The following is an 83,800-nucleotide window of genomic DNA, read 5'->3' on the forward strand; positions in this document are numbered from 1 at the left end:
TGCTGGGCCGGATCAAAGCGGCCGGGATGACCCACGTCGTGCTGGGAACGTCGTTCAAAGCAGAAGTGTTCCAGGAGCACTTTGGTGACGGCTCGGACCTGGGCCTCGAGATCGAGTATGTCGTGGAGGAAGAGGCTCTCGGCACGGGCGGCGGTATCCGTAACGTGCTGCCATCGCTCCGCCACGATAACGCCCTCGTTTTTAATGGCGACGTGTTGGGCGGCACGGACCTTCGCGCGGTGTTAGGAACCCACGCGACGAAGGATGCGGACGTCACCATGCACCTGGTGCGTGTTCCCGATCCGCGTGCTTTTGGTTGCGTGCCGACGAATGAGGACGGCCGGGTGACGGCGTTCTTAGAGAAGACGATGGATCCGCCGACGGACCAAATCAACGCCGGCTGCTACGTCTTTAAGCGCGAAATTATCGGCCGCATCCCAGAGAACCGTGTCGTGTCCGTTGAGCGGGAGGTGTTCCCGAAACTCCTTGACGACGGTCTACGTGTGTATGGCCACGTCGACCAGGCGTATTGGCGCGACATGGGTACGCCGGCTGACTTCGTCCGCGGTAGCTCGGACCTGGTGCGGGGCATTGCGTATTCGCCGATTTTGGTGGGGAAGACCGGGGAAGCCCTGGTCGACTCGTCGGCACAGATCGGCGGAGGTGCGCTCTTGCTCGGTGGCACCTACGTGGGCCGTGGCTGTGAAGTCGGCGGCGGTTCCCGCTTAGATACGACGGTCCTTTTCGACGGTGTCGAAGTGGAGGCAGGCGCAACCTTGGAGCGCTGCATCGTTGCCGCCGGGGCCCGGATTGGTGCCCGTGCTGTTCTTCGCGACGCGGTGATCGGCGAAGGGGCCGTGATCGGTGCGCGGTGTGAACTGATCGATGGTGTCCGCGTATGGCCCGGGGTGAATATCCCCGATAGCGGAATTAGGTTTTCTACCGACGTTTAGCCTCTGCGGGAAGGATCTATCCCACCCATTGATGAAAAATTGGTAAGGAAACGTATATTAATCATACAGAACCGGTAGACCACAATATCTAGTGGTCTGCAGGTTAAGTATGAGGGTATGTCGTGTTTTCTCCGAAAAAGGGTCAGCGCCCCTATGTAACCTGCGTGACAGATGTGACTAAAGGGGTTTATGTGGCGTGTTTGCGCAGGTGACGGGGCTTGACGTATTCGAATTACACGTGTGTAATCGTCCTGTAGAAAGACTTTCCGCCGACACGGAAAATGTGCTTGGTTTGTCCTTGCGAGAGTGGTAATGCCTGGTTTCTCCAGGCACATTTGGCTCTCTAACAGGGCGAATGGTGCATATCAGGCGGAAAGTGTGCGAGAAGCGTGCCGGCCTGCACAACATAAGACCCCACAAGATGTAGTGCTAGCCTGCCGGCCCGTTGACCGCATGAATGACCCTTGATGTGAATACCGCGACGCGTGCCAGTAGCCATCCACCCCGGCGCGACCACGTCGTTTAACCAAAAAGGAGAGGCATGGCTGATTCATCCGCGCACTTCCCTCGCGCTACCCTCCATGCGCTCATGGGAGAGGAAGTTACACAGCCGGACCAGCCTGGCGATGCCTCCTACTCGTCCGACCTTGCCGAGGACTTTGATATCCTTTTCGATTCTGTGGAGCAAGAGTGGCAAGAACAAGCTCTCTGCGCAGAAACAGACCCTGAGGCTTTCTTTCCTGAAAAGGGTGGTTCAACCCGCGAGGCAAAACGTATTTGTAAAGCCTGCGCGGTTCGTGACGAGTGCCTTGAATACGCTCTCGAACACGACGAACGCTTCGGTATTTGGGGTGGGTTATCCGAACGTGAGCGTCGTCGTCTGAAGAGACAGATCGGCTAAAGCGGCCGGGTTAAAGCAGCCGGCTCCTACGCCGGCTCATTCCAGATCTGGATCGATCATGCGTGGCTCGACGTTTAAATACGTGGCCACCAACTTCCCGATAATGTAGTGGAGCAATTCTGACCGTTCGGTCATGTTCTGTGTGCGCATTTCAATGGGGCGTCGGAAAACAACAATCCGGGGTCGCGTCGGACGGCCATCATCGTCGACACCGGCAGGTATCAGCCGACCCAGGGGGACTGCGCCGTCGGCCACCACTTCGTCGGGCCACACCGTCGTCAATTGGCGGGAGCGCATGCGTGGCACAGTGTCGAGTGCGATGTCCAGGTGTTCTAACTCTTCCGACCATTGCTCGTGGATCGGGGCGTAGGCGTCTAGAACGGCTTGGTCGAATTCTGCCGGGCGGCTGGTCCACCGCGGAACTTCGGGGGGCAAGATCGGCCCACGTATGCCACGACCGTGGCGCTCAGCTCGGCGGGAATAATCCATGCCACCAACCCTAATGGGCGCCGCCGACAGGATGAATCATCCACGCCGTCGGCGTTGAGGACATGGGCAGCTAGACTAATGCGACGTGAACGAAAAGCGCGTGAATAAGAAGCGACTGTGCTGCCGCCCCGGTTGCGGCCGACCCGCAGCTGCGACCTTGGTGTATTCGCACGCGGAGGAAACAGTCATCGTCGGCCCCCTCTCCTCAGACGACAATCCTCACAGTTGGGATTTGTGTGCGCGCCATTCCGCGCAGTTCCGCCCGCCCGAGGGGTGGACAGTTATTCGCGACGAGCCCGACGTCGATGGTGTCGACGATATGACAGCGCTCTTGGACAGCGTCAATGATCCACAGGGCGGCGACCACCGTGTCGACGCCGGTTCCGTTGCTGGTCCCGGTGCTCAGTTCGGTGCCGGTTCTGGCGCTCGTCATACCGACGCACCCCAGGGCGCAGTTGCTGATATTCAAGACACTATTTCGCGCTTAAACGGACACCGCGGTGAGGCCACACGCCACCGCAACGAAGGCACCACATATGACGCCGAAACCAACTCCGACGATGACGCCGAGTGGGAGATCGAATCCCCCCTCCTTCAAGCAGCGAAGGAGCGGGAGCGTCGTCGTCGCCTGTGGCGTGGCCGTGGGGAAGAACCCACCGTGGAGTCCTCCTATGGAAGGTCCGTCATCACGACGGGCCAAACGGGCCGTCACCGGCGGCCGGACAATCACCACGCGTCACACGTCGCACCCCATAACCGGGCTGAATCCCACCGCGCCGGGACCGAGCAGGAACCGTCGACAAGGACGATGCGACGGGGAGCGTCGAACCATTCAGAACCACACGAGCCCGCGCAGGGGTGGTCGCGGACACAGGACTCGTCGGAAGTTCGGCACCCGTCGCTGCATAACATTCCGGGGCGGAAGCGCGGCCATCTTCACGCCGTTCCAGACCCGGATCCGGATGGCGATAGGTGACATCGATAAGTCAAGCCCGTGTAAGATAACTGCGAACATTATTCAGACGAAAGGATTCCCGTGCCTGCGCGCGATCGCTCATTTGTTGACTCCGTTATTAAGGCTTACGACGTCCGGGGGGTCGTCGGGGAGCACATCGATGAAGCTTTTGTGAAAGAGGTCGGCGCCGCGTTTGCTCGTCTGCTCCGGTCGGAGGGGGAATCCACAGTCGCCGTCGGGCACGACATGCGGGAAAGCTCCCCATCGCTATCCGACGCCTTCGCCGAGGGAGTCATGGACCAGGGGCTCGACGTCGTCAAGGTCCATCTGTGCTCGACCGACGAGCTCTACTACGCATCCGGGAGCATGAAGTGCGCGGGAGCAATGTTCACGGCCTCCCACAACCCGTCCCAGTACAACGGCATCAAGATGTGCCGCGCGGGAGCTCGGCCGGTGGGTGAGCAAACCGGATTGGCTGAGATCAAGGATGACCTCGTGCGCGGTGTGCCGGCGTATGACGGCGACCGGGGTGAAGCTACGGACAAAGATGTGTTGCCCGGCTACGCGAAGTTCCTCAATAGTCTCGTCGACCTAACCTCCTCGCGTCCCCTCGTTGTCGCGGTGGATGCCGGCAACGGAATGGGCGGGTACACCGTCCCCGCCGTTCTCGGTGGCCTTCCTCTGGATATTCGCCCGCTGTACTTCGAGCTCGACGGAACGTTCCCGAACCACGTGGCTAACCCCCTGGAGCCGAAGAACCTCGTGGACCTCCAGAAATTCGTGGTTGACCAGAAGGCCGACATCGGACTGGCCTTCGATGGCGACGCCGATCGGTGCTTCGTGGTCGACGAAAAGGGCAACCCTGTCACGCCGTCCGCGATCTGTGCGCTTATCGCTGAGCGCTACCTGAGCCAGAAGCCGGGCGCGACCATCATCCACAACTTGATCACCTCCCACACCGTCCCCGAAATGATCACGGAGAACGGTGGGAAACCAGTGCGTACCCGCGTCGGCCATTCCTTCATCAAGGCGACGATGGCAGAGACGGGCGCCATTTTCGGTGGCGAGCACTCCGCTCACTATTACTTCACTGAGTTCTTCAACGCCGACTCCGGAATGTTGGCGGCCCTCCACGTGCTCGCCGCGCTGGGCTCGCAGGACAAGCCCCTGTCGGAGCTCATGGACCACTACTCGCGGTACGAGGCTTCCGGTGAGATCAACTCGCGTCTGGATTCCGCCGAGGCCCAGCGGGAGCGGGTTGAGGCCGTGCGTGCAGCATACGCCGACCGTGCAGAGAGCATGGATGAACTCGACGGTCTCACCGTTGAGCTCGGGGATGGCGAGTGGTTCAATGTGCGCGCCTCGAATACGGAACCGCTCCTCAGATTGAACGCAGAGGCCAAGACCCGTGAGGCCGTCGATGCCCTCACCTCGGATGTTTTAGCGGTTATTCGCGCCTAGAATAGGCCGTTGTGTACCCCCGCGAAACGCTTGTCACGGTAGCTCAAGAAGGCGCGCGCATCCGCGCCGTCGCCCGATCACTATCTGACGTGATGTCAGTCCTTGATCGCCCGACGATCGAGAGCACGCCCGACGGCTCCAGCACAGAAAGTCTGCGTTCCGACTTTTTCGGTATTGCCGACGACACGACCGACGATTCCTCTGAGGATCTCCGTTCTTTCGCGAAAAGTATTCCCGACGTTGCTCGCGGCGTTGTGATTGTGGCGTGTTCGGATACCGCAGTTCACGCTGCTCGTGCCGCGGTCGCGCTGATTCCGGACCCGTCGGTCCCCATCGTGGTGGTGGACCGTCTGCCGCGGTACGTGGGAGCAATGGATTGCGTGATTGTCCTGACGCCGGATCCTGCGGACCGTGAAGCGGAGGAAGCCGTAATGCGGTGCCGCCAGGTCGGTGCGATGGTTATGGTGGCTGCGCCGACGTCGGGACCTGTTGCGGAAGCAGGCGCCGGGTATGGCCTCGTTGTCCCGGACATTCCGGGTGTCACAGAAGAATCATGGGGGCGGTATGTGGCTACCGTGACGGGCGGGTGTGGTCTTGTCGGCCAGCTGCCGATTCAAGGCGTGTTGGACTATGCGGCAGATGCCGTCGACCGTGAGATGGAAGCTAGTGGTCCCGAGCGTGATGAGTCCGTGAACCCTGCGCGTCAACTGGGGTTGCGGATGAAGGATCATCGTGTGGTCATTGCAGGCAATGGCGCCACCCGGCATGTTGCTTCGTTCGCAGCGATGCGGCTGCTTCATCATGGGATTGTCGCTGCTACCGCCGATACCGCTGAGCTCGCTCGGTTCTACTCGGATCTTCACCGGGGGACGTCGATGGATATGGCCATCGATTCGTCGGGGGATATGGCAGCTGGGTCGGGCGGCGCCAGCAGTGACGTCGATAAGTCAATTTTTTATGATCCATTCTTGGATGCCCCTGCGGTTCAGCCGCTGGCTGCTGTGGTAGTGCCGGGGCTGGGGGATTCTTCGGGCCGGGGGAGGAATGATGAGCCTGATGCGGGGGTGTCGCGGGCATATCCTTCGGAGCAGGAGCTCAGTAGACTCGAGAGGTATTTTGATGCGCGGCCGGTGACGGTGGTGGATCTGACGGCGTCGGATCTTCATTCCGCGGTCGCGTATATCTGTGTGTTGGCTGCGCGGTGCGCGGCTGCTGCTGCCTATGTTGTTGCTCAGGAGTGATGACGGTGTAGGTAGCTTGTCCGCATAAGTTTTGTGGCCAGCACATCGTTTTGGCCAGCATGTCACGCTGCACGATAGATATTTTTAACGGAGGTTTAGATGGTTCAGCCGCTCACTGGGGCAATTCGTACGTATCCGTGGGGGTCGCGCACGGCGATAGCGCAAATGGCTGGCCGGCCAACGCCGTCGGATCACCCGGAGGCAGAAATGTGGTTTGGTGCCCACCCGGGTGCCCCGGCAACAGTGGACGGCGAACCCCTGGATGTGCTCATCGCCTCGGATTCCGTCAGTGCGCTGGGCGCGGGTATGTCCCGAGCGTACGAGGGGCGGTTGCCGTTCTTGCTCAAGCTGCTGGCTGCGGATAAGCCATTGAGCTTGCAGGCCCATCCGACGAAAGAACAGGCCGAAGAGGGGTGTGCGCGGGAGGACACCCTGGGTATCGCGCGTGATGCGCTGGAGCGGAATTATCGCGATGATAACCACAAGCCCGAATTGATCGTGGCGCTCACGCAGTTCGACGCGATGTGCGGTTTCCGCCCGATTGAACAGACTCTCAAGCTTTTCGACGCGTTGTCTGTGCCGGAATTAGAGCGCTACCGCGTGCTGATCTCCGGAATTCTTCCCTCTGAAGGATTGCGCAGCTTGGTCACGACGTGGATTACTCTTCCCTCTGACCAACGCAAAACGCTGATCGCTGCTGTTGTTGAGGGGGCTCGGGCCTACCGTGATAGTGGTAAGACGGAGTTCGCGATTGTTGCCGACCATCTGATCGAACTGGCCGACCGTTACCCGTCCGATCCTGGCGTGCTCTGCGCGTTGTTGCTCAACCACATTCGCCTTGAACCGGGGGAGGGGATTTACCTCAACGCGGGCCAGCTGCATGCGTACGTTCACGGGTTCGGCGTGGAGATCATGGCGAACTCGGACAATGTGCTGCGAGGTGGGTTGACCTCAAAGCATATTGATGTTCCGGAGTTGGTTCGGGTGCTCTCGTTCGATCCTCTGCCGGATCCTGTGATTACTCCGAATCAATTAACGACGGAGGGGTCGGGCTCAGGTGAGTCTGCAGGTTCGCAGCCCTCTGCGCAGGGTGTTTATTATCCGACGCCGGCGCCGGAGTTCCGTTTGCAGCGCTGGGAGCTGAATCCGGGCCAGTCGGTTGCGGTCTCGAGTGTGGCCAGTGATGGGAATTCGTTGTCGGAGGCATTGGTTGGGCCCGCGATTGTCCTGTGTACGCGCGGCACTGTTCATGTTTCGCAACCATCGGTTGATGACGCATCAGCGTCTGAAGGTGATGGCCACATTCGCGGTGATGGTTTTGGGCCGCTGGATCTCACGCCTAGTAAGGCTGCGTGGGTTCCCGATGATGCAGAGAGCACTCTCGTGACGAATAACAGCGACGAGCTCGCTGAAGTTTTCGTTGCGACGGTAGCAGGTTAGCGCGCCACCTCGCCGGGCTGCCGGTGAGAAGTGGCGGCGCTAGAAGCGCCGTGTGGGCGGCTACTCGCCAGAGCCGTTGTCGGCGCTGTTTGCCCCGGTGGCGGCGGTAGTGTGCGGAACGGCGGTAGTGGGCGCTTCGCGAGTTGCCGTGGCAGCGTTGCCAGCAGATTGCTGTTGTGGCGCGCCAGGTGTGACCGTAGTAGTCGCGGTACGCTCCTGCGTCGGCGCTCCACCCTGGTTGTTCTGTCCGGCACCCTGGTTGCTCTGATTGCCCTGGCCAGATGGCGCTTGTACCGCACTCGGGTGGGTCGTCGTCGGTTCGGCAGCTCCACCTCCAGAATTCGAGCCATTCTGGGTACCCGTCGGAGTGGGTTCGTGTGACGGCTGAGCAGATGGTTCGGATGGCGCCGGCGCTTGCGATGACCCAGGGGAATCCGAAGAGTCGGTGGGCTTCGCACCCTTAGACGGGTGGACGCTGTGTGGCTCCGAGGGCTTGTGTTTCCCTTTGACCTCTTCTCTCTTGTGGTCGTTGTCGTCGGCTACCCACACGCCATCTTTGTTTCGATGCATGGGGACAGCTTCGGACTGTGCCTGTGCGGCCGAGTCGTCGAGAATTTCCTTAGTCTGGTGCAACTGGCTACTGCTCAGGACGCGTTGCAGGCTTTCGGGCGTGTTGGTAAACCACAGCCCGATTCCCGGCGCGTTATCCGAGTCATCCGTGGACTCGCTGGCATCAGATGTGCCACTGTGCTGGCCCATTGCGGTGTTGCCGTTGTCGCGCGGGGCACCGAGCGCACCGAGGTGTGTTTCACCCCGCTTGGTACCAGGAGGCAAGATGGGGTCCTCGTCCCATTGGACGTTGGCGTTCGGCTGCTCGTGGGATTGCGAATTGTTCCCCTGCGAGCTGTTCCCGCTTGCGCTGTTTCCGCTCGAGCCTTGGTTGGTCTTATCGCCGCTGTTAGCCCGGTTGCTGGACTGGTTACCTAGCTGACCGTAACTATTGTTCTGAGCATTCCCGGAGTTCCTATTCCCCTGCCAAGAGTTGGACGAGCCACCACCGTTCGACCCCTGTGAACCAGCGGCTTCAACGTCGTTAGTCCTGTCATTTGAAGACACCGACTCTGTCTCGACGGTGGTGGGGTGCTTCGTGGTCGACGAAGCTGTCTCGGGTGAGGAGAGCTTCCAGACGCCTACTCCGATCGCACATGCGAAAACCAGGCCAGTTCCGACGAAAGTGTAAATGGGGAGGCGGCCTCGTGACGGCGGGGTGCCGTTATAGACGACGCGTTCCGACGACACTGTTTGAGCTCCGTCGCTGGAACCAGAGAGCGAGGAACCGTCGGCAATTGATGACGATGATGACGATGATGCAGAGCGTGATGACGGCGTCGATTGTGACGAGGAATTCGTGAGTAGTGAGTCGTCCGTTCGTTCGGACTCGGAATTATTCCCCGTGGTTGGATTGTTGTTGGTCAATCCGTGGCCTCCCTTAAGTGACGGCCGTCATCCCTTGTTTCCGCGGGAATTGGTACTCGCATCAATAACTGCGGAAGAGAATAACAAAAGAGTTACAAAATAGCTACGGACGTGCTGGTTTATATGGGAGCGGCGGCCGGCCGCGTGATTGCACCATCAGGCCACGAAGGTCAGGGCAAAGCAGTGATAGCCTGGATTGCAGCATGGGTAGAGAGCCATAAATGGGACATCACATGATCTATAATGTGATGAAAATCACTTCAATAGGTGTCCCGAAACACAACGGCAACTTGATATCTACCCACCATGTTAGGAGTGAACACTGTGCCAAAGAATGTTGAAAGCTTTGAATTAGACCACACGAAGGTGGCTGCGCCTTACATCCGGCGCGCATCCGATTACGAGATCGCTGATGGCCACACGATCGTCAAGTACGACCTACGGTTCCGCCAGCCGAACAAGTCGCACATCGAGATGTCAACGATGCACGCGATCGAGCACAGCATGGCCGAGGCGCTCCGCGACCACTTAAAGGGAGTCATTGACTTCGGCCCAATGGGGTGCCAGACCGGTTTTTATTTGACCGTAGACACGACTGCCGACGGCCCCACCTGGGACGAAGTTGCCGACGCTGTCAAGAAGGCTATCGCGGATATCGAGAAGTGGGATTCCGTGCCCGGCGCGGGAATTAAGTCGTGCGGTTGGGCGGAGCACCACGATCTCGACGGTGCCAAGAAAGAGCTGGCAGAGTTCGATGCCCACAGCGATGAGTGGAATCAGGTTTTCGCGTGAGCGGTGACGAACCATCGGTCATGTCCGACGTTCCACGCCCGGGGCGTACCTATGGCGAATCTGATTCATCCGTAGCCCTGCTCATTGCGGCAATGCCGGAGGAATTCGAGCCGCTGAAAGCGCGCTTGGACGACGCTCACAGCGTCCACCTTCCCGGTATTCACGACGCTGTAGTGGGCCGTCATGGTGGCAAGACCATCCTGCTGCTTCTCAGCGGTATTGGGCTGGTGAACGCGGCGCACGCGGCCACTGTTGGGTTGTGTTTAGGGCCGTCCGTTGTGAGCGACGGAACTAGTAACGACGGATCCTCGAATGGCGCAGCGAGCCAATCCGCCGAGCCCGGCGAGATCGGCTGCGTGATGTCCATCGGCACAGCCGGTGTTGTACCTGGTCGTGCCTCAATTGGTGACGTCGTGGTAAGCGAGAAAGTTGTCCCGGGCGACTTCGACCTCACGGCATTCGGCTACGAGCGCGGTCAGGTGCCGGGCCTTACCGCGGGTTACCCGGGTGACCGCGATCTGCTAGCAGCTGCAGATGCCATGGAAGCCAAAGCGCTCGGCTTCGTCAGCGTGGATCGCTTCGTCGGCATCCCCGAGGCTGCCGCGATACGCGAGGTCTTCCCGGACGCGTCCGTCGTCGATATGGAATCTTCGGCTCTCGCGCAAACGGCGGTTCTTCATGAGACGCCGTTTATCTCGGTGCGGTCCGTGACCGACGTCATTGGGGAGTCTGAGACGTCCGTGCACCTTGATGAGGTTGATAATTCCTCGGTCCAGGCGGCTAATGCTGCGCTCGACATTCTTGGTCGGGTGTAGGTCGGCATCGGCCTCATTGCCGGCCATGTCCTAGCCGCGCGGTAGGCTCGGTGCATGATTGTTGCGTGTGAGGGCATCGACGGCGCGGGCAAGAACACCCTGGTCACGGCCATAGAAAAAGAGCTGGTGGAGAGGGAAAAGCCCGTCGCGCTGGTGTCTTTTCCCCGCTATAACGATTCTGTACATGCCCAGTTGGCCCGGTCCGCGTTGTATGGGGGGATGGGGGATCTCGTCGATTCGGCGTGCGGGATGGCTACGTTGTTTGCCCTTGATCGCGCGGAGATCGCCGATGACATCGCCGAGTTGTCGGAGGACGGATATTTCGTGCTCATTGACCGTTTCGTCGCATCCAATGCTGCATACACCGCAGCGCGGTCGGGGTGGGATGGGCAATCGCCGTCGCAGGACAATCCCACGGTGTCGTGGATTGCTGAGCTCGAGTTCGAGCGGCTAGGTATTCCGGTTCCGGATCTCCACATTTTCTTATCGACGCCACCGCGCCTGGCTTCTGAGCGAGCCGTGGCCCGCGAGGACGAGGATGCTTCCCGCGCTCGCGACGCGTTTGAGAAGGATAGCGATCTGCAGCAGCGGACGGCTGCAGCGTATGAAGCATTAGCACGCGATCAGTGGCAGTCTCCATGGGTTGTTGTGAAACCCGGTGACGTCACCCGGCAGGCCACCGAAGTTGTTGGAGCCATCCTGCGACATGCGTGATAACTGTCAGCACCTGATTCGTGACGGCTGACGATTTCGCCGCGTCACTAAAACGTCACGCCGAGTGAGGCATGAGGTCGCTCAGGGTGCCGACTAAGCGATCAAGATCGTCGGGCGTGTGTGTGGCCATCGTCGTCACGCGGAGAATCGCCTGCCCGCGAGCGACCGTGGGATACCGAATTCCGGGGACGTGGAATCCGCGGTCGGATAGCCCTTGGGAAATGCGAACGGCGTCGGCTTCGTCGCCAATAAAAATCGGGATGATGGGGGTGCTGTCGCTTGTCCCATCGACCAGCGGGATACCGTGGTCGCGCAGCTGATTGCGCAGGTAGAGGGAGTTATCCTGCAGCCGGCGGACGCGGTCGGGCTCGCGCAGAATTACCCTGACGGCGGCTTGTGTCGCCGCCACTGAGGCCGGTGCTGAGGACGTGGAAAACACGTAGCCCCGCGCCCGGTTTCGCAAGAACTCAGCCACAGGGGTGGAACAGCACACGGCCGCGCCTTCTGATCCGAGGGCCTTGGACGCGGTAATGACGAGCAGGTCCGGCCGCAAGTCAGAGTCGTCCGATAAATCCGCGCCGGACTCACGATCCGCGCCGCCATCCTGACGTCGAGCGTCGCTCCAATACTCGATAATGCCGCGACCAGTCCGACCCAGCGTTCCCGTGCCATGCGCATCGTCGATAAGAACCCACGAACCATGTGCTCGCGCCAGCCGCATAATGCTGGGGAGTGGGGCAATATCGCCGTTCATGGAAAATACGCCATCGGACACGATGAGTTTCCTGGGGCTCGCGCACTGGGCGAGTGCGTTCTCGAGGTGCTCCATGTCCTTGTGAGGGTAAACGTGGACCACCGCGTTTCCCCTGGTAGCCATCCGGATGCCGTCAATCAGGCTCGCGTGGTTGAGCTCGTCGGAGAAAATGGTCATTCCGGGTGTGTTGGCAGGCGCAGTGCTGGGGGCATCGGGAATATCGGTAGCCAGCGTGGCCAGAACAGCGCCGTTGGCTTGATACCCGGTTCCGAACAGCACCGCGTCGTCGTACCCGGTGAACCCGGCTAGCGTTCGTTCCGTACTGGTGTGGAGCGTGAAGTTTCCCGTGGTCAGACGGCTACCACCGGTTCCGGCGCCAAAAAGCTTACAAGCCTCGGTCGCGGCCGTGATGACATCGGGATGTTCGCTGAGTCCCAAATAGTTGCTCGACGAGAAGAGCACGGTCTCAGCTCCTGACACGGTCGTGTGTGGCGTGGGTGCCGACGAGAACTCCAGCGGGTAGCGCCGCAATCCCTTGTTTTCCCACGCGGTAAGGGATTGCTCAGCGAACGTTGTGAGATCAGTCGTGAGGTCGGTCGCAGGGGTGGCGTCGGATTCATCGTGGTGCGGCGAGTGGTTGTCCTGCGGCGGCCACGGAATTCCATGCACAATGACCGCGGTATTCTCAAGGAAATCGATGCAGTCAGCAATCTCCTCGTCCGTTCCCCGCACAAGGAATACGCGCCCGCCCTGGGGACTGCCTGCGGGTTTGATGTTCTCGATCCGCACGTAGTGCCCCGGTGTGCTCACATATCCGGTCGTGTACTCAGGGTCATCAGAAATGCACAGCTCCGCGCATACGGCGGGGTGGTACTGCACTTTCGACGCCAGCGTCAGCGCCTCACAGTAATACGGTTTCGCGGTTGTCGAGGACGACATTTCTTCGGCAGCGTCGGCACCCGTCGGCATGTCATTATCCAACGCCGTCACACGAACTCCCCGGATATCTTTCGTATCCCGACGCTCCCCGGTATCGGCGTCAAGAAGCATCGCGCCGCGCATCCCCCGGATACGCGTCAGTGCGTCGAGTGCGTGCTTCGCGGTCGGAATTCCCGCGTCGCGAAGGATCTCCGTGACCGCGCGGTGGGCCTCGTCGACAGTCTGTGTATGACGCGTCTCCCGGGTGAGAGCCGGGATATGGGTGATCTCGTCCTCGTCAACGCGGTGGACACTGACAACAACATCATCGGGTCGCCCATTCGAATGCGTCCAGGCCCGATGTTCCAACTCGGCCACAGTGCGCATGATGTCCGACGCCGACACGATGCGCTCCACACCAGAAATGTGCCGATCACATGGTGCACCGTCGCTGGTTCTGGGCGATGACGAGACCCGCGCGCTCGCCCGCATTTTGATGCTAAACCGCACCGTACACTCCTTTTATGAGGATCTGACGAAGGGGAATACCCGGAGCTATCGTAAGTTGCTGCGACTGTGTCCCAGCCATATGCCAGAATATAGGAATATGAAGACAAAAATCCTCGTTGTCGACGATGACCCGGCCATTGCGGAAATGCTCATGATCGTCCTTCAAGGTGAAGGGTTCGATACGGTCGTAGTGGGTGATGGTGCAGAGGCCGTGACCGCCGCATCCAACGAGGAACCGGATCTTATTTTGCTCGACGTCATGCTGCCCAGCATGAACGGGGTCGACGTGTGCCGGGCTATCCGGAAGACGTCAGGGGTGCCCATCGTGATGTTGAGCGCTCGGACCGACACTGTCGATGTTGTCCTGGGCTTGGAGTCCGGCGCGGATGATTACATTAATAAGCCGTTTAAGCCGAAAGAGCTGGTGGCGCGCGTCCGTGCGCAGTTGCGTCGTCGCGAACAGGCCACGGGGGACACGATCCACGTCGGCGATTTAGTTATCGACGTTCCGGGGCACATCGTGAAGCGCGATGGGAAGGAAATTCCACTTACCCCTATCGAGTTCGACCTGCTCACCCAGTTAGCTAGCCGGCCGAAGCAAGTGCTCACGCGTGAGGAACTGCTGCGGGAAGTATGGGGCTACAAGCAGCCCACGGACACCCGTGTGTTGAACGTGCATATCAACCGCTTGCGGATCAAGGTCGAAAAGGATCACAAGAATCCGAAGCTGATCCAGGCCGTCCGAGGAGTGGGTTACAAGATCGGTGAGTAGCGGAAATCCAGAGTCCCGTCCGGGACGATTACGACATCCCCTCTTTGATCCGAAGAATCAAGAGGGGCTTAGTGCACTTGTCCGCCCTTCGCTGCGTGATAACGACTCAGATGGCCACAGCCGCTGGCCACTGAGCATCCGGCGTTTGTGGCGTCGAATCATCGATAAGTGGCAGACATCCGCCCAGGTGAAGACCGTGGGGCGGATGTTTATTGCGTCGGCGATTGTCCTGTTCGTTCTGGGTTTCACACTCATTTCTTTCATGACGACGCGCCTCACCCAAGCGAAGGTAGAGGCCGCCCAAGATGGCATCGATAGGGCCCGGCGCGCTGTGGAGCAGCAGATTGACGCGTCGGACACCTCGAACTCGATTCAGGTTCGTATCAACGCGGCCAGGACTGCCTTGACCGAGCGCGGTGGAGGATCCGATGCGTCGGATTCGTCATCAGGCCCGGTCAACTCGGCCTATGAGCCGGTGCTGATTGCGCCCGATATCAATGGCGAGGACGTCGTCTCTCCCGACAACGCCCAGATCCCAAAAAGCCTCAGGAATTTTATTCACGACAATCAGGTGGCGTATCAGTTCGATACGTTGCGACGCCCCGACGGCAGTCGATATAAAGCCCTGATTATTGGTTCGCCGGTGTCCTCTGATGTGCAGGGGCTGGAACTGTACCTGATCTTGCCGATGGATAACGACGAATCCACCTTGGCGCTGATGCGCGGGCTGATATCCAGCGGCGGGATCATTCTTCTTGTTGTGCTGGTCGGCATCGTCTGGACATTCGCGCAGCAGGTCACCACCCCTGTTCGCACGGCCAGCCGCACGGCTGAAAGGTTTTCTCAAGGGCACTTGAGTGAGCGCATGGCGGTGAATGGCCGCGACGAGATGGCTCGCTTGGCCACGAGTTTTAACTCCATGGCGGACTCGTTATCGAAGCAGATTAAACAGCTCGAAGAGTATGGTGACCTACAAAAACAGTTCACGTCGGATGTGTCTCACGAATTGAGATCACCCTTGACGACGGTTCGGATGGCTGCGGACATCATCGAAGATAACGCCGACAACCTTGACCCCGTGATGCGTCGTGCGTCGTCGTTGATGAATAAAGAATTGGGGCGTTTCGAGGGGCTGCTCAGCGACCTTTTGGATATCTCCCGTCACGATTCCGGCGTTGAAGAGTTGTCGCTCGAGCAGGTCGATTTGCTGGGCGCGCTGCATGATGCGTGGCTGTTGAACGTCCAACTGGCGAAGAAACTCAACGTCCTTGTTCGCTTCCATGTGCCCAGCGAGCCGCTGTTTATGCCCATTGATACTCGACGGATCCAACGCATTTTCCGCAATCTCATTGAGAATGCGCTGGACCATGCCGAGGGGAAGCCCCTCGATATCGCTGTTCGACGCAATGATCGGGCGGTGTCGATCATCGTATTAGACCACGGTGTCGGGCTGAAAGAAGGCGAAGAAGACCTTGTGTTCAACCGCTTTTGGCGTGCCGATCCCTCCCGCGTGCGCCACCGCGGAGGCACCGGGCTGGGCCTGGCTATTGCCCGCGAGAATGCTGCGTTGCATGGCGGCAAACTCGACGCGATCGGTGAGATTAAGGTCGGCTCCTGTTTCCGCCTGACACTCCCGATTGACCCCGACGTTCCCGTGACGGGGAATGACGCTGCCTTGGACCTCGCAGTGGGGGAGAAGGCCGACGCGACCTTAGCGTCCTATCCGGAGTTGGTTGTGAAGACGTATGGTGCTGTGGACCACGCTGTCAGCGAACCAACCGAAGGCGACGAGGCGAGTGCCGGTGAGGCTCTAGCTGGTGGCGATGCCTACGCTGCCGATGATGGTCGCGCTGGTGGCGAGATGGGCGATTCAAGCATGCCAGATGCTGGCCCGGCCGACGCTAGCATCACGGATGAACACGGAGTCTCATCGGATGGTCAACAAGCGTTATTCGCTTCGTCGGCCGAGTCGTCCACGAGTGGTTCTATACAGAGCGCTCATGCAGAAGGCGCGGATGTAGATCAGTCCAATGAAGTCTGCGCGTCGGCAGCTGAATCTGCATTACCGACGGCAGCTCCCGATGAAGTCCCAACAGGCGAAGTCACTCCGAGTGAAGAGTGGCCGACGACGCATGCCGGATCTGCCAGCGGTATCAACGTCGAGAATAATGCTCCTACCAGTGGGAAACCTGTCGATAATGCTGGCGCTGAAACCCAAGGGAATGATTATTCCGCCGAGAACGATTATTACGGTACGGAGTTAGAGGAAATCAGTGAAGAAGAACTCCGCGCAACCGCTGAAATGGATGACTTTGACCCCGAACCGTCCGGATCACTGCCGGTCACCACATCCGACGATGCTGGCATCGCTACCGATACTGGCAACCCCGCCGAAACCGCTCACACCGATTCTGAGGAGGACCAATGATGAACAAACCGTGGCCCTCATCGCGACGCCGACGTGTCGTCGCCGTCAGCACCGCACTCTGCATCGGGGCGGCATCGTCAGTATCAGGGTGCGCCACTTTGCCCAGCCGTAGCGATCCGAAAGCTATCCATTCCTACGCGCCGGGGGAATCGGGCACAACCGTTCCCGGGCCCCAAAAAGGAGACGCCCCCGACGAAGTGCTCCGCGGGTTCTTCTCGGCCTCAGCTCACCCGTCGCATAGTCACAAGGCCGCTCGCGCGTTCCTGACCAGCAAGTCGTCGGATTCATGGAAAGACGGTAATGATGCGTTCATCGTCCAGCAGCTCAACATTAATTCGTCGGGTCAACCGTTGGATGATGAAGCGACCTTCGATGTGTCGGGCTCCACAATTGGCGTTCTGGGCGATGGGGGAACGTTCACCCCACGTAGCGGGTACTACCGTTCACAATTCAAACTAAAGAAGGTCAACGGCGAGTGGAGAATTTCGTCGGTGCCCGAGGGCATCATCCTCCAGAGCGTCGACTTCGAACAGACCTATCGGGCCTACTCGGTGTACTTCTTGGACCACACCGGCCGGTACTTAGTCTCCGACCGACGGTGGATCTATTCCCAGCAAGACACGATTGAATCAAGCCTCATGTCGCTCCTAGCCAGTGGGCCGCGCCAGGAACTCGCGCCCGGCATTGGCACCGCTCTGCCTGCGGGAACGTCGATTACTGCGAAGAGCGACAAAGCCGGCGGGTCTACCGTCGATATCAAAGGGCTGTCCCAAGTCAGTAGCGACGACCGCCAAAAGATCGCCGGGCAGATCGTGTGGACACTCATTCACGCCGATGTGCGTGGACCGTTCACCCTCATGGCGGATGGAGCGCCCCTGCTTGACCAAGCGCATAAATCGCTGAACGCGTCCGACGTCTCTGACCTCAACCCTGAGCCGCCAGAGATGAACACCCTTCACGCCGTTGCGGACGGAAGTCTCGTGATGATCTCGGATTCGGGCGCCACTGGTGATCGTGGCCCATTCGGACGTGACGGCAAGATCCTCTCTGCCGGGATTACGCCGAATGGTGGTCTAGCTGCAGTCGTGGAACGCGACAACACCGGGGATGATGACGAAGGTCGTGGCCAGTCAGACAGCGGCAATAGTGTTTTGCGCATCGGGCACGTGATGGATACCGACGCCGACACCCGGAATAGCCTGGAGGACGCCGATGGGGCGGCGCAACCCATTGTGCGCGGTCGAACGCTCACCCGGCCGTCCTGGTCAGAAGACGGCACAGTGGCCTGGACCGTCGCCGATGGCAAAGAAATCCACCGCGTTGAATACCAAACCGGGACGGACAGCAAATCCGGGTCCGGGAGCGTCAAGAACGAATACATCGTGGATAACGACGCTCTCCGAGGCCAACTCCGCAGCGACGACGACGGCGACGACGAGAATAACGACCACAAAATCAGTGAATTCCGCGTCGCCAACGACGGCGTGCGGGCGGCCATGATCATCGGCGGCCGCGTGTTCACGGCGATTATCGCGCCGGGCGAGGGCGGTAAGAGCCGCATCATGTCTCCTCGCGAGCTGGGCGAGGTTTTTGTGGGCGACACCGCGACGAGCTTGGATTGGCAACCAGATGGTTCGCTCTTAATTGGCACGCAGTCGCAGGACGCGCCGATATGGAGTGTTCAACCCGACGGCTCCGATGCAACCAGGCTGACCTCGAACAACGTGCAGGCCCCGGTGTCGGCCGTGGCGTCCACGCGCAACGAGCTCTACATCACCGATTCGCGGTCTGTGCTCCAGTTGGAGCGGAACAACTCGTCGGATACAGCGACGCAGAACTGGCGTGAAGTGCCTGGCCTGCAGGGCATTCGCGCGCAGCCGATCGTCTCCCGGTAGCACGCGGTCGGGGGGATGATGCCAGTGCGGTGGACTGTTGGCTCGGTCGCGCGCGCCACCATGGATCTCCTCCTCCCCGCAAATTGTCCGGGATGCGGGCACCCCACGGTGCCGGGAGAACCGTCGGGGTTGTGTGTCCGATGCGAGCGCCTGTGCCAGCAGGATCCTCCCTTCTTCACGACGCCACGCCTGGACCCCGGTATTCCTATCGTGGTGAGTGGGTCGTATGGAGGTGTGCACCGCCAGGTGCTCTTAGGCGCGAAGGAACGCGGCCGACGTGATGCCCGTGACGTGTGCAGCGCGCTGATGGCGGGCACATTCCGGTGGCTGTGGGCTAACGGCTACCTGCCCGATCCGAGGGTGGTGCCATGGGTGCTTGTCCCTGCGCCAACGACCCGTCGTGCCTCGCGCCAGAGGGGAGGCGATCTCGTGACGCGATGGTGCCAGGACACCGCCCAGGCAATATGCGGCGATATCACCGTCGCCCCCGTTCTGCGAAGCAGAGGGACTAAGCGAGACCAGGTAGGGCTTTCTGCCACCGCGCGGAGGAAGAACCTGTCCGGCGCTGTGACCGTCGATAAGCGCGAGTGGGAGCGGTACACCAGGAGCAGACGGGCAAGCACGGCGCGGACCGCCGCTCACTCACCACAGGTCATTCTCGTGGACGATGTCGTCACAACCGGATCGACGTGCGCTGAATCGGTACTCGTCCTTCGTGCGCACGGGTGGCATCCGGCGATGGGGGTAGCGTTGTGTAGCGCTTAGCCCACTAAACCCCCTTGATAATGTCCGTTTAGTAGTCCTCACAGCCGTGATTGTGGGTACCCCCACCCCCGAACCCGAGCTCGTCCAGGTAGTCTTGAAAGTGTCCTTGAAGGCAACCGCCGGGTTGCCGTGGAACCGGCGCCATACACAGTGCCGCAGGAAAAGAACTGGATAAAAGCCATATAAGGCTATTGCGATTCAGTCCGTGCGACACTGGCGCCCCTAGTGTTGGAGGTAGAGCTCGTGACCACACCTGCTGAGAAAGATGAGGCTGTCACACCACAAGCCCAGGTACACCTCACTGGCCGTAACGTTGACATTCCCGATCACTTCGCCGATAGGGTTAACGCGAAATTGGCCAAAATTGAACGCCTGGATCCTACGTTGACCTCCTTCCACGTCGAGCTGTTGCATGAACCTAACCCGCGCCGCGCTGACCGTGCTGATCGCATTCAGATCACGGCGTCTGGCAAAGGTCATATCGCTCGGGCGGAAGCAAAGGAAGATAGCTTCTATGCGGCATTGGAAAGCGCCATCGGCCGCATGGAGCGTAGCCTCCGGAAGGTGAAAGTGCGCCGGCAGATTAGCCGTTCCGGCCACCGCACACCGATCTCCGTGGGCGAGGCGACGGCCCAACTGGTGCAAGACGCCAAGGATGAGCAGAAGACAGAGCAGCCTGGCAAGTACGACGTTGACCCCTACGCAGCGGATTTCGAGCCGGGCAAGATTGTTCGTCGTAAAACTCACCCGTCGACACCGATTAGTGTCGACGAAGCACTCAGCGAGATGGAATTGGTTGGGCACGACTTCTTCCTCTTCGTGAATAAGGAAAACAACAAGCCGTCGGTTGTGTACCGTCGTCACGCTTTCGACTACGGTCTGATTACCCTCGGCTCTGAGGAAGAGGCTGCGGCAGAGGCTGCCGACGCAGACAAGTAACGTCTCTGCGTAGCACCGATGCTGCACGACGGTAGCATTGTTTCCGTACAGCGCGCCGCGCAGCGTTGGCAAAGAGACCAGTCCGGCTCCCTTGCGGGGCCGGCTTTCTCATGTCTGGCCCAAGACAAGTTGACAGATAAGCAGTCAGATACGTTGGCGTGGTTCACCCGTTAGTGGTCAACACCGTATACTGCCAACCGAGTAGAATGCCCGTGTTATCTATGCTCACCTGGTGGGGCATACACTCGCTGGTAGCATTATCCATCCATAATCGACAGTTGTTAAAGGACCATTCCCTGTGCTTGGACTCTCCTCGATCCTCCGTGTTGGCGAAGGACGCGCCGTCAAAAGGCTGAAGAACATCGCAGATCGCGTCATCGCCCTTGAAGATGATTATGCAGCGTTGAGCGACGCGGAATTGGCCGCGAAGACCGATGAATTCAAACAGCGCCTGAAGGATGGCGAAACGGTTAACGACCTGCTCTTGGAGGCCTTTGCCACTGCTCGTGAAGCGTCGTGGCGAGTGCTGGGACAAAAGCACTTCCCCGTGCAGGTGATGGGCGCTGCGGCCTTACACTTCGGTTCCGTCGCCGAGATGAAAACCGGTGAAGGTAAGACCTTGACCTGTGTGCTTCCCGCATACCTTAATGCCCTGGAGGGCAAAGGCGCGCACGTCGTGACGGTGAATGACTACCTGGCTAAACGTGACTCGGAGTGGATGGGCCGTGTTCACCGTTTCTTGGGCCTGAAAGTTGATGTCATTCTCTCCGGCATGACCCCGGAAGAACGCCGCCAGGCCTACAACGCGGACATTACTTATGGCACGAACAACGAGTTCGGCTTCGACTATCTGCGCGACAATATGGCCCACTCTCTGGACGAGTTGGTGCAGCGTGGTCACCATTACGCCATCGTTGACGAGGTTGACTCCATTCTTATCGACGAAGCACGTACGCCGCTGATTATTTCCGGCCCCGCCGAGGGAACGTCGGAGTGGTACACGGCCTTCGCGCGGATTGTGCCGCGGATGACCCGCGATATTCACTATGAGGTGGATGAGCGGAAGCGAACCGTCGGTATTCGCGAGGAAGGTGTCGAGCTGGTTGAGGATCAGCTGGGTATCGACAACTTGTACGCGCCGCAGAATTCGCAATTAGTGGGGTACCTGAATAACGCCATTAAGGCGAAGGAACTGTTTGTTCGCGATAAGGACTACATTGTTCGCAATGGTGAGGTCCTTATTGTCGACGAGTTCACCGGCCGTGTGCTGTCGGGCCGCCGCTATAACGAGGGCATGCACCAGGCTATCGAGGCCAAAGAAGGCGTAGAGATCCAGGCCGAGAACCAGACCTTGGCGACGATTACGCTGCAGAATTACTTCCGCCTGTACGACAAACTCGCCGGCATGACCGGTACCGCGGAGACTGAGGCGTCTGAGCTGCACCAGATCTACAAGCTCGACGTGAACCAGATTCCGACCAACCGGCCCAACCAGCGTATCGACAAGAGCGACCTGGTCTACAAGACGCAGGAAGCGAAATTCCGCGCCGTGGCTGACGACATCGAAGAACGCGTGCAAAAGGGGCAGCCGGTGTTGGTCGGTACGACCTCCGTCGAGCGCTCCGAGTACTTGTCGCACCTGCTGCAGTCGAAGGGTGTGCGGCACAGCGTGCTGAACGCGAAGCACCACGAGGAAGAGGCGCAGGTTGTTGCGCAGGCCGGCCGATTGGGTGCGGTCACCGTCGCTACGAACATGGCTGGTCGTGGTACGGACATCGTGCTCGGCGGTAACCCGGACATTATCGCGGATATTAACCTGCGTCAGCGCGGGCTCGATCCGGTGGAGACCCCCGAAGAGTACGAGCAGGCGTGGGATGAGGAGATCGCGCGCGTTCGCGATGCCTCGAAGAAGGAAGCGAAAGAGGTTTGCGAGGCCGGTGGCCTGTACGTGCTGGGCACGGAACGTCACGAGTCGCGTCGCATTGATAACCAGTTGCGTGGTCGTTGTGCACGTCAGGGCGACCCCGGTGAAACGCGGTTCTATCTCTCGATGCGCGATGAGCTAATGACGCGCTTCGTCGGGCCGTCCATGGAAGCCATGATGAATCGCCTCAACGTGCCGGACGATGTCCCGATCGAGGCGAAGATGGTGACCAACGCCATCAAGAGTGCGCAGACGCAGGTCGAAAGCCAGAACTTCGAGATGCGCAAGAACGTCTTGAAGTACGACGAGGTCATGAACTCCCAGCGTAAAGTCATCTACGCTGAGCGTCGTCAGATTCTCGAGGGCCTGGATCTGCGCGACCAGGTTCGCGCCATGATCGACGACACCATCTCCGCGTACGTCTATGCGGAGACCGCTGACGGGTACGTTGAGGACTGGGACCTGGGTGCATTGTGGAACGCCCTGGAGAGCCTCTATGGGCCGACGATGAGTTGGCAGTCCCTCATCGATTCGTCGGAATATGGTCCGGCCGGGGAGCTTCCTGTCGAAGATCTGCGTCGGGCATTGATTGATGACGCGTTGGCCCAGTACGAGGACCTTGAGAAGGTCGTTGAGGCCATCGGGGGCGACGAGCAGATGCGTAACCTGGAGCGCTACACCCTGTTGAACGTCGTGGATCAGAAGTGGCGCGAACACCTCTACGAGATGGATTACCTCAAAGAAGGTATCGGTTTGCGCGCGATGGCCCAGCGCGATCCCCTAGTTGAGTATCAGCGCGAGGGTGGCGACATGTTCCGCAAGATGGAGGACGGCATCAAGGAAGAGGCCGTCCGGCAGCTGTTCATGGTTCGCCAGCAGATCGAAGCGAATAAGATGCAGCAAAATGCCGACGTCAACGGTGACGGCGAAGTCGACGCGACCGACTTCGCGGGCGAGCGCCAGGAAGTGCAGATGAGCTACTCCGGGCCGGATGAGACCGGTTCTGCGTCGGCAGTGAATGAGGGTGACGCAGAGGCTCAGCCGAAGAACCGTCGTGAACGTCGTGCGGCTGCTCGGGCTCAGCGCAAGAGCGGACGTCACGCTCGGTAACTGATTGCCCTCCCGCGTGGAGGGCTCCGTTCATGTGGAGTGCCCGGATGTTCACATGAACCGGAGTGTCGCTATCCGGTAGGACGTCCGGGTTTTGGCCGCCTTACCAGCCAGTATTCGCACCCGACCTGGCTGGTGTGACCGGGGGAGGCGTGCTTGCCACGTTCCGCAGAATTCAACAAAGCGGGGGCGTTCTCCTTCGGCCTCGTTCGTCGAGCAGTGCACCATGATGAGCCGGCCCGCCACGATGGGGGCATGGGGTCTGGTGCTCAGGCGGGACAGTGTGGTGAGTGATTGACGAACAACGGGGGCGAAATCGTCGGGGGATAATTTGGATGGCGGCCGGTGGCCGCTCGCGGTCTCTAGCGCGATGGTGACGAGTCTTCGGATTACGGCATTGGGGGTTGCCAGAGGAATTGGTGAGTAGCCGGCTTCGGATGGTGCCGGGCTGAGTAGAGAACGTTGCGCTGCAGGATTCTCCTCGTATTCGTTGGTGTCCACGTACCCGCTGGTGTCCGCGTGATCATTGGTGTAGTCGGTGGCATCCAGAGCTGCGTGGCTCGTGACGTGATACAACAAGGTGAAACCGGGGATGGGCGCTAGCCAGTCCGGTTCGGTGAAGCGTCGGACCGGAGAAGGGGCTAGGACATTCGACCTGGTGGCTATCGCTTCTTCCGCTGCTGAGTTCATAGTGGTTGCAGTGTTCATACTTGGTTTGACGTAAAAATGCGCTCTTGGTTCCATCCGGCGCGAGATATGCCACTCCATAGTCATATATGCCACGCCCACACTGAGACAGGGCATCGAATCCGAAGTTCGATTACGATAGTGCGTCATGAGAGGTTTGATTGTGGATTATTGTGGCGTTTTAGACGTGTCCGAGGAGGACGCGGACCGGTGGCGCGCCCTGCTCCAAGCAGCGAAAGCAAATGGCGTGGCCACCGCTGTTTTGTCGAATGATCCCGGCGGACCCCAAGCAGATCCCATCCGCGAGTGGGAACGCTCTGGCACCGTCGATGCCGTCGTCCTTTCCGGTGAGGTCGGGGCGGATAAGCCGTCGGAGGAAGTTTTCCAGGCAGCTGCCGACGCTATCGAACTCCCACTGAGCGATTGTGTTCTGGTGGATGATTCGATCGAAAACGTCAAGGGTGCTGTGGAATCCGGAATGGTCGGGGTGCTGTACCAGCAGTTTGACCGGACGGTTGTACAGGTGACGGGCTTGTTCGGTCTGGATGGTGACTTCTAGGTTGGCAACAATGCGGATTTACGTGCCGGCCACGTTCAGTACGTTGCAGGAGCTGGCGGAGAACAAATCTATGCCGGTACGTAGCGGTGTCGCCTTTGCCGTCACCCCGGCTTTGCGCGAGTACTTCACTTCGGGTGACGACGAAGAGCTGGGCTATCAGGCGTATTTAGATGCGGGCCGGGCTTCCTTGCGGTTGCTCTCGGTGGGGGACGAAGACCGTTTCCCTCATCGCCGTGTCATCCTCACTTTCGAGGTGGATGAGTCCACAGTGACTCCGGACCCGACGTCGGGCGAATCAACGGTCCGGTTGGACCCGCCGACATTATCTGCCGATGATCTTGCGTCCATTCATATCGACGTCAAACAGGCTGAAGAGGATACAGCGCAGGCGTTACGCGTCATCGACGAAGCCGACTTGGGCGACGACGATGCGGAGCATCTCCTGGCTAACTGCGAGGATCACGACCTCGCGTGGTACGACCCTCAGGAGCTGTCGATGGTGGTTCAGCTTTTGTAGAACTTGCCGACGCTGACCCTGCCGATGCAGATCCGGCAGGTGGAGACCCTGCCGACGGAGAGTGCATGCCCTGATCCTGGGCGCTGTCCTCCGCCACCTTTTCAATCCGATGCCAGCCCGGCTCAGTGGTGTGAGTGCTTCGTGACGGCCGAGCAGCCTTTTGCGACCGCATATCGTCGGCAAACGGACCATGCTGAGCAGTGGCGACGCCGGCCTTATTGGGTGTGACCGTGCGCCGGAATAGCCAATTCTGCCCCTTCTGTGTCGCGCGCACAGCGAGCGCTGCAGCAATGACGGCGACGAACATGGCGAGGTAGCCGTCGGCACCCTGATTGGTGAACTCGACGGCTGCGACCAGCCCAAATAGCGGTGCGGCCATCGTCGTCGAGAGGAATGCGGCCGCTCCCAACAGTGCGCACGCACGGGGGTCGACGCTGGGGAACATCCATTGTCCCACGTAGCCCAACACGCATCCGAGTAACGCGCCTAAGGCGAAGGAGGGCGTCAGGATTCCGCCGACCGCGCCCGCCCAGAAGCTCGCGCAGGTCACCGCCAGGCGGATGATGAACACTGCGATGGCCCCGCCGAGTGTCACCCGCGCGGTGAGCGCAAGGTTGGCGGAGTACGCACCATTACCGCTGGATCCCAGGAAAAAGAGCGACAGAACCCCGACGACGGCCATCACGCCGGTCAGGGCCAGCCATTGCCAGCGTGCCGACACCGGCCGCGCGGATGCCCGATGAGCCAGGCGCGCGAAATAGTCGCCGGCCAGGCCGGCTATCGAGCCGACGACAACAGCGCAGAGCAAAGTCAGTGCGCTTTCGTTTAATTGCGCCGCGTCATAGGTGACTCGTGGTGCGCCCAGGAGGCCCGAGACCGTCGTCGCGACCACCGAGCAGGTCATCGTCGTCACGACTGCTCGTACGGAGGCGGATACCAGGAGCAGTTCGATGGTGAACAAAGCGCCGGCCAAGGGTAGGTGGAACGACGCTGCCATGCCTGCCCCGGCCGCCGACGCAACGAGGAGCCGGAGGGTTCGTCGGTCTACCTCCCACAACCGAGAGAACGCGGAGGCAATGAGTGCCCCGATCTGGCGGGGAGCCTGCTCACGACCGATGGGGACGCCCGCAGACACGCTGATGATCTGCAGCAATGAGCTAGAGAGCGTGGAGCCGACGGGCATCGTGGTGCCCTGCATGGCCTGGGGGATAGAGACGCGCCGGGTGGATCGCCAGTGCAACACGGCCCACCCGACCCCGGAGATGAATCCCACGGCCACGAGGTGAATGAGCAGATTGATGGTGGGGCCGAGCGAATCGAGGGGAGATATCTCGTGTTGATGGTCGGAGCCGTACACTAACCGCTCGGTGAACAAGATCAGTTGGGCCACTCCTGCGATGAACGCGCCCACGATAATCCCGATGATGGTGGCGTAGACGGCGACGAGCCCGATGGGAGATCGTGACACGCTGGAGGTGGGCACGGGCGGGAATTGCGAAATGTCATCATCGCCGGCCGACGCGATGGAGTACGACCGCAATCGGGTACGGAGGGGGTGTTCGCACGACGAATCGGTGGCGCGCGTGTTTCTCTGTTGCCAGTTGTTCACCACCCTGCGCCACCACATGAAAATAGGTTAAGGGTTCACTGGCGTGTCAAGAAAGAAAAGGTTCCTGCCCCGCGACATTTTTTACTCAATGTGGGGTAGATCAGGGGCAGACTTGCGACGATCACCGCGACGGCGATGGCAGGAATGCTCGAGAGCCCTTGCCCTGTGAATTCCACGGTGATGAGGAGGGCGAATAGGGGAGCGCGTTGTGCCGTGGCGAGGAAGGCTGCCCCGCCCAAGACAGCGCAGGCGAGGATCGGTGTTCCGTGGACATGTCCGGCGAGGACGTTGGGCGCGCTTATTGCACTTCCGACGGAGCCCATGACCTCTGCGAGAGCAACGCCCGCCAAGGCCCCGGCCATCACGCCGATAGAGAAGCTCGGTGTCAGGATCCCGCCGAACGCTCCGCTGGCGAGGCTGATGAGCGTGACGAGGATGTTCAGCGCACAGAGTACCGCAAGAGCTTTCCACCCTATCGACGCGTCGAACGCGGAGACCGCCGCGTATTTTCCGTTGCCGGCAAGAGCGGGAAGGCTCATTGCTGCGACGCCGACCAGGGCGAACCCGATGGGCATGCGGTACAGCACGCGGGAGTCGTGGGTGGCCCAGTGTTGGCACCAACGAGCAAGGCGACGGAACGCGCTGCCCAAAGGGCCGATGATCACGCCAACCACGATGGCGAACAGCAAGGTTGTCCATGAACAGGTCACTCGCGGCGCGCTGTATTGCAGCCCGGTGGGCTCGATAAGAGCGGATACGACGGTCGCGATCACGCAGGTCGCACTCACGACGATGACTTTGTGAAGTCGGATGCCCACCCCGCACAATTCGATGGCGAACGCGATACCCGCCAAGGGAACGTGATAGGCGGCGGCAAGTCCCGCCCCTGCGGCCGACGCAATAAGCAGTCGCCGGAGTTCGGGAGACATGCGCGCCCATGCGGCAACGCGGTCGGCCCATAATGCACCAGCGACGCGCGGTGCGTTCTCCCGACCCACGGACGCGCCGGTGCCGACTTGCGCCACCTGGAGGGCAACATTTGTGCTGGTCTCGGGGACCGGGGATGGTTGTCCGTCGAGCGACTGTGGCACTGATGGTTGCGGACGTCCCCAGCGTTGGAGGGCCCACCACGCAATACTTCCGACGATGCCCGATGCGATGTACACGGTCAGAATTCGGCCGGGGGAGGTGGCGTCGGTAGGAATTGTCGCGGTGGATTCGTCAGCACCGAAAGAGAGTTTCTCGACGGCCAGGAAAAGGATGGTCAGGAGTGCTGCGGATACTCCGGTGAGCGCAGCCACCCCGGCAACGCACAGACTGAGGACGGCGAGGCGGCGACTACGAGTCATCCCGATTGAGGTCCCACTCGTCATTGGATCGCAAGGTTTCCAGGACGGACCGGATCGCGTGGACGCGCCGGGCGGTTGCGCCGGTGGCGGTGTCGAGCGCGCACTCGGGGTCGGCGGGCGGCCCCATGTGGGTGCATCCCCGCGGGCAGTCGGTGATGAGTTCGGCGAGGTCCTCGAACGCGGCGATGACCGTATCGGGATCGACATGGGCCAGGCCGAAGGAACGAATTCCTGGGGTGTCGATGATCCACCCGGCGTCGGCTGGTTCGTCTTCCGTGGCGTGCGCGGTGTCACGCGGTGGTTCGCCGTCCAGGGTATCCGGCGAAGTGTTGTCTTCGAGCAAAGCGCCCGTCGGCAAGCGGAGGGCCACCGATTGCGTGGACGTGTGTTTTCCCTTGCCGACGCCGGACACTTCCCCGGTAGCTCGGTCTGCGTCCGGGACGAGGCGGTTGACCAGGGTTGATTTGCCGACGCCCGAGTGCCCGATGAGCGCCGTGACATGCCCACGCGTCAGGCGTCGGACGTCGGTAATGTCGTCTTCTTGTCCGGCGATGACGATGCGGATGTCGAGATCCTCGAATTCGTGCGCAAAGGGCGCGGGATCGGTGAGGTCGCTCTTGGTCAGGCACAGGATGGGGGAGATGCCGCCGGCGAAAGCGGCCACGAGGGCACGCTCCACGAACCCCGCCCGGGGCGGCGGATCCGCGACGGACGAGACAATGAGCAGCTGATCAGCATTGGCGACGACGATGCGTTCGTAGGGGTCGTTGTCGTCCGCAGTGCGCCGGAGGATGGAGCGCCGATCCGCCAGCTTCACGATCCGCGCGAGCGTCCCTGGGTTTCCCGACGTGTCGCCGACCACGCCCACACGGTCACCGACAACGATGGGGGTTCGGCCGAGTTCGCGGGCGCGCATACACACGATGGCGCGTGCGTCGTCGGAAGCGTCTGGTGTGTCGTCCAGGACAACTCCCCACCGTCCGCGATCTTTGGTGATGACCATGCCCCACTGCGCATCCTTGTGGGAGGGACGGTCTTTCGTGCGTGGCCGGGAGCCTTTTCCTGGGCGAATGTGGACATCGCTTTCATCCCAGTCGCGTGAGGGGCGTCGTCGTGCGCTCATTCATGGCCACCTTCTGCAGAATTCGTGGCTGTCAGCCACGTTCGTGCAAAATCGGGGAAGGTTTTCGAAGTAGTCCCAATATTTTCGACGCGAACCCCGGGCACGGCCAAACCGATGACGGCGCCGGCTGTGGCCATGCGGTGATCGTCGTAGGTGGGCCAGGTGTCGCCGTGAAGTGGGGCCGGGGTGATGATGAGGCCGTCGTCGGTTTCCTCGACTTGGCCGCCGAGCGCGTTGATGTTGGTGGCCAGGGCATGCAGGCGGTCGGTTTCGTGTCCGCGCAGGTGAGCGATCCCGTACAGGTGGGAGGGGGTATCCGCGAGGGCGGCGAGGGCCGCGATAGTGGGGGTAAGCTCGCCGACGTCGTGGAGATCCATCGTGATCCCGGTCAGGCCGGTGCCGGATGTGCGACCGTCTGCGGGCGCATCAGGACCAGTGACGACGAGGTCGTGGTCGACGAGGTCACAATGAGCCCCCATGTTCTCCAGGATGGTGCGGAATTGGTCTCCCGGTTGCGTTGTTTTGGTGGGCCAGTTCGGGATGACGACGCGCCCTCCCGTGACTGCCGCGGCGGCCATAAATGGGGTGGCGTTGGACAGGTCGGGCTCGATAACCCACCGGTTCGGCTGAATCTCACCAGGCGCAACCTGCCACGTGTGCGGTTCCGGCATCGTGACATCAATACCCGCATCCCGCAGCATGTCGATAGTCATCTCGATGTGCGGCTGTGAGGGAAGCGTGGCCCCTGTGTGCGTCACCGTAATCCCATGAGTGAAGCGCGCCGCCGAGAGCAGCAGCCCCGAAATAAATTGCGAGCTCGACGACGCATCAATGCGGATAGCTCCCCCGCGCGGTCCCTCAGTAGTGCCGACGTGTGACGCGCGCGGATTCTCGGTCGACGAGTGCCCATCCGACGATGCTGACGCCCCCTCAATCCGCAGCGGAAGTGAGTCGCCCTCGACGGTGACGCCTAATTGACGCAGCGCGTCGGCCATGGTTTTTAGCGGACGCTTGCGCGCGTGCGGGTCGCCGTCGATAAGAACTGGCCCGTCGGCAAGAGCCGCGACGGGAGGTAGGAAGCGCATAACCGTCCCGGCGAGTCCGCAGTCGACAGTTGCTCCGTGCAGTTGAGACGTCGGCGTGACGAGGAGGGAAAGCGATGCCGGTGGTGTTCGTCGGCAATTATTGTCTGTTGACGACGAGTCGGACGAAGAGTCCGACGACGAATCGCTCTCCTCGATAGTGACCCCCATAGCTCGCAGTGCAGCGATCATGAGGTCCGTGTCCCGGCTGCGCAGCGCACCTGTAATGGTGGAGGGGCCCGATGCCAGTGCCGCGAGAATGAGCGCCCGGTTTGTCATGGATTTGGAACCGGGGATGGTCACGGTGGCGGTGACAGGGCGTTGGGGAGTGGGGGCCTCCCACAGTGGGGTGTCGGGTGACTGCGCTTTCACGGTTGTCATTGTTGCATTATCGGCGGGGGACTGCATAGAAGTGCGTCATGGCGGGGGTTGGCACAAATCTAGTGGCCTTCGAGTATGTCGGCGGTGGTGGCGTCGGTGAGTGAAATGAGGTCCTGCGGGGATAGCCCGATATCGAGGCCGCGCTTGCCCCCAGAGACGTACATGGTGTCGCAAAGGAGGGCGGTTTCGTCGATAACGGTAGGAAGGCGATGCTTCTGGCCGAGCGGAGAGATCCCGCCGGTGATATATCCGCTGCTGCGCTCTGCATCCTTAGGCTTCGCCATGCTGGCTTTTCCGTGCCCGTATCCGCGTTCCTTCAAAGCGACGGCAGCGTGTTTGAGGGACAGCCTCCCGGTGACGGGGACCACCGCTACCGCCAGGTCGGGCTTGGGTTCTTTCCCGGCAGCGAGGTCAATGAGCAGGGTTTTGAAAATTTGATCGGCCTCGATTCCTTCGCTCGCCAGCATCTCAGCAGCTTCTTCGCCGTAATTGTTTGTGTGGTGGTCGAATTCCCGAACCTCGTGATCGACGCCGGCATCTGCGCACACTTGTAGCGCGGGTGTTGCGGCTCGGCCTGTTTTCTTCCCTGACGCTGCTTTCCCATGACCCTTCTTGCCACTCATGGCTGCTATTTGTACACCGTCACGGAAAGTAAATACACGGTGGGGGCATGTCGATTACGATCATGTCGGTTACGATGAAGAACGATGACTGCGAATGTTGCGACTGTTCTGTGTCGATCGATGTCGGGAACTTGGCTGGTGATAGGGAATAACCAATCGCGCCGTCCCGCTGGCAACCACTATGCGTGCCGACGCGGCTCGTTCGCGAGTCTAAGCACAGAAGAGAGTCTTCAAGGTGCACGTCGTGAGGAGGTTCTCTGTGGCTAATCAAGCCGATTTTGAAGAGCAAGCAATGCCGCTGTTGGACCAGCTCTATGCGGGTGCGCTGCGGATGACACGGAATCCACCGGACGCGGAAGACCTTGTTCAAGAAACGTATATGAAGGCGTATCGCAATTTCGGGTCTTTTAAAGAAGGCACGAATTTGAAGGCCTGGATGTATCGCATTATGACGAATGCGTACATCAATGATTACCGCAAGGCCCAGCGTCGGCCGACGGAATCGCCGACTGATGAGATCACCGATTGGCAATTGGCCGCCAACGCCGAGCATGACTCGACGGGGCTGGAGTCGACCGAGGTTGAAGCACTAAAAAACATTCCCGACGATCGTATTCGTGATGCCCTCATGGATCTTCCCGAGGACAATCGGATGGTTGTTTACTACGCCGACGTCGAGGGGATGCCGTATAAGGAGATCGCTCATGTGATGGGTACTCCGGTGGGAACGGTGATGAGTCGCCTTCACCGCGGAAGAAAAAAGCTGCGGGAAGCGTTAAAGGAAGTGGCCTCGGAACGTGGCATAGGCGGCGTCCAAACTGCTGGATCTGCTGAAACACATAAATAAATCCGAAAAGTACCGTCAAGAATAAGTACCGTCACATGTATGAAAGGAACGACCCCATGACTCATCACTGCGGGAATGAACCCAAGGATGAGGAGCCTGGCGCGTCAGACTCCTCAGCATCTGCCGGCGGGTATGCGCTCGATAGTTGTTGTCACGACATTATCGACGAGTTGAACGATCTTCTGGATGAACCATGCAATCCGGAGCGACGTCAGGCGTTAATGGAGAGGGTGAATAGCTGCCCGGAGTATTTTGAGGCCTACGGGATTGAGCAAACCGTGCGTAGTCTCCTTCGTCGTAGCTGCTCAGAGCCGGCGTCTCGCGAGTTGCGTGCCCGGATTCACGTGGCGATTACGGAGCAAATTCGCTACGAGTGAGCCGGGTGTGTTGTCTCCGCGCCGTTGTCGTCGGTCTCAGACACGGGGAGTGTCGACGATATTTAGGGGGTAAGTAGCAGGAGACACCGTGCGCAATGAGCTTGCTCAAGAATCTCTCTACAGGGGGTGCAGCGGGTCCATTCATGTTCTTCTGGGGAAGAGCGTCAGTCGAGGCTAACGAGGGAAAATACCCAAAATACAATTGCGCGCTGGCTGACCGTAGGCACTAAAAATAAGGACCTCGGCGGCAATAATAATGGGTAATATTCACAAGTTCATAGATGGATCGGTTGCTTCAATTTTGGCGGATGGTTGGTGGCAACGCCTCGTAGTCAGCACTCAGAATTGAATTTGGACCGATTCTGCCGAAATGCTGAATAATTATATTCGCTATAGTTTTACTCACTCGATCTCGAAAATCGATTGAGCTTTCGTCACCTACGCGGCACTGCAATATGTATCAAACTTGGACGAGCCCACAGAGTCACTAAAGGCAGTTTGTAGAGTGATGGCCGCTGGGGGAATTGTTGCCGTATGATGGCTGCCCGGGGGAATTGTTGCTGTGGAGCTGTTCGCCTCCGAGATGTACCACACTCCTGTGTAACCCAGTCTTATGAGCCTGAAGCTGGATGGAAAACCGGTGTCATGAAAGGATATGTGCTTCCTGCAAATCGTCAAGAAGCAGCCGAAGTTCTTCGGGCAGCAGGGTTTTCATCTGTTGAGATCAAACTCAAAGCCGGGTACCTCCGATGTGCAGCCACAAATATGGAACTTTAACCAACAAAACCTAACTCTTAACTACCTGAAAGGACTTTCATGACACGTTATTTCACGGCCCTGATGGTTTACATGTATGTGTTCTCGATTGTCGGAATTACGTTCGATGGTTTTGATTCGAAGGAGGGAGCTATCACTACTGCGCTTCTTTCTTCAGCGGCTGCTTTTGTGGTCTATTTCCTATATCCAATCTTCCGCCGCCGCGATAAGTAGTCAAATATCTTATGGGCGGTGCGGACACAATCATCCAGGATTCTGTCCGCACCGCCTTTTGTTGCTTAACCCGATATTTATAGACGAGAAAAGGGTGAACCTCATGGTGAGTTCACCCTTTTTGTTATGAATTGTGTCAGCCATTCGGCAGCTGCACTAGATGTTTCACGCGAGGTGTTTTATGCGCTGGGCCGCTTGCCGTGGTTAGCCTTCTTCTTGCGGCGGTCCTTGCGCTTGCGTCCACGTTTGCTCATCGCGGCTCTCCTTTACTTGATTGGGGGCAGTGGACGTGCAGTGCACGTCGTGTCTTTTTATAGGGCCGGGCCACGCGCGGGCGGTCACGACGCCATAGGAAGGTGATTTTATCGAATGGTCATTGTGATAGCTAACGCGGTCTGATCCCGGGTTTCAGTTATCTACCACGGATCGCCTGGTGAGCTCACGCGCGCTGTGCCGTCGTCAGTGAACTAACGAGCCTTAGACCGTAGCGCGACGACGGGAGTTGTTGCGGTTGCGGCGGCGCTTCAGAGTGCGTCGTTCGTCTTCGCTCATGCCACCCCAGACGCCGGCGTCCTGGCCGGTCTCGATGGCCCAAGCGAGGCACTGAGAGGTCACTGGGCAGCGGTTGCAGACGACCTTTGCACGAGCGATCTGTGCCAGTGCGGGGCCGGAGTTTCCGACGGGGAAGAACAGTTCGGGGTCTTCGTCACGACAAACGGCTTTGTGGCGCCAATCCATGAAATTCTCCTTGTTACGTGCGGTGGGGGTGGAGAGTGCTGTGTCCGGTTATCGCTAACTCGACCGATGCTCCGGCCGGCAGGCACGCCAAAAGCAGCCATGGCCATGGCGTCGAAAGTGGATTAGGTGAGGACGACCGGGGGAAATCCGGAAACTAGTCCTCGAAACAGCACCCTCGTCAGCAGAAACGTTTGTCTCGCTGATGTGCGTACTTGGAAACTATGGCACGGCTTGGCCAGCATTTCTAGGGTTCGGGGGTAAAATGTGTTGAACATCACAGGAACTGTTTTTGACAGCGAGCCGTCAACCTCTAGCATTATTTGGATTGTTTGCGATAGCTTCCTTAAGCCTAAAAAGCGACAGAGCGTCACCTTAAAAGCGCTGGATATTCGGGTGAATATCACGGAAATTCAAGGTAAACACAGGGTAGCTATGGGGGTGGCAGGGCCTCATATGCACATGTTTCAGGCTCGTATTCCGTCCGATGTGCTTGCAGTACGGCAATCAGCCTGGTTGCGGTTTCATTGCCGACGACTATTGACGACGACGAACCCGCGCGTGGGGCGTCGTCGGTGCCGGGGTTGCTACAGTGAGCGTGTGTCTAGTTCCCGTAAGAAGCGTTCGGTCAATCGTGGTATGCAGCGGAAGTCTGACCAGCGGCCGTCGTCAGGCCAGCCCCGCGAGGATGTGCAGCCAGCGCACGACCATCAGAACAATGCCCGAGAGGCAGAATTAACGCTCCCGTCGACCGTGAAGTGGGCGGGCTACGTCGGCATAATTGAAGGTGCTGTGGGGCTGATTGCTGCGATCGTGATGGTCATTCAAACGGCCCGGGGACACGGCGATGGCGACGCGAAAGTTGAGGGAGTGCTGGCCAGCTGGGGTAGTGGCTACGGAACGGCATTATGGTTTGTCATCATCTTCGGCGCTGTTGCTGCAGCCGGATGGGCATTGACCCGCGGTAAGCGGTGGGGACGTGCTCCAGTGGCAATGCTGAATATGCTTCTGCTGCCGGTGGCTTGGTACATGTTCTCATCGTCCCGGCCGGAGCTGGGCATCCCGACGCTTCTTGTGTCCCTGGTCGGCCTCGGGCTGATCTTTAACCCCGCCGCGGTGTCCTGGGCGGCATCACGATACGGCCAATAGATCGCCACTAGCCTGCATTAATCCGCGCCTAGGAACGATATCCCACCAGGTTATTTCCCTGCCGTTCCACGATGGTTTTGCCCGCAACGCGCAAGCTCACAGCGTCGGCAATGGCTGTGGAATCATCTCCACCGGTAGACACAGCATCACCCCGGGAAGCTCTCTCGACGGGGATCGTTTTACCCGCCTCGCCCTTCTTAGTATCGACAACGCTAATGCCTCCCTTAACGGGCACCAAGAGGTGATTATCGCCGACGACATCCCCAGTCCCCAGCGCATCGGCCACAACGAACTGGACGGAAAGGTCCTCGGGGTCGAAGGCATAAAGACGCTCCCCATCCCACCAGAACATGTTGTGTGGGCCGTCGTTAATGGCGGGCTCGAACGTGTTCTGAGGTTCACCCTTCTCAGCCGCGTCCGCATTTGCACGGGTGTGGGCGTCGATAAGAGGTGACGGTTTCACTCGCTGCGATGACGTCACGTGCCCCTTCTTGTCCACGACGTCAATGCGGGGTTCACTCGCAGCCACATACACGGCAACTTTGTTTTCGCTGATGGCAACGATCTGCGCGGTGTCGGCACCCAAGTTGTACGACTTAATCATCTCTGGTTTGCGGGAATCGTCTGGCACGGCCTTCATGAGCCGAAGCATGGCATGGCCCTCGCTGTCTTTGTCGTCGGGACAATTTTCGACGACGGCGAGCAAGTCAGATCGGGTCAACGCGGAACGGATCGTGCAGTGGGGGAAGGGCTGCATATCAGGCTCGGCTTGGTCCTCGACATCGCCGAATTCAACCGTGCGCACGAGATCGTTACGCCACAATTCCATCCGGGTAGGGGTGACGACGCCGACGTTGTCGTTGGAGCGGACCATCGACACGGGGCTCGAGTTTGCCGACTCGCGGCTGTGTGAGTATTCGCCGGTCGCGTCGTCGAGAGAGCTGACTTCACCGCAGCCAGCAGGGCCCTTGAAGACGGGAATGAACTGGGAGAACGACGCCGTTACTCCGCACAGGTCCTGGTTTCGGGTGTATGACCACCGGGCCTCCCCTGTGGCGGGGTCCAGGCCTTCCACTTTTTTCTCTCCCGTCGCCAGAACCGTCGGGCCACTGACAACTGGGCCTTCGGGGGCAGGTCCGGAAATCTCGTGAGTCCACGTCTGGTGCAGATTTGCGGGGACACTCGTGAGCTGATCTTCAGCCTGGGGCGTGCCGTCCGCGGTGGAAAGGTGAGAATGGCGCGCCTCAGATGTCACCCACACGCCGAAAATCCACACGACCACAATGAGCGTGATAACAGCTACTGCAATCCGGTCAGTGCGCGTGGAACGTTCCGCAGGAACCCGGGGCCTGAATCTCTTCATACACTGTGACCTTACGTGTGTTGTCAGCGCCGCCCTCATTGGGCTTCACTGTTGCTTACGGCGTTGGGATCCGACGCTGGGATCGTTACTTACGACGCTGGGACCGCGAGCGAGAATGCGAACGCGATCCGGACCGTGAACGGCGCGACCGCGACTCCGACCGTCGGTGGGGATCGCCTTGACGCCGGTCATCGCGACGCGGGCGCGAGGCCCTCTTCGCGCTCTTCCTCTGCGGGCTGAGCACCTTGGCGCCACCATAGACCGGGCGGGATTCTCCGACACGTTCGTCCACGTCATCGGGGATATTTAGCGCCTCACGCAACTCAGGTGACGTCGAAAACCACTCATCGAGTTCGCCGATGTTGAGGTCGAGTTCGTCGTCAATGACTTTCCATTTGGTGACCTCATCCCAGCCGACGAGGGTCACCGCGGTGCCGGTGTGCCCGGCGCGGCCAGTTCTGCCGATGCGGTGCACGTAGGTCATCGCGTCGTCGGGCACTTGATAGTTAATGACGTGGGTGACGTCGTCTACGTCGATACCGCGGGCGGCAACATCCGTCGCAACGAGAACTTCGATCTTCTTGCTGCGGAAGGCGTCGAGGGACTTTTCCCGCGCGGGCTGCGCCATATCCCCATGGACCGCACCGACGAGGAAACCGCGCTGGGCGAGGTCGTCGGCCACGTCGGCGGCGGAGCGCTTGGTGCGCGTGAAAATGATGGTTCGGCCGCGATTATGCGCCTGCAAAATGGCGGACAAGGTGGCCAGCTTGTTGAGCTTGTGATTCTTGAACGCCACTTGCTTCGTGGTGGCGTGCGTCGTCGAATCATCCGTACCCTCAGCGCGGATATGAACGGGTTTGTTCATAAACGTCCTGGCCAAGGCCATAATCGGGGCGGGCATCGTCGCCGAGAAGAGCATGGTTTGGCGCTTCTCAGGAACCTGCTGGAGGATTTTCTCGATATCGGGGAGGAACCCGAGGTCCAGCATTTCGTCGGCTTCGTCGAGCACCAGAACGGCGACGTGGGAGAGGTCGAGCTCACGGTTCTTGCACAAATCCAGCAGCCGGCCGGGAGTGCCGACGATGCAGTCGGTTCCCTCGCGGAGCTGCGCAATCTGCTTCTCAAAGGGATGGCCGCCGCAAATCGTCGTCACGCGTAGCGAACGATGCTCATCGTTGAAATTCGCCAGGTATTTCGCGGCCAAGGTGAGGTCATCAGAGACCTGGTAGGCCAGCTCGCGGGTGGGGGCGACGACTAATGCCCGGGGCGTTCCGTCGAGCTCGGCGATGGCAGCGTCGTCAAAAATGCGGTCGAGCAGCGGCACCCCGTATGCCAGCGTCTTCCCCATGCCGGTTCGGGCTTGTCCGATGAGATCTTTACCGTCGAGGGCCAGCGGTAGAGTGAGCTCCTGGATGGCGAAGGTGTGCGTGATACCGTTTTCGGCCAGCGCGTCGACGATTTCTGCTGCTACGCCGAGTTCCTCAAACGTCGGGGTTTCGGATTGTGCGGACTCGGCGGGCTGTGATGCCGTGTCGGAAGCGGTCGCATGATCGTTGGCAGGCGCGTTTGTGGAGGCAGTCGCGTCTTTGGGAGCGAAGGTGGCCTCGGGAGTGGTATTGTTCGTCCCCTGATTAGGCGATGCCGTCTGAGGCGCTGCCGAGCGTGATGAACGCCGGACAGCTCTCCGCCGTCGCGATGATGTACGTGCTTGCTGCGAACGCCGCTTGTCCGTCATGGTGGTTATCCTATCGTGGTGCCTACAATGGCCGGTGCTGGGCTGGTGAGGCGTGTTCGCATCTGCCGAAAAATAGCCGTTATGGTGCCGCCATGTAGCCATCATGGTGAGGCCATAGGCGGCATAGAGACAACCCGACGTTGATGATAAGGATTGATGATGGAAATCAAGATTGGTTTTACAGATAACCCCCGTGAGCTGGTCATTAATGCCAAGGGGAAGAAAGAAGAAATCACCACCAAAATTAACGACGCCTTGTCCAAGCCGATCGATGCCAGCGCTGTGCTAAGCATCGACGATGCCAAAGGGCACACCCATTTGATCCGCCGTGCCGCCATTGCCTACGTAGAGATCGGCTCTGAGTCGGCTCGCCCCGTCGGCTTCGCGTAAAACACGCGCCAGCTGCTTTAGCAATCGTGTTTTAGTATTCGTGTTTTAATACCACCCGTTTAGTATCCGCCTGCTGCCTTCGCCTTTCCGTCTACGAGGTTTCCCCAAAGAGTCATTATCGAATGAGCCACAACAACGACGTGAACCGTGACCGCGCCAATGCCGGCCACGCCAATAACTCTGCTATCGACCCCGACGGTCCTGCGCCGATGACACGTACCCCGTTGAAGAAAAAACTTCGGCCGGGCGCGGCCACCCCTGCGGAATCCACGCCAGTGGTGCTGGCCCGTCGATGGGGTTGGGGCGCGTTGGTTATCCCCGTCGTCGCGGTACTTGTCCTGTGGTTGGTTGTTGCCGCGACGACAGGAGTAGGGAATCCGTTTCGGGCGTCGACAGTGCAAGATTCCCCTTTTAGCCAGGGCGATGGTGATGGGGCACAAGGCGATGGGCCGCACGGCTTGGGTGACAATCCGGTTCCGTCGTCGCCGGAGTTGGAAAAAGGCCTGCAGAAGGATTTGCCCAAGGGTGGTCCGTACACCGAGGCTGGTGAGGGGACGTATCGCGCGATCGGTAGACCTGGGATGAAGGTTGGCGAGGGGAAAACCAAGCGTGTGAAATTTGTTATTGAGGCTGAAAATGGGCTCGATACGAATAGCTACGGTGGGGACGATGCGGTCTCGACGATGATTGATAGCACTCTTTCTGATCCGCGGAGCTGGACACACGATAAGAACATCGCGTTTGAGCACATCGATATCGATGACCCCACCCAGACTCCTGATTTGCGTATCCAGATTTCCAGTCCGGAAACCGCCCGTCAGGCCTGCGGGGACAGCATCAAAATAGAAACCAGCTGTTTTACTGCCGCTGGTAATCGTGTTGTTCTCAATGAGGCCCGGTGGGTTCGTGGCTCGGGGGCCTTCAATGGTGATCTGGGGTCGTATCGCGAGTACATGATTAACCACGAGGTCGGGCACGGAATTGGCTACGCTCACCACAAAGCATGTGAAGACGATGGCGGATTAGCGCCTATCATGATGCAGCAGACACTGGGGTTGGCCAATAACCCATTGCATAAGCTGGATAAAGAATCCGCCCAGGTGTACCCCGAGGACAATAAAGTCTGTAAATACAACGCATGGCCGTACCCGCAAGCGTCGAAATCGTAGTGCGTAAGGGACAGAGCGTACTTAAGGATGGAACCCATGACTTCAGCGGAGCCGACACCACTTCATGACATGGCCCCACCGTCGGACCCCATCCTGATGGGCTTCCGGGCGGATCGCGGAACCCCCGAACTCCTGGGGCGCGAATGGGGGTACGGGTGGAAAGTCCAATCCGCCGTTCTTCGGCGCGCGCATCATGCCGATACGGCAATTTGGTCGGCGAAAATGCGGCACAAGTTGAAGCCATCGGGGATCGGTGTTGTTCGACCACTGAGCTCGTCTGATGGGCGCTACATTCTCGGAGGGTGGCACGCGGACACATGGGTACAGGGGCATCCCGCTCCTCGGTTTGATGAAATCGCCGCCGCATCGCTCCTTCTGTCGGAATCGATCGACCAGGCAATGGGGGTAGGCGGAAACGACCGTTTCAGCGAGAACCCACTTCCGCAAATTGACCTCGACGAACGGCCGTGGACGACGCAACACCTCTTCGCCGCAGCTGATCAGGCGGCGTTCTCCGAGGACCCATCGCAGGTGATCGCGCCGGGTCTCGACGTCTCCGCAGTGGCGAGTTCCACCGTTGCTCAAGCATTGGAGTTGGCGTCCTCGGTGGCGGCATTGCGCGACGAGGTGCGGGCCCCTAACCGTGTGGTGTCCTCGGACATGGTCGGGACGACGGTGTTCGATGGGTCCTCTCCGGCCGTCGTGACCGAGATTCCGCCTGTGTTCCATCCGCATGCATGGCCCGTCGCGTTGACCGTCGTCGATGGCATGGCCTGGGGAAATGCCGACGACGGTTTGGCGTCGCGGTGGTCACATCTGCCGGACTTCGACGAAATGATGGTTCGCGCGGTGCTCTATCGATTGTTCGTCCACGCCTTGCATCCCGATGCTAAGGAGAGCTCACTCGTGGGGCTGGGGCGCATGGTTGAGGTCGTCCGTGCGCGTCGCGGTTCTGGGGCGCGTACGTCGTAGGGCAGTGGTTGCGTCGAGCGTTTCTAGGTGACGTGAACAAAAAATGATCTAGCGTGTCCTAACCAAGTGCAATAATCAGCACCATGTTGACATCGACGCCTACACGGAGTCCGCTCCACATCCACCCGACTAAAGAAACTGCCGCTCACACTGAATTCCAGTGGCAGGGGACAGCATCGGACGTTATCAACTCAGCAGGCTCTTCATCAGGGACTTTTGTGGTAAAAGGCGGACCCGGTGCCGGGCGTTCGTCGTTTTTACGGGATGCTGCCCGGGCAGAGATTATGGCCGGCACAAATCCGGATTCGATCTTATTTCTCACTGCGTCGAAAGAGGCTGCTGTACGGACTAATCGGTGGCTTTTAAGTGCAATCGAACAAGGATTCGATAATGATACTGCGATAGAGAGAGTGTTTTCCGGATCGATCGCCCGGTCGGTGCACTCGTTTGCTTTTGCTATATTACGCCATCAAGCGGCGCATACACCGGGACTGCTTGCTCCGCGCTTGTTAACAGGTGCAGAGCATGACTCTCTGGTTCGTGACATGCTCCGTGAGCACAGCGAAAGAGGGGCGGATATATGGCCAGAGCGGTTGCGACCTGCTCTGACAACTCTTGGTTTTGCCCGTCAGCTCCGGGACTTTTTGCTGCGTGTGGCTGAGCGGGGGTGTACATCGAAGGAACTTCGGCAGTATGGCCAGGATTGCTCTCGTGATGAATGGAGTGCTGCCGCTGACTTTTACGATGAGTATCGGGCCACGGCTCGCCTCATGGGGTCGAATGCTCTTAACGCGTCAGAGCTTGTCCGCGCCGCAGTTGATGCCCTTGATAATGATGAAGAATTAGCAGAGTCGTTAAGCTTCGATGTCATTCTTATCGACGATTCCCAGTTCTTCGATCCCCTGTCGTCAGAGTTGGTGGAACGCTTCCGATCTCGTGCGCGGCTAACGCTAGTTGCTAGCGAGCAATCAGAATCAGTGTTTCGATTCCGTGGTGGCAGCACGACGTACGCGGACAAACTGGCGAAAACAGAAAATACTATCGATTTGCCGGGGAGCAAACGACTGGCTCCTCCAGTAGCCGAACTGGCTGCCCGCGTAGCCGACGCGACCCGCCATCCCGAAAGCTTAAGGTGGGCGAAAGAAATCCGTCATCAGGACGCCGAGTGGTTATCCCACCATAGTGCCGAGCCTGGTGACGCCCATGTGCGGGTTCTCGTTTCACCATCGGCCGAGGTTGCTGCGGTGGTGGATCGCGTTCGGCGCGCCCATATCGTCGATAAGATTCCGTGGAAAGACATTGCCGTTATTGTTCGTTCGAAGGGGCAAGCTGCACCGATGAGGCGGGGTCTGTTGGCGGCGGGGGTGCCAGTAGCTGATGATCCCACGGAGATTGTCTTGTCTGAGCAACCGATGGTTCGGGCAATTCTTCAAGCTGTCAGGTGCGCGGTTGGTGAAGACCTTACAAACGACGAGCTTGAACGAATGGTCCTCAGCCCGATCGGTGGCGGAGACCCCATTACCTTCCGCCGTATTTTGCGTGGTCTTCGGCGTGGGTTCATGAAAGTTGAGTTTGGTAATCCCGTAAGAGCGGCTGAACTGACGGCCATGATTACGACCGACGATGAAGATTACGCCCGCTCGGTTTTTCGCGCGATTGATGCCCTGCGGTTCATTCTCTTAGGTGGTGAGCTTATTGATCTCACAGAGAACCTCACTGCCCGGGAAAAAGATCTGATCATGCGGGTGCGCAGTGTCATTCAAGCTGGTCAGAAAGCTTTCCACGACGGTGAGAGTGTTGAGGCAATCTTATGGGCGGTATGGGATGCAGCTGATTTGTCGGAAGCGTTGGCTAATCAATCGCTACGGGGCGGTGCTGTGGGATCGATGGCCGACCAGCATTTGGACGCTGTCATGTCTTTATTTGACGCCGCTGGGGATTATGTCGAACGTCATCCACACAGCACGATAACCTCATTTGTTCGATTTATCGTGGAACAAGAATTACCGACGGGGGCCCGTGATAGACGGGGACCTGTTCGAGAAGCGGTCGACGTGTCTCCGGCCCACGCCACCGTAGGAAAAGAGTGGGATACCGTCGTCGTTGCTGGTTTACAGGAAGATGTATGGCCGTCGCTGTCCGAGACGGGAACTATTTTTCGACAAGAAGAATTTGTTGATTTCCTAGATCGTGGTGTTGAACCAGGGCGTCCCGAGAATAGGCGTGGCCGCTATGACGATCGTTTGGCTGAAGAGCGCCGCCTATTCTTGGTAGCAGTGACACGCGCACGTCGATCCTTGTTGGTCACAGCTGTAGGACCTCATGTTTCGGATGATGGAACAGTTGATAGCGATGCAGATACCCGCTCTCGTTTCTTGGAGGAGATTTCTGGCGGTCATGGTTTAGTGAGTTCGGACGTTGAGAACGATACTGAGTCCTCAGATAGTGCTGACTTACGAACTCTTAAAAGCGCTGGTGGAGCGCACACTCAGTCTCCGCTGTCAACGCTCCCAGAATGCGAATTTCCACGAGTTTTATCACCGGATTCCCTCATTGCTGAGCTTAGGCGCGTAGTTGAGTCCGAGGACGCACCTAGCCATGAGCGGCACCACGCTGCACGGCAACTAGCCCGTCTGGCTTTAGCTGCAGGTGACGCTCCTTCCCGGGAATCCGTGATCACCGCGGCTAACCCTGATCATTGGTGGGGTGTTCAGGAGTTATCGACAACTGAGAGTCTGCATGACCCTGAGACTGCGTACTTTATTAGTCCATCTCAGGTGGAAAGGTACCTCGAATGCCCGCTTGAGGCTTTTCTACAGAGCGTCGAAACCTCAGGTCGTGATACTAGTGCAACCCTGCTAGGCACATTAACCCACATGGCAGCTGAGGCTATGGAGCGCGGGGTTGATGAGGGGGACGTTCGCGATGTCTTTTTAGCGACAGTACCTCGTCTTTTAGGGGCTCTTACGTGGAAAAAGGGCGATCAAATTGATAAGTGGACGGACATGTTCGACCGTCTGGTGGAAAAGCTACATCTTCGATATGCGGCTGTAACCGGTCACGCAGAGGTTGAACAAGTAATTGAGTCCCTCATCGGCCAGACAAACTCAGGCGACGATGTCTATGTCAGAGGGAAGATTGATCGTCTCGAAATCAGTGACGATGGAAAGTACTACATCATCGATTTCAAAACAGGTAATCAGGTAGCGAGCGATATACCTGAGAATCCACAACTCAAGACTTATCAGACCGCGGTGGCCAAATCGGTAGATCAGCAGAATACCAGCTCCAGCTCTGTGTCCTCTCCGCCTTCGTCTCATATGCCGGAGAAAAGCTCAGCGGACAATTGTTTGGCAGGCGCTGAACTTATTTATCCGCATAAAAAACCGCGGAAGCCTACTGTCCAGGACCCGTTGACTAACGACGACGTTAACGCTTGGGCAAGGCAGCTCGTTGATCTTGCACTTGTTATGGCGGGCCCGTACTTCGCTGGCAGTGCTGATTCTCAACCCGATCAGAGCTCTCGCTCTCGTTCTCTGAGCCGTGTGCTAGTCGGAAAATCCGCGTTGGCTCCGAGTTTCACCCCGTCGAATATCGAAGACGCGGATTAGCTCTATTTCGAGGTCTACGTCTTCGATGGTTAGCACTATTTTCCATCAAACATACTTGTGAACACCGTTGTTAAAAAGATTGGACGATATCACCATGTCCCACATTCTCGATGGGATTGTCTTTCACGCGAAAGACATTGCTGAGGCGTTACACCGCCCTGCACCAACACGCGAGCAAACCGCTGTTATTGAGGCAGATTTAGAGCCACAGCTCATTGTCGCGGGCGCAGGTGCTGGAAAGACTGAGACCATGGCAGCACGTGCGGTCTTTCTCGTCGCTAATGGATGGGTTTCCACGGACCAAATACTGGGCTTAACATTCACCCGAAAAGCTGCGGGTGAACTTAATGCTCGTATTCGTCACCGTCTCACTCAACTGGCAGCGAGCGACCTCATCCAGTCACTTCCGCCGAATGACCAACGCCGGAAAAACATGCAGGATATCCAGCAAACGGTCGTGACCTATGACTCCTTTATGCAGAAGGTCGTTCATGAATTTGGTCTCCTCTTGCCTATCGAACCAGCTGCTCAAGTGGCTGATGGTCCGGAACAATGGTTAACCGCTAACCGAGTCATCAGCGATATCGGATACAAGGATGAGATTGATGACTGTAGCTTTTCACAGGCACAATCCACGGCCAGACAATATATGCTCGAGCTGTCTGAAGCGATGGACAACCACCTGGCGACTCCTCAACAAGTGATTGGCGAATCCCGGGCATTTATTGACAATGTCGTGAACGCAGAAGGAGTTATCTCTACACGCGGTGCAAACCGCGGCAGGTTGAAAAGCGATGTAAGTAAACTTTGTACACCTCATGAAGATCGCTTGATGCTTCTGAAGTATCAGCAAGAGTTCTATAAGAGACTCTCTGACAAACTGCTGATGACGTATGGACAAATTACTGCAAAAGCTACGCAGCTAGTCCGAAAGTACCCCGAGATAGGACGGGAATTACGCACGCGGTACCGAGCTATTTTCCTTGACGAGTATCAGGACACCAACCACGCGCAGCATGCTTTTTTAAGTAGTCTTTTTGGTTCTCAGTCTGACTTAGCAGACACGGGTTCAATCGATAAACCTGTTGGGGTGACAGCGGTGGGGGACCCGATGCAAAGTATCTATGGTTTTCGTGGTGCAAGCCCCGGCAACTTGTATCAATTCCTGGATGATTTTCCCCGGTATCAGGGTGGTGTTCTTGTCCCCTGTGAAAAGAGGGCTCTCTCTCAATCATTTCGCAACCCGGATGAAGTACTCGAACTAGCCAATGCTGTATCGCACGATGCCTTGTCTGGTGGGGAAGGCTGTGGCTTTGATGCTGTTGAAGCTGACTCTTCGGCACTTGTACCGACGTTGAGTAGCGGTAAAAAAGGTAGCGCTGGGGTCGTCTCCGTGAAATGGGCTCTAGATGAGCGCGATGAAGTCGAGTGGGTTGCCGACGTTTTTGAACAGGAATACCGATCTGCGATGCAGAATAAGTCACAAGGTGAGCCAACTAAGCCATTTACAGGCGCGATCCTTGTGCGAAAAAACGACCACATAACCCCATTTGCTGAAGCTCTTATGAGGCGGGGCATTCCCGTTGGTATGTCGCCAGACTCACTCTATGACATCCCCGAAGTTAGGGAGGTTTTGTCTGTACTGCGAGTAGTGGTTGATCCAAGTGATGATGAAGCCACGCTCGAAGTGCTGAGTAGTCCGCGATGGCGGATGGGAACCCGGGATATTAAGGCACTCAGTAACCGGGCCAAGGACCTTGCTCGGGGATCCGACAATCAATCCGGGTCGAGGAAATCGAAACACAAAGAAATTGATTCCATCGAAGTATTTGAAGAAAAAGCTAACGAGCTTGAACTTCCGGGAGATGGAACTGAAGTTAGTCTGGCTGATGCAATTGCAGACCTTGGAATATCATCAGGCCAGGGGAATGAATCGGCCTTCAGCGATGAAGGGCGCATGCGGGTACAGGCATTATCAGCTGAACTGCGGTGGCTGCGTCGGCAGAGTATGACGGTGCCGCTTCCGGACCTTCTTGCCCAAATTGAGAGCACCTTAAGCATCAGAACTGAGGTGCTTGCTCGCCAAGATCCGTCCGAGGACGGGGCTGCGGGAACCATTCACCTTGATCGACTACGTGATGTCGCCGAAGACTTCACAGCACGTGGGGGAAGTACACAGGAATTTCTCGAGTACCTAAGAGCGGCGGATGAGGCACCGGGAACGACTATAGAAGCCGGAGAAGTCTCTGTTCATTCGGATCAGGTTCAAATTCTCACTGTTCACAGTGCGAAGGGATTGGAATGGGATGTCGTTGCTGTTCCGTTTTGTGATGACTCCACGTATAACAGTCCAGATCTAAGTTCAGGTTCGAAGCAGAAGAAGGGGAAGAAAAAAGGAAACTGGACCGGGACGTGGCTGCGAAGCTCGAAAATCCTCCCCTCCGCGCTCCGAGGCGATCCCCGTTCACCCGCTAACCCACTAGGCTTCCCCGTATTCAAGGACACCGAGCTGGCGACATGGAAGGACATTCAGTCGGCAGAAAAAGAATATAAAAAAGAGATTGAGAGCGTTGACATAAGGGATTCTGATTTCCTCTTTTACGTAGCCATCACTAGGAGCGCGCGCCGACTGCTTGTTTCCGGGCACAGCGTTAACCCGGCTAGCAAAAACTACCTTCAGAAGTCACACCGCTTCCTTCAGGTCCAGAACATCGTCGCAGGCAAATTGGGCATTGACGTCAATGCGCGTTTCGAAGAACTCCAAGCAACTCATGCAGACGAGCCACTCCGCATTACAGCAAATTCCGGCGGAGAGCACCCAACGTGGAGCATCGACCTCACGGAACCGCCTTTAGAGACCGCGAGTGATGAACCTCAGAGTGAAGCTCCTATATGGCCATCCGATCCGCTAGGAGAGCGTCGTGAATCCGTCGACAAAGCAGCTGAGTTAGTACGGGCAGCTATGGAAGATCTCAAGGCTGAGTCTGCTGACCCCGGAAAGGGCTACACGCCACAGGCGGACCCCGGTACTTTGTCCGCCACGTGGGAAAATGAGACCACAGCACTGATTGAAGAAGCACGAGCCGCCTACACGAGCCACACCGATGTTCCCCTCGGGTTGGAGTTGACGACCTCGGAAATGATGCTAGCGTCAGTTGACCCCGAAGCATTTGCGCGTCGTCGTGCTCGGCCGGTGCCCTTCAAACCCAACCCATACGCCAAGAGAGGCACGGCATTTCATAACTGGTTGGAGGCAGAGCTGGGCGGTGCATCTGCGCTCATCGACGATGATGAATTGCTAGGAGCAATGGAGGATAGCGACGACGATATTCCTATCTCTCAGCCCGAACTCGATCGCCTCAAAAAAGCATTTATGAAGTCACCATGGGCTGGGAAAACAGCGTGGGACGTTGAACGCCCATTCACCCTGAACCTGGGAGGCTACTTCATTCGTGGCCGCATGGATGCCATCTTCAAGAGCGAGAAGAATGGCACACCAGAATGGTTCATCGTCGACTGGAAGACCGGTAAGAAACCTACTGGTCAAGATATGAAAAGAGCAGAGATCCAACTCGCGATGTATAAAGAAGCCCTGCGCCGACAGTTAGCTGACACAGGCATACCGAACGCCACTATCAGGGCAGCTTTTCACTACGTCAGGCTCAACGAGACCTACGAACCCACTGACTTACCATCCCCGGACGAACTCGCTCAGAGTGTCCTTTCTACACTGGACGACTCAGATAATGAACAATCTGGCGATAGTATGCAGTGAGTAACCGTGTGAACGTGCGACGTAATGGGGGAGGACAGTTTGCACCTGCCCCTGAAATTAGCCACGTTCCAAGCCAGCACAACGACCACCAGCGAGTAAGGAGAACGAAACGCCATGCGGGTGATGCATAATGCGTGAGCGCTTCAAAGTGCGCGGGGACCAGGCACCCCTCAACAATTTGCCCGTGCATGCGCTGGTCAACATCGTCCGAATCCCCTCGCAAGCACCGCTGAGCCCGTGGTGGTTGATCGTCCGCCGATTCTTCTACGCCCTGGTCCTGCTCCTTGTGGCGTCGGTCATTTGTTGGTTGGACAAAGACGGGTACTCAGAGCACCTGACCTTCATCGATGCGCTGTACTATTCCACTGTTTCGTTGACGACAACAGGGTATGGCGACATCACGCCCGTCACAGAAAACGCGCGCATTGTCAACATCCTCGTTATCACACCAATGCGTATCGTATTCCTGGTCTTATTGGTCGGTACGACGCTGTCCGTCTTGACCGAAGCATCCCGTCGAGCATTACAAATCCAAAGGTGGAGGAGACAATTGCGCAACCATACCGTCGTCGTCGGCTACGGCACCAAAGGCCGATCCGCCGTCTCTGCCCTCGTTGAGGACGGGGTCCCCCCGAACCAGATCGTCGTCGTCGATACCGACAAAGACTCCTTGGCCGCTGCCGAAAACAGAGGCCTCGTGACGGTCAACGGGTCCGCCACCAAAGCCGACGTCCTCCGCCTGGCGGGTGTGTCGCGGGCCCGGTCCGTGGTTGTCGCACCCAACATGGACGACACCGCCGTCCTCGTCACGCTATCGGTCCGCGAAATTGCCCCCTCCGCCACCATCGTGGCTAGCGTTCGAGAATCGGAAAACGTCCACTTGGTGCGGCAATCGGGCGCAGACTCAGTCGTCATTTCCTCCGAAACCGCGGGCCGAATGTTGGGCCTGGCCACCATGACCCCCTCCGTTGTGGAAATGATGGAAGACCTGCTCAGCCCCGACGAAGGATTCTCCATCGCCGAACGCGTCGTACGAGACGACGAAGTCGGCGGCCATCCCAGGAACCTCTCCGACATCGTGCTCGGCGTGGTGCGGTCCGGCGAGCTGTACCGCATCGATTCCCCCGAAGCCAACGTCGTCGAACAGGGCGACCGGCTGCTCTACGTGCGGCGCGTGTACCCCGCCGAAGGCAGCGACGGGCAGGGAAATACCCCGCGCAACCCCAGTGCGAAAAATGTGAAACCGCGCAAGTCCGGGGCGGAAAAGAAATAACAGGATCCTACGACGATGGCCAACCATGGGAAGGAGAAGGATGGCCTCTTTTCGTGGCCCCCGCGGTGGGGCAGGGAATCGCCTTAACCTCTCACTCGAGGAACTCGATTCCGACCAATACGAAGCGGCAACAGCCCCACGAGGCCCCCTCGCCATCATCGCCGGAGCAGGGACGGGCAAAACGCGCACGATCACCCATCGCATTGCCTACCTGATCAACCAAGGGTTTGTTACTCCACAACAAGTTCACGCCGTCACCTTCACCACCAAAGCCGCCGAAGAAATGAGAGAGCGCCTCCGCATCATGGGGGCAGGCGCAGTCCAAGCACGAACATTCCACGCCGCAGCCCGCAAACAGCTCTCCTACTTCTGGCCACGAATAGCCGGCGACCTGCCGTGGCGAATCCTTGACGACAAATTCCGCATGGTGTCCAGGGCGCTCCGCCACACCGGAATCAAAGCCGGGAAAGACACCATCCGCGACGTCATCGGCGAAATCGAATGGTCCAAAGCCAGGCTGATCTCCGCCGCCGACTACGAAAAACGCGTCGAACAACTCCACCGCGAACCCCCCATTTCGGCAGACAAAGTTGCCGACGCATACCGCGTCTACGAAGACATCAAAGCGACACCCGACGGTGTCTTTCTCGATTTCGACGACCTCCTGCTCTACGTCGCCGGCGCCATGGAAAACCTGCCGGAAGTCGCAGAAGAATTCCGCGCACGCTACCGAAGCTTCGTGGTCGACGAGTTCCAGGACGTCACGCCCCTGCAACAACGCGTGTTAGACGGGTGGTTAGGAGACCGCGACGATATCACCGTCGTCGGAGACGCAAACCAAACGATCTACTCGTTCACTGGTGCGGATCCGTCGTTCCTCCTTCGGTTCCCTCGACGCTTCGAGAACGCCACCGTCGTCCGGTTGCAGCGCGATTACCGCTCCACGCCGCAAGTCGTCGGGCTGGCTAATAAAGTCATTTCCCAGTCACGCGACGAGGTGTCGACGGCTGACTTCACGCTCGAAGGGCAGCGCCCCGCCGGCCCGGAACCAGTATTCGAAGAATTCGACGACGAATCCCTGGAAGCCGCCGTCGTGGCGCGCAGGATTCGGCGGCTCATCGATTCCGGTGTTCCGCCGTCGGAAATAGCGATACTGTTCCGCCTCAATGCGCAGTCGGAGAAGTTTGAGCACGCCCTGGACGAGGCCAACATTCCGCACCATGTCCGCGGGGGAAAGAGCTTCTTTGACCGCGCTGAGATCACTGGGTCGTTGGCGGCATTAGAGCGGCTGGCCAGTGCACAGATGGAGTCGGGGACCATCCACACCGGCGACGAGCTTATTTCTGACATCAAGGCCGTCTTGGCTCGGCAGGGATTGTCCACGCGAGCCCCGGCGGGCGAACGAGCACGTGAGAGGTGGGAATCGTTATCCTCCCTCTACCACCTGATTGTGGATATCGTTCACGCCTCGCCCGGCGCGGATATGCCCGCCGTGATGAGCATCCTCCGCGAACGTGCCCAATCGAACCGGCCCCCAGCAGGGGCAGAAGGCGTCACCTTGGCGACGATTCACGCCGCCAAAGGCCTGGAATGGGACGCCGTCTTTGTCGTTGGCCTCGTGGAGGGAACACTGCCCATTCGACAAGCTATCGCGCTGGGTTCGTCGGCGATCGAAGAAGAACGTCGGCTGCTGTACGTGGCGGTGACCCGTGCGCGTGAGCATCTGCAACTGAGCTGGTCACTGGCCCGCGAGTCCGGGGGTCGGGCGTCCCGGAAACGCACGCGGTTCCTCGACGGCATCGCGCCGACGTCGAAGAGTACGGCTGACCGCCCGCGGAAAGGAAAGCGCAGCTCACGGCTGTGTTCGGAGTGTGGGGCCACGTTACAAACCCCGGCCGAGAAGGTGATGGGGCATTGCGCCAAATGTGGCGGTGACGTTGATGCCGAGCTGGTTGACGCTCTGCAGCGCTGGAGGTCGCGGCGGGCGCACCAGCAGGGAACACCCAGCTACACGGTGTTTAGCAACGCCACCATGATGGCCATTGCTGAGCAGCAACCATCCACCGCGGAAGAACTCCTGGACATCAGCGGTATTGGCCCCGCGAAACTGGAACTCTACGGGGACGATATTCTCCGCATCGTTGCTGAATCAACGTAAGGCGGAGGATCGGCGTAACCAGCCGGTCGCAATGTCAGTTTCACTGCGCTTGTTATTGCCACCGCGGACCGATAATGCCACACACAGGGCAATGAGGGTCCCTGGCAATCGGCGACCTCACGACCTCCATTGTCCGAGGATTCATACTTACCGACGCGCCCACCGTCGGCGGGGCCGGGAGAGACGGAACAGCAAGCCAGTCGTTAAACGCCGACCATTGCGCCGCGATGATCCCGCGGGCGACAGTGACCATCTCATGCGTGAGCGTCAGTGTGTCAGTACGGCGGCCAGAGATCGCCTCGTCGACCAGGTCAGGAGATACCGTCACCATATGCATGCACAGTGGGCACCCGGTGACATCACCCGCTGGATGCGCAGGCGACCCGGTCATAGCAGGGCCGATCCTGAGCGCACCATCGCGAACGGTTACGAATAAATACGGCTCATTGACGGCGGCGAGCAGGCCAGGGGAGGGCGTTGCCACCGCAACGATGCTCGCCCAAGGGGCACTGCGTTCCGAGTTCCCTGGCTCGGACGGCTCATCCGGCTTAGGCAAGCCGGGCGAGCCCATGTGGGACGCCAGAATCCCGTCGGAAGTTTCAACAATAATGGGCGAAAGCACGGACTGACCAGGAAATATATCGCCAAGAACATGAGACAATGGCTCCACGGCAATGATCCTGTGCGGGGGAGTGAGGCTCGTTCTGCTTTGCCCGGGCCGGACACTCCCGGCGACAAGCAAAGGAGTGCGCAAAAGTTCGTCGATAAGTGTGAGCGCGAAAGATCGGGATACCGCCTGCTCGATTCTGCTGATTATTGCTGAGGTTGGCTGTGGGGATGAACAAGTGAGGAGTGCTCGGGCGACGCGCTGGGCGGTGGGTCGGTCGGCCATAGGAATCACGACCGAGGTGGAGGTGTCCGCACCGATGCGCAGCCACCCGTCAGGGCGAACAAACACGCGGGTTCCGGATGATAAACAGATAGTGTGTGGCCACCTCACGGTGCTCCCCCTCGGCTTGTGAACTATTCATTCGTGTGAATTCCCCCGGCTGCGCTCCAGCACAGCGCTATGTGTAGTGTACCGGCAGCCCTCCGACCACACTGTAGAGTGAAACTATGCCCCACAGAGTCAAGCGAGACGTCGCTGCGGTCGTGGAGGACTTTGCGCCAGAGGTGGAAATTCGCCTGTCGTCGCGGAGGAAGAAAACATTGTCCGCCCGCCGTGAGTCCGGCCGGATCGTCGTCATGGCACCGGCGCGGATGTCGGCTGCATCGTTGCGTGATTCTGTGGAGTCGCTCGTCCGCCGGGTGGAGAAGAAGTCCTCCGTCGCGGATAAGTCGGATGAGGATCTGTACCGCCGGGCCCGTCGTTTGAATGCGAAGTATTTGGAGAACCGCGCGGAGTGGACGGATATCCGGTGGGTGACCAATATGGAGCGCCGCTGGGCGTCATGTTCCACGGATACGGGGCGGATTCGGATTAGTCATTATCTGAAGGACGTTCCCGATTACGTCCTTGACCAGGTTATTGTTCACGAGCTGGTGCACACGTTCATTCCGAACCATTCGGCGGAGTTCTGGGCGTGGGCGCATCGCGTGGATTATTGGGAGCGTGCCGACGGCTACTTGGAGGCTTACCAGCGGTGGGGCCGTGGAGCCGGTCAGTCTTAGTACCAGCCCTAGTATTACCGACGACGGTCCGCGCCGTTTTATTACCGACGACGTCCCACGCCTAGTTATCCGCGCCCGGTTGAACGTCGACCTAAGCTGTGCGTCCGGTGTGGCGTCGGGCACTAAGCCCCGTCATGATCATTTGTGTGGCCAGAATAGCGCCGACACCTTCACCGCATCGGAACCGAAGAGCGAGCAGAGGCTCCAACCCCAAGTGCGTAATGACGGTGCGATGCGCGATCTCGCGGCTCACATGGCCCGCGACCAGGTGTGATTGAACCGCGGGATTAATCTGCACCGCAGCCAACGCGGCCACAGAAATGGCGAGTCCATCGAGGACGACGACATGGTGATTATCCAATGCACCCAAGCACAGCCCGGTCGTGACCGCGAACTCGGGCCCACCGAACTCGGCAAGAGCATCAATGGGAGAGGATGGGTGAACGCGTGACAGGGCCTGCCGGGCCACCTCACGTTTCCGATCCATCATGGCGGTATCGGAGTGGGCACCAATACCGACGGCATCCTCCACATCAAGCCCGGTGAAATGCGCTGCCAAAATGGAGGCGGGAGTGGTGTTGCCGATCCCAACCTCGCCGACCGCAAACAACGTCGGTTCAGTGAATTCGCCGGCGAGTTTCCATCCATAGTCAATCAACGCGCGGGTATCCGCGAGGGATAAGGCCGGAGTCGTAGCGATATCCCCGCGATCATCATGAGCGTGGACATAACGAATAGCGTGGGCAGAATCGTCGCGGTCCTCGCGAGCCTTACGGTCACTTTGGCCCTCACGCCCCGAATCACCGTCAGCCCCCGCGTCGATAAGAAGTGACGGTATTCCCGCCCCCGCGGCCGTCGTCACACCGAGGCTCTCACCGACCACTGACGCATCCATAATTTCCCGCGTGACGGACGGCGAAAACGACGAGACCCCATGTTCTGTCACGGGATGGTCAGCCCCAATAAGAATGTGCTGAGCCGTGTGAATATCACCAACCGCGGCGACTTTATCCATAGTTGTATCCAGGATCCCCAGCGAACCGGGCGGAGTCAGCAGCTGGTCGGAAGAATCGTGAGCTGCGACAACATGAGCCTGGTCCGGCATGTGACCATCACCGGGAGTCGCGATCGCGTTCGCCGGCGACGCAGCCCCCTCACGCCAGCCATTCCGCATAATGAGGTTCTCAACGGGAAGTTTCTTGGACCACGCACGCCGCTCGAGCCCAGGCGAAGGCGGGCGCTCGTCGGGCCACCCCAAGCACATCCACCCCAGCGTTTCAACGCCCTCGGGCAGATGCAGCAGTTCGGCCAGGTCATCGGGGCGGAATAACGTCACCCACCCCATACCGAGCCCGTAGGCCCGCGCCGTCAGCCACATGTTCTCGATGGCCGTCGCACAACTCCACAGGTCGGTATCAATAAAAGTGTTACGCCCCAAAACCCCGGAGGCAGGGGTCCGTCGATCACAGGCCACCACAATTCCCAGCGGTGCTTCCTTAATCCCGTCGAGTTGCAGGTCAAGCAGCCGCTGTTTTCTATCGGGTGTCAGCAGTTCGGCTTGTTTGAGCTTTTCGACGTCAGCCAGCATGGCTGCTTTATCCCGCAGAGCTGGATCATCGACGATGATGAACCGCCACGGCTGGCTATGCCCAACGCTAGGTGCAGCGTGACCAGCGTCGATGATAGTTCGCACAAGATGCTCAGGCACCCGTTCAGGGCGGTAGCGACGTATATCGCGCCGGGCCCCGATCACGCGATCCAATGCAGCACGCACGTCGTCTGGCAACGCCCATCCGTCGGGCTTTTCAGCGCGCTCGGCGGCTGAGGTTGTATCGCCTATGACGGGTGTTGGGCGTTCCCATCGACGGTCCGTATTCATGTGCTGCGTGTCTTCCACTGTGAATGTCTAGTGCGAATAATCAGTGCGTATATCTAGTGCGAGTGACTATTTCTCGTCGCCGGAGCCATCCTTGCCGGACCCATCGTCACTGGCCCCGTCGGCGTCGGCCCCGTGATCGCCCGCGTCGTTACTAGACCCGCTGCCGGACCCATCTCCGCGTGCATCACTACCAGCCGCATTACCGGACTGCTCATTGAGCTCGCGCTCGAGCTTCTCAATTTCGCTAATGGGGTTGAACTCGTCGTCGTCCGATTCGCCCAGGATACCGTCGATAAACTCGGCCGGGTGAGCGATATCGTCAGCCGTCGGAAGGAAGTCGGGGTGGTCCCACACGTGGTCACGTCGATCCATACCCACCGCAACAGTGAGCCGCCGCCACAGTTCGGCCGCTTCGTCGGCGTGGCTAGCAGAGAAGTCCAGCCCAGTGTTCCCCGCCATGTTCTCCAGCCCCGGCTTCATCGCGCGTCGCGCTGACCAGGACTTTTGGATCGACTCCATCACCGGAATGCGGTCGAAGAGCGCGTCGGCAAGAACATTGTCCACCCAGCCCTCGACGAGGGACAACATGGTGTCCAACTGGATACCCGCGTGCTCGTTCGACGCAACAATCTGCGGCGAAAGATCCATATTCTGAATCTGCTGGAACATGTCCTGCATCCGCGCCGGGTCCGAAAGCGCCTCGGGGTCAATGGACCGTGAGGCTTCTTCCATTGCCGACGTATCCAGCGACAGTCCACGCGAATACGTTTCGACGGCCAGAAGCAGCCGCTCCTCGAGCCACGGAACGTACGCGAAGAGTCGCTGGTGGGCTAGTTCGCGGGCGCAGAGGTAAATAAGAACCTCACGCTTGGGCTTGTTAAATTCCTCGGCAAGAGTGTCCAGCTGGCCGGTGAGTAGAGCACTGCCATGTTTTTCGTCCAGGGAGAATCCCCACTCGGACACGCTCGTGACAGAGGTGGCGATATCGCCCAGGATGCGCCCCAGCTGCATCCCCATATTCATGCCGCCGACCTGGGCTAACATGCCAAGCAGCGAACCAGCCATCTGCTTCGCCTCTTCGGGGAGAGCGTCCTTCTGCGCCTCATTCAGGCTCTCTGCTACCGGACTAATAAAGCGTTTCCACGTGGGAAGCGTCCGGGATAACCATTCCGACGGATCCCACACTTCAGGGACCTTCCCGTTGCTCGGCAAAATCGTCGCATTGCTCAGCCACAATTCGACCAGGCTGGTGGAGTCCTCGACAGCTTTCTGATCAGACTGCCGGACAGGCGTCGGGTTGGATTGCTTAATGGTCTGGCGAGCAATCTTATCGGCCATCGCGAAATTGATGGGGCCCTTGGCATCGGGAGAGTTCATCGACGAACCCATCCCCGACAGCATCGTCCCGAACTGGCTAAGAATGTCACCTAAACCGCCCTGACCAGAGGATCCGCTCACGGCGAAACCACCGGGGAAGGCGCTAAAACCGGGTATATCGCCACCCGATCCGCCGCCCATATTGAAGAAAGCCTCAAAGGGGTTACCGCTGCCGCCAGGGGAGCCACCGTCATTGCCACTATCGCCGCGGTTGCTATCCCCGCGGCCATTGTTTCCGCTAGGGGAATTACCCTGGCCGCTATCGCCGTTCTGGCTATTGTTGTTCTGGTCGTCGTTTCTGTCGTTACGGTCGTTATTGTCGTCGTTGTTCGAAGAAAAACCGAAGCCGTGGTTACTCATACCCTCTACGGTACCGGCTCTGGAAAGCATCTCTCCACATGCTATTAGCGAACGGCCCTCGTCGGTGCTGGTGCGGCATCCGGTACGCTTGATCGCTGTGAGTCTGCGCAACAAGACAATTATTCTCGGTGCAATTCCCGTGGTTGCGTCTGCTGTTGCACTGAGTTTGACGGAAATTCCCGGCACCTCGGTTGACCTTTCTGTGCCCTATGCTGCAGAAGGTCCCGGCCCGACGTTTAACACGCTGGGCACAACGGGCGGCAAGAATGTCGTCGACATTTCGGGAACAAAGACCTATCCGACGTCGGGCCACTTGAATATGACCACGGTGTCGGTTCGTCATGGGATGTCGCTGCCCCAGGCGATCACGCGATGGGCGACGACGAATGACACATTGGTTCCGATTGAGCAGATTTTCCCCGCCAATCAGTCGCCGGAGGAAGTGAATAAGGAGAATCAGGCCGCGTTTGCGTCGTCGGAAAATAATGCGACGTCCGCGGCGATGAAGTACCTTCATCGGCCGATGGCGGTCACGGTGATGTCTCAGCCCGAGGGGTCCGACGAGATCCGCAAAGGCGACATCATTGAGGGGATCGACGGTCAGAAGATTGCGCAGCCGCAGGACCTGGTCAAGGCCGTGCGCAGCCACAAGGTGGGGGATCGGGTCACTCTTCAGGTGCAGCGCGATGGCAAATCTCAGGATGTCTCCGTTCCCGTGCGGCAAGGGGAGTCCGATGACGCTCCGATTCTGGGGATCACCATCAAACAAGAGCCTGCCGACGGGACGACGATCGACTATCACCTCGACGACATTGGTGGCCCGTCAGCGGGACTGATGTTTACGTTGGCCGTCGTCGACAAGTTGACTCCCGAGGACCTCACCGACGGGAAATTCATCGCGGGAACGGGAACCATCGACGCTGATGGGGACGTCGGACCGATTGGTGGAGTCTCCCACAAGATCGACGCCGCGAAGAAGGCGGGGGCGACGATGTTCATGACTCCGTCCGACAACTGTGCGGAGGCAATGTCGGGCGACCATGATGGCGTTGTTCTGGCGAAGGTCAATAACCTTTCCGACGCAGTGACCGCGTTGAAAGAGGTCAAAGCCGGCAAGAAGCCGACGACCTGTTCCTAAAAAGATCTGTTCTTGAGTGGGGTAGTGGACGTAGCATCATGGTCATATAAGTCGAGGATCATGGTGGACGTCATGCGTGTTCGTCTTTGACTCCTCAATGAGTACACTTATATCGCCATAACTAAATCGGTCTAGTCCGACGTGTGTCGGGACCCGTGGTGGAACCCGCGCAGAACCCGTGCAGGAACCCGCGTGTCGGACTAGGCCGGGGTGCTCGGCGAACCACCAAAGGAGTCAACGTGCGAGAACATCCATCTGACGGAAGCCAACCTATTAAAGGCGCCGGTAAGTCAGCCGCTACGGTGGCTCGAACACAGCGAACATCTCATAGCGACAACGACGTCGCCCCCGCTGTCATTGCCGACGATATCGCCCTGTCCGCCGCGGAGGGCCGCGTCTTCGGCCACCTGAGTTTTACCGTTCCCGGTAGCGGATTGACTATTTTGTCCGGGCGAGGTGGCTCGGGCCGGACGTCCTTGGCCCTGAGCATCTCTGGCCGGATGAAATTGGACGCTGGCTCCTTGACAGTGTTGGGTGAAACCAACCCCAACAAGATCAACAAGATGGTTGCCATTGCGGGGGTCGAGCAAATCGATGGTCTCGACGGCGATGTCCGGCTCAAAACTGTGTTGACGGAGCATAAGAGCTGGTCAAACCCGTGGATCAAATGGACCAAGCGCTCCGATCAGAGTTACTACGAATCCTTGTGTGGCGAAGTCTTCGGCGACCGTGAGCTCCCGCCACTCGATTCCTATGTCGCCGAGCTGAACAGCTTGGATAACATCCTGATCCGCATTTCTCTCGCGCTGGCTCCGGCCAATTCGCACGAGATCAAGATGTTGGTGATGGATGATCTTGAGCAGGTTCGTGAGTACGATCTTCGCCTCATTCTTATCGACGTTCTCTCGCGCCTGGCTCAGCGTATGCCGGTCATTGTGAACACGGTGAACCCGATTCCCGACGAGCTCATGCCCGATTACACGCTCATTGAGCTGTTTAACACGGTTAACGACGATCCCGGCCCGATCGCTGAGGGGCTGCCTCCCGGAACTCGGAGCGCGGCGGAGTATCGCGCTGCCGGTGGGTCCACGGGGAATTCGTCGCACGCCAGCGATAAAACACAACCAATGACGAAAATTGAAACAACAGATAACGAGATAACCACCAGCGCGTCAACCGCCGGATCCAATGAGGAGACAAAGTAATGATTTCTGGCTTAAACCTGGGTTCGGAACTCCGTCGTTTCCGGCGCTCTACATTAGGGCGGCTGGCGGTTGCTGCCATCATCTTCATCCCGTTGCTCTATTCGTGCCTGTACTTGTGGGCATTTTGGAACCCATTTGGGCACGTAGAAAAGCTCCCCGTCGCTTTTGTGAACGACGATAAAGGCACCACGGTGGAAGGCAAACCACTCCGGGCGGGCGATCAGATCGTCGACAAAATTAAAGATAATAAAGAGGTTGACTTCGACTTCGTCAGTAATGACAAAGCCACCAAGGGCGTCGAAGATGGCGAATACTATTTCATGGTTCGCCTGACACCTGACTTTTCAAAGGCGGTTGCTTCCCCGAGCGGGACTAAAGCCGAGCAAGCCGTTATTCAAACAAATTACAATTCGACGAATGGCTATTTAGCCACGTTAATTGGTCAGAATGCGATGCGTGAGATGGTTCCCGTCATCTCATCGACGTTGGGTGATCAAGTCATCGGAAAAGTCCTCGTCAGTATGCAGGAAGCCGGGGCGGGGATTGCCCAAGCCGCGGACGCATCTGACAAGTTGCAGGCCGGGTCCAACGAGATCGGCCAGAAGCTAGGGGACCTCAAAAACGGTGCTGACCAGCTAGATTCTGGTCTGGGCACCGCGCACAATGGTGCGACGCAATTAGCAGCGGGAGCAACGAAGCTTAACAAGGGGGCCACCGACCTCTCCCAAGGCGCGACGACGTTGCACGACAAGTTGGCCGAGGCGAACACCGGTGTCAACACTCTCTCCGAGAAAATGGGTGAGGCGAAAGCCGGCTCGGACAAAATCCACGATGGCATTGGGCAGGTCGATAGCAAGCTCGGCGAGGTGTCCGCTGGGTCCGCCAAGTTAGCTGCCGGCGCCAACCAGATGAAGGAGCAAGTGGAGCAGAGTACCGCACCCCTTGCAGATATCGATTCAAAAATGGGCCAGTTGACGGGCGGGCTCGATCAGCTCGGCACGGTCGCGGCGCAGGTCAATGGCGGTATTCAGCAGATTAACGGGATCGCGCAGCAGGCGTCGAAAGCACAAACGGGGCAGTCGGATAAGGTTCGTGCGATTGCCGGCCAGCTGCGAGGCCTGTCAGATCCGACGGCCCAAAACGTCGCCAACCAGCTGGATGGACTTGCCGCTCAAATCGATTCGCAGGGGCTGGGGAAGAATTCCGACGGCCTGGCCAAGGTGAATCAGTTGTCGCAGGGGACATCGGCGCTGGCTTACCAGCTCAATGATCCGTCGTCAGAGTTCCGTGGCGGAATCAACCAACTGGCGCAGGGTGCTGGGCCGATCCAGAGCAAAATCAATGAGCTGACTAACGGCCTAGACCAATTGAGCAATGGTGCGAATACGGTTGCATCGGGTTCGCAGCAATTGCGTCAACAGGGGACAACACCGCTCGTTGCCGCGTCGGGCCAGTTGAGTTCGGGTTTGGGGCAGCTGGACGACGGTGCCCAGAAGCTCAAAGCGGGGATGCCGCAGGCAGTCCAAGGTTCTGCCAAGCTTGCCGATGGTGGGAAGCAGCTAGCCTCCGGCACAAATCAGCTGAAGAGCGGAGCTACCCAATTATCGAGCGGCACGACGAGGCTGCAGAATGGTGCCCAACAACTATCCGACGGTGCAGGGAAACTGAAGGAAGGTTCGGGCAAAGTCTCCGCCGGACTTGGTGAGTTGAAAGACAAGCTCGGTGATGGAGCAAAGAAGGTTCCGTCATGGACAACTCCGCAACGCGAAGCCTCTGCCCGCGTGATGTCGGATCCTGCGAAGCTCTCGGCCAAGGACCTCTCCGGTAACCAGGTCTTCGGTTCGGGTCTCGCGCCGTTCTTCTTCTCTCTCGCCATGTTTATCGGTGGTCTGGTTACGTTCCTCTTGCTGCGGCCGATCCAGAACCGTGCCGTTGCCTCGGGCGTTGCCCCACTTCGTGCAGCCCTCGACGGGTTATGGCCGGCGACGCTCATCGCCATGCTGCAGGCCACCGCGATCATCGTGGTCACGCTCACCCTCATCGGCATGAACGTTGCCCACCCGTGGGCATTGTGGATCTTCTCCATGGGCGTATCCATTGTCTTCGCGGCGATTAACCAGATGTTGAACGTTGCGCTGGGGCCTGGGCCAGGCAAGGTTGCCGCGATGGCGCTGCTCATGCTGCAGATTCTCGCGTCGAATGGCCTGTATCCCGTGGAGACCGAGCCAAAGATCTTCCAATGGCTCCATCCCGTGAACCCGTGGACCTACACAGTTAATGGGTTCCGACAATTGATGTACGGCAATATCGACGAGCGGCTCCCACAAGCAATCCTGGCACTGGTCCTCGTTGGAGTGATTTGCGTCAGCATCACGGCACTGTGCGCCTACAGGGACCGCAAGTGGACGGTGGAGCGGCTTCACCCCGCGATCGACATCTAGTACTCGGCCGACGGGGCCAGCCCTCGTCGGCTCGACGGCTCGGTCCGACGACTCAGCCCCACGGATCCCCGTCGTAGGGATCCTCAGCATCCTGCACCGCTTCAAATGTGGAGCGCAGGAGTGCGATCACGCCGGGCGCGACGTCGGGCCCGCCGAGGAGTTCGATATTGTCCTGGCCGAACGCGCCAGCTGCCGAGAGCTCTTCCTCCGTAGGACGCAGTTGAAGCAGCGTCAGATCCGGACCATCGTCAATGATTCCGCTGAACAACCGCGCTTTGCGGGGGTCGGAGCCCGGCTCCGCAGAATTCTGGAACATGATTTCTTGGGCCAGGATCGCCCCGGACACAGTTCGCGGCCACGCGGTTCGCGCGATGTAATCCTGGAGCTCATCGCCGGAACCCATGTCCGGCAGGTCCTGAACGACGAGCGTCAGATTGTCCTGCTCATCGTCGACAATGGACCCCGTTTCCCGCGCAATGACCGACGCGGGAACCAACCCGAACAGTGTCGGGGGCTGATCCCATCCCTCGGCGTGAATGAAGTCGACGGCTTCGCGCATCGCCCGCTCGAGGAGTTGGCGGTCGGTGGGCGCGTCGGGCGTCGGCAATGAGTCGTGTGCTGAAGACGAGCCTGTTGAAGAGGTAGAAGAACCGTGTTCGGACATACAGAAAGTATTCATGCCGCGCTGGTGGGCTCGCAAGAAACACGCCCGCGGGGCTCGGTTGCACGCGGAGCTCCTAGGTTATCGACGCCGGCCCAGGTTCAAGTACAGTGAACAGCAATGACCCTCTGATTAGGAGAAGCGAAAAGGTGCCCAAGTCGGTTAAGCGAAAGGCTCCCCGCCGGTGGGCCGTTGTTGCGGTGATACTGGCCATTATCGTCATGCTGTTGCCTGTCGCAGTAGCTGTTTTTACTGATGTTGCATGGTTTAATTCCATGAACTTTGGCCGGGTGTATGTCACCGAACTCGTCACTCGGATCGTGCTGTTCGTCGTGGTTGGGCTGCTTGCCGCCGCGTCGATATGGGCAGCCGCGTGGGTAGCCATTAAGTATCGCCCTCTTGTCCCCGAAGACGCAGACCCCCACAGTCCGCTCGAGGCCTATCGGCAGGTTATTGTTCGATCCTCTCGGGCTGTTTTGCTGGGGTTGCCGCTGCTGGTGGGGCTTTTTGCGGGATTAGCTGCACAGTCCGAGTGGCGCATGATCTTGATGTTTATGCACCGCGAGAGCTTCGGCGAATCGGATCCGCAGTTCCACCACGACTATGGTTTTTACGCATTTAGCGTGCCGTTCTGGTCCTGGCTGCTCTCAGTCTTGTTGACGCTGACGGTCGTGGCGTTCGTCGTTAACCTCGTCATGAACTGGCTCTTGGGTGGCATCCGGACGGGGGATCCCCGCGCCGGGAAGCGGGCGACGGTGATGAGCCAAGCTCGCGTCCAGATGGCGTCGATCGCCGGAATTTTCATGGTCGTGAAGGCCGTCGATTACTGGTTCGACCGCTACCGCCTGCTGTCCAAGGACCATTCGACGTTCACCGGTGGTTCCTTTACCGACATCAACGCTGTGTTGCCCGCGAAGATTGTGTTGCTCGTCGTCTCTATTGTGGTGGCAGCGGCGTTCTTCGCGGCGATTTTCCTCCGGGATCTCAGGATTCCCGCGATGGCTGCGGTGCTGATGGTCGCGTCGGCAGGAATTATTGGTGTCGCGTGGCCCCTGGTGGTGGAGCAGTTCAATGTCTCCCCGAACCGTGCCGCGAAAGAACGCGACTACATTGAGCGGAACATCAAGTCGACGCGGTACAACTATGGCCTCACCGACGAGCACGTCACCTATGACCGCAATTGGGGTGCCGACGAGAAGTCGAAGTCGGATCAGAACGAGTCGGTCGCGAATGATTCGGCGACCATTTCGAACATCCGCTTGCTGGACCCCGAAGCGATCTCGGCGACATTTACCCAGCAGCAGCAGTTGAAGAACTTCTACGGGTTCCCGAGTGACCTGAGCATTGATCGTTATGAGCACAACGGTGAGATGCAGGATTATGTGGTCGCGGCCCGCGAGCTTGATCCCAAATCGCTGTCCGGTAACCAGCAGGACTGGATTAACAAGCACACGGTGTACACGCACGGTAATGGGTTCATAGCCGCGCCGGCGAACAAAGTCGACGAGGTCGCCCGCGATGTCGGATCCTCCCGCGGTGGATACCCGATCTATACCGTGGCTGACCTGCAGTCGAAGGACCGCACCAAGTCCGACGATCCGGATACGCTGAAGATCAAGGTAGACCAGCCGCGTATTTACTATGGCCCCGTGGTGGCTGATACCGATCAGGATTACGCCATCGTCGGCGGTGATGGGTCCGGCAAACCGCGCGAGTACGACACTGATGGGTCGAACTACACCTACAAGGGCAAAGGTGGCGTCGGAATCGGAAATATCGTGTCCCGCGCCATGTATTCCCTGAAGTATCAGTCGATGAACCTGTTGCTCTCGGACGCGGTGGGCAAAGATTCCAAGATCGTGTATGACCGCGACCCTCGCGACCGCGTGCATAAGGTTGCCCCCTGGTTGACGACGGACTCACAGACGTACCCGGCTGTTATCGATGGCCGCATCAAGTGGATTGTCGACGGCTACACGTCCGTGAATAACTTGCCGTACTCGGAACACACTCAGATTTCGGGCGCGACGGAGGACTCTCTTAACCCTGACGGAACCGAGCAGAACACCGTCGGCAATAGTGTGAGCTACATCCGTAACTCCGTGAAGGCGACGGTGGATGCCTACGACGGGACCGTTGACCTTTACGCCTTTGATGAATCTGACCCGATTTTGAAGTCGTGGCGGCGGAGTTTCCCGGGGACGGTGAAGCCGAAGTCGGATATTTCTGACGAGCTGATGAAGCACCTGCGCTACCCGGAGGACCTGTTTAAGATTCAGCGTGAGTTGTTGACGCGGTACCACGTGTCGGACCCGGGCGTGTTCTTCACGAACGACTCGTTCTGGTCTGTTCCTCTGGACCCGACCGCCTCTGAGCAGGGGTTGAGGGACAAGAACCAGCCGCCGTACTACGTCGTCGCGTCGGATCCGAAGACCGGGGATCCCAGTTTCCAGCTGATTACGCCGTTGCGCGGGTTGAAGCGCGAGTTCCTCTCTGCTCACATGGCGGTGTCGTCGGACCCGAAGACATACGGGAAGATCACGGTTCGTGTCTTGCCGACGGATACCCAGACGCAGGGACCGAAGCAGGCTCAGGACACGATGATGTCGTCGGACCAGATTTCGCGCGAGCGCACCTTGCTCGAGGGGTCCAGTACGTTGATCAACGGCAACCTGCTGACCTTGCCTGTGGGCGATGGCGGGATCCTTTATGTTGAGCCGGTGTATTCGAAGCGTAAGGAGCAGGAATCCGCGTTCCCGAAGCTGCTGCGTGTGCTCGTGTTCTACAACGGGCAAGTTGGATACGCGCCGACGATCGGTGAGGCGTTGAGCCAGGTCGGTATCGACCCGAAGGAAACAACGACGACGAAGGAAGTGGACGGATCCGATAAGGATAAGTCCGACCAGAATGATTCGGATTCCGGATCCGGATCCAACTCCGATGACAACTCTGGTGACAATAAGGACGACTCTGACAAGAACGACTCGGGTTCCACCGCCGTCAGCCCGTCGAGCGACGATGTGAAGGAACTTGACGACGCTGTTCAGAAGGTCCGCGACGCGAAGAATAGTGGATCGTTTGAGGACTACGGTAAGGCCTTGGATGAGCTGCAGAAGGCCTTGGAGAAATACCAGAGTGACACTGGCTCTAGTGGGTCGACGCAGCTGACGGATACCGAGGGGCCGAAGCCATCGGCCAGTGGTTCATAGCCAGTGCGCAGGCGATTTCACATTTGTTCCTCGATGCGTTAAGTTATCTCTTGTCGCTGACGGAGACACGGTCTCCATGCGACTGTCGCGGGGTGGAGCAGCTCGGTAGCTCGCTGGGCTCATAACCCAGAGGTCGATGGTTCGAATCCGTCCCCCGCTACAAAACAACCCCCTATCGGCAGGTGATGCCGGTAGGGGGTTTCGGCGTTTGAACCGCCGTCGTTACCCGCTGTGGGTTTTACGACAAAAATGTGTCCGCGTGCGGGAAAACTGCGGGGCAATATCAGGGTCGGTTGTGAAAACTGCAGGTGAATATGGGCGAAAAATGGCCGAAAATTGGCCATATAGCCCCGCACTTTTATTTTGGGGCGCGTATTCCCCCGCACTTTTGGGCTCTAGGTGTAGCTTTCCCGCAGTTTTCCGCGTGCCGGCTCTTTCTTCCGCGCGTCGGTGCGTTGCGCAAGGCTCTCGATATAGATCTGCCGGTCACAGCAGGCGCGAAGAAGCTCGGGGCTATGGCTGATGATCAGAATTCCAGTTCCGCCGTCGCGCGCCCAGGACGTCAGCATGGTCATGGTGTGCGCAGCTGTTCCCGGATCCAGCATTGCAGTGACCTCGTCGCAGACGACGAAGTCCGGTTCGCTCGCCAACACACGCGCCAGTATCGCCCGCTGCAGCTGCCCGTCTGAAACCTGGGAGGGGCGACGATCCAGCAGATCCGGTGTGAGCTGGACTTCCATCGCTGCTTCTTCGGCCGTCATTCCGTGGCTGGTTTCCTCAATAATGCGGCGCAGGTTAAACCGTGGATTGCACGCCTTCCGCGGCGACTGAAAGAGCATGTTGATCTTTCCACGCGCCTGTCTCCGGCCCCCGATAACGGATGTAATATTCCGAATTTCCTCCCCGCCGCATGTCACGGTTCCCTCGTCAGCATCAAGCAGCCCGCACATGATCCTGGCTAGCGTCGTCTTACCGGATCCCGACGGCCCGGCGAGCCCCACCATCTCTCCCGAGTGGATAGAAATATCCAGTTGGTCTAGAACGGGGATCGACGTCTTCTTGTCGTTAAAGCTCTTCGTAATCTTCGAGCCCTCCCACACCTGCGGACGGACTTTGATTTCCGACGCTAACTCCGCGGGTGAGTTCTCGTGTGAACCCCGCGAGTCATCATGCGAGGTACAGGAGCCGTCATGCGCAGCAGTGGAGAGTTCCTCGGCTTCCTTCAGACGTGATTCAAAGGTGACAGAGTCGTCCAGGTTAACCAGCGAGGGAGGGAAGCCTGGGATCGGAACCATGCCGCCGGAGGGAAGAGCGGCAAGTAGAGCCCGAGTGTACGGGTCATGAGGGTGTTCCAGAACCGTCGACGCTGCACCTTGTTCCACAAAACGGGAGGCGTACATCACGCTTAACCGGTCGGCGATGGCAGCGTCCCGCAGTTCCGTCACATCGTGCGTGATCAAAAGGACCGCGCGATCAGCGTCGGCAATATCTCGCAACAGAGAGAACAGGGAGGATTTCAATTCGGGGTCCAAGGAGGCCGTGGGCTCGTCGGCAATCACGACCTCGGGATCGCCAGCAAGGGCGAAGGCAACGGCTACTCGTTGGGCCATTCCGCCAGACAGCTCGTGGGGGTAAAGGTTCGCCACTCGGGTCGGGAGGTGCACCTGGTCCAGCAGCATCTCGATTTTCTGGGGCGCGTCGGCAGATGGGGTGAGCTCGGTGATCGTCTCGAGAAGCTGGCTGCCGACGGTTCGGACCGGGGTGAGAAAAGTAGCCGCGGACTGCGGGATCAGGCCGACGTGGTGGCCGGCGAGAGGGCTCGGCTTGTCCCGCCAATCGCCGTGCTTGTCGCGGTGGTAGGCAACCATGTCTTGGGACCAGCCCGGCGACGGCGACGATTCTTGAACGGTGACCGTGCCTTCCACGTGGGCAGATGACGGCACCGTGCCGACGACGGTGTTCGCGATGATGGACTTACCGCACCCGGATTCGCCGATCACCGCATGGACTTCACCTGGGCATACGGTGAGGGAAATGTCTGTGTTTGCGTGAACCCAGCCACGGTCCGCATGGCCGCGACTGCGGAACCGCCCACGGTGGCCGGGTGCGGGGATTCTCACGCTCAGATTCTGGATGTCGATGGAGGGAATACGCACTTCATCAGGGGCAAGACTTTCACCAGAGTTGAGGCTTTCGTCAGCGGTGAGCGGCATCGGCTAGCCCCTCCCTTCGCCATAGTCATTAACAACGGAAACCAAAGAGTGCCCGACGTGCGACACTGCCAAGCAAAACACGACAAGGAACAATGCCGGGAACACCAGGATCCACCAACTGCCCAGGAGAACCCCGCCCTGCGCATCGCGGAGAAGAGTACCCAGCGCTGCTCTGTGTGCGGGAAGCCCGACACCCAGGAATGACAAGGTCGATTCGTGCCAAATAGCGTGCGGGACCAGCAAAACAAGGCCGACGACGGACTGGCTCAGTGCGCCGGGAACCAGATGGTGTCCGATCACCCACAGGTGGCCACGTCCGCCGAGGTAGGCGGCCTGAATGTAATCCGAGTGCCTCATGGTGAGCACCTGCGCTCGGGTGATACGGGCGATGGGAATCCAGTGGGTGGCAACGAGGGCCAGCACGATGGCGGTGGCCGACCCTTTGAAAAGGGAGACCACGACGAGGACGAGGATGAGGTGGGGGAGCGCGTTCATTCCATCAACAAAACGCATGGTCAGGCGGTCAAGAAATCCGCCGGCGAGGGCAGCGGTCACTCCGATGAGGGTTCCGATAATCGCTGAGAATATGGCCGTGATCACCGCGATGATCAGCGAAATCCTCAGCGCCTGTGCAGTGCGGACAAATAGATCATGCCCGCCGGAATCGGTACCAAACCAGTAGTCCGAGCTCGGGGGACTGTACGCATTCGCGAAGTTAACCGTCGTTTGATCCTCTGGCAGGGCAATGGGCACAATGATCGCATAGGCAACAATCACCGCAATCGTGAGCACTGAAATCCAGGCAAGCGATAACCCCGACGTTCGACGCTTAAATAGGTGCTTAAACATTGGCATCGACCCTCGGATCTGTGAGGACGACGCAGGCGTCGGCAAGCATGTTTCCGATCAGCACTGCGATGGTGATGAGGAGGGTGAGCGTCGATAACAACATGAAATCGAGGGATTTTGCGGAATCGACCATCGCTTGCCCGAGGCCCGGCCAGCCGAAGATCGATTCGATAATGGTTGAGCCGACGATGAGTTCGGGGAGTCGGGATCCGATGAGCGCAAAATACGAGGGTAATGACAGCGGAACGATGTGGTGCAGCATCACCGTGCGGTGGCTCAGCCCGCGGACCCGCGTACCAGTGATTGCTTCCGACTGAATTGCCTCGCGGACTGAGGCTCGGAGGCTCAGAAGGAACCAGGGGAGCTGGCTAATCCCCAGGATGAGTGCGGGGAGGGCGACATGGCGGAGGGTGCTCGCCACGGTCACCGGTTGCCCGGGGTCTGTGAGCCCGCCGGCGGGGGCTATGGGGATCCACAGAGAGAAGAACAGCAGAGCGATAAGTGCAAGCACAAAGGGCGGGAGGGACTGCAGCAGCGTGGCGATAAAACCGACAAAGCGGTCGACGATGCCATCTTCACGAAGGCCCGCCACGATGCCGAGCACGAATGAGACGACCAAGGTTAGGACCAGGGCCAGCGACCCCAGCAGGATTGACCACCCCAGACGCTGTGCGAGGACGTCGGCTACCGGCATGCGGTAGAATCGTGAAGTTCCCAGGTCACCGGTGCAGACGCTGGTCACCCATGACCACCAGGAGGCGTACCAGGGGCCTCCAATGTGGAGGGTCCGGACCAGATCCTCACGTTGTTCGTCGGTTAAAGCACCGGCGTTGCCGTGGGTATAGGCTTCGAGCGGGTCGAAGGGACTGAGCGACGCCAAGAAGAACATCGCGGCTGTGACTGCCAACGCGAGAAGCGGCAGGGAACAGAGCCGGCGGAGCATAAGGATTCCGATGTCACGCCGGCGGCTGTGGCTAGACGCCGAGATCGATCGTCGGCGATGGCGATCGATTGGGTTATCGGCAGGCTTGTGACCTGGGGAAATTCGGCGCAGTCTCAGTGTAGACACGGTTTAGTTGTGCCATTCCTCAATGTTGTACCAAGGCCCGAATAAGGAGCCGTGGGAATGCGGTTCGACAATCTGGTCGCCAGTTTTCATGCCGTGGTTATTGAGCACGTAGGAGTGAGCACCGTACGTGAGCGCGAGCATGGCAGGCTTCTTCCGATACTCCTGCTGGACTTTCTTGTATAGCCTGTTGCGCTTGTCCTTGTCGGATTCGGCTCGCGCCTGGTCTAGCAGCTTGTCGATTTCTGGATTGACGTAGTCCGACGCGTTATCCCACTTCGCTCCGACGCCGTCGGCCGCATACTTCGAATGCAAAATGTGATAGATCTGTCCGTCGATGGTGTAAGGCTCACCGCCACCGCCCAGCATGACCGGCGTGGAGTTGTACACCTCTTGGGTCACCGCGCTGGAGTCTTTGGCCACCGGGTTGATCTGAATGCCAATAGCCTTCAGGTCCGAGGCTGCGGCGAGGGTTAAATCCTTTCGGGCGGCATCGCGGTTAGGGAAGTAGATAACATCCATTTCCGCTCGCTGGCCGTCCTTGGCTCTGATGCCGTCGGATCCTTTAACCCAACCGGCGTCGTCGAGAATTTTTTCCGCCTTCTTTGTGTCGTGGGGGATCTCCGCGTCTTTGTCGTAGGCATCGCCATAAGCGTCGGTGATGAAGGTACTGGTTGGGGTTCCGTGGCCTGCATAAATGTCGTCAATCATCTTTTGCCGATCGACGCCGAGGTTCACGGCCATGCGGATCGCGTCATCACCGGCGACGGGGTGAGCGGCGGGCAGGGAGATACCTCGCCAATCCAGGGATTCGATGTGCTCCGCGGAGATGTCTTTTGCCTTGGCGACGGTGTCGGCCAGCTTGGCTTCGAGCATGGTGCCGTCGCCCTCGCCGACGCGCATCTGCTGCGCCCGGGTGTTGTCGTCGGTGTTGTGCCGGATGACGATCTTCTTGGTCTCGGGGGCGTCGCTCCAGTAGCCGTCGCGCGCCTCGAGGATCGCTTCATCTGGACGGAGAGATGTGACCTTGTATGGCCCCGTGCCAATGGGATCTGAGTTAATCTTCATGTCCTCTGCCTTCACCGGGTTGGTGAAGTCGAAGGCTTCGGAAGGAGCAATAGCTCGGTAGATGCGACGGTCGAACTCGGAATCAGGGTGCTTGAGGTGGAACTTCACTGCGTGGTCGCCGTCCGGTGTGACGTCGTCGATTGATTCAACTGCCGTAGCTTCTGTGGAGGCGAAGCGCGGATCAATGATCGCTTTATAAGTGGCGACGACATCCTCCGGCCCGAATGACGATCCGTCGGAGAAGGAAATATCTTTCTTTAACGGGACGGTCCATTCGGTCAGATCATCGTTGGATGTGGCTTCACCATCGGCGAGCACTGCCTTCGGCTTGGAGTTTTTGCCTGGTGAAACACGGTAGAGCGAGTCATAGATGTGGGACTCTCCGTTTCGCCCGTGCCCAAGGAGCGGGTTGTAGTTGCCCAGCTCCATATTTTCGAGGACGACGAACTGCTTGGTGGCGTTGTCTGAGTTTCCGCCGTCTCCGCCGGTGGACGGTGTTGAGCATGCTGAAAGGGCCAGGGAAATGGATGCCACCGCGGTGAACGCGGTGGTTAGGCGACGGCTTCGTGACTTCTTCAGGGGAGAGCGGAAGCTGGGTGAGGAGTGAGTTCGGGACACGGCAGGTCTTTCGCAAGGGAGAAAATGGAAATGAAAAGTGATGTGAGTTAGAGCATGCTAAGGAACTCTCGCCTGGTCAAACGACGCTCACCGCATACGGGGGTGAAAACCGAGTTCGTTAAAAGATTGGTTTAGGAAGGAAAGTCCGAATGGGGATCTTTGCAGGTTAGTGTGGACGGCCAATCGCGCAGTATGGAAACGTTATTGACTAGCTCTTTACACATGGCAAAGGGCGGCTCATGACCTGCGGAGCACAGTGCTTTTTTAATCCGCACTCCGCGTAGATCGTGGCCGCCCTGAACGAAGAATCCTGCGCTATTTACCCGCGATCTATTGATCGTCGCGCAAGTTGTTTCCAGCGGTCTCTCCACCGTCCAAGACGAAGGATCCGCCTGAGGCGAACGTGGATTCGTCGGAAGCTAAGTACACGATGAGCTGGGAAATTTCGGTCGGTTCGGCGGCTCTGTCTAGCGGGATCTGGCCGAAGCCCCGCTTGAGGTTCGCAGTCAATGGGGTGTTCACGCTGCCGGGGTGGACGGAATTGACTCGGATTCCGTACTTGCCCAGATCCAGGGCCGAGGTCTTGGTCAGCCCTTGAACACCCCACTTGGCGGCGGCATAGGCCGCACGGTGCTTAAAGCCGACGAGCCCCGCGATGGAAGAAATGTTGATGATCGAGGACGTCTCCCTCTTCTTAAGTTCCGGAACCGCAGCCTTCATGCCGTAGAACGTTCCGGTGAGGTCAATGGCCAGGGTTAGATCCCAGTCCTTCAGCGAAGCCTCTTCCACATCACCCGCGGTGAAAACTCCGGCGTTATTGACCAAAACATCCAGGTGTCCGAAGGCCTCTACGGTTTTCTCCACTGCCTCGGTCCAGTTATCGAAATCGGTGACATCGAGGTGGACGAAAACGGCTGTGCCCTCGCCGTACTTTTCGTTGAGGTCCTTGGCCAGCTCGGTGCCCTTGTCATCTGCGATATCTGCCAGAGCTACCTTGGCTCCCTGCGAAGCTAGTACCCGGGCGTGGGATTCACCCATGCCCGATGCAGCTCCGGTGATCAGTGTGACTTTGTCGTGAACGCGTCCTTGTTGGGTATCCATACCCTTACCGTAGGCTCAATCCCACATGATGGACATAGCAACTTTCCGTTTACCGCCCCCGAAAGTAGTGGACTTTGGGGGTCGATTTCTTTACGCTGCTGGCGGGCAGACCGGTGGTACATCTTTCTTTCCGCTTGCCCATTGCTTGAGCGCTGCAACGAAGGCGTTGGTATAACCCACGGTGGCGTTCCCGCGCGGGTGAATCTCATCGCTCGCGAGTTCACTCACGTGGTCGTCGGCGTACGCACACCAGTCAGCTGCGTAAACGTTCGGGTACTTCTTGGCAGCGTCGACAACTTGTTGTTGAGCGTCTTGCATGTACCAACGGTCGCCATAGGGCATCGCGATAACGATGGTGTGTTTCGGGCCGATCGACTTGATGATCTCGTCCAGCTGGCCGGGGAATGCTTGCCCATTCGTACCGAACCCCAGGAAGACGAATTGCCGCAGCGCGTCCTGGGCTTTGAGGTCGGCGATGATCGCGGGAGCGGCCTGGTAGTGGCGGGAAACCTCGGCGTTGATGTCGATACCGGGGAAGCGCTTTTGCAGCTCGGCCTGGGAGGCGAGCATGACAGAATCCCCAATCGCGTTGATATTCGACCCGTCTTTAGGCATGTCATGTGTCACGACTTTGGGAGCCGGTTTGACGGCGCCTCGCTCGGAGCGGTTTTCCGCTTGTAAGCGCTCCAACTCGGATTCCAGCGCGGTTCCGTGGCTGGTGTTGTGAATAGCCAGGCCCGCGAAGACGCAGCACAGGATCATGGTTGCGGGCACCATCGCACCGCCGAACCGTTGCCGGCTGGTGGAACGCTCTCCGAAAATCGCGTAGCTCAGTTTCCGTGTACTTTCGATGAACCCGTATCGGCGGATCGGTGTCTCAATGAAGCGGAAGCTCAGCTCAGCCGCGACTAACGAAATGACGATCGCGATGAGCCCCGTGATCCATTTCTTCCGCCCCCACTCGTAATCCTGGAACAGCGTCACGACGAACAGATTGGCGGGCACGTGCCACAAATACAGTGAGAACGAAACGAACCCGAGGTGCCGCAACACCTTGTTCCGGAAAATCGCCGCGACCGGGCCGGTGTTCCGCACGACGGACGCAATGATGATGGCGACGATCAACGAACTGCTGATGAGCCCACCGCGGTACGTGAAGGTGTCCTGGTCGCCCAGCCAGAAGAAGTAGAAGATCTGCACCGCGAGCGCGGGGATAGCCAAGAGGCTTAGAATCCGCCCATGTTGCAGGAGTCCCTCGCGGTATCCCCAGGTGTCGCCACGTTTTTCCGTTGACGACGAGATAGTGATCGACGCCAAAGCCGCGCCGATGAGTAGTCCGAATGCGTGGGTGTCGGTGCCGTAGTAGACGCGGGTTGCGTCGTGCCCGGGGTTGACGATGATGGCCATCGCTCCTGCAGAGATGACGGCGCCAGCGAGCGCTAGCTTCCCTACCAGCCGCGGTGTTTTGCGGAGAATCACGAGCAGCAGCGAAACGATGAGCGGCCAAATGATGTAGAACTGTTCCTCAACCGAGAGGGACCAGTAGTGAGCGAAAATTGGCAGCTCAGACTGTGCGAAATAGCTCTGCGAGTGAGCAATCTGAACCCAGTTATTCACAAACAGTGCCGACGACCAGAACTGTCTGCCCAGGTTCACATTGACGTCGCCGCCGATTACTCCCGCAATAGCTGCGCAAATGACAAGCGTGCTGATGGCTGCGGGGGCAATACGTCTCACACGGCGTATCCAGAAGTTCTTCAGGCTAATCGTGCGGGAATAAACGAATTCCCGAAGCAGCAGGGAAGTGATGAGGAACCCACTGAGCACGAAGAACACGTCGACGCCCAGATAACCGCCGGGCAGTACGTTGCCGAAGAGGTGGTATATCACCACCGAAATGACGGCGAGCCCACGGAGCCCATCGATCCCGGGGACATGTCTAATCCCTGTCGGAGTGCCCTTCGCCGACGTCTTTCCTGCGGTGGAGGCTTTGCCTTTGGCCGGGCTGGGTTGTGGTGCGACCTGGGTTTGAGTTCTTGCCGACGGTGTTCCCGTGGAAGATCTAACGCCTTGCGATCCATCTCTCGATGGGGAGGCGGACACGCCCGCCCGCGATGACTCTGCGCGCGATGATTTCTTTCGGCGTCCCTTGCCTGTTTTGCGCTCCGACCGCGGTTCGATTCGCTGTGGAAGCGCGGTGCCCTGTGTAAAGCGCGATATCCCGGTGGAGTGTGGGACCTCGACGGGGACGTAGTCGGCTTTAGACGGTCTTGGGGGAGCAGGCGTCTTTCGGCCTTCCTCGGGAGTAGTTCCCTCAGACACCTTCTCTGATTCTGAAGCCTTTGCAGTTTCTTGTGGAGCCGCAGCAGTTTCTCGCGAAGCCCTCGCGTCGTCATCGGCAGGGTGCGTTTGTGTTGCGTCCGCTTTGTCTTGTGCGGCGTCCGTTTGTCTCTTTACCGGCGCTCTGCCGGCCTTCTTGGCACGGTTCGTCTGTGCCGATTTTTTATCTGACGAACCCTTCGGCCGGGTACTCCGTTGCTCAGCGGAGACTGATGCGTCTGGTCTGGACCCCGAGACCTGCGGTTTCGGACGTCGCAATGAAGGCCGCGGAGCACCACTAACCTCAGACGATCTGTGTGATCGTGACAGGGACGATCCCGTAGCACGGCTACGCCCGGCACTTTTCTTCCCGACGGAACCTGCGCCCGTGATCCCGGACGTTCCCGAAGGAGTAGTCCGCGCGTCAGCTAAACGACGAGCACCGGCCGGAGCACGGCCGACGTGCCGAAAAGACGGTGTGTCACTCTCACGGGTTGAACTCTGCGACGCCGATGTACGACGCCGCGCACTCACGGGCGTTGACGTGCGGGAAACAGGAAAATGCGTGTCTGCAATGGCGTGATCATCGCTTCGACTCTCACGTCGTCGAACCTCACCACGGTTGCGCCGCTCGTCGCTGCTGCCTGCGCGTCTGGTTTCGTCAGCAGCCCCGTCGTCAGCCGTCGTCGATTGTTGTGATGTGGCCGATGAACCGCTGTCTGCTGAGCCGGTCGAGCGTGTCGTCGGAGAGCTGGCCGTAGAGGAGCCGTTCGCGGACGATCCAGCCTCGGACGATTCCGCTGCAGGGGCACCGAAAGACGCGCTCGCGGATGAAGTGGAAGAACCGGACTGACCTGGCTCAGGATCGGATTGCTGAGCCGTTGCAGACTGGCTAGGTCTCGGTGAATTACCGATAGTGGAGGCAGACCTCAACAAGGATCCTCCCTGTTGAGCAGCGGATTGCACCGCTTGTGCCGCTCGGCGGGTGGCTTTGCCCAAACCTGCAGGTGAGAGTTTTGGAAGACGCATTCTAGGTTTCGTTTAGCTCGTGAGTGAGATGGCAGAGTGCAAAGTCTAACGCACTTTGGCCGCTGACCACATACGCGCCGATAGGGCCAATGTTGCCGCATATGACCCCGTCGGAACGGGAGACGGATTTGATCGTAGCCCCCTTCAGAAGCAGCCTCGTGCATCTTCAATGTCGCGTTGTCACAATGTTATTAATTTGTTGCATAGAAGATAGGGGAATGCTGTGAACAGAGAGATATACTGAGCTTGTCGCAGCATAGGGTATTCCCTGTGTAGCCATGTTTTCTGGACTTATTCCAGTGGTTTTCGGTCCGCTAAAAACGGACATGTACAGCAAGGATGTCGTTATGTCTTTGGTTAACTCAGTAAGTCGTGCTGGTTTAGCAGTGCTCGCCTCGGCGGCGTTGTGTGTCGGTGTTGGTGGGGTAGCTCATGCATCAGACGCGACGACGGATACCCCGGCAGATAATCCGGCCGCTTCCGAGTCACCAATAATTAACGACGCTGACCCCGACGCTGCAGCTACGGCATCCGATGCTGCACCTTCGACAGAGTCTTCCACGGAGTACGGCCTTTTCGACGATATCGTCGCCCAGACCGGAATGGCTGGCGAGCACCGAATTCAAGGCGTTTATTTCCCTTCTCCGCCGGCACCTGCTGAGGCGGTCGAGCTCGGCAAGCAGGGAATTTCCCTCTACGGGCCGGGAACCCCGGTGTTTGTGGGCAACGCGATTTGTACAGTCACGGCAGCCGGCCATGACTCTAACGGGCGGGCTATGGCCATTACCGCTGGGCACTGCGGACCGGTCGGAAGCCCGGTGACCTCGATGGACTCGCAGGATGTCGGAGTATCAGGCACCGTCGTCCGCACCAGCGAGAACCCCAAGTATTCCGTCATTGAGCTGAAAGACAATGCCCGAGTGACGTCGTCCTATGGACAAGTTACTGCCGACGGCATCGGTGGTGGCGGTGTCGCGCCGGGAGTCCAATTGTGCAAGAACGGTATTTCCACCGGCTGGACCTGCGGACAGGCGTGGGAGGCCCCCGCAGATTCGCACTATCTCACGCAAGTGTGTGCAACGCACGGCGACTCTGGTGCACCGGTTCTGCTAGGGAACAGGATTGTTGGACTTGTTGAAGGAAGCCCGGGACCGATCTCCTGTCGCTTCCCAGCGCAGGGCTCCCTCTTCACCCCGACTGATGTCATCGACATGCAGGCCATCTTGAATTCGCTCAACGCCACGGCCGGCCCTGGAAACGGATTCCGCCTGGGGTAGTGGCGTCCGCTTGATACGCCGCGGTAGGCACGCTCGGCCTGGCGAACTGTGGCCTACCGCGCCGCGATCGGTCGCGCCGGGGGTTAATCCTCGTCTGTTAACCGACGACGGACGGTCTCGTGAAGAAGCCCGTTCGTAGCCAGAGCATCGCCGCCATGCGGGCCAGATTCACCGGCAAGAGATGTGAACGTTCCACCAGCCCCCTCAACGACGGGCACTAGCGCAGCTAAATCCCACAGCGACACTTCCGGCTCCGCGGCGATATCGACGGCACCCTCCGCCACCAGGCAGTAGGAGTAAAAATCGCCGAATCCTCGCAAGCGCCAGGCGTCGTCGGTCAGAGAGATGAATGCATCGCGCAAACCGCGGTCTTTCCACCCTTCAAGCGAGGACATGGAGATCGAGCTATCGCCCACATCGCTGACCGTGGACACCGATAGTTTCCGCAGTGCGCTACTCGACGCGGTGCCGTTACCAAGAGCCCAGGCGCCTTCACCCTTGATGCCAATCCATCTGCGGCCGAGCGCCGGGGCAGACACGACACCAACCTGCGGGTACCCGTCGACCATCAACGAAATGAGCGTTGCCCACACGGGAACCCCGCGAACATAGTTCTTCGTCCCATCGATGGGGTCAATCACCCACTGGCGGCCCGACAAGACCGGCTCGCCGCCGAACTCCTCCCCAAGGACCTCGTCATCAGGGCACTCCGTACTCAATAGCCCACGGAGGGAGCGCTCGGTATCCAAATCCGCGTCGGACACAGGGGTCATATCGGGTTTTGCGCTAACCTGCAGTTCAGAGGAGAGGAATCGCTTCATCGTGATCGCGTCGGCCGCATCCGCCAGCCGAAGAGCGCGATCAACATCATCGCCATACGCGCTGCTCGCCCACGGCAACGGGGTCGAAGCAGACGAAGAAGTAGACGAACTAGCCCTACCTGCAGAAAGCGCGCGCTCAATCGTGTCAACGACCCCCTCAGGCCCAGCGATCGACCATGTCACTCCCTGGGCGTCAACACGGCGGGCCGTCCCCCCAACACCTTCGACCAGCGCTTTCCCCGGAAGCCAATCCCACGATTTCACCGAGTGCTGAATCCACGCGCCCAGCTCACCGTGTGCCACCGACGCCAGATCGACCGATCCTGACCCCAACATCCGCACACTGGCGAACTCTTCGACGACGGCCATCCACGCCGACCTGATCTCCGGCTGCTTCATAAAAGTGGGGTGCAAATACGTGCCCAAGCACTCGTGATCTGCCGAGTGAGTTTTGGCATCAAGCCGTGGCAGCGGTTTGTCGTCCAGAGTGGTGGGAATCGAGGGTCCGCCGATCCATGTATATCCCATCGCCGGGCGATGGACGGCACCCAAAATCAGCCGGTCTGGATTCTCCGCAACGGCCTCGGGGCTACCGTCGCTGCCTTCTACCAGCGCAATCGCCGAACACCAGTAATCAGATCCGCGAGTGAAGTTGTAGGTCCCATCGACCGGATCGATCACCCACACGCGCCCAGACTTCGAGGGCCGTGACGCTCCTTCTTCACCGACGACACCATCGTCGGGACGCAATAGTTCCAGCACCTCAGCGACAAACTGTTCCGCCGCGCGATCGGCCTCGGTCACAACGTCAGACACCGACGTTTTGTACTCCGTGGCCAACCCGCCACGAGCCTGCTTCCCTTCACGCAGACGCCACGCTAAGCGTCCCGCGTTGTACACGATGTCGCGTGCCAGCCGTTGGTCATCCACCCCCTCGCGTGCGATGGCGAAGGTTTTAGCCAGCGCGCTGACCATCTCCGTCATGGTGTGCGGTACCTGCTCCTCCGAAGATTCCATACTCTTATTGTGCACTACCCCTGTGACACACTGTTAGGATTACCCACGTGAATCCGGACGTTTCTCAAGATCTCGAAGACCTCAATTCCACCCTGACGACCATTGAAAAAGTGGTGGACGTCGATGACCTCAAGGATCAGGTACGCGAACTTGAAGCACAGGCGTCCGATCCCTCCTTGTGGGATGACCCCGATCACGCCCAACAGGTGACGTCGAAACTGAGTCACGTGCAAGCGCAGATCAAGAAAGTTACGACGTTGCGCCAGCGTGTCGACGATATGCCCGTGATGTATGAGCTTGCCGACGACGCCACCGAGGCGGGAGATACCGACGCTGCCGACGAAGCGCGAGAGATGGCTGATAGCGAGCGCGAAACCTTGCGCCACGAGATCGAATCTCTCGAGGTCCAGACGATGTTGTCGGGGGAGTACGACGAGCGTGAGGCCGTCGTTAATATTCGGTCAGCTGCAGGTGGTGTGGATGCTGCGGACTGGGCGGAGATGTTGATGCGCATGTACACGCGTTGGGCGGAACAGCATGGGCACAAGATCGACGTGTTCGATATTTCGTACGCCGAAGAGGCCGGTATCAAGTCCGCTACGTTCATTGTGCATGGCGACTACATGTACGGCCAGCTCTCCGTTGAGCAGGGGACCCACCGCCTCGTTCGGATCAGTCCTTTCGACAACCAGGGACGTCGGCAAACATCATTCGCTGAGGTCGAGGTGCTGCCCGTCGTGGAAAAAACCGACCACATAGATATTGATGAGAACGACGTCCGGGTTGATGTGTACCGATCATCGGGTCCGGGTGGGCAGTCGGTGAACACGACGGACTCGGCCGTGCGGTTGACACATATTCCGACGGGGATTGTTGTGACCTGCCAGAACGAGAAGTCTCAGATTCAGAACAAGGCGTCGGCGATGCGAGTGTTGGCCGCGAAGCTCTTAGAGCGGAAGCGTGAAGAAGAGCAGGCGGAGATGAACGCGCTGAAGGGGGATGGCTCCAATTCATGGGGGAATCAGATGCGCTCGTATGTGTTGCATCCGTACCAGATGGTGAAGGATTTGCGCACGAATTATGAGGTCAATGATCCGTCGAAGGTGCTGGATGGGGACCTTGATGGCTTCCTGGAGGCGGGGATCCGGTGGCGGATGGCTCAACAGCGGGGCGACGACGATAACTAGCTTTCCCACATGATTCACATTTACAACAGGGGTTACCAATTGTCCCAGTAGTGCGTTAGTCTGGCTGCGTGATTAAGTATGACGCGGTTACCAAGATGTACCGGACGTCCACCCGCCCGGCCCTGGATGCCGTCTCTGTGACCATTGACAAGGGCGAATTTGTCTTCCTGATTGGACCGTCGGGATCCGGCAAATCCACCTTCCTTCAGCTGATGTTGAAGGAACAGAATGTCAGTAGCGGGGACTTGTGGGTTGAGGATTTCCACGTCAATAAATTGCCCAGAAAGAAGGTGCCTCAGCTACGCCAAAAAGTGGGCTACGTGTTCCAGGATTTTCGGCTGCTGCCGAAGAAGAATGTCTACGACAATGTTGCGTTCGCCCTGGAGGTGATTGGGACGCGGCGCTCGGCCATTGATAAGCGAGTGAAGGAAGTGCTTGACCTTGTGGGGTTGGGGAGCAAGCGCAACCGCATGCCGAATGAGCTGTCCGGTGGCGAGCAACAGCGCGTCGCTATCGCCCGAGCTTCGGTCAACCGCCCCTTAGTTCTTCTTGCCGACGAGCCCACCGGCAACCTTGACCCGGACACCAGTGCCGACATCTTGACGCTGCTCAACCGCATTAACCAGATGGGGACGACGGTGATTATGTCGACACACGACGCTGGTGCTGTGAACGCCATGCGTCAGCGCGTGCTGGAGCTTCATTCCGGAAAGCTCGTTCGTGACGATGCCCGCGGCCTATATGGCGTCGGAAAGTAGGGGAGGGCGCAATGAAGACTAGATTCGTTTTTCGCGAGGCATTTTCGGGCCTGACCCGTAACATGACGATGACTATCGCCATGATTATTACGACGGCGATCTCCTTGGCGTTGCTGGCCACCGGGTTCTTGGTGACCTCGGTGACGGCAAAAACCAAGGACATTTACCTGGATCGTGTCGAGGTCATGGTCCAGCTTGATGACAACATTTCGGCCAATGACAAGAACTGCTCCAGCACGGAATGTAAGGAAGTTCAGGACAAGCTGAAGTCCGACGATGGTGTGGAATCGGTGACATTCCGCAGCCGCGAGCAGTCCTACGAGCATTTCAAGGAATTGTTCCAGGACTCTGACCCCCGTCTCGTATCAGATACGAGTCCCGATGCTCTACCGGCTGCCTTACATGTGCGGTTGAAGGACCCGCTGAATACGAAGCCTCTTGACGGTGTGAAAGATATGCCGCAGGTCTCCGAGGTCGTTGATCAGGTTGATGACCTCCGTGGCGCCACGAATAATCTCAATGCCATTAGAAATGCGACCTTCGTGGTGGCGTTTGTACAGGCCATTGCCGCGGTCTTCTTGATCGTGAACATGGTGCAGATTGCGGCTTATTCCCGACGACAAGAAACGACGATTATGCGGATGGTGGGCGCTACGAGGTGGTTCACCCAAGCCCCGTTCGTCCTGGAAGCGGTGTTGGCATCGTTTGTCGGGTCGTTGGTGGCCATTGGTGGTCTTATCTTGGGCAAGGAATTTGTTCTCGATAAGACGCTCAAGAGCTTGTATGATTCCCGTTTGATTGCGCGGCTGACTTTAGCCGATATTGGAATGGTGTCGCCCATCATCATTATTGTGGGCGTAGTGTTTGCGGCCATTACCGCGCAAGCGACATTGCGCTGGTACGTAAGGGATTAGCGCACTGTCTCGATGATGGGAATGTAGTTGTGAGGAGTTCGACGTGGCGAAAAAAGCGACATTAGTTGACCACGGGGCGGCTAAGGGTAAAAAGAAGGCCCAGTCGAAGGCGTCGAAAAAGAATGCGAACAAGCGGTTGGTTGTTGCCACTAACCGGCGGGCGCGTCACGATTACACCATCCTCGATACGTGGGAAGCTGGGATTCAGCTCGTCGGGACTGAGGTTAAGTCCCTCCGCGAGGGGAAAGCGTCGTTAATTGATTCATTCGCGACGATTGACGACGGCGAAGTGTGGTTGCGGCACCTCCACATTCCGGAGTACTCCAAGGGGCACTGGACGAACCATTCGCCCCGGCGAACGCGAAAGCTGCTGCTCCACCGCAACGAGATTGATTCCATCATGGGCAAAGTGCGCGACGGCAATAACACGCTGATTCCGTTGAGTCTGTATTTTTCCGACGGGAAATTGAAAGTGGAATTAGCTCTGGGCCGCGGTAAACAGGACTATGACCGTCGCCAAGATATCAAGCGCCGGACTGAGGAACGGGAAGCAACTCGTGCCCTCGGCAGGCGCGTGAAGGGTCTTACGGGATAGGGGCCGGTTTAGGGCTAGTAATTGCTGGCCAGATGTGATTGAGTATGAAAAATACTTAGCTGTACTGGCCTACTTGAGGGAGGAGCAATGATGGGGGACTCAGATCTGTTCGCTCCCGAAGTCTGGACTGCCCACCATCCGACCCGTGGTGCCATCAAGTTAACCATCGCTACTCCCGAACATCTGCGTACTATCGACGCAGGTTGGCCGGAGATCATCCCCGACGACAAAGACGACGGGAAAGAGAAGGACGCCCCAAAGGATAAGGAAGAAGAGAAGCGGCGGGATCAAGTAAAAGTTGCCCAAGCGTTCGCGAAAACCGACCGCGAGTTTAAGACTTCGATGGCGCGGCGAATCAAATGGCTTACGAAGCGGGGGAGACTAGGGCGCAAAGCAGGAAGCTTTCTTGAACGATGGGAAGCGTCGCCATCTAAGGGATTACTTCTCGAGATTGAAGACGAACCCTATGCCCGTTTAGAGAAGCTTTCGAAATATGTATTGCCCGCCGAGAAGCCCCTCAAGCCCGGTGAATACACCAATAGTCGCTCTCCCCGAGATAAACCGCGTGTTCAGGTTGATGTGAACCCGTTGGGGGAGATCATGTCAGCCTTCTACAAGGAGGACAAGGAGACGGTTTTAGCCCTCGAACCGCCTGAAGATTCCCGGTCAGCACGCCGTTTTACGGAGATGCAGGAATCGCCGTGGAAGGGATTTCTCTATCCCATGATCGCGGGCACATCGAAGGCTGGATGGGCGATCTTTGTCTTTATTGTTCTTCCGTTCCTCGGGCGAATAATGGATTGGCTTCTCGGTCTATTGCCTGACTTCAATATCCCGTGGCCGTCCATACCGTTGCCGCACATTCCCTGGCCGTCGATATCATTGCCGCATATTCCGTGGCCACATATTTCATGGCCTCGCATTCCGTGGCCAGATTGGGATCTACCGTCAATCCCGCTTCCGCACATCACACTGCCGAACTGGGTTGTTTTCCTCATTGACCATCCTAGGATGTGGGTTCCCATCGTTATCGGGCTCGTCGTCGGTGTGACGGCGTGGCGGAATCATAGGAAATCGGAACGCGCGAAGAACACGAAACGCAACTTCGCAGCAGCTCAGCCTGACACCACATCTTCTGACAACACGTCCCCTGTCAAGAAGTCCAAGGGGAGTGACATCGCCGTCGAAAATGATGAGCCGAGTTCCCAGCCCCTTGACTCATCCGAGAACCCGGAGTAACTTCTAATCTCCACGTTTGTTTCGCATGCGTACCCGCAAACGTGTGATGAGGGGCCGATTTT

At 58.7% G+C, this 83,800-nt stretch carries 63 protein-coding genes, 1 tRNA gene and 1 pseudogene; 41 read left to right on the forward strand and 24 right to left on the reverse strand.

Annotated features, from left to right (window positions below):
- On the forward strand, positions 1–953 hold a 953-nt coding region (locus Q3981_RS01625; RefSeq protein WP_303123227.1), incomplete at its 5' end, for an NDP-sugar synthase.
- A gap of 589 nt (positions 954–1,542) precedes the next feature.
- Positions 1,543–1,854: a WhiB family transcriptional regulator gene (locus tag Q3981_RS01630; protein WP_046202810.1), complete on the forward strand. Its 312-nt coding sequence runs from the start codon at positions 1,543–1,545 to the stop codon at positions 1,852–1,854.
- A 36-nt stretch (positions 1,855–1,890) separates the two neighbouring features.
- On the opposite strand, the gene Q3981_RS01635 is transcribed toward Q3981_RS01630, so the two are convergent.
- Complete coding sequence (locus Q3981_RS01635; protein WP_012732132.1) at positions 1,891–2,343, reverse strand: metallopeptidase family protein; 453 nt, start codon at positions 2,341–2,343, stop codon at positions 1,891–1,893.
- A gap of 85 nt (positions 2,344–2,428) precedes the next feature.
- Here Q3981_RS01635 and Q3981_RS01640 point away from each other — a divergent pair, with 85 nt between their 5' ends.
- The 4 genes from Q3981_RS01640 (at position 2,429) to manA (ending at position 7,440) form a co-directional block, all read left to right on the forward strand.
- Positions 2,429–3,319 (forward strand): DUF3499 family protein, encoded by an 891-nt coding sequence (locus Q3981_RS01640; RefSeq protein WP_303123233.1) that lies wholly within the window; start codon positions 2,429–2,431, stop codon positions 3,317–3,319.
- Positions 3,320–3,379: 60 nt separating this feature from the next.
- Positions 3,380–4,759, forward strand: coding sequence for a phosphomannomutase/phosphoglucomutase (locus Q3981_RS01645; RefSeq protein WP_303123235.1), 1,380 nt, complete (start codon positions 3,380–3,382; stop codon positions 4,757–4,759).
- A gap of 11 nt (positions 4,760–4,770) precedes the next feature.
- The gene (locus tag Q3981_RS01650; protein WP_303123237.1) at positions 4,771–6,000 is read left to right on the forward strand and encodes a hypothetical protein; all 1,230 of its coding nucleotides are present in this window, start codon (positions 4,771–4,773) and stop codon (positions 5,998–6,000) included.
- A 99-nt stretch (positions 6,001–6,099) separates the two neighbouring features.
- Positions 6,100–7,440: a mannose-6-phosphate isomerase, class I gene (manA, locus tag Q3981_RS01655; protein ID WP_303123239.1), complete on the forward strand. Its 1,341-nt coding sequence runs from the start codon at positions 6,100–6,102 to the stop codon at positions 7,438–7,440.
- A 60-nt stretch (positions 7,441–7,500) separates the two neighbouring features.
- Here the strand turns inward: manA and Q3981_RS01660 are convergent, their stop codons facing one another.
- On the reverse strand, positions 7,501–8,916 hold the full coding sequence (locus Q3981_RS01660; protein ID WP_303123241.1) for a hypothetical protein: 1,416 nt from the start codon (positions 8,914–8,916) through the stop codon (positions 7,501–7,503).
- A 324-nt stretch (positions 8,917–9,240) separates the two neighbouring features.
- On the opposite strand from Q3981_RS01660, the gene Q3981_RS01665 reads away from it, so the two are divergent.
- From Q3981_RS01665 to Q3981_RS01675, 3 genes are read left to right on the forward strand one after another with little or no spacing between them, the layout of a single operon-like run.
- The gene (locus tag Q3981_RS01665) at positions 9,241–9,708 is read left to right on the forward strand and encodes an S-ribosylhomocysteine lyase (protein WP_303123243.1); all 468 of its coding nucleotides are present in this window, start codon (positions 9,241–9,243) and stop codon (positions 9,706–9,708) included.
- Complete coding sequence (gene mtnN, locus Q3981_RS01670; RefSeq protein WP_303123245.1) at positions 9,705–10,523, forward strand: 5'-methylthioadenosine/S-adenosylhomocysteine nucleosidase; 819 nt, start codon at positions 9,705–9,707, stop codon at positions 10,521–10,523. Before Q3981_RS01665 ends, mtnN begins: the two co-directional genes overlap by 4 nt.
- 54 nt (positions 10,524–10,577) lie before the next feature.
- Positions 10,578–11,237, forward strand: coding sequence for a dTMP kinase (locus tag Q3981_RS01675; RefSeq protein ID WP_303123247.1), 660 nt, complete (start codon positions 10,578–10,580; stop codon positions 11,235–11,237).
- 55 nt (positions 11,238–11,292) lie between these two features.
- Here Q3981_RS01675 and Q3981_RS01680 read toward each other — a convergent pair whose 3' ends face one another.
- Entirely contained in the window at positions 11,293–13,419 is a 2,127-nt protein-coding gene (locus tag Q3981_RS01680) for a 6-carboxyhexanoate--CoA ligase (RefSeq protein WP_303123249.1), read from the reverse strand.
- Between the two features lie 97 nt (positions 13,420–13,516).
- On the opposite strand from Q3981_RS01680, the gene mtrA reads away from it, so the two are divergent.
- From mtrA to secA, 6 genes are all read left to right on the forward strand, one after another.
- A complete protein-coding gene (mtrA, locus tag Q3981_RS01685; RefSeq protein WP_303123251.1) occupies positions 13,517–14,191 on the forward strand; it encodes an MtrAB system response regulator MtrA in 675 nt (224 codons plus the stop codon).
- Entirely contained in the window at positions 14,184–16,619 is a 2,436-nt protein-coding gene (gene mtrB / locus Q3981_RS01690) for an MtrAB system histidine kinase MtrB (RefSeq protein WP_303123253.1), read from the forward strand. The genes mtrA and mtrB overlap by 8 nt, the downstream gene beginning before the upstream one ends.
- Positions 16,616–18,514, forward strand: coding sequence for an MtrAB system accessory lipoprotein LpqB (gene lpqB / locus Q3981_RS01695; protein ID WP_303123255.1), 1,899 nt, complete (start codon positions 16,616–16,618; stop codon positions 18,512–18,514). The genes mtrB and lpqB overlap by 4 nt, the downstream gene beginning before the upstream one ends.
- 24 nt (positions 18,515–18,538) lie before the next feature.
- Positions 18,539–19,279, forward strand: a complete 741-nt coding sequence (locus Q3981_RS01700; RefSeq protein WP_303123257.1) for a ComF family protein — start codon at positions 18,539–18,541, stop codon at positions 19,277–19,279.
- 243 nt (positions 19,280–19,522) lie between these two features.
- Positions 19,523–20,218 carry a ribosome-associated translation inhibitor RaiA gene (raiA, locus tag Q3981_RS01705; protein WP_303123259.1) on the forward strand — a complete coding sequence of 232 codons (696 nt, stop codon included), beginning with the start codon at positions 19,523–19,525 and terminating at the stop codon, positions 20,216–20,218.
- Between the two features lie 298 nt (positions 20,219–20,516).
- Entirely contained in the window at positions 20,517–23,252 is a 2,736-nt protein-coding gene (gene secA / locus Q3981_RS01710; protein ID WP_303123261.1) for a preprotein translocase subunit SecA, read from the forward strand.
- 51 nt (positions 23,253–23,303) lie between these two features.
- Here secA and Q3981_RS01715 read toward each other — a convergent pair whose 3' ends face one another.
- Complete coding sequence (locus Q3981_RS01715; protein ID WP_303123263.1) at positions 23,304–23,942, reverse strand: hypothetical protein; 639 nt, start codon at positions 23,940–23,942, stop codon at positions 23,304–23,306.
- 145 nt (positions 23,943–24,087) lie between these two features.
- On the opposite strand from Q3981_RS01715, the gene Q3981_RS01720 reads away from it, so the two are divergent.
- A complete protein-coding gene (locus tag Q3981_RS01720; RefSeq protein ID WP_303123265.1) occupies positions 24,088–24,498 on the forward strand; it encodes an HAD-IA family hydrolase in 411 nt (136 codons plus the stop codon).
- Positions 24,499–24,508: 10 nt separating this feature from the next.
- Complete coding sequence (locus Q3981_RS01725) at positions 24,509–25,015, forward strand: hypothetical protein (protein ID WP_303123267.1); 507 nt, start codon at positions 24,509–24,511, stop codon at positions 25,013–25,015.
- Here Q3981_RS01725 and Q3981_RS01730 read toward each other — a convergent pair.
- From Q3981_RS01730 to Q3981_RS01750, 5 genes are read right to left on the reverse strand one after another with little or no spacing between them, the layout of a single operon-like run.
- Entirely contained in the window at positions 24,945–26,642 is a 1,698-nt protein-coding gene (locus tag Q3981_RS01730; protein WP_303123269.1) for a chloride channel protein, read from the reverse strand. The genes Q3981_RS01725 and Q3981_RS01730 overlap by 71 nt on opposite strands.
- Before the next feature lie 17 nt (positions 26,643–26,659).
- Positions 26,660–27,973: a chloride channel protein gene (locus Q3981_RS01735; protein ID WP_303123271.1), complete on the reverse strand. Its 1,314-nt coding sequence runs from the start codon at positions 27,971–27,973 to the stop codon at positions 26,660–26,662.
- On the reverse strand, positions 27,963–29,096 hold the full coding sequence (locus Q3981_RS01740) for a ribosome small subunit-dependent GTPase A (protein WP_303123273.1): 1,134 nt from the start codon (positions 29,094–29,096) through the stop codon (positions 27,963–27,965). Before Q3981_RS01740 ends, Q3981_RS01735 begins: the two co-directional genes overlap by 11 nt.
- Positions 29,093–30,559 carry a 3-phosphoshikimate 1-carboxyvinyltransferase gene (locus Q3981_RS01745; RefSeq protein WP_303123275.1) on the reverse strand — a complete coding sequence of 489 codons (1,467 nt, stop codon included), beginning with the start codon at positions 30,557–30,559 and terminating at the stop codon, positions 29,093–29,095. Before Q3981_RS01745 ends, Q3981_RS01740 begins: the two co-directional genes overlap by 4 nt.
- Positions 30,560–30,618: 59 nt before the next feature.
- Positions 30,619–31,182, reverse strand: a complete 564-nt coding sequence (locus tag Q3981_RS01750) for an aminoacyl-tRNA deacylase (protein ID WP_303123277.1) — start codon at positions 31,180–31,182, stop codon at positions 30,619–30,621.
- 244 nt (positions 31,183–31,426) lie between these two features.
- On the opposite strand from Q3981_RS01750, the gene Q3981_RS01755 reads away from it, so the two are divergent.
- The 3 genes from Q3981_RS01755 to Q3981_RS01765 all read left to right on the forward strand — a co-directional run bounded on the left by Q3981_RS01755 (position 31,427) and on the right by Q3981_RS01765 (position 33,396).
- Positions 31,427–32,029 (forward strand): sigma-70 family RNA polymerase sigma factor, encoded by a 603-nt coding sequence (locus Q3981_RS01755; RefSeq protein WP_204087360.1) that lies wholly within the window; start codon positions 31,427–31,429, stop codon positions 32,027–32,029.
- A 56-nt stretch (positions 32,030–32,085) separates the two neighbouring features.
- On the forward strand, positions 32,086–32,406 hold the full coding sequence (locus Q3981_RS01760; RefSeq protein WP_052722176.1) for a hypothetical protein: 321 nt from the start codon (positions 32,086–32,088) through the stop codon (positions 32,404–32,406).
- 816 nt (positions 32,407–33,222) lie between these two features.
- Positions 33,223–33,396: a hypothetical protein gene (locus Q3981_RS01765; protein ID WP_303123282.1), complete on the forward strand. Its 174-nt coding sequence runs from the start codon at positions 33,223–33,225 to the stop codon at positions 33,394–33,396.
- A gap of 477 nt (positions 33,397–33,873) precedes the next feature.
- On the opposite strand, the gene Q3981_RS01770 is transcribed toward Q3981_RS01765, so the two are convergent.
- A complete protein-coding gene (locus Q3981_RS01770) occupies positions 33,874–34,134 on the reverse strand; it encodes a WhiB family transcriptional regulator (protein WP_046202645.1) in 261 nt (86 codons plus the stop codon).
- 597 nt (positions 34,135–34,731) lie between these two features.
- On the opposite strand from Q3981_RS01770, the gene Q3981_RS01775 reads away from it, so the two are divergent.
- A complete protein-coding gene (locus Q3981_RS01775) occupies positions 34,732–35,280 on the forward strand; it encodes a hypothetical protein (RefSeq protein ID WP_303123285.1) in 549 nt (182 codons plus the stop codon).
- Between the two features lie 28 nt (positions 35,281–35,308).
- Here the strand turns inward: Q3981_RS01775 and Q3981_RS01780 are convergent, their stop codons facing one another.
- Together Q3981_RS01780 and Q3981_RS01785 are read right to left on the reverse strand one after the other, a co-directional pair.
- A complete protein-coding gene (locus tag Q3981_RS01780) occupies positions 35,309–36,643 on the reverse strand; it encodes a PQQ-binding-like beta-propeller repeat protein (RefSeq protein WP_303123287.1) in 1,335 nt (444 codons plus the stop codon).
- Between the two features lie 85 nt (positions 36,644–36,728).
- Positions 36,729–38,378, reverse strand: coding sequence for a DEAD/DEAH box helicase (locus Q3981_RS01785; protein WP_303123289.1), 1,650 nt, complete (start codon positions 38,376–38,378; stop codon positions 36,729–36,731).
- Positions 38,379–38,534: 156 nt separating this feature from the next.
- Here Q3981_RS01785 and Q3981_RS01790 point away from each other — a divergent pair, with 156 nt between their 5' ends.
- The 7 genes from Q3981_RS01790 to Q3981_RS01820 all read left to right on the forward strand — a co-directional run bounded on the left by Q3981_RS01790 (position 38,535) and on the right by Q3981_RS01820 (position 51,726).
- On the forward strand, positions 38,535–38,768 hold the full coding sequence (locus Q3981_RS01790) for a DUF3107 domain-containing protein (RefSeq protein WP_303123291.1): 234 nt from the start codon (positions 38,535–38,537) through the stop codon (positions 38,766–38,768).
- 122 nt (positions 38,769–38,890) lie between these two features.
- Positions 38,891–39,937: a DUF3152 domain-containing protein gene (locus Q3981_RS01795; RefSeq protein WP_303123293.1), complete on the forward strand. Its 1,047-nt coding sequence runs from the start codon at positions 38,891–38,893 to the stop codon at positions 39,935–39,937.
- A gap of 36 nt (positions 39,938–39,973) precedes the next feature.
- The gene (locus tag Q3981_RS01800) at positions 39,974–40,909 is read left to right on the forward strand and encodes a TIGR02569 family protein (RefSeq protein ID WP_303123295.1); all 936 of its coding nucleotides are present in this window, start codon (positions 39,974–39,976) and stop codon (positions 40,907–40,909) included.
- An 83-nt stretch (positions 40,910–40,992) separates the two neighbouring features.
- A complete protein-coding gene (locus Q3981_RS01805; protein ID WP_303123297.1) occupies positions 40,993–44,520 on the forward strand; it encodes an ATP-dependent DNA helicase in 3,528 nt (1,175 codons plus the stop codon).
- A 94-nt stretch (positions 44,521–44,614) separates the two neighbouring features.
- Positions 44,615–48,295 carry an ATP-dependent helicase gene (locus Q3981_RS01810; RefSeq protein ID WP_303123299.1) on the forward strand — a complete coding sequence of 1,227 codons (3,681 nt, stop codon included), beginning with the start codon at positions 44,615–44,617 and terminating at the stop codon, positions 48,293–48,295.
- 130 nt (positions 48,296–48,425) lie between these two features.
- Entirely contained in the window at positions 48,426–49,568 is a 1,143-nt protein-coding gene (locus Q3981_RS01815) for a TrkA family potassium uptake protein (protein WP_221924360.1), read from the forward strand.
- 40 nt (positions 49,569–49,608) lie between these two features.
- Entirely contained in the window at positions 49,609–51,726 is a 2,118-nt protein-coding gene (locus tag Q3981_RS01820) for a UvrD-helicase domain-containing protein (RefSeq protein ID WP_303123303.1), read from the forward strand.
- Positions 51,727–51,778: 52 nt separating this feature from the next.
- On the opposite strand, the gene Q3981_RS01825 is transcribed toward Q3981_RS01820, so the two are convergent.
- On the reverse strand, positions 51,779–52,726 hold the full coding sequence (locus tag Q3981_RS01825) for a hypothetical protein (protein ID WP_303123305.1): 948 nt from the start codon (positions 52,724–52,726) through the stop codon (positions 51,779–51,781).
- A gap of 116 nt (positions 52,727–52,842) precedes the next feature.
- Between Q3981_RS01825 and Q3981_RS01830 the strand changes: the two genes are divergently transcribed.
- Entirely contained in the window at positions 52,843–53,397 is a 555-nt protein-coding gene (locus tag Q3981_RS01830) for a M48 family metallopeptidase (RefSeq protein ID WP_303123307.1), read from the forward strand.
- A gap of 91 nt (positions 53,398–53,488) precedes the next feature.
- Here the strand turns inward: Q3981_RS01830 and bluB are convergent, their stop codons facing one another.
- A complete protein-coding gene (gene bluB, locus Q3981_RS01835) occupies positions 53,489–55,294 on the reverse strand; it encodes a 5,6-dimethylbenzimidazole synthase (protein ID WP_303123309.1) in 1,806 nt (601 codons plus the stop codon).
- Positions 55,295–55,342: 48 nt separating this feature from the next.
- A complete protein-coding gene (locus Q3981_RS01840) occupies positions 55,343–57,013 on the reverse strand; it encodes a zinc-dependent metalloprotease (protein ID WP_303123311.1) in 1,671 nt (556 codons plus the stop codon).
- Between the two features lie 97 nt (positions 57,014–57,110).
- On the opposite strand from Q3981_RS01840, the gene Q3981_RS01845 reads away from it, so the two are divergent.
- The 3 genes from Q3981_RS01845 (at position 57,111) to Q3981_RS01855 (ending at position 61,797) form a co-directional block, all read left to right on the forward strand.
- On the forward strand, positions 57,111–58,151 hold the full coding sequence (locus Q3981_RS01845; RefSeq protein WP_303123313.1) for a PDZ domain-containing protein: 1,041 nt from the start codon (positions 57,111–57,113) through the stop codon (positions 58,149–58,151).
- Between the two features lie 239 nt (positions 58,152–58,390).
- Complete coding sequence (locus Q3981_RS01850; RefSeq protein ID WP_303123315.1) at positions 58,391–59,356, forward strand: hypothetical protein; 966 nt, start codon at positions 58,391–58,393, stop codon at positions 59,354–59,356.
- On the forward strand, positions 59,356–61,797 hold the full coding sequence (locus Q3981_RS01855) for a YhgE/Pip domain-containing protein (RefSeq protein ID WP_303123317.1): 2,442 nt from the start codon (positions 59,356–59,358) through the stop codon (positions 61,795–61,797). The genes Q3981_RS01850 and Q3981_RS01855 overlap by 1 nt, the downstream gene beginning before the upstream one ends.
- A 52-nt stretch (positions 61,798–61,849) precedes the next feature.
- Here Q3981_RS01855 and Q3981_RS01860 read toward each other — a convergent pair whose 3' ends face one another.
- Positions 61,850–62,356: a PPA1309 family protein gene (locus tag Q3981_RS01860; protein ID WP_303123346.1), complete on the reverse strand. Its 507-nt coding sequence runs from the start codon at positions 62,354–62,356 to the stop codon at positions 61,850–61,852.
- A gap of 251 nt (positions 62,357–62,607) precedes the next feature.
- On the opposite strand from Q3981_RS01860, the gene Q3981_RS01865 reads away from it, so the two are divergent.
- The gene (locus Q3981_RS01865) at positions 62,608–65,667 is read left to right on the forward strand and encodes a UPF0182 family protein (protein WP_303123319.1); all 3,060 of its coding nucleotides are present in this window, start codon (positions 62,608–62,610) and stop codon (positions 65,665–65,667) included.
- Positions 65,668–65,753: 86 nt separating this feature from the next.
- A tRNA-Met gene (locus Q3981_RS01870) sits at positions 65,754–65,827 on the forward strand.
- A 235-nt stretch (positions 65,828–66,062) separates the two neighbouring features.
- Here Q3981_RS01870 and Q3981_RS01875 read toward each other — a convergent pair.
- From Q3981_RS01875 to Q3981_RS01900, 6 genes are all read right to left on the reverse strand, one after another.
- Positions 66,063–67,880, reverse strand: coding sequence for an ABC transporter ATP-binding protein (locus tag Q3981_RS01875; protein WP_303123321.1), 1,818 nt, complete (start codon positions 67,878–67,880; stop codon positions 66,063–66,065).
- Between the two features lie 3 nt (positions 67,881–67,883).
- Positions 67,884–68,729: an ABC transporter permease gene (locus Q3981_RS01880; RefSeq protein ID WP_303123323.1), complete on the reverse strand. Its 846-nt coding sequence runs from the start codon at positions 68,727–68,729 to the stop codon at positions 67,884–67,886.
- The gene (locus Q3981_RS01885) at positions 68,722–69,672 is read right to left on the reverse strand and encodes an ABC transporter permease (RefSeq protein ID WP_303123325.1); all 951 of its coding nucleotides are present in this window, start codon (positions 69,670–69,672) and stop codon (positions 68,722–68,724) included. Before Q3981_RS01885 ends, Q3981_RS01880 begins: the two co-directional genes overlap by 8 nt.
- Before the next feature lie 129 nt (positions 69,673–69,801).
- Complete coding sequence (locus Q3981_RS01890) at positions 69,802–71,481, reverse strand: ABC transporter substrate-binding protein (protein WP_303123327.1); 1,680 nt, start codon at positions 71,479–71,481, stop codon at positions 69,802–69,804.
- Positions 71,482–71,811: 330 nt separating this feature from the next.
- Positions 71,812–72,582: an SDR family oxidoreductase gene (locus Q3981_RS01895; RefSeq protein WP_303123329.1), complete on the reverse strand. Its 771-nt coding sequence runs from the start codon at positions 72,580–72,582 to the stop codon at positions 71,812–71,814.
- Between the two features lie 90 nt (positions 72,583–72,672).
- On the reverse strand, positions 72,673–74,904 hold the full coding sequence (locus Q3981_RS01900) for an acyltransferase family protein (protein WP_303123331.1): 2,232 nt from the start codon (positions 74,902–74,904) through the stop codon (positions 72,673–72,675).
- Between the two features lie 619 nt (positions 74,905–75,523).
- On the opposite strand from Q3981_RS01900, the gene Q3981_RS01905 reads away from it, so the two are divergent.
- Together Q3981_RS01905 and Q3981_RS01910 are read left to right on the forward strand one after the other, a co-directional pair.
- Complete coding sequence (locus tag Q3981_RS01905; RefSeq protein ID WP_303123333.1) at positions 75,524–75,754, forward strand: hypothetical protein; 231 nt, start codon at positions 75,524–75,526, stop codon at positions 75,752–75,754.
- A 523-nt stretch (positions 75,755–76,277) separates the two neighbouring features.
- Complete coding sequence (locus Q3981_RS01910) at positions 76,278–77,207, forward strand: trypsin (RefSeq protein ID WP_303123335.1); 930 nt, start codon at positions 76,278–76,280, stop codon at positions 77,205–77,207.
- 83 nt (positions 77,208–77,290) lie between these two features.
- Here Q3981_RS01910 and hisN read toward each other — a convergent pair whose 3' ends face one another.
- On the reverse strand, positions 77,291–78,106 hold the full coding sequence (gene hisN, locus Q3981_RS01915) for a histidinol-phosphatase (RefSeq protein ID WP_303123348.1): 816 nt from the start codon (positions 78,104–78,106) through the stop codon (positions 77,291–77,293).
- An 84-nt stretch (positions 78,107–78,190) separates the two neighbouring features.
- A pseudogene (locus Q3981_RS01920) lies at positions 78,191–79,045 on the reverse strand (inositol monophosphatase family protein); the annotation flags it as partial.
- Positions 79,046–79,092: 47 nt separating this feature from the next.
- On the opposite strand from Q3981_RS01920, the gene prfB reads away from it, so the two are divergent.
- The 5 genes from prfB (at position 79,093) to Q3981_RS01945 (ending at position 83,738) form a co-directional block, all read left to right on the forward strand.
- Complete coding sequence (prfB, locus tag Q3981_RS01925; protein ID WP_303123337.1) at positions 79,093–80,232, forward strand: peptide chain release factor 2; 1,140 nt, start codon at positions 79,093–79,095, stop codon at positions 80,230–80,232.
- 68 nt (positions 80,233–80,300) lie between these two features.
- Positions 80,301–80,990 carry a cell division ATP-binding protein FtsE gene (gene ftsE / locus Q3981_RS01930; protein ID WP_046202620.1) on the forward strand — a complete coding sequence of 230 codons (690 nt, stop codon included), beginning with the start codon at positions 80,301–80,303 and terminating at the stop codon, positions 80,988–80,990.
- Between the two features lie 11 nt (positions 80,991–81,001).
- Entirely contained in the window at positions 81,002–81,904 is a 903-nt protein-coding gene (gene ftsX / locus Q3981_RS01935; protein ID WP_303123340.1) for a permease-like cell division protein FtsX, read from the forward strand.
- Between the two features lie 43 nt (positions 81,905–81,947).
- Entirely contained in the window at positions 81,948–82,499 is a 552-nt protein-coding gene (gene smpB, locus Q3981_RS01940) for an SsrA-binding protein SmpB (RefSeq protein ID WP_204087341.1), read from the forward strand.
- Between the two features lie 87 nt (positions 82,500–82,586).
- The gene (locus Q3981_RS01945) at positions 82,587–83,738 is read left to right on the forward strand and encodes a hypothetical protein (protein ID WP_303123342.1); all 1,152 of its coding nucleotides are present in this window, start codon (positions 82,587–82,589) and stop codon (positions 83,736–83,738) included.
- Positions 83,739–83,800: the final 62 nt, after the last annotated feature.

It is taken from the genome of Corynebacterium sp. (assembly GCF_030530965.1).
GTDB lineage: Bacteria > Actinomycetota > Actinomycetes > Mycobacteriales > Mycobacteriaceae > Corynebacterium.

What these genes read in the sequence shown, in the direction of transcription:
- Q3981_RS01630 (WP_046202810.1), top strand. Translation starts at nt 1,543, where the DNA reads ATGGGAGAGGAAGTTACACAGCCGGACCAGCCTGGCGATGCCTCCTAC.
- Q3981_RS01635 (WP_012732132.1), bottom strand. Translation starts at nt 2,343, where the DNA reads ATGGATTATTCCCGCCGAGCTGAGCGCCACGGTCGTGGCATACGTGGG.
- manA (WP_303123239.1), top strand. Translation starts at nt 6,100, where the DNA reads ATGGTTCAGCCGCTCACTGGGGCAATTCGTACGTATCCGTGGGGGTCG.
- Q3981_RS01675 (WP_303123247.1), top strand. Translation starts at nt 10,578, where the DNA reads ATGATTGTTGCGTGTGAGGGCATCGACGGCGCGGGCAAGAACACCCTG.
- mtrA (WP_303123251.1), top strand. Translation starts at nt 13,517, where the DNA reads ATGAAGACAAAAATCCTCGTTGTCGACGATGACCCGGCCATTGCGGAA.
- lpqB (WP_303123255.1), top strand. Translation starts at nt 16,616, where the DNA reads ATGATGAACAAACCGTGGCCCTCATCGCGACGCCGACGTGTCGTCGCC.
- Q3981_RS01715 (WP_303123263.1), bottom strand. Translation starts at nt 23,942, where the DNA reads ATGAACTCAGCAGCGGAAGAAGCGATAGCCACCAGGTCGAATGTCCTA.
- Q3981_RS01720 (WP_303123265.1), top strand. Translation starts at nt 24,088, where the DNA reads ATGAGAGGTTTGATTGTGGATTATTGTGGCGTTTTAGACGTGTCCGAG.
- Q3981_RS01725 (WP_303123267.1), top strand. Translation starts at nt 24,509, where the DNA reads ATGCGGATTTACGTGCCGGCCACGTTCAGTACGTTGCAGGAGCTGGCG.
- Q3981_RS01730 (WP_303123269.1), bottom strand. Translation starts at nt 26,642, where the DNA reads ATGTGGTGGCGCAGGGTGGTGAACAACTGGCAACAGAGAAACACGCGC.
- Q3981_RS01735 (WP_303123271.1), bottom strand. Translation starts at nt 27,973, where the DNA reads ATGACTCGTAGTCGCCGCCTCGCCGTCCTCAGTCTGTGCGTTGCCGGG.
- Q3981_RS01740 (WP_303123273.1), bottom strand. Translation starts at nt 29,096, where the DNA reads ATGAGCGCACGACGACGCCCCTCACGCGACTGGGATGAAAGCGATGTC.
- Q3981_RS01745 (WP_303123275.1), bottom strand. Translation starts at nt 30,559, where the DNA reads ATGACAACCGTGAAAGCGCAGTCACCCGACACCCCACTGTGGGAGGCC.
- Q3981_RS01750 (WP_303123277.1), bottom strand. Translation starts at nt 31,182, where the DNA reads ATGAGTGGCAAGAAGGGTCATGGGAAAGCAGCGTCAGGGAAGAAAACA.
- Q3981_RS01760 (WP_052722176.1), top strand. Translation starts at nt 32,086, where the DNA reads ATGACTCATCACTGCGGGAATGAACCCAAGGATGAGGAGCCTGGCGCG.
- Q3981_RS01765 (WP_303123282.1), top strand. Translation starts at nt 33,223, where the DNA reads ATGACACGTTATTTCACGGCCCTGATGGTTTACATGTATGTGTTCTCG.
- Q3981_RS01770 (WP_046202645.1), bottom strand. Translation starts at nt 34,134, where the DNA reads ATGGATTGGCGCCACAAAGCCGTTTGTCGTGACGAAGACCCCGAACTG.
- Q3981_RS01780 (WP_303123287.1), bottom strand. Translation starts at nt 36,643, where the DNA reads ATGAAGAGATTCAGGCCCCGGGTTCCTGCGGAACGTTCCACGCGCACT.
- Q3981_RS01785 (WP_303123289.1), bottom strand. Translation starts at nt 38,378, where the DNA reads ATGACGGACAAGCGGCGTTCGCAGCAAGCACGTACATCATCGCGACGG.
- Q3981_RS01790 (WP_303123291.1), top strand. Translation starts at nt 38,535, where the DNA reads ATGATGGAAATCAAGATTGGTTTTACAGATAACCCCCGTGAGCTGGTC.
- Q3981_RS01795 (WP_303123293.1), top strand. Translation starts at nt 38,891, where the DNA reads ATGAGCCACAACAACGACGTGAACCGTGACCGCGCCAATGCCGGCCAC.
- Q3981_RS01800 (WP_303123295.1), top strand. Translation starts at nt 39,974, where the DNA reads ATGACTTCAGCGGAGCCGACACCACTTCATGACATGGCCCCACCGTCG.
- Q3981_RS01805 (WP_303123297.1), top strand. Translation starts at nt 40,993, where the DNA reads ATGTTGACATCGACGCCTACACGGAGTCCGCTCCACATCCACCCGACT.
- Q3981_RS01810 (WP_303123299.1), top strand. Translation starts at nt 44,615, where the DNA reads ATGTCCCACATTCTCGATGGGATTGTCTTTCACGCGAAAGACATTGCT.
- Q3981_RS01815 (WP_221924360.1), top strand. Translation starts at nt 48,426, where the DNA reads ATGCGTGAGCGCTTCAAAGTGCGCGGGGACCAGGCACCCCTCAACAAT.
- Q3981_RS01820 (WP_303123303.1), top strand. Translation starts at nt 49,609, where the DNA reads ATGGCCTCTTTTCGTGGCCCCCGCGGTGGGGCAGGGAATCGCCTTAAC.
- Q3981_RS01830 (WP_303123307.1), top strand. Translation starts at nt 52,843, where the DNA reads ATGCCCCACAGAGTCAAGCGAGACGTCGCTGCGGTCGTGGAGGACTTT.
- Q3981_RS01840 (WP_303123311.1), bottom strand. Translation starts at nt 57,013, where the DNA reads ATGAGTAACCACGGCTTCGGTTTTTCTTCGAACAACGACGACAATAAC.
- Q3981_RS01855 (WP_303123317.1), top strand. Translation starts at nt 59,356, where the DNA reads ATGATTTCTGGCTTAAACCTGGGTTCGGAACTCCGTCGTTTCCGGCGC.
- Q3981_RS01860 (WP_303123346.1), bottom strand. Translation starts at nt 62,356, where the DNA reads ATGCGCGAAGCCGTCGACTTCATTCACGCCGAGGGATGGGATCAGCCC.
- Q3981_RS01875 (WP_303123321.1), bottom strand. Translation starts at nt 67,880, where the DNA reads ATGCCGCTCACCGCTGACGAAAGCCTCAACTCTGGTGAAAGTCTTGCC.
- Q3981_RS01880 (WP_303123323.1), bottom strand. Translation starts at nt 68,729, where the DNA reads ATGTTTAAGCACCTATTTAAGCGTCGAACGTCGGGGTTATCGCTTGCC.
- Q3981_RS01885 (WP_303123325.1), bottom strand. Translation starts at nt 69,672, where the DNA reads ATGCTCCGCCGGCTCTGTTCCCTGCCGCTTCTCGCGTTGGCAGTCACA.
- Q3981_RS01895 (WP_303123329.1), bottom strand. Translation starts at nt 72,582, where the DNA reads ATGGATACCCAACAAGGACGCGTTCACGACAAAGTCACACTGATCACC.
- Q3981_RS01910 (WP_303123335.1), top strand. Translation starts at nt 76,278, where the DNA reads ATGTCTTTGGTTAACTCAGTAAGTCGTGCTGGTTTAGCAGTGCTCGCC.
- ftsX (WP_303123340.1), top strand. Translation starts at nt 81,002, where the DNA reads ATGAAGACTAGATTCGTTTTTCGCGAGGCATTTTCGGGCCTGACCCGT.
- Q3981_RS01945 (WP_303123342.1), top strand. Translation starts at nt 82,587, where the DNA reads ATGATGGGGGACTCAGATCTGTTCGCTCCCGAAGTCTGGACTGCCCAC.